The sequence below is a fragment of the Singulisphaera chitinilytica genome, assembly GCF_049331405.1.
Taxonomy (GTDB): Bacteria; Planctomycetota; Planctomycetia; order Isosphaerales; family Isosphaeraceae; genus PoT.
Genome location: NZ_CP186274.1, coordinates 5,227,779 through 5,343,121 on the forward strand (window position 1 = coordinate 5,227,779; position 115,343 = coordinate 5,343,121).

The 115,343-nt window shown below is 66.0% G+C and carries 87 protein-coding genes, 5 pseudogenes and 2 riboswitches (1 of these 94 only partly in view); of the genes and pseudogenes, 49 read left to right on the plus strand and 43 right to left on the minus strand.

Annotated features, from left to right (window positions below):
• Positions 1-374: 374 nt before the first annotated feature.
• The 9 genes from ACOYYX_RS20830 to ACOYYX_RS20870 all read right to left on the minus strand — a co-directional run bounded on the left by ACOYYX_RS20830 (position 375) and on the right by ACOYYX_RS20870 (position 7,196).
• A complete protein-coding gene (locus tag ACOYYX_RS20830; RefSeq protein WP_422923327.1) occupies positions 375-1,994 on the minus strand; it encodes a recombinase family protein in 1,620 nt (539 codons plus the stop codon).
• Between the two features lie 176 nt (positions 1,995-2,170).
• Positions 2,171-2,419 carry a hypothetical protein gene (locus tag ACOYYX_RS20835; protein WP_422923329.1) on the minus strand — a complete coding sequence of 83 codons (249 nt, stop codon included), beginning with the start codon at positions 2,417-2,419 and terminating at the stop codon, positions 2,171-2,173.
• 308 nt (positions 2,420-2,727) lie between these two features.
• Positions 2,728-3,153, minus strand: coding sequence for an IS200/IS605 family transposase (tnpA, locus tag ACOYYX_RS20840; protein WP_422923331.1), 426 nt, complete (start codon positions 3,151-3,153; stop codon positions 2,728-2,730).
• A 107-nt stretch (positions 3,154-3,260) separates the two neighbouring features.
• Positions 3,261-3,632 carry a DUF6362 family protein gene (locus tag ACOYYX_RS20845; protein WP_422923333.1) on the minus strand — a complete coding sequence of 124 codons (372 nt, stop codon included), beginning with the start codon at positions 3,630-3,632 and terminating at the stop codon, positions 3,261-3,263.
• A gap of 10 nt (positions 3,633-3,642) precedes the next feature.
• Positions 3,643-4,761, minus strand: a complete 1,119-nt coding sequence (locus tag ACOYYX_RS20850) for a DnaA N-terminal domain-containing protein (RefSeq protein ID WP_422923335.1) — start codon at positions 4,759-4,761, stop codon at positions 3,643-3,645.
• A 41-nt stretch (positions 4,762-4,802) separates the two neighbouring features.
• Complete coding sequence (locus tag ACOYYX_RS20855; protein ID WP_422923336.1) at positions 4,803-5,015, minus strand: hypothetical protein; 213 nt, start codon at positions 5,013-5,015, stop codon at positions 4,803-4,805.
• A gap of 171 nt (positions 5,016-5,186) precedes the next feature.
• Positions 5,187-5,942: a hypothetical protein gene (locus tag ACOYYX_RS20860; RefSeq protein WP_422923338.1), complete on the minus strand. Its 756-nt coding sequence runs from the start codon at positions 5,940-5,942 to the stop codon at positions 5,187-5,189.
• A gap of 209 nt (positions 5,943-6,151) precedes the next feature.
• Complete coding sequence (locus ACOYYX_RS20865) at positions 6,152-6,487, minus strand: transposase (RefSeq protein WP_422923340.1); 336 nt, start codon at positions 6,485-6,487, stop codon at positions 6,152-6,154.
• 163 nt (positions 6,488-6,650) lie between these two features.
• Positions 6,651-7,196: a winged helix-turn-helix domain-containing protein gene (locus ACOYYX_RS20870; protein WP_422923342.1), complete on the minus strand. Its 546-nt coding sequence runs from the start codon at positions 7,194-7,196 to the stop codon at positions 6,651-6,653.
• Positions 7,197-7,351: 155 nt separating this feature from the next.
• Here ACOYYX_RS20870 and ACOYYX_RS20875 point away from each other — a divergent pair.
• Positions 7,352-8,739, plus strand: a pseudogene (locus tag ACOYYX_RS20875) (ISNCY family transposase).
• A gap of 289 nt (positions 8,740-9,028) precedes the next feature.
• On the opposite strand, the pseudogene ACOYYX_RS20880 reads toward ACOYYX_RS20875, so the two are convergent.
• Together ACOYYX_RS20880 and ACOYYX_RS20885 are read right to left on the minus strand one after the other, a co-directional pair.
• A pseudogene (locus tag ACOYYX_RS20880) lies at positions 9,029-10,197 on the minus strand (IS701 family transposase).
• Positions 10,198-10,273: 76 nt separating this feature from the next.
• A complete protein-coding gene (locus ACOYYX_RS20885; RefSeq protein WP_422923344.1) occupies positions 10,274-11,083 on the minus strand; it encodes an IS5 family transposase in 810 nt (269 codons plus the stop codon).
• Between the two features lie 998 nt (positions 11,084-12,081).
• Here ACOYYX_RS20885 and ACOYYX_RS20890 point away from each other — a divergent pair.
• The 5 genes and pseudogenes from ACOYYX_RS20890 to ACOYYX_RS20910 all read left to right on the plus strand — a co-directional run bounded on the left by ACOYYX_RS20890 (position 12,082) and on the right by ACOYYX_RS20910 (position 24,347).
• The gene (locus ACOYYX_RS20890; RefSeq protein ID WP_422923346.1) at positions 12,082-13,188 is read left to right on the plus strand and encodes a hypothetical protein; all 1,107 of its coding nucleotides are present in this window, start codon (positions 12,082-12,084) and stop codon (positions 13,186-13,188) included.
• A 10-nt stretch (positions 13,189-13,198) separates the two neighbouring features.
• Positions 13,199-13,945 (plus strand): annotated as a pseudogene (locus ACOYYX_RS20895) (Calx-beta domain-containing protein); the annotation flags it as partial.
• Between the two features lie 187 nt (positions 13,946-14,132).
• On the plus strand, positions 14,133-22,187 hold the full coding sequence (locus ACOYYX_RS20900; protein ID WP_422923348.1) for a fibronectin type III domain-containing protein: 8,055 nt from the start codon (positions 14,133-14,135) through the stop codon (positions 22,185-22,187).
• 157 nt (positions 22,188-22,344) lie between these two features.
• Positions 22,345-23,367, plus strand: coding sequence for a hypothetical protein (locus ACOYYX_RS20905; RefSeq protein ID WP_422923350.1), 1,023 nt, complete (start codon positions 22,345-22,347; stop codon positions 23,365-23,367).
• A gap of 77 nt (positions 23,368-23,444) precedes the next feature.
• The gene (locus ACOYYX_RS20910) at positions 23,445-24,347 is read left to right on the plus strand and encodes a hypothetical protein (RefSeq protein WP_422923352.1); all 903 of its coding nucleotides are present in this window, start codon (positions 23,445-23,447) and stop codon (positions 24,345-24,347) included.
• A gap of 351 nt (positions 24,348-24,698) precedes the next feature.
• Here the strand turns inward: ACOYYX_RS20910 and ACOYYX_RS20915 are convergent, their stop codons facing one another.
• Positions 24,699-25,427 carry an IS5 family transposase gene (locus ACOYYX_RS20915; RefSeq protein ID WP_422923354.1) on the minus strand — a complete coding sequence of 243 codons (729 nt, stop codon included), beginning with the start codon at positions 25,425-25,427 and terminating at the stop codon, positions 24,699-24,701.
• Between the two features lie 37 nt (positions 25,428-25,464).
• A protein-coding gene (locus ACOYYX_RS20920) for an IS3 family transposase (RefSeq protein WP_422923355.1) occupies positions 25,465-26,588 on the minus strand; the annotation gives its coding sequence in 2 pieces (ribosomal slippage) (positions 25,465-26,333 and positions 26,333-26,588; 1,125 coding nt in all).
• A gap of 53 nt (positions 26,589-26,641) precedes the next feature.
• On the opposite strand from ACOYYX_RS20920, the gene ACOYYX_RS20925 reads away from it, so the two are divergent.
• From ACOYYX_RS20925 to ACOYYX_RS20955, 7 genes are all read left to right on the plus strand, one after another.
• Entirely contained in the window at positions 26,642-26,815 is a 174-nt protein-coding gene (locus ACOYYX_RS20925) for a hypothetical protein (protein WP_422923357.1), read from the plus strand.
• Between the two features lie 190 nt (positions 26,816-27,005).
• Complete coding sequence (locus tag ACOYYX_RS20930; protein ID WP_422923359.1) at positions 27,006-27,596, plus strand: hypothetical protein; 591 nt, start codon at positions 27,006-27,008, stop codon at positions 27,594-27,596.
• A 116-nt stretch (positions 27,597-27,712) separates the two neighbouring features.
• Complete coding sequence (locus tag ACOYYX_RS20935; protein ID WP_422923361.1) at positions 27,713-28,702, plus strand: hypothetical protein; 990 nt, start codon at positions 27,713-27,715, stop codon at positions 28,700-28,702.
• A 4-nt stretch (positions 28,703-28,706) separates the two neighbouring features.
• Complete coding sequence (locus ACOYYX_RS20940; protein WP_422923363.1) at positions 28,707-29,276, plus strand: hypothetical protein; 570 nt, start codon at positions 28,707-28,709, stop codon at positions 29,274-29,276.
• Between the two features lie 99 nt (positions 29,277-29,375).
• Positions 29,376-31,904 (plus strand): FG-GAP repeat domain-containing protein, encoded by a 2,529-nt coding sequence (locus tag ACOYYX_RS20945; protein ID WP_422923365.1) that lies wholly within the window; start codon positions 29,376-29,378, stop codon positions 31,902-31,904.
• 131 nt (positions 31,905-32,035) lie between these two features.
• Positions 32,036-33,373 carry an IS701 family transposase gene (locus ACOYYX_RS20950; protein ID WP_422923366.1) on the plus strand — a complete coding sequence of 446 codons (1,338 nt, stop codon included), beginning with the start codon at positions 32,036-32,038 and terminating at the stop codon, positions 33,371-33,373.
• Positions 33,374-33,644: 271 nt separating this feature from the next.
• The gene (locus tag ACOYYX_RS20955; protein WP_422923367.1) at positions 33,645-34,730 is read left to right on the plus strand and encodes an IS630 family transposase; all 1,086 of its coding nucleotides are present in this window, start codon (positions 33,645-33,647) and stop codon (positions 34,728-34,730) included.
• Between the two features lie 96 nt (positions 34,731-34,826).
• Here the strand turns inward: ACOYYX_RS20955 and ACOYYX_RS20960 are convergent, their stop codons facing one another.
• The 4 genes and pseudogenes from ACOYYX_RS20960 to ACOYYX_RS20975 all read right to left on the minus strand — a co-directional run bounded on the left by ACOYYX_RS20960 (position 34,827) and on the right by ACOYYX_RS20975 (position 38,480).
• Positions 34,827-36,734 carry a WD40 repeat domain-containing serine/threonine protein kinase gene (locus tag ACOYYX_RS20960; protein WP_422923369.1) on the minus strand — a complete coding sequence of 636 codons (1,908 nt, stop codon included), beginning with the start codon at positions 36,732-36,734 and terminating at the stop codon, positions 34,827-34,829.
• A gap of 486 nt (positions 36,735-37,220) precedes the next feature.
• Entirely contained in the window at positions 37,221-37,472 is a 252-nt protein-coding gene (locus ACOYYX_RS20965) for an RNA polymerase sigma factor (RefSeq protein ID WP_422923371.1), read from the minus strand.
• Between the two features lie 43 nt (positions 37,473-37,515).
• Positions 37,516-37,845: pseudogene (locus ACOYYX_RS20970) on the minus strand (RNA polymerase sigma factor); the annotation flags it as partial.
• Positions 37,800-38,480: a hypothetical protein gene (locus ACOYYX_RS20975; RefSeq protein WP_422923373.1), complete on the minus strand. Its 681-nt coding sequence runs from the start codon at positions 38,478-38,480 to the stop codon at positions 37,800-37,802. The pseudogene ACOYYX_RS20970 and the gene ACOYYX_RS20975, both read right to left, overlap by 46 nt.
• Positions 38,481-38,937: 457 nt before the next feature.
• Here ACOYYX_RS20975 and ACOYYX_RS20980 point away from each other — a divergent pair, with 457 nt between their 5' ends.
• The 12 genes from ACOYYX_RS20980 to ACOYYX_RS21035 all read left to right on the plus strand — a co-directional run bounded on the left by ACOYYX_RS20980 (position 38,938) and on the right by ACOYYX_RS21035 (position 48,050).
• A complete protein-coding gene (locus ACOYYX_RS20980; protein ID WP_422923375.1) occupies positions 38,938-39,300 on the plus strand; it encodes a hypothetical protein in 363 nt (120 codons plus the stop codon).
• A gap of 139 nt (positions 39,301-39,439) precedes the next feature.
• A riboswitch (cobalamin riboswitch) is annotated at positions 39,440-39,642 on the plus strand.
• A gap of 112 nt (positions 39,643-39,754) precedes the next feature.
• On the plus strand, positions 39,755-40,777 hold the full coding sequence (locus ACOYYX_RS20985) for a DUF1559 domain-containing protein (protein WP_422923377.1): 1,023 nt from the start codon (positions 39,755-39,757) through the stop codon (positions 40,775-40,777).
• Positions 40,778-40,876: 99 nt separating this feature from the next.
• A complete protein-coding gene (locus ACOYYX_RS20990) occupies positions 40,877-41,008 on the plus strand; it encodes a hypothetical protein (RefSeq protein ID WP_422923379.1) in 132 nt (43 codons plus the stop codon).
• Entirely contained in the window at positions 41,005-41,145 is a 141-nt protein-coding gene (locus ACOYYX_RS20995; protein WP_422923381.1) for a hypothetical protein, read from the plus strand. Before ACOYYX_RS20990 ends, ACOYYX_RS20995 begins: the two co-directional genes overlap by 4 nt.
• Positions 41,142-42,206: a nicotinate-nucleotide--dimethylbenzimidazole phosphoribosyltransferase gene (cobT, locus tag ACOYYX_RS21000; RefSeq protein WP_422923383.1), complete on the plus strand. Its 1,065-nt coding sequence runs from the start codon at positions 41,142-41,144 to the stop codon at positions 42,204-42,206. Before ACOYYX_RS20995 ends, cobT begins: the two co-directional genes overlap by 4 nt.
• Complete coding sequence (locus tag ACOYYX_RS21005; RefSeq protein ID WP_422923385.1) at positions 42,203-43,045, plus strand: adenosylcobinamide-GDP ribazoletransferase; 843 nt, start codon at positions 42,203-42,205, stop codon at positions 43,043-43,045. Before cobT ends, ACOYYX_RS21005 begins: the two co-directional genes overlap by 4 nt.
• On the plus strand, positions 43,042-43,644 hold the full coding sequence (locus ACOYYX_RS21010; protein ID WP_422923387.1) for a histidine phosphatase family protein: 603 nt from the start codon (positions 43,042-43,044) through the stop codon (positions 43,642-43,644). Before ACOYYX_RS21005 ends, ACOYYX_RS21010 begins: the two co-directional genes overlap by 4 nt.
• The gene (locus ACOYYX_RS21015; RefSeq protein ID WP_422923389.1) at positions 43,641-44,639 is read left to right on the plus strand and encodes a FecCD family ABC transporter permease; all 999 of its coding nucleotides are present in this window, start codon (positions 43,641-43,643) and stop codon (positions 44,637-44,639) included. The genes ACOYYX_RS21010 and ACOYYX_RS21015 overlap by 4 nt, the downstream gene beginning before the upstream one ends.
• Complete coding sequence (locus ACOYYX_RS21020) at positions 44,636-45,472, plus strand: ABC transporter ATP-binding protein (RefSeq protein ID WP_422923391.1); 837 nt, start codon at positions 44,636-44,638, stop codon at positions 45,470-45,472. The genes ACOYYX_RS21015 and ACOYYX_RS21020 overlap by 4 nt, the downstream gene beginning before the upstream one ends.
• Entirely contained in the window at positions 45,469-46,422 is a 954-nt protein-coding gene (cbiB, locus tag ACOYYX_RS21025) for an adenosylcobinamide-phosphate synthase CbiB (RefSeq protein WP_422923392.1), read from the plus strand. Before ACOYYX_RS21020 ends, cbiB begins: the two co-directional genes overlap by 4 nt.
• A 24-nt stretch (positions 46,423-46,446) precedes the next feature.
• Positions 46,447-47,028, plus strand: a complete 582-nt coding sequence (cobU, locus tag ACOYYX_RS21030) for a bifunctional adenosylcobinamide kinase/adenosylcobinamide-phosphate guanylyltransferase (RefSeq protein ID WP_422923393.1) — start codon at positions 46,447-46,449, stop codon at positions 47,026-47,028.
• Positions 47,025-48,050, plus strand: coding sequence for an ABC transporter substrate-binding protein (locus ACOYYX_RS21035; RefSeq protein WP_422923395.1), 1,026 nt, complete (start codon positions 47,025-47,027; stop codon positions 48,048-48,050). Before cobU ends, ACOYYX_RS21035 begins: the two co-directional genes overlap by 4 nt.
• A gap of 16 nt (positions 48,051-48,066) precedes the next feature.
• On the opposite strand, the gene cobO is transcribed toward ACOYYX_RS21035, so the two are convergent.
• From cobO to ACOYYX_RS21055, 4 genes are all read right to left on the minus strand, one after another.
• Positions 48,067-48,636: a cob(I)yrinic acid a,c-diamide adenosyltransferase gene (cobO, locus tag ACOYYX_RS21040; protein WP_422931648.1), complete on the minus strand. Its 570-nt coding sequence runs from the start codon at positions 48,634-48,636 to the stop codon at positions 48,067-48,069.
• Positions 48,637-48,709: 73 nt separating this feature from the next.
• Positions 48,710-50,227 (minus strand): cobyric acid synthase, encoded by a 1,518-nt coding sequence (locus ACOYYX_RS21045; protein WP_422931649.1) that lies wholly within the window; start codon positions 50,225-50,227, stop codon positions 48,710-48,712.
• 32 nt (positions 50,228-50,259) lie between these two features.
• Entirely contained in the window at positions 50,260-52,287 is a 2,028-nt protein-coding gene (locus tag ACOYYX_RS21050) for a magnesium chelatase subunit D family protein (protein WP_422923397.1), read from the minus strand.
• Entirely contained in the window at positions 52,284-56,663 is a 4,380-nt protein-coding gene (locus tag ACOYYX_RS21055; RefSeq protein WP_422923399.1) for a cobaltochelatase subunit CobN, read from the minus strand. The genes ACOYYX_RS21050 and ACOYYX_RS21055 overlap by 4 nt, the downstream gene beginning before the upstream one ends.
• Before the next feature lie 69 nt (positions 56,664-56,732).
• Between ACOYYX_RS21055 and ACOYYX_RS21060 the strand changes: the two genes are divergently transcribed.
• Positions 56,733-56,885: a hypothetical protein gene (locus tag ACOYYX_RS21060; protein ID WP_422923401.1), complete on the plus strand. Its 153-nt coding sequence runs from the start codon at positions 56,733-56,735 to the stop codon at positions 56,883-56,885.
• On the opposite strand, the gene ACOYYX_RS21065 is transcribed toward ACOYYX_RS21060, so the two are convergent.
• From ACOYYX_RS21065 to ACOYYX_RS21080, 4 genes are all read right to left on the minus strand, one after another.
• Positions 56,882-57,628, minus strand: a complete 747-nt coding sequence (locus ACOYYX_RS21065) for a hypothetical protein (RefSeq protein WP_422923403.1) — start codon at positions 57,626-57,628, stop codon at positions 56,882-56,884. The two genes, ACOYYX_RS21060 and ACOYYX_RS21065, sit on opposite strands and share 4 nt — an antisense overlap.
• 55 nt (positions 57,629-57,683) lie before the next feature.
• Positions 57,684-57,863 carry a hypothetical protein gene (locus ACOYYX_RS21070; RefSeq protein ID WP_422923405.1) on the minus strand — a complete coding sequence of 60 codons (180 nt, stop codon included), beginning with the start codon at positions 57,861-57,863 and terminating at the stop codon, positions 57,684-57,686.
• A 52-nt stretch (positions 57,864-57,915) separates the two neighbouring features.
• On the minus strand, positions 57,916-58,944 hold the full coding sequence (locus ACOYYX_RS21075; RefSeq protein WP_422923407.1) for a DUF1559 domain-containing protein: 1,029 nt from the start codon (positions 58,942-58,944) through the stop codon (positions 57,916-57,918).
• Between the two features lie 121 nt (positions 58,945-59,065).
• Positions 59,066-59,267: riboswitch (cobalamin riboswitch) on the minus strand.
• Between the two features lie 784 nt (positions 59,268-60,051).
• Complete coding sequence (locus ACOYYX_RS21080) at positions 60,052-60,261, minus strand: hypothetical protein (protein WP_422923408.1); 210 nt, start codon at positions 60,259-60,261, stop codon at positions 60,052-60,054.
• A 740-nt stretch (positions 60,262-61,001) separates the two neighbouring features.
• Between ACOYYX_RS21080 and ACOYYX_RS21085 the strand changes: the two genes are divergently transcribed.
• The 8 genes from ACOYYX_RS21085 (at position 61,002) to ACOYYX_RS21120 (ending at position 70,487) form a co-directional block, all read left to right on the plus strand.
• Positions 61,002-61,253 (plus strand): hypothetical protein, encoded by a 252-nt coding sequence (locus ACOYYX_RS21085; protein ID WP_422923410.1) that lies wholly within the window; start codon positions 61,002-61,004, stop codon positions 61,251-61,253.
• 617 nt (positions 61,254-61,870) lie between these two features.
• On the plus strand, positions 61,871-62,569 hold the full coding sequence (locus tag ACOYYX_RS21090; protein WP_422923412.1) for a class I SAM-dependent methyltransferase: 699 nt from the start codon (positions 61,871-61,873) through the stop codon (positions 62,567-62,569).
• A gap of 181 nt (positions 62,570-62,750) precedes the next feature.
• Positions 62,751-63,074 carry a hypothetical protein gene (locus ACOYYX_RS21095; RefSeq protein WP_422923414.1) on the plus strand — a complete coding sequence of 108 codons (324 nt, stop codon included), beginning with the start codon at positions 62,751-62,753 and terminating at the stop codon, positions 63,072-63,074.
• A 311-nt stretch (positions 63,075-63,385) separates the two neighbouring features.
• Positions 63,386-64,324 carry a DUF1559 domain-containing protein gene (locus ACOYYX_RS21100; protein WP_422923415.1) on the plus strand — a complete coding sequence of 313 codons (939 nt, stop codon included), beginning with the start codon at positions 63,386-63,388 and terminating at the stop codon, positions 64,322-64,324.
• A gap of 91 nt (positions 64,325-64,415) precedes the next feature.
• A complete protein-coding gene (locus tag ACOYYX_RS21105) occupies positions 64,416-68,519 on the plus strand; it encodes a cobaltochelatase subunit CobN (RefSeq protein WP_422923417.1) in 4,104 nt (1,367 codons plus the stop codon).
• Positions 68,516-69,160, plus strand: a complete 645-nt coding sequence (locus ACOYYX_RS21110) for a MotA/TolQ/ExbB proton channel family protein (RefSeq protein ID WP_422923419.1) — start codon at positions 68,516-68,518, stop codon at positions 69,158-69,160. Before ACOYYX_RS21105 ends, ACOYYX_RS21110 begins: the two co-directional genes overlap by 4 nt.
• Complete coding sequence (locus ACOYYX_RS21115) at positions 69,153-69,491, plus strand: DUF2149 domain-containing protein (protein WP_422923421.1); 339 nt, start codon at positions 69,153-69,155, stop codon at positions 69,489-69,491. The genes ACOYYX_RS21110 and ACOYYX_RS21115 overlap by 8 nt, the downstream gene beginning before the upstream one ends.
• 186 nt (positions 69,492-69,677) lie before the next feature.
• Complete coding sequence (locus ACOYYX_RS21120) at positions 69,678-70,487, plus strand: class I SAM-dependent methyltransferase (RefSeq protein WP_422923423.1); 810 nt, start codon at positions 69,678-69,680, stop codon at positions 70,485-70,487.
• A gap of 179 nt (positions 70,488-70,666) precedes the next feature.
• On the opposite strand, the gene ACOYYX_RS21125 is transcribed toward ACOYYX_RS21120, so the two are convergent.
• Positions 70,667-70,921: a hypothetical protein gene (locus ACOYYX_RS21125; protein WP_422931720.1), complete on the minus strand. Its 255-nt coding sequence runs from the start codon at positions 70,919-70,921 to the stop codon at positions 70,667-70,669.
• Here ACOYYX_RS21125 and ACOYYX_RS21130 point away from each other — a divergent pair.
• Positions 70,829-71,032 (plus strand): annotated as a pseudogene (locus ACOYYX_RS21130) (MOSC domain-containing protein); the annotation flags it as partial. The gene ACOYYX_RS21125 and the pseudogene ACOYYX_RS21130 overlap by 93 nt on opposite strands.
• 112 nt (positions 71,033-71,144) lie before the next feature.
• Here the strand turns inward: ACOYYX_RS21130 and ACOYYX_RS21135 are convergent.
• Complete coding sequence (locus ACOYYX_RS21135) at positions 71,145-73,604, minus strand: DUF1549 domain-containing protein (RefSeq protein ID WP_422923425.1); 2,460 nt, start codon at positions 73,602-73,604, stop codon at positions 71,145-71,147.
• 349 nt (positions 73,605-73,953) lie between these two features.
• Here ACOYYX_RS21135 and ACOYYX_RS21140 point away from each other — a divergent pair, with 349 nt between their 5' ends.
• Complete coding sequence (locus tag ACOYYX_RS21140; protein ID WP_422923427.1) at positions 73,954-75,294, plus strand: DUF1501 domain-containing protein; 1,341 nt, start codon at positions 73,954-73,956, stop codon at positions 75,292-75,294.
• Positions 75,295-75,300: 6 nt separating this feature from the next.
• Here the strand turns inward: ACOYYX_RS21140 and ACOYYX_RS21145 are convergent, their stop codons facing one another.
• The 4 genes from ACOYYX_RS21145 to ACOYYX_RS21160 all read right to left on the minus strand — a co-directional run bounded on the left by ACOYYX_RS21145 (position 75,301) and on the right by ACOYYX_RS21160 (position 80,252).
• Complete coding sequence (locus ACOYYX_RS21145) at positions 75,301-77,367, minus strand: hypothetical protein (protein ID WP_422923428.1); 2,067 nt, start codon at positions 77,365-77,367, stop codon at positions 75,301-75,303.
• 291 nt (positions 77,368-77,658) lie between these two features.
• A complete protein-coding gene (locus tag ACOYYX_RS21150) occupies positions 77,659-78,813 on the minus strand; it encodes an HD domain-containing phosphohydrolase (RefSeq protein WP_422923429.1) in 1,155 nt (384 codons plus the stop codon).
• A gap of 872 nt (positions 78,814-79,685) precedes the next feature.
• Positions 79,686-79,913 (minus strand): hypothetical protein, encoded by a 228-nt coding sequence (locus ACOYYX_RS21155; RefSeq protein WP_422923431.1) that lies wholly within the window; start codon positions 79,911-79,913, stop codon positions 79,686-79,688.
• 192 nt (positions 79,914-80,105) lie between these two features.
• Positions 80,106-80,252: a hypothetical protein gene (locus ACOYYX_RS21160; protein ID WP_422923432.1), complete on the minus strand. Its 147-nt coding sequence runs from the start codon at positions 80,250-80,252 to the stop codon at positions 80,106-80,108.
• A 62-nt stretch (positions 80,253-80,314) separates the two neighbouring features.
• On the opposite strand from ACOYYX_RS21160, the gene ACOYYX_RS21165 reads away from it, so the two are divergent.
• Positions 80,315-81,571 carry a PepSY-associated TM helix domain-containing protein gene (locus tag ACOYYX_RS21165; protein WP_422923434.1) on the plus strand — a complete coding sequence of 419 codons (1,257 nt, stop codon included), beginning with the start codon at positions 80,315-80,317 and terminating at the stop codon, positions 81,569-81,571.
• Positions 81,572-81,636: 65 nt separating this feature from the next.
• Here ACOYYX_RS21165 and ACOYYX_RS21170 read toward each other — a convergent pair whose 3' ends face one another.
• On the minus strand, positions 81,637-82,854 hold the full coding sequence (locus ACOYYX_RS21170; RefSeq protein ID WP_422923436.1) for a DUF6065 family protein: 1,218 nt from the start codon (positions 82,852-82,854) through the stop codon (positions 81,637-81,639).
• A 606-nt stretch (positions 82,855-83,460) separates the two neighbouring features.
• On the opposite strand from ACOYYX_RS21170, the gene ACOYYX_RS21175 reads away from it, so the two are divergent.
• The 5 genes from ACOYYX_RS21175 to ACOYYX_RS21195 all read left to right on the plus strand — a co-directional run bounded on the left by ACOYYX_RS21175 (position 83,461) and on the right by ACOYYX_RS21195 (position 91,089).
• Positions 83,461-86,922 carry a PSD1 and planctomycete cytochrome C domain-containing protein gene (locus tag ACOYYX_RS21175; RefSeq protein WP_422923438.1) on the plus strand — a complete coding sequence of 1,154 codons (3,462 nt, stop codon included), beginning with the start codon at positions 83,461-83,463 and terminating at the stop codon, positions 86,920-86,922.
• Positions 86,923-86,960: 38 nt separating this feature from the next.
• Positions 86,961-88,358 (plus strand): DUF1501 domain-containing protein, encoded by a 1,398-nt coding sequence (locus tag ACOYYX_RS21180; RefSeq protein ID WP_422923440.1) that lies wholly within the window; start codon positions 86,961-86,963, stop codon positions 88,356-88,358.
• Positions 88,359-88,391: 33 nt separating this feature from the next.
• Positions 88,392-89,063 (plus strand): alpha/beta family hydrolase, encoded by a 672-nt coding sequence (locus ACOYYX_RS21185; RefSeq protein ID WP_422923441.1) that lies wholly within the window; start codon positions 88,392-88,394, stop codon positions 89,061-89,063.
• 131 nt (positions 89,064-89,194) lie between these two features.
• Complete coding sequence (locus ACOYYX_RS21190) at positions 89,195-89,770, plus strand: RNA polymerase sigma factor (protein WP_422923443.1); 576 nt, start codon at positions 89,195-89,197, stop codon at positions 89,768-89,770.
• Complete coding sequence (locus ACOYYX_RS21195; RefSeq protein ID WP_422923444.1) at positions 89,767-91,089, plus strand: hypothetical protein; 1,323 nt, start codon at positions 89,767-89,769, stop codon at positions 91,087-91,089. Before ACOYYX_RS21190 ends, ACOYYX_RS21195 begins: the two co-directional genes overlap by 4 nt.
• Before the next feature lie 17 nt (positions 91,090-91,106).
• Here the strand turns inward: ACOYYX_RS21195 and ACOYYX_RS21200 are convergent, their stop codons facing one another.
• Complete coding sequence (locus ACOYYX_RS21200) at positions 91,107-91,928, minus strand: hypothetical protein (protein ID WP_422923446.1); 822 nt, start codon at positions 91,926-91,928, stop codon at positions 91,107-91,109.
• Positions 91,929-92,278: 350 nt separating this feature from the next.
• Here ACOYYX_RS21200 and ACOYYX_RS21205 point away from each other — a divergent pair, with 350 nt between their 5' ends.
• Positions 92,279-92,830, plus strand: a complete 552-nt coding sequence (locus ACOYYX_RS21205) for a hypothetical protein (protein WP_422923447.1) — start codon at positions 92,279-92,281, stop codon at positions 92,828-92,830.
• A 259-nt stretch (positions 92,831-93,089) separates the two neighbouring features.
• On the plus strand, positions 93,090-93,788 hold the full coding sequence (locus tag ACOYYX_RS21210; protein WP_422923448.1) for a DUF72 domain-containing protein: 699 nt from the start codon (positions 93,090-93,092) through the stop codon (positions 93,786-93,788).
• A gap of 91 nt (positions 93,789-93,879) precedes the next feature.
• Here the strand turns inward: ACOYYX_RS21210 and ACOYYX_RS21215 are convergent, their stop codons facing one another.
• The 3 genes from ACOYYX_RS21215 to ACOYYX_RS21225 form a co-directional block, all read right to left on the minus strand.
• Positions 93,880-94,524, minus strand: coding sequence for a PepSY-associated TM helix domain-containing protein (locus ACOYYX_RS21215; RefSeq protein WP_422923450.1), 645 nt, complete (start codon positions 94,522-94,524; stop codon positions 93,880-93,882).
• 19 nt (positions 94,525-94,543) lie between these two features.
• Positions 94,544-96,085, minus strand: a complete 1,542-nt coding sequence (locus tag ACOYYX_RS21220; RefSeq protein WP_422923451.1) for a DUF2271 domain-containing protein — start codon at positions 96,083-96,085, stop codon at positions 94,544-94,546.
• Positions 96,086-96,320: 235 nt separating this feature from the next.
• Positions 96,321-97,007, minus strand: coding sequence for a hypothetical protein (locus ACOYYX_RS21225; protein ID WP_422923453.1), 687 nt, complete (start codon positions 97,005-97,007; stop codon positions 96,321-96,323).
• 855 nt (positions 97,008-97,862) lie between these two features.
• On the opposite strand from ACOYYX_RS21225, the gene ACOYYX_RS21230 reads away from it, so the two are divergent.
• The 3 genes from ACOYYX_RS21230 (at position 97,863) to ACOYYX_RS21240 (ending at position 102,719) form a co-directional block, all read left to right on the plus strand.
• Positions 97,863-98,276: a hypothetical protein gene (locus ACOYYX_RS21230; RefSeq protein ID WP_422923455.1), complete on the plus strand. Its 414-nt coding sequence runs from the start codon at positions 97,863-97,865 to the stop codon at positions 98,274-98,276.
• 317 nt (positions 98,277-98,593) lie between these two features.
• Entirely contained in the window at positions 98,594-99,598 is a 1,005-nt protein-coding gene (locus ACOYYX_RS21235) for a DUF1559 domain-containing protein (protein ID WP_422923457.1), read from the plus strand.
• A gap of 238 nt (positions 99,599-99,836) precedes the next feature.
• Entirely contained in the window at positions 99,837-102,719 is a 2,883-nt protein-coding gene (locus ACOYYX_RS21240; RefSeq protein WP_422923458.1) for a sigma-70 family RNA polymerase sigma factor, read from the plus strand.
• Positions 102,720-102,762: 43 nt separating this feature from the next.
• Here ACOYYX_RS21240 and ACOYYX_RS21245 read toward each other — a convergent pair whose 3' ends face one another.
• The 7 genes from ACOYYX_RS21245 to ACOYYX_RS21275 form a co-directional block, all read right to left on the minus strand.
• The gene (locus ACOYYX_RS21245) at positions 102,763-103,512 is read right to left on the minus strand and encodes a hypothetical protein (RefSeq protein ID WP_422923460.1); all 750 of its coding nucleotides are present in this window, start codon (positions 103,510-103,512) and stop codon (positions 102,763-102,765) included.
• Between the two features lie 106 nt (positions 103,513-103,618).
• Positions 103,619-104,101 (minus strand): DNA starvation/stationary phase protection protein Dps, encoded by a 483-nt coding sequence (dps, locus tag ACOYYX_RS21250; RefSeq protein WP_422923462.1) that lies wholly within the window; start codon positions 104,099-104,101, stop codon positions 103,619-103,621.
• Positions 104,102-104,240: 139 nt separating this feature from the next.
• The gene (locus ACOYYX_RS21255) at positions 104,241-105,434 is read right to left on the minus strand and encodes a cupin domain-containing protein (protein WP_422923464.1); all 1,194 of its coding nucleotides are present in this window, start codon (positions 105,432-105,434) and stop codon (positions 104,241-104,243) included.
• A gap of 4 nt (positions 105,435-105,438) precedes the next feature.
• Positions 105,439-106,539, minus strand: coding sequence for a cytochrome d ubiquinol oxidase subunit II (gene cydB / locus ACOYYX_RS21260; protein WP_422923466.1), 1,101 nt, complete (start codon positions 106,537-106,539; stop codon positions 105,439-105,441).
• Between the two features lie 11 nt (positions 106,540-106,550).
• On the minus strand, positions 106,551-107,876 hold the full coding sequence (locus ACOYYX_RS21265; RefSeq protein ID WP_422923468.1) for a cytochrome ubiquinol oxidase subunit I: 1,326 nt from the start codon (positions 107,874-107,876) through the stop codon (positions 106,551-106,553).
• A 49-nt stretch (positions 107,877-107,925) separates the two neighbouring features.
• Positions 107,926-108,306, minus strand: coding sequence for a DUF7009 family protein (locus ACOYYX_RS21270; RefSeq protein WP_422923470.1), 381 nt, complete (start codon positions 108,304-108,306; stop codon positions 107,926-107,928).
• Complete coding sequence (locus tag ACOYYX_RS21275; protein WP_422923472.1) at positions 108,303-110,675, minus strand: FdhF/YdeP family oxidoreductase; 2,373 nt, start codon at positions 110,673-110,675, stop codon at positions 108,303-108,305. The genes ACOYYX_RS21270 and ACOYYX_RS21275 overlap by 4 nt, the downstream gene beginning before the upstream one ends.
• A gap of 584 nt (positions 110,676-111,259) precedes the next feature.
• On the opposite strand from ACOYYX_RS21275, the gene ACOYYX_RS21280 reads away from it, so the two are divergent.
• Together ACOYYX_RS21280 and ACOYYX_RS21285 are read left to right on the plus strand one after the other, a co-directional pair.
• A complete protein-coding gene (locus ACOYYX_RS21280) occupies positions 111,260-114,259 on the plus strand; it encodes a DUF1592 domain-containing protein (protein ID WP_422923474.1) in 3,000 nt (999 codons plus the stop codon).
• On the plus strand, positions 114,259-115,343 hold the 5' portion of the coding sequence (locus ACOYYX_RS21285; protein WP_422923476.1) for a DUF1552 domain-containing protein. Its footprint extends 262 nt past the window's final position; only the first 1,085 of its 1,347 coding nucleotides appear in the window; the start codon lies at positions 114,259-114,261; its stop codon lies beyond the right edge, outside the window. The genes ACOYYX_RS21280 and ACOYYX_RS21285 overlap by 1 nt, the downstream gene beginning before the upstream one ends.

The following is a 115,343-nucleotide window of genomic DNA, read 5'->3' on the forward strand; positions in this document are numbered from 1 at the left end:
AGCCGGAGCAACGCCGGAAGCCCGATTATAAGCAGCCCGGCGTCAGGATGACAGTCCCTTACGATAGGGGCACTGCGTTGCTTGCGTGCTGAAGGAGGACAATCGGGCGATCTTCCGGGCCGCCGCCTGCGCCCAGAAGGCGGCCGACTTCCTGCACGGCCTCCAGCCGAGGAACAGGTAGATACGAGCCGCCAGGCGGCGGGCGGGCTTGCGGCTTCACGTCCCAGGCCCGCAATTGGTCCCATGCCGCATATCGCCTAATCATATCGAAGCACCGCCAGTTCACTCCTTGGCTTAACGGGGCGACTTGAAGGCTTTGCTATGCTGCGACAAGGCAGGACACTCAAGCCATATCAGGTTGGGGTGAACTTCATTCAATCATCCCGGCCCAGGAAATAAGAAGGGAATTTAGCAATCGTATCGCGGTGGGACGGATTCCGTCGAAAATCATCAATTAGGGATCGCCACTTCGCCATTTCGTCTGCTTTTATGAAATGGTCGAATGGGGAACGGATTGTATATTCGAGGTTTTTTCCTCGTAATTTCAGTGTCGAAAACACCAGATTCACCAGACGCCTTTTGCCCTCGACGTTCGACAACCGGAAGTGCGATTGAGCGTTTCCGCTAATTTTTACAATATCTTGCATGCGTTCGGCAAACTTGTCGTCGGCGCTGTTATGCTGGGTTATCTCTAGGGTGATCTCGTCCCGGCGCACGGCCAATGCTTTGCGGAACTCCGCATGGTCCTCCTCGGTGATTTTGGCATCCAGCCAGAAATCCATGAGCCTATCCAGCTTGGATTTGATGGCGGTCTGCTCCCGGTGCAGCGATTCCAGGTGGGCTTTGTGGTAATCCCGCTCATATGCGGCCCCGCTGCGGATATATTGCACGATCTCGGCCACATCCTCCGGCGCAAGCTTCAAATTCCTGAACACCTCCTCCACCCGTGCCAGCACCTCGTCTTCTCGCACCCATATTTTCCTGGTCGTATCCGCCGGATTATACGTGCCGAGATAGATGATCTGGTAGGGAGTGCCGCCGGCACGCTCGCGCCGCTTGGTGTCGGCCGTCACGACCCTGCCGGTGATGGCACAGGTGATGAGTCCCCTGAACACGTATTCCTGCCCGCCGTACTTGTACGGTTTCTTCTTCCAGCCAAGCCGCACAGCCTGGCAGGCTTCGAAGACCTCCCTGCTGACGAGCGGCTGATAAATATGCGGGTATTCTTTGCCGGTCTTCTGAACCCGCATCACCCCGTGGTAGAACGGGTTCTGCAAGAGGCGGTGGATGTGCGACTGGCTCAAAGTGCCCTGCGACCGCACGCTATTCCTCAGGCCCCATTCCTTCGCCTTGCGCGTCAGGTCGCCGAGCGTGTATTCGCCGGACGCATAGCACGAGAAGAGCTTCTGGACCAGGGGTGCGCGCACCGGATCGACGACGATTCTGCCGGTGCCCCTCTCCCTCTCGAGTCCCCTGATGTGCAGGTAGCCTATCGGCGCGTGGCTGATCCACTCGCCCTTGCGTAATTTCTGCTGGATGCTGCGGTTCACGTTGTCGCGCAGCGAATCCACGTAGCTCTGGGCCAGGATGACGTGCAGGTTCCACATCAGCCGTTCTTGCGAGGTGGAATCCTTGTGGATCTGCACATTCTCCACGTGGAAGTGCAGCTCGATCTTCCCTTCCCCGATCAATTTCTCCAGCAGGGGCGTTTCCGTCAGGCGTCGTTGGAGCCGGTCCACCTTGTCGGTGATGATGGCGATGCGTTCTTTCTGGCGCCTGGCGAAATCGATCGCCGCCATGAAGTCTTTCCTGGTGCCGACCGTGGAGGATTCTACGATCTCGAAGGTCCTGATCACCTCCAGGTCGTTGCGCATGCAATATTCCCGCAGGCGGAACGTCTGCGCATCGAGCGAATAACCCTGCTCCTGATCCGGCGTCGAAACACGCGCCAGCGCTATGGCCTTGGTGGCCCTGTTTCCAAATGCGTCTTTCATCGCTCATACTCCCGCAACGGTGATCGGGCAAGTTGGAAAACCGAAGGCGGATCGGCATGACGGCTTCCAGGCGACGCCTTGTCGCATAGCCGCCATCTCCCCGACCGGGCGGGGACGATACGCGCCGAGGTCGGTTGATGATCCCGTCCGCCTCCGGGGTTCCACACCCATGAAAATTATTTATGTTCATTCTTAGTTGTAACAGGTGGATTGATGGAGTCAATGTGTCCTAGCGTTTCGTCCTGCTTCAGTCCCATCAATTCCCGGCAGAAGGCGATGAGATTGCGCGCCGCCGCATGCGCCTCCGCATCGGATAGCGTATCGCCGGAGCGTTCCTTCACGCGGTCGACGATGGATCGGAAGATTTCCTCGCGGCTGCGGCCGTCCGGCCTGGCGTCCCACGCCTGCTCGTAGGTCAGCGGCATGGGCCCGCCCCCTCGCCCGGCACTCGGATCGACGGTCGGAGTTCTCCCGATGATGACGTTTCGTATAGCATTATTTGTTCGCCTTGTTTAGCATTATTTTGCCCGAGCATTCATTTCCTCCCGCCGCATGATTCAATGAGGCTCCTCGGCCGGAGGCCGAGGTATCAGGAAGGCCCCCCGAGGGGGCCCGATACGTGAGGAAGCCCCCGTTGGGGGCGATGACTTGAGTCGCTCCGTCGGAGCCCGGTACATGCGGTAGCCCCCGCGGGGGGCGTAAGGCCAGGAAGGCCCCCTCGGGGCCTACGGGGTTACTCCAGGTTCAACTCGCCCTGCCGACGATCCAGCTCATCCTGCTCGCGGATGTACTGCCGCACCCGGGCCTCATCAAGGCCCACCGTGCTCACGCAATAACCCGTCGCCCAGAAATGCAGGCCCGTCATCCGGCGCTCCTTCAACAGCTCACGATGGATCCGGACGGCGCTCTTGCCCTTCAGGAACCCGATCGTGTTCGCCACGCTATACTTGGGCGGTATGCTCAAGCACAGGTGGATGTGGTCGGGCATCGCGTGCCCTTCCAACAGATCGATCCCGCGTTGACGGCACAATTCCCGAAGGATCGGGCCGATCTGATGCCGAAGCCTTCCGTAGAAGACTTTGCGGCGGTACTTCGGTATGATCACGACGTGGTACTTGCATTCCCACCGGACATGGGAAAGGCTCTGCCATTCGTGCATAGGCTCCTCCTTCCTGCCCCTCGGGGCCTTCCTGGAAGGAGGAGCCTATTTCATTGCACGTCGGATCGCTCGAAGCTCTTCGGGTCGCACGGCCAGAGGCCGTGGATTTATGACGTATTAAGGCGCGTGGCGATCTTGAGCAGCGCCGCGCCCCACATCTGCCAGGCCCTGGTGCGGCCGCAGCCGATCCGCTCGCAGATCTTCCGCCAGCGCACCCGCTCGGCGCGCAGCCATACGAGGCGGCGTTCCTCCTCGGAATCGAGCAGGAACATCCACCCCAGGGCCTCCTCCATCCTGGAGATCGCGGCCGCGCCGGGAGGCCCGAGGCGGTGGGGCATCGGCTCCGCATCGAGCAACTCCTGCACCGTGCGGATGATCGGCGGCCAGGCGTTGAAATACCCCCGTGCCTTGACGCGAGGCAGGCGACGCAGCGTCCTCGCCGCCTCTTCGAGCGCCCCGCGACGCCCTCGGCGGTCCACTTTTCCATGGTCATGCCCCCCCGACGAGCTGGAGCCCGATCACGCGCACGCCCGTTGCGGTGGCGTCGGCCCACAGGCGTTGCAGATCGTCGAGGTAATGCCGTGCGATCCATTCCCGGGAGAAGCGGCTGGGGCAACTCATGTAAATCAGCAGGCCGCCCTGGCGCGGCTCGGAGCCGGTGATGGCGGTATTGCCGAGCCAGCTGCGGCATGCCGCCCTGCCGTGTTCCCTCTCGAAGGCACTCAGGACTGCGTCGCAGGCCGCCTGCAGCTCGGGGACATGGCAGGCCGGAGGGCGGTGCGGGTGCCTGCCCCCCGAGAATCCCCCTTCCAGCACCTTGGCGACGTGATCGGAAGATTCGACCGCCCAGCCGAGGTCGATCGTCCAGCCCTTGCCGGGTATCTTCCCCAGGCAGAAGTCCGAAGCGCCGATGATCTCGCAATAATGTCGCCATGCCTGCATGTCCTGGCGAAAATCCTCCCGCCATCGCCGCATCATTCGACCTTCCCGGGCGGCGGTCAGGGCGGCCTTGCGTCCCCTGGTCAGCTTGCCTTGTACCTCCTCGTTCCAGATATCCAGCATCTGCTCCAAAATCCGACCTTGGTCCTCCGCGGCCGCGTTTCCGTCCCCTCCCCTGCCTCCCGCCTGGCGTCCTTGATTCAAGTTTCTCTCGCCTAGGGATTTCACAAGGGGCTTTCTGGTTTCCGGATCTGAGTCTGCATTCTCCTCTGCATCTGTATCTGTTGCTTCTTGGGTTGCCCGGCGTCCCGCGACCTTCCCCGTGGCTTCACCGCGTTGCAGGCCGTCGCGTGCCGTTGCATCCGATCGCCTGGAGGCGCGATGCTTCTGCGACCGCTCGGTCGAGGTGGCATGCTGCCGCCTACTCCAGGCGGTCAGGCGGTTGTCCCCGTCGATCATCCCCTTGGCGCGGAAGGCCTCGATGATCTCCTGGACCGCCTTCAGCTCCGCATCCTGGGCGACGGCGATCTCCTCGGCATCGACATCGGCCACCCCTCGCGGGTCGTGCTGCGAGGCGGCATCGAGGAGGCAAGCCCATATCGCCACCACCAGGGGCATGGGCTGCCCGGTGCGCCTGGCGATGACCCGCAGTTTCGGGTCGTACGGCATGCCGTGATAGGCCCTGTACCACTCGATCGACACGCCCGCCCCTACGAGTCGGATTCATTGCTGCCGGGCGTGTGGCCCCTCTTCCTGGCGACGATTCCGCGCACCCAGTCGAGCATGGCCCCCGCGTTGTATGCGGCCTTATCCGCCTGCTCCAGCAGGCGCAGCAGCACCCGCTCGTCGAGACGCATGACATCCTCCCTGCTCATCCTGCGGATGTCTTCCAGTTGAACCTTAGGGTCGGGCAAGTCGTTCATTTGGCCTCCTTCGATCGAGTTAATCGAATCGAGCCTGCCCGACGACTCGGGGGGATGGCGTGTACCTTGGTGGAGGTTCCGGCGGGGGCGGAGGGGACCGGCCTTGGTGTCGTTACCGGCAGACGCTCGAGAAAAGTACCATCAAATTTCCCGGCAATGCCGCGGAGGCTGTCACCGGATGATGGCTTCGCTTCCCACGGCTTCTCCCGGCCTGGCGCCCGCCGGCGGTACGTTCAGGCGATACGAACCGCGTTTGTCCGACAGGATGACCTTCCGCCAGTCTCGCTTGCTCTTGAACACGTCACGCAGCCTGGCCGCATTCGATCCGGCGCCATCGAGGAGGGTCTTGCCGTGGACCCATGGGCCGCGACCGAGCGATGCCGCGTGGAGGAGCTTGATGACATGCGCCTGCACGTCGCCGAAATGATGCTCCTCGCCGTCGATGCGAATATGCCTGTAATCATCGGAGGCGAGGAATTCCGCCAGCGGCGGCCCCGCCGCACAGCCCTCGACGTCATACGGCCTCAGGCGATATTCCCTCTCGAATTCCGCCCGGTCCTGCGCAAGGACCATCAAGTCTTCTATGCGCACCAGGAGGGCGGGCTGGCGCGGCTCGTCCGGCAACCGCAACACGGTGCCCCTCCTCGTCACCGAATCGAAGCTCCGCAGTCGGGCACTCCCGACGCTGGATATGGTGCGGAAATCCCGGGGCCGGACCCCGACGAACCCTTCTTTGGCCTCATGCCGCATGAAGACGAACTGGCGATCCTGGATCGTGCCCCGTTCGAGGTATCGCAGCGGCATCCACACGCAGGCATGCAGGAATTCGTTCTCGACGGCGTAATAGAGGTCTTCCAGGGAGATCCCCCAATGCTCGCGGAGCCGCAGCAGCCTGGCATATTTCCGATCGCGAAATATGGAAACCATGATGCAATCTTTGATGGAATATAATTATTAGTATTTGCACTTATAAGTGGAGTCCCTCGGCCTGTAAAGCCCCCGTGAACACCCCCGTGGGCGCGAGCCGGGGCGAGGCGACTTTCCGGCGGGCCACCGAGGAGACCGGGCGGTCCTCCACCGACCGCAGGCCCGAGGACGCCTACGTCGATCTCATGCATGATGCCGAATCCCGTGGATCACTGACCATTAAGGGCGGCGGCCCACCGGAACCCGACCGCCCCGCGTACGACCTCGGGGTGGTCGATGAGCCAGCGGCAGCGCTCCATCAGCGTCCCCTGCAGGGTGTCCAGGTCGCCGAACGCCTGGTTCGCCACCGCCTCGCGCAACAGGGGCCATAGCGGCTCCGCCGGCTGCAGCTCCGGCGTGCAGGCCGGCAGCCGGTGCAGCACCACGTTCGCAGGGACCACCAGCCGCTTCGCCACGTGCCAGCCCGCGTTGTCCACCAGCACGGCCAGCAGCTTCTCGCCCGAGGGGTCCGCCCGGCGGGCGAACTCCTCCAGGGCCAAACCCATCCAGTCCGCGTTCGCCGACGGCAGCAGGAGCTCAAGGTTCCGGCCGCTGGCCGGGTGCACGAAGCCGTAGGCGTCCGGCCGTCGCCCGATCGTCGACCAGACCCGGCGGGAGATCGGCTTCAGGCCCGGCCTGGCCTCATCCTCGGCCCGGAGCTCGACGACCTTATCGGGGTGGTCCCGCCGCAGGCCCTCGAGCCGGTCTCCCAGTGCGTCTTTTCCACGCCCGCCGACGGGCGGGCGTGGCGGCCTCCGTGTGGCTCGGTCGCGGGACCTGCAGCGACATCCCCAGGCCGCGCAGCCAGGCCCAGCCGGTCTGCTTGCAGACGACGACCCCCCAGCGCTCGCGGACGTAGGCGGCGACCTTGGGCCCGCTCCGGAGGCCGCCGTCGGGCGGCGCATGCCGGAGGGCATCCCAGAGGTCGATCTGCTGGTCGTCGGTGAGCTTGGGCCGGCCTCCGTTGGTCCGGGCGCGGCGATCCGCCAGGCCATCCGGCCCGTCGGCATTCCAGCGCTTGAGGACCTTCCGGACCCAGCCGGGCGAGAGGCCGACGACGCCTGCGACGCGCTCCGGCGTGGGGGAGTCGGGCCCGGTCAGGAGCCAGAGGACCTGCCAGTGGGTCTTCTCCAACCCCGAGCGGCAGGCGCGATAGCGGAGGGAGATCTCGTCGTGAGTCAGGTGAGGGGCGATCGGCAGACGCGGTCGGGCCATGGTGATACCCTCCAATCGTGGATCACCCCTCTATTGTAACGTTTCTGATCCAGAAGATTCCGTATTAGTACTAGTTTGCGGTGCGAAATAGGCTGGATTATGCTGGTTTTCGGCCGAATCTCCGCGCCTCGACCCCTCACCCGGAGGGCCCGGCGATGCTCCGCGACCGATATGAGCCCGTCGACCTGTTCCGGCTGATCCCCCAACTCGGGCTGGTCATGGAGCCCTGGCTCGCCGCTCTCGATCAACTCCTCGACGATGACCAAGTCATTGCCGCGGTGCGGGCCGACTTCGTGCGGAGGTACAGGCTCACCGCCTCGCACGGACGACCCTCGACGCCGGTCGAGGTCCTGCTCCGCATGCTCGTCGTCATGCGGATCTACGGATGGAGCTATGAACAGGCCGAGTACCACGTCAAGGACAGCCTCGTCCTCCGCCAATTCTGCCGCGTCTACCTCGAGCGCGTCCCCGACGACACCACCCTGATCCGATGGGCCAACACGCTCGGGCCCGAGGCGATCCGGAAGCTCAACGACCGGGTCGTCGAGCTGGCCCGGCGGAAGAAGATCGCCCGCGGCCGCAAGCTCCGCGTCGACACCACGGCGGTCGAGACGGACATCCACTTCCCCACCGACAGCGGCCTGATCGGCGACGGCATCCGCGTCGCCTCTCGGCTCTTCCGCCGGGCGAAGGCGGTGCTGGGCGAGGCCGCCGAGGGGCTCGGCGACGCCTTCCGGGGCCGGGTCCGCACCGTGCGGAGGATCTCCCGGGAGCTGCACCGGATCGCCCGCCGCAAGGGCGACGAGGCCCGGTCGGCGATGAGGGCCGGATACGAAAAACTGGTGGCCACCGCCCGCGAGGCCATATCCCAGGCGGGGCGAGTGCGCGAGGCCCTGAAGGATCATACCGAGCCCAAGGCCGCTCGCATTGGCGCGAGACTCGGCGAGCTCGTGCCGCGGCTGATGCGTTGCGTCGACCAGGCGGTGCGGCGCGTGCTCCGGGGCGAGTCGGTCCCATCCGCCGAGAAGCTGGTGTCGATCTTCGAGCCGCATAGCCAGGTGATCCCCCGGCACAAGGCGGGCAAGCCGGTGGAGTTCGGCCGCAAGATCCGTCTCGACGAGGTCGAGGGCGGGATCGTCAGCGGCTACGCGATCCTCGACCGGGGCGGAGGCCAGGACCAGCCCTACCTGGCCGACGCCCTCGATCAGCATCAACGCATGTTCGCCCGGGCACCCGACCTGCTCGCGGCGGATCGCGGGATGTCCTCGGCGGGGAACCAGCGGCTGGCCCGGGACCGGGGCGTGAAGCATGTCGCCCTGCCGCACGTGGGCAAGTCCCCGCCCGGTCGCCGGGCGGCTCGAGAAGGAGCGTTGGTTTCGCCGAGGGTATCGGTTCCGTGCGGGGATCGAGGGGCGGATCCACGCGGCTGAAGCGGGATTTCGGGCTGAGGCGCTGCCGATATCGGGGCGAGGACGGGATGGGTCGATGGGTCGGATGGGGGATCGTGGCGCACAACCTGTCGAAGGTCGCGGAATCCGGATGAGATGGGAGGACGGGGCAAGATTCAGGCCGACGACATCCTCATAACGATCCGGGCTCCCTGAGTCATCGCCCCATCAGGTCATCGTATGAACGATTTCGCACCACAAACTAGTACTACAGTTGTAACTAATCCGGCGGTTGCGCGTCGCGTCTCTTGTAGTGGCAGCGCCTCGCGAACGCCTGATGGGCCCGCCGCCACTCCGACCAATCGAGCACCTCTCCGGCCTCCGGCAGGCGTGACCACAGCAGGCGGACCAGCAGCCGACGGGCCTCCGGCACCGTCACCGCGATCAGCTCCGGCCCGGCCTCCGACTTTTTTTCGCCGGCCCATCGGCCAGCTTCCGCACCGCCGACAGGACGGCGTGGGCCAGCAGCGCCAGCGTGACGTGGCGGTGCCAGCCCGTCCAGCTCCGCACCTCGTAATCGGCCAGCCCGGCCTCTTGCTTCGCCGCCTCGAACGCCCCCTCCACCGACCAACGCGAACCGGCCGTCCTGGCCAGCCGCGTCAGCGTCGTGCGGGCCGGCCCGGCCCGGCCGCGATGTAGTACGCCAGCTCCCCCCGATCATCCAGGCCCTTGCGGACCAGCAGCCAGCGCCGCCAACCCGGCCCGAGGTCGTGATCGATCTCCACCCACGCCCAGGCATAACGCCGCGGCCCCTTGCTCCCCGTCGCGATCGCGATCTTGTGCCAGGACCGCGCCGGTAGGGCCCCGGCCAGGGCGGCGACCTTCTCCTGCCCGGAGCCGACCCAGACGCCCTGGTTGGAGCGGACCGCGAGCACATAGGGCCGCCGCCGGCCCTCCAGCCAACGCCGCAGCTCCCAGGAGCCATAGACCTCGTCGCCGGTGACCCACGCCGCCGGCACCCCGGCGGCGAACGCCCGCTCGAGCATCGACATGGCCAGCCGGATCTTGGTGGCGAAGGCCGTCCCCTCGGGGATGCCCGCCGCCTCGCAACGCTTCGGGTCGGCGGTCCACTCCTCGGGCAGGTACAGGGAGCGGTCGAGGAACGCGGTGCCGTGGCGGGAGGCGTAGGCGAGGAAGACGCCGACCTGGGCGTTCTCGACCCGGCCGGCGGTGCCGGTGTACTGCCGGGCCACGCCCGCCGACTTGGTCCCCTTCTTGAGGGACCCGGTCTCGTCGAGGATCAGCACGGCCTCGGGATCGCCGAGGTGCTCGACTGCGTAGGCCCGGAGGTCGTCGCGGACGGCGTCGGGGTCCCAGTCGGCGCGGCCCATGAGGTACTGGACGCCGTAGGGGTCGGCATCGCCGATGCGCTCGGCGACCTGCCAGGCGTTCTTCCGCCGGACGGGGCCGAGGAGGCCTACGAGGTAGGCCCGGACGCGGTCGCGGGTCTCGCTGCGGGGGAAGCGGCCCCCGATCCGGCGGGCGACCTCGTCGAGCTGCTGCCCCCACTCCCGGACGTCCTCAAGTCCTACTGCGGAGCCGGTACTGGCCATGGTGAGCCTCCCTGGGGATTCCCATGGCCAGCCTATCAACCTTTTTCCTTAGTTACAACTGTAGTATTAGAGCGTGTTATGAACTCCGTTGTAGGAGCGGGGCGGCCTTATGAAGCATCAGGAGGCTGAAGGCGACGTAGTGTAGCCCCTTCAGTGTCCCTGCCAGGCGCTCGTAGTCGCGGGCCAGGCGGCGGAACCGCGACGCCCAGCCGAAGGTCCGCTCCACCACCCATCGGCGCGGCAGCAGCACGAACCCGCGCTTGGCCTCGGGGAGCTTCACCACCTCCAGGTGGATCCCGTGGTCGGCCGCCGCGACCTCCGCGTCGTCCCCGGTGTAGCCCTGGTCGACGAACGCCAATTCCACCGACTCGCCGGTCACCTCCTGCACGGCCTCGGCCAGGATCGCGACCTGGTCCCGGTCCTGCTCGTTCGCCGGGGTGACGTACAGGGCCAACAGGTGCCCCAGCGTGTCGACGGCCGCGTGGACCTTCGAGCCCCGCCGCCTCTTGTAGCCGTCGTAGCCGGCGCGGGGGCCGCTCTCGACGGTCGACTGGAGCGTGCGGCTGTCCAGGATCACCGCCGAGGGCTCCGGCCCGCGGCCGTCGGCGAAGCGGAGCAGGGCGCGGAGGTCGTGGACGATGGCCTCGAAGCAGCCGGCGTCGATCCAGCGCCTGGTCTGCTGGTAGACCATCGCCCAGGGCGGGAAGTCGCCGGGGATGTACCTCCAGGGGGCGCCGCTGCGGACGAGCCAGCGGAGTGCGTCGAAGACGTCGCGGAGGCCGTGGACGCGCTGTCCTGCGTCCTCGGGCAGGAGGCAGAGGTAGGGGACGACGAACTCCCATTCGGGGTCGGAGACGTCGCTGGGGTAAGATTTGTGTGTGATCATACCCTAAAGTACGTCGCGGACTGGACTAAAGTTCATAACACGCTCTACAGTTCCCCAGCTTTTTGTCCCTCGGGCTTTCTCTCGCGACGACCCGAGCAGCCATCATCGACGGCCTCACGCTGCACGCGAGGGCCGGCCGGGCCTTTGCAAAGGGGAAGGGGTCCGCCCGCCGCCCCTTGAACCATCGCCGCCGGCGCCGCAGGGCACCATGTTTCTCATTTGTTCCCGTAAACGAGCTCTGCACTGATGATGCTTGAACGATCGCGAAAGCTTGTGAAATTCCTCGCCAAATTTGGCCGGGATTTCGAAATTTCTCGGCCGTCTTTAGCGGGACGGGAACCTCGGCGTAAACCTTTTCTAAAGCTACATTTATTTACATGGTAGACTCTCCGGCCCGTGGTCCCCGGGGGCAGCCCCGGCGCGGCGATGCTCATGAGAGACTTGAAATTGGCCCGCACGAGCCTGTATAAGGGCTGGCCTGTTTGTGGTTCAGATCAATCACCAATATAACACATATTGTCCGACGTCCGCAGAAGATCCAGACCACGGAACGGGTTCGGCGTGCGCGCTGAGCCTAGTGGCCCCCCCACACTAAGCAAGGGATCGCACCATGAGCCGCTCGCCCTCCGCACGTCGCCGTGCGCTCCAGAATCGTCGCGCCCGCGCCTTCCGAGGATTCCATCCGCAGATCCAGTCCCTGGAGCTTCGGCAGCTCTTGGCGACCTCATTGACGATCGCGGCCACGGACGCCTCGGCCGCCGAACTCGGCCAGGACACGGCCACCTACACCATCTCCCGCTCCGGGCCCACCACCTCGCCCCTCACCGTCACCTACGGCATGAGCGGCACCGCCGCCTTCAACGACTACACCGGGCTGCCCAACTTCAGCACACTGTACGGCACGGGTTCCGTCACCATACCCGCCGGCCAGGCCAGCATCAGCCTCACGCTCACGCCCAACGCCGACGCTCTCGCCGAGGCCTCCGAGAGCCGCCGTGATGTCCCTCACGGCGAGCGTCTCCTCCGGGTACGTCCTCGGCGACGCGGCCAGCGCCACGGCGACCATCGCCGACAACCCCTCCGCCGCCGCGCCGCCCGTCGTCACCATCGCGGCCACGGACGCCTCGGCCGCCGAACTCGGCCAGGACACGGCCACCTACACCATCTCCCGCTCCGGGCCCACCACCTCGCCCCTCACCGTCACCTACGGCATGAGCGGCACCGCCGCCTTCAACGACTACACCGGGCTGCCCAACTTCAGCACACTGTACGGCACGGGTTCCGTCACCATACCCGCCGGCCAGGCCAGCATCAGCCTCACGCTCACGCCCAACGCCGACGCTCTCGCCGAGGCCTCCGAGAGCGCCGTGATGTCCCTCACGGCGAGCGTCTCCTCCGGGTACGTCCTCGGCGACGCGGCCAGCGCCACGGCGACCATCGCCGACAACCCCTCCGCCGCCGCGCCGCCCGTCGTCACCATCGCGGCCACGGACGCCTCGGCCGCCGAACTCGGCCAGGACACGGCCACCTACACCATCTCCCGCTCCGGGCCCACCACCTCGCCCCTCACCGTCACCTACGGCATGAGCGGCACCGCCGCCTTCAACGACTACACCGGGCTGCCCAACTTCAGCACACTGTACGGCACGGGTTCCGTCACCATACCCGCCGGCCAGGCCAGCATCAGCCTCACGCTCACGCCCAACGCCGACGCTCTCGCCGAGGCCTCCGAGAGCGCCGTGATGTCCCTCACGGCGAGCGTCTCCTCCGGGTACGTCCTCGGCGACGCGGCCAGCCGCCACGGCGACCATCGCCGACAACCCCTCCGCCGCCGCGCCGCCCGTCGTCACCATCGCGGCCACGGACGCCTCGGCCGCCGAACTCGGCCAGGACACGGCCACCTACACCATCTCCCGCTCCGGGCCCACCACCTCGCCCCTCACCGTCACCTACGGCATGAGCGGCACCGCCGCCTTCAACGACTACACCGGGCTGCCCAACTTCAGCACACTGTACGGCACGGGTTCCGTCACCATACCCGCCGGCCAGGCCAGCATCAGCCTCACGCTCACGCCCACGGCGGATACAACCGCCGAAGCCGATGAAATCGCCGTGATGTCCCTCACGGCGAGCGTCTCCTCCGGATACATCTTGGGAAGTGCCGCGAGCGCCACTACGAACATTACTGACGATGACGGCGGACCAGGGCCTGTCAGTGTGACCACCGTGACGATCGCTGCCACGGACGCCTCGGCCGCCGAACTCGGCCAGGACACGGCCGTGTTCACCGTGTCGCGCACCGGTCCGACGGCTTCGGCGCTGGTGGTCTATTACACGGTCACGGGCAACGCCTCGGCGACCGACTACACCGGGTTGACAAGCAGCTTCGGGACGTACAGCGTCACCATACCCGCCGGCCAGGCCAGCGTGACGATGGCCGTGACGCCGGTGGCCGACACCGTCGCCGAGCCCGACGAGACCTTAATTCTCGCGCTCTCTTCCAACTCGGCCTACGTCTTGGGCAACGCGTCGTCGGCTACCGTCGTGATCGCCGAGGATACCGCGGCCACCGCCGCCGCCGTGCAAGCCGTCACCATCGTAGCCACCGATAGCAATGCTGCCGAGGCCGGACCGAACACCGGGACTTTCACGGTCACGCGCACCGGTCCGACGGCTTCGGCGCTGGTGGTCTATTACACGGTCACGGGCAACGCCTCGGCGACCGACTACACCGGGTTGACAAGCAGCTTCGGGACGTACAGCGTCACCATACCCGCCGGCCAGGCCAGCGTGACGATGGCCGTGACGCCGGTGGCCGACACCGTCGCCGAGCCCGACGAGACCTTAATTCTCGCGCTCTCTTCCAACTCGGCCTACGTCTTGGGCAACGCGTCGTCGGCTACCGTCGTGATCGCCGAGGATACCGCGGCCACCGCCGCCGCCGTGCAAGCCGTCACCATCGTAGCCACCGATAGCAATGCTGCCGAGGCCGGACCGAACACCGGGACTTTCACGGTCACGCGCACCGGTCCGACGGCTTCGGCGGCTGGTGGTCTATTACACGGTCACGGGCAACGCCTCGGCGACCGACTACACCGGGTTGACAAGCAGCTTCGGGACGTACAGCGTCACCATACCCGCCGGCCAGGCCAGCGTGACGATGGCCGTGACGCCGGTGGCCGACACCGTCGCCGAGCCCGACGAGACCTTAATTCTCGCGCTCTCTTCCAACTCGGCCTACGTCTTGGGCAACGCGTCGTCGGCTACCGTCGTGATCGCCGAGGATACCGCGGCCACCGCCGCCGCCGTGCAAGCCGTCACCATCGTAGCCACCGATAGCAATGCTGCCGAGGCCGGACCGAACACCGGGACTTTCACGGTCACGCGCACCGGTCCGACGGCTTCGGCGCTGGTGGTCTATTACACGGTCACGGGCAACGCCTCGGCGACCGACTACACCGGGTTGACAAGCAGCTTCGGGACGTACAGCGTCACCATACCCGCCGGCCAGGCCAGCGTGACGATGGCCGTGACGCCGGTGGCCGACACCGTCGCCGAGCCCGACGAGACCTTAATTCTCGCGCTCTCTTCCAACTCGGCCTACGTCTTGGGCAACGCGTCGTCGGCTACCGTCGTAATCGCCGAGGATACCGCGGCCACCGCCGCCGCCGTGCAAGCCGTCACCATCGTAGCCACCGATAGCAATGCTGCCGAGGCCGGACAGGATCCCGCTGTCTTTATCGTCTCCCGGACGGGACCGACCTCTTCCGCACTAACAGTCTATTACACGCTGATCGGTACGGCCTCGACGGGCGACTACACCGGGTTGACAAGCAGCTTCGGGACGTACAGCGTCACCATACCCGCCGGCCAGGCCAGCGTGACGATGGCCGTGACGCCGGTGGCCGACACCGTCGCCGAGCCCGACGAGACCATCGTGCTGGCCCTCTCGTCCAACTCGGCATACGCCCTCGGAAACCTCAGCGTGGCGACAGCCGTCATCACCGACTCGTCACCGACGACCCCTGCGAACCTTGCGGCAGCCATCATCTCCTCGCACCAGGTCGACCTCTCGTGGTCCGACACGCTGCGCGAGACCGGTTTCATCATCGAGCGAAGCACGAACGGAGCGAACGTCTGGACTCAAATTGGCACGGCCGGCGCTGATGCCACTTCCTATAGCGATACCACTGCCAACGATGGTACACGTTATGACTATCGAGTGCGTGCGTACAACGGCGTGGCCGCGTCACCCAACAGTAATACGGCCATCGTCCTGATTCCCCTGGCCACCCCCACAGGGGTGTCAGCGACGTTCGTTTCTCCCACCCGAATCGAGGTGAACTGGACCGACCAATCGTCGGCCGAATTGAATTACTCCATCGAGCGTTCGCTCGACGGCACGGCGGGATGGCAGCAGCTCGGCTCGGTTACCTTGAACACGACCGCGTTCTCCGTGTCCGGACCGTTCAACCCCTCAACGGCCTACTATTTCCGCGTCCGTGCGTATAACACAACAGCCGGCTACTCCACCTACTCATCAACCGCCACCGTGACGACACCGGCGTTCCCCAACACGCCAACGCTGGGCACCGTCGTGGCGACCTCCGATGTCACCGTCAATCTCACCTGGACCGACATCGCCAACGAGGACGGCTATCGCATCGAGCGCAGCTCCAATGGCGGGACCACCTGGACCACCGCGGGGACCGTCGGCGCAGGCGTCACTAACTTCACTGACAATGGATTGACCGAGGGGAGTTCGTACTCGTACAGACTCTTGGCGGTCAATGCTGCCGGTGACTCGATACCGAGTGCCACGCGCACCGTCGCCACCCTGCCAACCGCGCCAAGCGACCTCTCGGCCACGGTGGTGTCGGGCAGCCGGATCGACGTGAGCTGGACGGACCGGTCCGCCGCCGAGGCCGGCTACTACATCGAGCGTTCGCTCGACGGTGCGACGGGATGGCAGCAGCTCGGCTCGGTCGCCGCCAATGCGACGACGTTTGCGGCCCCAGGACCCTACAACGGCTCCACCACATACTACTTCCGCGTCCGCGCCTACGCCAATACCGGCGGCTATTCCTCCTATTCGGCGACCGCCAGCGTCACAACGCCGGCATTCCCCAACGTCCCGACGCTGGGCACCGTCGTGTCGCAGTCGGATACCGCCGTCAACCTCACCTGGACCGATCTCGCCAACGAGGACGGCTATCGCATCGAGCGCAGCTCCAATGGCGGGACCACCTGGACCACCGCGGGGACCGTCGGCGCAGGCGTCACTAACTTCACTGACAATGGGCTGACCGAGGCGCGTTCATACTCGTACAGGCTCTTCGCAACGAATGCCGTGGGCGACTCGGCCCCAAGTGCCACGCGCACCGTCGCCACGTTACCGACGGCTCCCGCCAACGTCTCAGCCGCGGCGATCTCCCCGAGCCGGATCGACGTGAGCTGGACGGACCGGTCCGCCGCCGAGGCCGGCTACTACATCGAGCGTTCGCTCGACGGCGCGACGGGATGGCAGCAGCTCGGCTCGGTCGCCGCCAATGCGACGACGTTTGCGGCCCCAGGACCCTACAACGGCTCCACCACATACTACTTCCGCGTCCGCGCCTATAGCCTCTCCTACGGCACCTCCGTCTACTCGGCGACCGCGAGCGTGACCACGCCGGCGTTCCCCAACATGCCGGCTATCGGCACGGCCACCCCCCAATCCGACACGAGCATGAGTCTGACGTGGGCGGACGTGGCGGGCGAAGACAGTTATCGGATCGAGCGGAGCACCAACGGTGGCAGCACTTGGACAACGGCAGGGACGGTGTCGGCGGGGGTGACGAGCTTCACCGATTCCGGACTGACGGAGGCCACGCGATACTATTACCGGGTTATCGCAACGAATGCCGTGGGCGACTCGGCCCCGAGCGTTTCCGTCACGAACTTGACCCTCCCTGCCGCTCCGAGCGGGCTCTCGGCAACACCGGTCTCGGCGACGCTGATCAACTTGAACTGGGTCGACCGATCGAACGGGGAGACGGGCACGAAGATCGAACTGTCGTCGAGCCCCGACGGACCTTGGACCCAGATCGCAACGACGGGGGCGAACGTCACCGCGTTTGCGGCCCCGGGTGCGTTCCTCGCCTCGACGACCTATTACTTCCGGATCATGGCTTATAACGGCGTCGGCAACTCGGCCCCGGTCGTCGTTTCTGCGACGACGGGCGCGTGGCCGAATGCACCATTGAACCTCGTGGTGGTGCCGGCTTCGCTGACGCAGCTCGATGTCTCGTGGTCCCCCTCGGTGGGCGCGACCGGTTACGTGGTGGAGCGGAGTGCGAACGGAACGAGCGGCTGGACCCAGGTCGCGACGCCCGGGGCCGGCGCTACCGCGTACTCGGATACCGGGCTCACGCAGGGGACGCCCTGGTGGTACCGCGTGCGGGCCACCAATGCGAACGGTGGCTCTCCGTATAGCACCATCGGCAGCGCCACGACCCTCTACTATACGCCGACCGTCGTGACCCCGGCCGCGGCCAACCCCGGGATCGTCACGGGCAAGACGGCCGCCCTGAGTGTGCTGGGCAACGTGCAGGGAGGGGAGGCCAGGCTGCGTTACCTGTGGTCCGCCATCACCGTGCCGGACGGGGTGCCGGCCCCAATCTTTGCCGGTAACAACACGAACTTCGCGAAGAACACCACGGTGACGTTCGCGGCGGCCGGAAGCTATCTCTTCCGCGTGACCATCATCAACGGGACGGAGTCGGTGGCCAGCGACGTGGCCGTCACGGTGAACCAGGCGATCACCACCGTGAAGGTCAAGGCGACCGCCTCCACCAGCCCTAATGCCAAGGTCATCGTCCAGCCCGGTGCGACGCAGCAATTCACCGCCGAGATCCTCGACCAGTTCGGCCTGCCATTCATCGACCCGGTTTCCGTCACCTGGTCCCTCACGCCGGGTAGCCCCGGCGCAATCGATCTCAACGGGCTCTACACCGCCCCCGACGAGATCGCGGGCGAGAGCGAGATGGCCTCCATCGTGGCCAATGTGACCGAGGGCGGCGCGCCGCTCTTGCGGAATTCCTCCATGATGAGCCTGTCGAGCGAGGAGGGAGTTTCCGGCTCGACCACCGTGGAGGTGACGGAGCGGATCACGATCGACTTCGACGACCTCACTGCCGGGACCGTCGTGACCAATCAGTATCCATACGTGAAGTTCTCGGGCGATCCCGCGTTTCCGAACCAGGTCCTGGCCACGACCGACGCTTCCGCGCCTAACTCCCTGGGTGCCCCGACTCCCCCTCCCAACGGCGACGGGGTCGGCAACCCGTACATCCATCCGCTCTACGTCGATTTCTCGATCCCCGTCGAGAAGCTCAGGTTCACCCTGCTTCGGGACGACGCCAGTGGGGCCATCGCCCAGGTCCGCGTCTATGAGAAAGGGACGCTGTCGGCGACTGTCCCGCTGAACGGGACGGCGACGGTTAGCACCCCCGAACACATCGACTTGACCGCCTACCACAAGGTCACGCGGATCGAGATCGTCAACATCACGGACCCGGCCGGGTTGCTCTGGGACGACTTCAGCTTCATCGCCGGGCCTGACCTCGATATCGACTCGGACAATAACGACAAGACCAGCGATCCGGACCGTTCCGACGATGAGGACGACGCTGAGAATCCGAAAAACCAGGGGCTCGGCCCCGACCAGGTGAAGCCGGGCAAGGTCATCCTGGCCAACGTCGACGACACGGACGGCGACGGAGTCGCCGACCTACTCGACGGCTACGGCCCCAACGCGGAGGTCAGTGACGACGAGCGATTCACGCCGGTCAAGCTTCAACTCCCCGACGATTTCGATCTCGAGCGCTTCAAGCTGTCGTTCAAGTACAACGCGGCCGCGCCGGGCATGGCCAAGGACGCCCTCTCGGAAAACGCGGCGCTGCGGCTCTGGACGAAGGACGGTTCCAAGGTCCGCCTCGGGGATTCGGCCCTCTCGAATGGCGACTTCATCAGACCGGGCGAGGACTACGAAGGCGAGGAAGACCTCGCCAAGCTGAACTTCTCGGACACGGACCGCACCATCACGCTCTACGTCGAAGGCCTCTTCGCCTCTCGACAGGCGGCAGACCAGGCAATCAAGGTCATGCTGTCTTATAAGGACGCCAAGGACAACTGGAAGCCGGCCGGGTCGGACACCGTCCGCGTGACGATCCTCCAACCCTACACCACCATCGACGACATTAGCGCCGATGACCCGAAGGTCGTCCCGGTCATCGTGGCCGGGCCGTTCCTCGAGACCGACGGGGGAGAGGCGTTCGATCCCGACCGGTTCCTGGAGGACGGACCGGCGAACTTCCAGCTCAAGAGCCAGGCCGAGGGTGCGACCGGTTGGACGAACGCGTCCCAAAAGTCCGTCACGATGAACGAGGGCGGCGCGGCGGCCTACATGGGCGTGACCTCGCGGCATGCCGGTGATAAGTACCGCGTCGTGATCGACGTGATGGGATACAAGGTCGGCACGGACATCGCGACGGTCATCCCGGGCAAGGCCGCGGTTTTCGAGGGGGTCCAGGCCCCGTCGAACGTCGTCGCCGACGGGGTCAGCACACGCACCCTATCCGTCACCGTGAAGGACGCCCACGGCAACCTGGTCGCCGACGGGACTCCCGTCGACTTCATCTTCACGAGCTCCAATATCAAGGACAAGGCAAGCGAAGAAGCCCAGAAGCAGAACCTGACCGTCAACGGCCGGGCCGAGATCGAGATCGTCGCCGGCACCAAGAGCGCCGAAGCCCCCGAGCAAGTCATCCTGATTCAGTGCGGCGATGCCGAGGCCACGATCCAGATCGGGCTCAATGCGGTCACCTTGACGATGACGTCCTCGGGGCCGTTGGTACTCGGTAGCGGGCAGGCCCCGACGGTCTCGGTCCAGACCAATGCCGCGGCGGGCGCCAAGGTTTACTTCCTGTTCAGCAACGGGAAGACGGCCGAGGCGACCGTCGGCGGCGACGGATCGGCCGCGGTCACCGTCCCGACGACGGCCTACGACGCGCCCGGCAAGATGCAGGTCCTCGTGAGCTGCGGGAACAGCACGATCAGCGGCCAGATCAACGTCGTCCGCCCCAGCGACGCCGAGTTCTCGGTCGACTTCAGCCGTTCCATCATCCATACCAAGGGTTCCGGCCCGGCGCCGACCTACCAGCTTCCCGGCATCGCGAACCCGCTGCCGGGCACGACGCTCCCCCCCACGACGACGCTGACCTACGCCCAATACCGCCCCCCCACGGTGACCGAAGGTCAGTTCGAGGTCGTCGGCGCCCCGGGCTTCACGTACACGGTGTCGTTCCTGAACCCGCGCGACGCCGAGGTCGCGGAGCTCCAGAGTGACTGGTCGTTGTTCGGCACGTTTATCATGGGTTCCTCCGGCCGCCACACGATCAAGGTGGTCAGCACGAGCGCCACGTACATTGACGGCACCCCCGTCTCGACCAACGGGCTGCCCCGGGCGATCCCCGTTCTCATCCAGCGGTACAACTATCCCGTCTCGACCACCCCGCTCGACACCCGCACGGAATGGGTCTATGCCATCTCCGACAAGCCGACCGAGCCGTATGCCTACACGCTGATCTACGACACGGTCTTCGGCTTCCTCGGCTTGACGGACCCGGAGACGACCGCCGGGATCGCGGCCAACTTCGCGGGGGGGATGTTGGCCGTCGGCGATGCCGGCTCGATCGTCAAGAACCTCTGGCGGATGGCCGGTTTCTCGGACAAGCCGGTCAACTACTACGAGCTGACGCTTTCGTCGCTCGGCCTGCTGACCGAGCTGCTGCCGCTGGCCGGTGAGGTCCCCGACGGCCTGATCTCGACGGCGAGGGCCCTGGTGGCGGCACTCGGGGTCGCGCCGCTGGGCGGCATCCTGATGGAGGTCGTTCGCGACATCGCCATCGAAGGGTTGAGCCGCCCGGAGATCCCCCAGCCCGAGGGGACCGACCCGTTCGGCGACGTGCCCCTCGGCGGCGACGGGATCGACGTCGACACCACTTACGGCGAGCCGGGCGATGAGGCGGCCGCGCCGCTCGGGTCCGGCCTGGGCGGCGGGGCCCCGCTGATGACGTTCCTGCTCTCACCGTCGGCCCTGAGCGCCGGCAAGAGCGCCGCCGAGTCGCTCCTCGACTTGCTCAAGAATCTCGCCAGCGGCACCCGCATCAAGGTCGCCGGGGATCTCATCACTTCCAAGGCCATGTACAACCGGGTCTGGAAGTTCAACGATTACCTCGGCGAAAACGGCTACAAGCTGTGGGATGCCTTCGACAATCTGCTCAAGGACCCCGACCTCGCCCTCTCGGTCAAGGACGCCCGCAAGCTCCTGGACACCCTCACCGAACTGCCCGACGGGACCTCCAAGGCGATCGCCAATCTCGCCGCCGAGGCCACCGATGAGCTCGGCCCCGCGCTCAAGAACATGGCCCTCATCATCAAGAAGGGCAAGATCGACGCGGGCGTGCTCAAGAACGTCCTCAAGGATCTGCCCAATGGCCTGCAAGGCCGGTGGCCGATGAAGCAGATGCTCGAGGACCTCGCCTCCATCAGCGAGGTGAACGGGTTCCAGAAAGTCATGAACCAGTTGACCGTGGACGTGAGCAAGTGGCCTGCGAGCAAGCAAGGCTTCGGCTACCAGGCCAAACTCGGGCGGCTCTACGAACTTCAGAGCGCCGCCAAGCTCAGCAAGACCCCGAACCTCAAGGTGGAAAGCCTTCAACTCTACGTCCCGGCGCGGACGATCAACGGCACCAAGGTGACCAGCACCGACATCGACGTCGTCACGGTCAACACCGTCACCGGGGAGCGGATCTTCTGGCAGGCCAAGCGGTCGAAGGACGCTTTCGTCACCTTCGCCGACCGCAAAGCCGGCGAGATCCGCCAAAGCCCCATCGCGGCCGAGAATTGGATCTTGAAAGCCCAAGCCCAGGCCGATGAGATGGGAGGGGCCACGATTCGATACATCACGGGTAGCGACCCGGCCAGCATCGATAGCCGGATCACTAAGGTCATTGAGGATAAGCTCGGCGATGGTGCGATCCTTTTCTCCCCCGGAGTCTAGGTAGGGGCGACGCGGCCGGCCAAGCCTGGTACCCTTTGCTGATCGAGCCAGGCTTGGCGTCGCCCGGCGCTCCCGCCCCAAGACCCCGTGTTGGGGGATGATCACGATCGTCTAAGAACCAACCGAGCCATTCCCCGTCGCATACGGATTTCGCAAAATGGGATCGTATTTTGCCAAGCTCAGGTCGGAGTCATTGGGCGACCGACAAATCAAGGACATGACCCCGGGGTTGGTCAAGCGGCTCGGCCGGGGGGTGGTTTCTTTCCACCAGGCGATGACCCTGGAAGCTTTCACCCTGCTCCGCGATCACCTCGACCCACTCGACGCGTTCTCAATGGTGCGATCCGTCGTCGTCAATCGCCCTGTCGGCCCCGGCCGATCGGACCGTGAACCCTACCTTGGAGCGATCCTGGGCCACGGCCCAGGCCGGTCGAGGATGTTCCTGAGGCTCTATGGCACCGAATCCGAGGAATCCGGGCCGTTCGACTTCTCCCTCTCGTATGGATGGCAAATGGATCAGAAGGGCGATAATTTCCCGCACTGCAAGTTCGAGGTCGCGGGTAACTCGCCCGGTGTCGCCGATCTCGGCTACCGACGCGACCTCTTCCGACGCATCATCGGCCTCATCGGCCTGGCGGATTCCATCTCCATCGCTTGGGACGGAGGCAACCTGCGCGCCTCGGCCGCGAACGGTTGGCAGGCCGTCCCCATCAAGGCCCATCTCGACGGAGCTAACCCGATCGGGATCAGCGTTCGCGGTTTCTCCACCGTCGAGGCGGCGGTCGACGCGGGAGAGCGCATCATCGGGCAGGTGCTCCGGCGAGTCGACGACTGCGAGTTCTCCGCCTATGCCGAAGGAGATGACTACGAGACGAGGCTCCGCCCCCTCAGCGCCATCGCCGGGGGGTGGCAACTCCGAGTCGGTGGGGCACTCTCCGAGGCCGCCGGGGCCGTCCTGGCCGGCACGCCGACGAGTCGGCCACCGGCCAGAGTCCCCGCGTTCGTCTGGGAGGAAAAGGAAGGTTCGGAATGGCACTCGCCGTGGACCGTTTACAGCGGCGAATTGGTGGCGATCGATTCCGGATGCTGCCTCGAGCTGGCGACGAACCGCGGCGGAATGGACCGCCTGCTGGACTATGCCGGCGAGATCAAAGGGCTGGCATTCACCCCCCTGAAATGATCACATGTCAACACTAAGCCTTGACATGAAGACCGGGATCCGAAGGTCACTCCGAAAGGCGGGTTGGGGATGGGATCATGATCGGCACCATTTCCAGGATCCGATCCGAACCACTCGGCGACCGGCGGCTCACGCCCCTGTTGAAGGCGCTGGTGAAGCGGCTCCGCCAAGGGGCGATCATCTGTCACGAGGCGATGATCATCGAGGCTTTTAGTCTACTCCGAGACACCCTCGACGACCTCGAGGCCTTTAATGAATTGCAATCCGTGGATCTGACGCAAGCGTTCGGCGCCGAGCGTTCCGATCGTGAGCCCTTCCTGGAGGCCATTCGTAGCCATCAGCGCGGCCGGTCGAGGATGTTCTTGACTCTCTACGGTACTGAGAACGAGGGATCGGGCCCTTTCGATTTCCGCCTCTCGTACGGCTGGCAGATGGAGCAAACCGGGGAGAACTATCCGTACTGTCAGTTCGAGGTCGCGGGCAAGTCCCCCGGGAATTCCGACCTGGTTTACCGCCGCGAGCTACTGTTGCGGATCCTCAAGCTCATCGGCCTCGATCGCGTGATCCAGGTTGCGTGGGACGGTAGCGACTTGTTCCTCTCCGTCGACCAGGGTTGGCAGGCGATCCCGATCCTCGCGGACCTCCGCGGGGCGAATCCGCTGGGGATCGGCATCCAAGGCTTTCCCAACGCGGATGCCGCGGTGGAGGCGGGCGAACGGATCGTCTACCAGGTGCTCCGGAGGATCGATAGCGCCGATTTCTCGATCTATGTCGAAAAGAGGGAGGGGTACGACGCGATTCGCCCCTCGCTCAGGCCGATCGCAGGGGGTTGGCAAGTCGGGGTCGCAGGAGGGCTGTCTGAGGCTGCGGGGGGCCGTGCTCGACGGCTCGCCTTCTGCGAATGCGCCGAGGTGGGTGCCCGCCTTCCTCTGGCAAGAGAGATTGGGCAACGAATGGTATGCGCCCTGGCGTACGTATAGCGGCGAGCTGGTGGTCACCGATTCCGGATACTGCCTTGAATTGTCGACGATCCCGACATCCTCAGATTCCCGGATCCGACGCCTGACGAAGACGACTCGCACGAAAACCGGGAGCGGGACATGTATCGTGTGTCCTATGACGGGTTCAGACTCGGGCCGGAAAGCCTGTCATTCGCGATCCCGTTGACGTCCAACCCCTGGGATTGAGGATCCAATGCACTAGGGTATGTCGGAAAACCGTTCTTAAGGGCACAGGCGTAGATAGCGTTGGATGAACGCCATCTTGATCATGCCGCCGAAGTTCTTGGCCGTCTTCTCGAATCGTGTGCAAATCCGACGGTATTCCTTCAGCTAGCCGATCAGGCATTCCACGATACTTCGCCTCCGGTACGCCTCGCGGTCGAACCCGATGGCCCGGGCCATGCGGTCCTCATTCTCCTTCGATGGGATCACGGGCGTGATCCCCATCTCCAGCAAGTATTCGTCGATCCAGTCGGCCCGGAATCCCTTGTCTCCGGCCAGGGCGACCGGCCACGCGATCGCCTTGCCCCCGCCGTCGACGAGCCGCTCCTCGGCCCCCTCCAGCAGCGGGACCAGGCCCGTCGCCTCGTGCGCCTGCCCGGGCATCAGGTGGAAGTCCAGGGGGTGGCTATGGCCGTCGCACAGCAGCTCGATCTTGGTCGAGAAGCCCCCGCGGGAGCGGCCCAGGGCGTGATCCGCCGGCTCCTCGGGGTCGTCGGGCTTCCCGCCCCCGCCGGCACATCTGGAGGCACGGACCACCGTCCCGTCGACGCACCACAACTCGCGATCGACCAGGCCCGCGTCGATGACCGCCGCCCTCAATCGCGTGAGGATCGCGTCGAGCGTCCCGTCGCGATTCCAGGTGTCGAAGAGGTCCCAGGCGGTTGCCCAGGGGCCGAGCTCCTCGGGGAGGTCGCGCCAAGGGGCGCCGGTCCGGAGGATCCAGAGGATGCCATCGACGATCTCGCGGCGATCGCGCCTGGGGCGACCCGTCCGAGCGGGCGGAGGGAAGAGGTTGACCTGCTCCCCGTGGATTGGTCCATCTGGTATGAGAGTCATTCCCGCCCTTGTGAGCCGCTCCCCGAACTTGGACCGGCTAAATGCGAGTCTTTCGGTCGGACGAGGTCCTCTGCTTCCCGGCCGGGGATGACGCGAACTCCTTGGGGGCCAGGTAGCCCAAGGCGCTGTGCGGGCGATGCTCATTGTACTCGACCCGCCATGATTCTAGCTTCTCCCGCGCGTCCTCCAGGCTAAGAAAGTAGCTCTGGTTGAGGCACTCATCCCGTACCCTGCCGTTGAACGACTCGATGAAGCCGTTGTCGTTGGGCTTGCCCGGGCGGCTGAAATCCAGCGTCACCCCGTTGAGGTGAGCCCACAGGTCGAGCATCCGCCCGGTGAACTCCGGGCCGTTGTCTACCCTCAGCTCCCGCGGTGCGCCGCGGCCGAGGGCGACCTCGGCCAGGACTTCGGCGACCTGTCCCGAGGTGAACCGGATACCTACACGGATCGCCAGGCTCTCGCGGGTGAACAGATCGATCAAGGTCAGGACGCGGAGCTTGCGCCCGTCTGCGAGTGCATCGCTCATGAAGTCCATCGCCCGGGCCTGGTCGGCGGCCTCGACACAGGGGCGGTCGTCGCGATGGCGAGAGCTCACCCGCCTCCGGGGATTCTTCCGCCGCAAGGTCAGTCGCTCCAGGCTATAGAGGCGATAGACTCGTTTCAGGTTGATCGCCCGGCCCTCGCGGCGGAGCAGGACATGGAGCCGGCGGTAGCCGTATCGGACCCGACTGGTCGCCGGCTCGCGGAGCCGCATGCGAAGCGGCTCCTGCGATTCGCGCCGGGGGCGGTAGTGGTGGGTCGACCGCGGGAGTCCGGTCGCCTCGCAGGCCCGCCGCACGCCGACGCCGTAGCGGACCGTCAGGTCCGCTACGATCGCCCGGCGCTGCGGCGGGGTCAGGCTTTTTTTGCCAAGACGTCCTGGAGCATCTTCTTGTCGAGGCTGAGGTCGGCGACCAGTTGCTTGAGCTTCTGGTTCTCCTCCTCGAGCTGGCGTAGCCGCCGGACCTCGGGAGTGCCCAACTCGCCGTACTTGGCCTTCCAGCGGAAGAAGGTCGCCTGGCTGATGCCGAGCTTGCGACAGGTCTCGTCGACGCCCAGGCCGGCCTCGGCCTGCTTCAGGGCGAAGACGATCTGCTCGGTCGTGAACTTCGATTTCTTCATCTCTCAAGGCTCCCTCTGATAAGAGCCTCATCGCATACGAAGTCTCACATGCGATGGTCCAGTTTTCGGGGAGCAGGTCATTCCAGCGCTTGAGGACCTTCCGGACCCAGCCGGGCGAGAGGCCGACGACGCCTGCGACGCGCTCCGGCGTGGGGGAGTCGGGCCCGGTCAGGAGCCAGAGGACCTGCCAGTGGGTCTTCTCCAACCCCGAGCGGCAGGCGCGATAGCGGAGGGAGATCTCGTCGTGAGTCAGGTGAGGGGCGATCGGCAGACGCGGTCGGGCCATGGTGATACCCTCCAATCGTAGATCACCCCTCTATTGTAACGCTTCTGATCCAGAAGATTCCGTATAAGGCCGCACTGCAACGGGACCTGCTCGCTGGGAATCCGCTCCCGATCACGCTGGCTCATCTGCCCGTGCAGACCGAGTCTCAGAGACACCTACTGCTGACGAGGCTGGAACGGAGCCAGGTCTTCAATCAGGTGTGGACGTCGCACCTGGCCTCGCAGGCCTTGCAGCAGGGGTCATATCCGGCATCCCTGCTGCAGGCCGCACCCCGTGCGATCGCCGCGCCCGAGGGCTTCCTCCGCGTGATGGCGCGATTCCTGGCAAGCCCGCTATCGCGACAGGACGTGGAGCGCCGGGCCCATTTGCCGATCCCTCCTACGCCCACACCAACGCCCACGCCCGCCCCGACACCCACACCATCGCCCACACCGTCGAAATTCAGCGTCGGCGCTCCGATCGATTCGTATTTCTCGGTCAACAAGCAGATGCTCGTCCCCGACCCGGTGACGGATCCGGCGGCCTACGGCACGCTCACCGCAAGAGTCGGGGCGGCCTCGGGGGCTATCGTAGGTGTCCCCCTGGATTCGCCCTGGGGCCAGGCCGCCGTCTTCCTGCAGGTCTGCTACGACGCCATCATGGCCGGCGACGCCCCCAGCCAACGCTGCAACTCCCGACAACCGCCATCAACGACTGGTCAACGGCCCTGTCCGGGGGCCTGACATTCCAGGCCTGGTTCCAGACGAAGTCCCCCGGAGCCCTGCTGTCGGAGACGCTGGACGTCGGCGGGTCCACGACCCGGGCCCCGCTCATCTACATCAACTCGTCGGGCAACCTCGTGGCGGGGCTGTTCGACCAGACCTCGTTGGCGATCAACGAGGGTGACACGGTCCTGAACTGGACCCCGGCCGCCGGCCAGGTCGGCGGCACCACCAAGGCGGGGCAGGCCCAGGTCGGGGCCGCGAACCCGATCGTCAGCCAGGGCGGTGTGGTGGACAACACCTGGCATCAGGTCGCCTTCGTCGTCACCGGGGAGACCCAGGCCCTCTACCTCGACGGCCTGCTCCAGGGTGAGATCTCCCCCTCCGTTGGCTCATCCTATTCGTTCACGCCGACGCTCGCCGGCGGGATCACGGCGAGCGGCCCGAGCGGCTTCGCGGTCGGGGGCGCGACGATGCCCGAGCCGACCTCCGATGCCTATCCCGAGATCAACTACCCCCAGGGCTTCATCGGGACCGTCGATGAGGTCGCGGCCTGGACCAACGCGTTGACCCAGGTCGAGGTGCAGCGGGCGATGACGGCCCCGATCTCCGGTGATGTGACGCTCGGCACCGACCTGGCAGCGTACTTCAACTTCGACCAGGCCCCTTCCGATGACGCCTGGCCGAACCAGGCCCCGGGCCGGTCCGGCGTGGCCCAGGGCCCGACGATCGGCACGCCCCTGGTGCCCGTCGCGACGACCATCCCGACTGACCCCTTCCTGGACGCGATACGACTGCCCGGGGCCCGCGACTGGGGGATCGAAGTGATGATCCCCCTGTCATCCCCCACGGTCACCGCAGCTGCCAACGAGACCGCCTCCTACAAATTCGGCCTGGACGCGGGCGATCAGTTGGGGATTTCGGTGCCCGACTCCTTCAAGGGCAAACTGAGCATCCAGGTCGTCGACGACCTGGGATCGGTCAGTTCCCAGGAGATCACCCCCGGCAATTCCACCTTTGTCCAGGCTTCACGCGACGGCACCTACAACGTGAGGCTGACCTGGGCACCGGAGAATGCAGGCGATGCTGAGGTCAATTTCTCCCTCCTGCCCGGCCCGCTCAATTAATCTGATGGCGCTGCTGACCAGCTATCAACAGCAAGGGGAGTTCGGCGAGGACTACGCCTGGGCATACTCCGACCCGGACCTGCCGGGGCTCAATACGTTGAGCGGGAGTCGTGCCGGCGACCTGGCCGCCAACTACTGGCCGCTCTGGTCCGACGTGACCTATTTCCCGGTCCCTTCGGGGCAGGCCGGGGCGGCCTGGGCCCTGCAACGGAGCGAAGCCTACGCCAATCTCGTCTCCAACAGCGGCCTCCTGGGTGGCTTCGCCAACATTATCGGCGCGACGATCGCGGCGCCGACGGGCGTCAGCTCGATCCAATCTTCACTGGACGATGCCTACCAAGACGCGTACGGGACCAGCCCGCCCTCGCCCCCGGGCCAGGGCGAGCCGTTCCCCGTCCAGGGGGCCGACACGGCGCAAGACGCGGTCTACGAGTTTCTCTACAACGCAAATCTGCTCCGCCAGAACGCATTTTCCGTCCTGACGGGATCCGGGGGGGCCAGCGCCCCCACGACCCTCTCGAGCTGGATCCAGGGCTTCATCAATACGATCGGCGGCTCGGCGGGTGTGCCGTAAGGCATCGCCACCACGATCACCGACGGGCAGACGGCGCAGGACCAGAGCCTGAGCGTAACGATCCCCACCGGACAACTCGCCCCCTCGTCGCAAGAGATCATGGGCGAGGCCATGGCGTGGGCGCTGGGAGGAGCCCTTGGGGCGGTGGCCGGAGCCGGCGGCATCGTCGCCGGTGCACTGGGGGCGGCGATCGGCGGGGCCGGGGCCTCGGTGGCGAGCTCGTTCCTGGCACAGGCCAACCTCCCATCGACCGTGACGCTCACCATCCCCGTGGCGTCGATCGACACGGACATCGAGAATGCGTCAACCCTCGATGATCTGGGCACGAATATCACGGGCACGATGACGGAACAGTGGAATAACATCCTGACGACCCTGAATGACACCACATTCATCCAGTCGGTCCTGAGCAACTATGGCCTCCTCCTGGCCCTCGGGAAGATCAGCGGGGAACCGCTCGCATCGTCGGCCCTGTCGCCGGAGGACGTGGCCTCGAGCCTCCTGACCCGGACCTCGTGGAGCACAATGATCCCGGCGGTCTTCAACTGGAAGTCGTCCGAGCCCTACGGCTTCGCGACGGGCAACGGGCAGACCACGAACCTCTCCGATTCCACCTCCTACTCGCTCGCCGGGGCGACAGGGCCGGAGGGAATCGCCGTCGGGAATTTCAACTCCACGAGCGACAGCTATTCGGATCTGGTCGTGACCGATTTCAGCACCGATCAGGTGAGCGTCCTGCTGGGCCAGAGCGACGGCAGCTTCCAGTCTTCAACGCCGCTCGGCCTCGGAGGCCCGAATGGCCCGTCGGGCGTCGCGGTGGGCGACGTCAACGGCGACGGCTACCAGGACATCATCGTCGCCGATACCTCGAGTGACGTGGTGACCGTCCTGAAGGGGGACGGGTCGGGCAACTTCTCGGTGGAATATAATCTCGGCCTGGGCGGGCAAGAGCAGCCGGCGGGGCTCGCGGTCGCCGACCTCAACGGAGATGGCAGGCCCGATATCGCCGTGGCCAACGGCCTCAGCGGCAGCATCAGCCTCCTGCTGAACAACGGCAACGGCTTCGATTCGCCAGCGACCATCGCACTCGGGAGCGGGTATCAGCCCGTGGCCATCGCCGCCGTCCCGCTTAGGGGCAGCATCTTCCCCAACCTCGTGGTCACCTACAACCAGTTCGCCTCCATCTCCTCTGGAGTCTCCGCCTACGGCGGCGTGGGCCTGCTGCTCAGCAACGGGCCGGCTTCGTATGACTCGCCCGTGTATTATCCGATCTCCGGGGCGACGAGCGCCACCAGTCTCATCGCCGAGGACCTGGACGGCGACGGGCTGGCCGAGTTGGCCATCACGAACATCGGCAACAACGCGGTCGACATCATCTCCGGCACGACGGTCGGTAATTTCGCGACGTTCCAGCCAGGGTCCGTCGGCCCGGACCAACTCGCAGCCCTGCTCGGCCAGATACAGTCGCTCCAGGGGGGCAATGCGGTGAACGTCGGGCCCTACGATTCCACGAGCCAGATCACGCCGGGGACGACCAGCCCGCCTCCTTACCTGGGCTACTTCAGCCTCCCCTACGCACCGGGCTCTGGCCCCCCGAATGTCGCGGCCCCGGGCGACTTCCTGGCGATCACGCCGGCGCAGCTCAGCGAATCGGCATCTGGATACAGCTTCAATCAAGGTGGGTCGATCGTGACGGCGTGGACCCTCACCGACGGGAATGGGAACCCGATCGCGCCGGAGACCGCGAGCCAACTCTTCGGCATTCCGGCTTCGGCGTCCGGCGGTTCGGCTGCCAACTCCGGGGTCAACCTGACGCCGATCGATCCGCAACACCCCTTCGTCGCGCTCAACGGCGGGTGGTACTACGCCGCCGCCGCACCGCAGAATGCCGCGGCGACCTGGGCCGACGTGTTCTTCAATTGGGGGCAGAACTCGTCGAGCGATTGGCCGAGGAACCTGATCCCGAGCTATAACCCGAACCTCACGGTTTACACGAACTCCGGGACGCTGCCCGGGACCTCGGAGTCATTCCCTTCCGACTTCAGCTATACGGTGACCTATTCGCCCCAGACAACGGCCCCTCCGAGCGTCGGGACGACCGTGAACCTGGCCTCGGCCTTCAACCGGGTCGGCATCGTCGCCGATGGCACGACCTTCGGCAGCTTCGGCGGCCTGGACGGCGATGGGAATGCGCTCTCGGCCCAATTGCTCGGCGGGCCCGTCGCTTGGAACAGCCTGCTCTTCAACCTGGGAGCCACCGGCGCCTCCAACGCGATCGCCGCCAGCGGCCAGACGATCGCCCTGCCGAGAGGGTCGTTTGACACCCTTTCGTTCCTGGGCAGCGGGGTGAACGGCAATCAGGCCGATGTGAACTTCACCATCACCTATGCCGACGGGACCACCCAGACGTTCACCCAGTCGTTGAGCGACTGGCATTCCCCCCAGAATTACGCGGGCGAGTCCACGGCGGTCACCATGGCCTATCGAGACGTGTCCGGGGGCACCATCCAGTCGGGGAGCTACTACGTCTACGGGTATCAATTCACCCTCAAGGCGGGTAAAGCCGTCCGGAGCATTACCCTGTTGGACGATGGCAACGTGACGATCCTCGGCATGACGCTCAGTTGATTGGGCCGACGCGCATCGGCGGCTCGAATCACCACTCAGCTCGACTGATGCCGATTTCACGGTTTCGCCTCGGCGGAAACCTGAGGGGTTGCTGACGCACCTCAAGGCTACCAACCGAGGACGGGCCCATCGTGATCCTACCACCCGAGGCTCTGCCGCTGCTCGAGGCCTTCGGGCCGCTCTCCACCCTCCCCTCCTATCGATGCTTCGTCGTCCTGCTCCTGGCCACCATCCTCACCCAGGGCCGGCACACCGTCGCCAACCTGCTGCGGACCGTCGGCGAGCTCGCGCCGGGGCATCGCACCGATTACCAGCGCGTCCTCTCGCGCGCACCTTGGTCGGGCCTGAGGGCCGGCTGCACCCTCGCCCGCCTGATCCTCGATCGCCTCTGCCCGAACGGCCCCGTATTCCTCGTCGGCGACGACACCGTCGACGGCCACCCCGGCCGATGCGTCTACGGCAAGGCACGGCACCGCGACCCGGTCCGATCCTCCCACGCCTACACCGCCTGGAAATACGGGCACTGCTGGGTCGTCCTGGCGGTCCTCGTCCGGTTGCCCGGCACGAGCCGCCCCTGGGCGTTGCCCGTGCTCGTGGACCTGTACCGCTCCGAGGAGGACGACCGCCGACGCGGGCGGCCGCACCGCACGCCGGCCCGATTGATGTGCCGGCTGCTGCGGGCCCTGATGATGGAGTTCCCCGGCCGACGCTTCGTCTTCGTCGGCGACTCGGGCTACGGCTCGCACGAGGTCGCGTGCCTCTGCCATCGCCACCGGGCCCGGCTGTCGCTGGTGAGCAAGCTCCACCCCGAGGCCAACCTCTTCGATCCCGCGCCCCCTTACGGAGGCGCGGGCCGTCCTCGCGTCAAGGGGGCCCGCCGGCCCAAGCCCCGCGAGGGCGTGGAGGCCGCGCGGAGACGCCGCAGGATCACCGTGGGCTGGTACGGCGGCGGCCGCCGTAGGGTCGAGGTGGTCACCGGGTCGGGGCACTGGTACAAGGCGGGCGAGGGGCTGGTGCCGATCCGCTGGGTCTTCGTCCACGACCGGGAGGGGACGCACCGCGATGAGTATTTCTACACGACCGACCCGGCGATGGGGGCCGGCGAGGTCGTGACCCGATATGCCGGCCGCTGGAACCTCGAATGCACGTTCCAGGAGGGCCGTGCCCACCTCCACTCGGAGAGCACCCGGGGATGGAGCCGGCGGACGGTGCTGCGTGCCACCCCGTGCCTGCTCGGGCTGTATTCGGTCGTGACGCTGCTCTACGACGCCCTGCCGGCGCCGGCCCGTGTCGGCGGGATCGACTGGCCGGGCAAGGAGTCCGTGACGTTCTCGGATGCCCTGTGCGCCGTGCGGCTGAGGTTGTGGTCCGAGGGATTATTTCGAGAGGCCGGGTTCGACTCGGGCCTGGAGAAACTCCCCACACCTCTACGCGAGTTGCTCTGCCGGGCCCTCGCCCCGGCGGCGTAGGCCTCTGCTTTCGGCAGCAGTCGAGCTTAGCAGGCCCGGCGATGGCTCGCCGCTGGCTGCTTCGATGCGATCGTCCATGACCTCCGCGTCTGACGCCGCCTCTCCGGCAGCCACGACCCTGATCCTGCGAGCGCCGTCTTCCAGGGCCGAAGGATGCAGGCGGCCCCCAAGCGCGGCAGGCGGGCCGACTTCGTCCTAGTGTAGTGTCTCAAAAGTAGTGAAACTTATCGTGTTGCATGGGGGTATACTCTAATGAAAGGAGCATATGCCCATGCGCCGTGCATGCCAGATCACCTTGAACGATGCAGGCCGGATCATCCTGGAGCGATGGTCCCGCGGGCGGAGCACCCAGGCTCGACTGGTCACGAGGGCCCGTGTCGTGCTCGCCGCCGCCGAGGGCGAGGAGAATAAGGACATCGCCGAGGGCCTGGGGATCTCCCGCGGCGCCGTCGCCCGCTGGCGCGATCGATTCGCCGAGCGAGGCATCGCCGGCCTGGAGAAGGACGCGCCTCGGGGCGGACGGCCGCCGAAGGAACGCGACGACCTCATCCGGCGGATCATCGAGATGACGACGCGGCAGAAGCCGGCCAACGCGACCCACTGGAGCACTCGCACCCTCGCCGAGGCGCTGGGGACCAACCATGCGTTGGTCAATCGCGTCTGGCGCGCCAACGGCCTGAAGCCGCACCTGAGCCGGACCTTCAAGGTGAGCAACGACCCCCGCTTCGTCGAGAAGCTGATCGACGTCGTCGGCCTCTACCTCGACCCGCCGGAGCGCGCCTTGGTGCTCTGCGTCGACGAGAAGAGCCAGATCCAGGCGCTGGACCGCACGCAGAAGAGCCTGCCGATCTATCCCGGCCGGTGCGAGACGATGGCGCACGACTACAAGCGGAACGGCACGACGACTCTGTTCGCGGCGCTCGACATGCTGGAGGGGCGATTGATCGGGCGATGCATGCCGCGGCACCGCCACCAGGAGTTCATCAAGTTCCTCAAGCAGATCGACGCCGAGACGCCGCCCGACGTGGACTTGCACCTGATCGTCGACAACTACGCGACCCATAAGCATCCCAAGGTCAAGTCATGGTTGAAGCGACACAAGCGGTTCCACCTCCACTTCATCCCGACGAGCAGTTCCTGGCTGAACCTGGTCGAGCGATGGTTCCGCGAGATCACCGACAAACGGATCCGTCGGGGGGTATTTCGTAGCGTCAAGCAATTGATCGAAGCGATTCGGGCCTATATCGACGAGCACAACGACGACCCCAAGCCCTTCGTCTGGACGGCCAAGGCGGAGGACATTCTCGAAAAGGTCCGCCGTGCCAGGGCTGTCCTGGATAAGATCGCATCAGGGTGAGACACTACACTAGTGCAAAAGGACGTCGAGCGGCGACCGAGAAGTAGGAGACGATGCACCGAGATTTGTCCAGTGGTCCAGATCGAGCAAGCCAGGCTACCGCACCGGGATCGAGTCGGAAATGTACGCTGGGGGCGAGCCGAGCCCTGGCGTTTTGCGTTCCGTGTCGATTAGTCGCTGGCAATCCCAGATTCTGAGCATGCGATCGTCGCCGGCCGCCGCCAGGGATCGGCCGTCGGGCGAGAAGGCGATCGCACCGAGCCATGACTTGGGCCCCTCAAGGACGGAGATGGCAATCCAGTTGCGCGAATCCCATAGGTGGACCATGCCGCCACCCGTCGCCGCGGCCAGGATCGAACCGTCGGGCGAGAAGGCCAGGGCCGGGACTCCGCGGGCGTGGCCCGGTAGTGTGGCCAGCAACCGCCCCGCATTCGCGTCCCAGACTCGGACGGTCTCGCACCCGTCGCCGCTCGTCGCCAGCAGACCGCCCCGGGGCGAGAAGGCCAACGCATTGACGTGCGTCGACTGGGCCCGGAAGGAGTGCAGCCTCTCCAGGCTCTCGGCATCCCGGAGGGTGACGGTCCCATCGAGCCCTCCAGTCGCGACGCCCCGCCCGTCGGGGGCATAGGCCAGGGCACCGATGAACTGCCCGGCCTGCTCTCGGGCCCGGACCATGCCGTTGCCGACATCCCAGAGGGCGAGCCCGCCATCAGAGCCGGCCAGGGCCAGCGTACGGCCGTCAGGGGAGAACGCGAGGCGGTGGAATCGCCCCCCTTCGATCTCGAGCCGGCCGACCGTCGCCCCGTCCTCGGCGTCCCAGAGGCCGATGCTCGAGCCCGACCCGGTCGCCGCCAGCGTCCGGCCGTCCGGCGAGATCGCCACGCGGGGATACCAGCTCCAGGCGGCCGAGAAGCTCACTCGCGACGACTCGAGACCCCACTTCATCACCTGGCTCGTTCGAGACGCCAGGAAGAGGCTCCTCCCGTCGGGTGCGAAAACCAGAGAAGCGATCGACTCCTGAAGGGGATGGGCCCTGTGGCCCTTCGCCTCATGCGATTCGCCGCCGCGTCCCGAGACCTCACCCCCGGATCCGATTACGATCCATCCAAACAGGGCCAGCAAGGCCGTCGCCATGGCTTGCGTCAAGCCAACGCGGATCCGCTCTCGCGACCGTGCGGAGGCGGGGTAGGAGTCATGAACATCGCCGCCTGCGACCCGACATCGCACGGCCGTCGATTCGTCAGCCAAGGCGATCGCGAGGCCCGCGAGAGCGCAGCATGCGAGGGTTGCCGCCAGGAGGCTCGCGTGGCCGCGGCGGGTGATCCCCCTGGTCGAGGGAGACGAGAGCCGGATTGGGACGCCGCCCTGCAAGTCGGCCAGGAGGCTCCCGAGCAAATCGGAAACCTCGGCGGCGGACTGGTAATGTTCGGCCGGTTCCTTGGCGTGGAGCTTCTCGACGACGGCGGCCAGCCAACCCGGCACCTCCGGCTCGATCTCGCGGAGCGGCGTGGGATGTTCATCCCTCACGCGTCGCAGCACCGCGAGCGGGGTTTCTGCCCGGAACGGTGGCCGACTGGCAACCATGGCATAGAGCACACTTCCCAGGCTGAACAGGTCGGACCTCGCGTCGACCGCCTCGCCCCTCGCCTGCTCGGGCGACATGTATTGGGGCGTGCCGGCCACGACGCCGCTCTGGGTCAGGCTCGCGTCATCCGCGGCGCGTGCGAGGCCGAAGTCGGTGAGCTTGACCCGCTCCATGTCATCCTCGAGGAGGATGTTGGAAGGCTTGACGTCGCGGTGGACCAGGCCTTGAGAGTGGGCCGCCGCCAGCCCGGCCGCGGCCTGCATGCCAATCCTGAGGATATCTTTCGCCTCCATTGGGCCATCGCGGTCGATCCGCTCCTGGAGCGAGCATCCGGCGATGCAAGGCATGACCAGGTAGGGAAGCCCGCTCCGTGCGTCGACGGCGACCGAGTGGATCGCCGTGACGTGCTCGTGGATCACGGCCGCGGCGGCCGCGGCGGCGGGAGGCGGCGCCGGTGGCGAGTTGGGGCGCTAGGACCTTGATGGCCACGACCCGGTCGAGGGCCGGGTCGAACGCCCGCAGCACCACGCCCATGCCTCCCCGGCCGATGACCTCGTCGACCCGGAAGTGTCCGAGGCTACCGAGGCAGTTCGGGTCATCCGATCGGGCGAGGAAGCCGAGCGAGTCGCCCACCGTCATCCCGGCGTGACGTGCCGCATCCTGGGGTAAGCCCTCGTCCCCTTCCCGCAGCCCACCAGGCCGGTCCGTTGCCGACATCCCCTCCGGATCGGCCAGGCGACGCAACGCCCCCCACCACGGAGCCTCGGCGGCCAGGAAGTCCAGGCGACGCTGGCACGCCGGGCAGGCGTCGAGGTGCGCGACCAGACCCGGCTCGTCGGAGCCCGACAGGCGGCCCTCGAGCAGGAGTGCAAGCCGCTCCGGGTCGCATCGGTCGGGTCGTAAGTTCATCGAAGGTTTCCGCTCGTGGTCCATCGCTCGCCCTCGACTTGACCGATCTTCTGACGGAGCCGGGCCATGATGCGACTCTTGTATTGGTAGACGGTCCCGACCGTCACGTTCAGCTCCCGGGCGACCTCCCCCGCGGACTTGCCCTCGACCCCGGCGTTCCAGAAGACCTGCCAGGCCATCGCGGTGAATTCGCCGCGCACCTTGCTCGACCGCCCAGGCGAGCACTTGGCTCCGGTACTCGTCGTCAAAGGCGGCCGAGTCACCCTCGGAGGGATCCGGGTGGGATTCGAGGAGGATCCGGAGCCCGGTGTCGCCGGAGCCTCGCGCCAGCGGCTGCTGTCGCGTCATCAGGTTGATCATCAGGTTGCGTGCGATCCTGAAAAGCCAGCCCCGGAACGGACCGCGCGACGGGTCGGGATCCCACCGGTCGATCGCGCTTGCCACGGTGCGGAAGACCTCCTGGACCAGGTCATCGGCGTCGGCGTCCTGGAGGCCCTTCCGACGCGCAAGCCGATGGACCAGCGGCGCGTAGATCTGCTCGAATTCGCCCCAGGCCTGCTCGTCGCGCGGGTCTCTCAGGCGGACCAGCAGACTGGCCCGCGTGCTCGGCATCTCGTCCATCCGATCCCTCCTGCCCGGATACACACAACCCGGCCGGGGATCTGAATGACTTTTCTGACCGTCATGGATTTTGGGGACGAGTCGTGGCCGCCGAGTGAGGCGGAGACGAGCAGGTTCTGAAGCCAGCCGTCTTGGAGACGATGGCGGTTGAGCCGCTCAACGGAGTAGCGCCATCCCTCCTTAGCCCGCGCCACCGCTGGGTGCCAGGGGACGTAGTTCGCCAGCCACGCCCAGGCCCGGCAGTGGAGCCGGCAGGCCGCGGCCGAGCCGTGCAGGTACTGGCCGCGGTCGAAGTCGCGGTTCATCCCGCGCAACGGCCGGTCCAGCATGTTGCTCGTCCGGTGGCCGCCCGGGTGCGAGTACGCCGCGGCATACTCCCGCGAGCGGCCGCACGGCGCCTCGACTCGCTTGAGCAGCCATGCCGACATCTCGCGGTGACGGGACCACTCGCGGAGCCGCCGCAGGCGCTGCGCGAAGCACCCGCGGGACGGGGCCCGATACGACTCCCAGACCCGCGTCGATCGCTCTCGGAATGACCCGCTGAGCTTGACCCGGCTGCGGATGCCCGGCCAGTCGTGCGGGAAACAGCGGAGCATCATGGCCATCGGGAACAGGGCCAGCCACACCTGATGCATCGCGGCCCGACCGTCGATGCTGACCGTGCGGCGAGCTTAAACCTACCGATCACGATTCATGTGATCCTCACCGCGTCGTCATAGATGACTGGTATCGCAAAACGGTACATACCGTTTTGCGCTGGCCTTGGACTTTCGTCTTACCGAGAATCCTTGCGAAAACATGAGAGGCTACGCGTCCTCTTGCGATGATGAGTCGAATGTTGTAAGTTCTCTCTCGATCGAAGGTTCGTGGGCTTCTCGGCCGAGATTTTATCCATCCTCACACGGTGGAAGTCGCTGGTTCGAATCCAGCGCCGCCCATTTCGATGTAACCCCTTGGGGGATTTTGTTCTCCGAGGGGATTTCTATGCGCGGTTGCATCGGCTAGTGAACGGCTGTCACAGTGCAAGTAGGAGTGCAAAAGCACTGAAACTGCGGGACAACAGTTCGCGAACCGCATGAGAGAGACCGCGACATGGGACGACCCGCCAAGGCGTTCTACAGCGAGAAATACGGCTGCTGGGTGACCGCCGCGCTCGGGGAGGTGCGGCGGACCAAGGCCGGGCGCACCTACCGCCCGCTGACGAGGTTCGAAGACCTGCGTCATCCGACGCGCGACCACCGCGTCGCCCAGGCGCGGCTCGACGCCGAGCTGCGCAAGGCCGAAGCGTCGGTCGTCATGGGCGACGACATCACCTTCGGCCAGTTCTCCGAGTTCTACCTGGCGGACGGGGAGAAGAGCGGCCGGCGAAGTCAGGAGCCTCTCGATCTCGCCCATCGTCCGCACGGCAAACCGAAGGTGGCCTCGAATGGGGATCTCCAGGCTTTCCGGTCCTGAGATCACCGCGTCAGGCTACACTCCCAAGATTTTCTAGCCTTCGCGGAGGTCGCTTCGCATCGTGACGTCTCGGCTCATTGTCCAGAGCCATCACGCGCTGGGCCGGCACGATCCTTGACCGCCGGGCGGCCCGTGGTTCTAATGATCTCCCTCGACAGGTGCCCCCTGCCCGACCGACTCGGGCGAGGGGGAGAATAGGGAAGCCGGTGCAAATCCGGCGCGGGGCCGCCGCTGTAATCGGTCAGGCTTCGGACGCTACGACCACTGCCGCGAGGCGGGAAGGTTGTCCGAAGGCCGCTACGAGCCGAGAGCCAGAAGACCTGCCCGTCGAGATTCTGCTGCGATGCTCCGGCCGCGGGCATCCGAGCGGGTCCCCTCGCAGACCGCCTGCACAGGGCCTTCTACGGAGCACCGGAGCATCGACCCTTGCCCTAGCCGGCAGGAAGGTCTGCTCATGGCTTCGTCTCAGTCTATTCACTCCGTCGGATTCCCATCGGCTCGACGACATGCTCGTCGGCGCCCGGCATTCTCGCTGATCGAGTTGCTGGTGGTGATCGCCATCATCGGGGTGCTCGTCGCCCTGCTCTTGCCGGCGGTCCAGGCGGCTCGCGAGGCGGCTCGCCGGGCATCCTGCCTCAATAATCTGAAGCAAATCGGCCTCGGCTTGCACGGCTTCGAGCAGGTCCATAGCTGCTTCCCGAGCCAGAGCACCGGCCTCTTCTACGACTCCCCCCCCTCGCCGCCCCGCCACGGCTGGCCGGCCCATCTGCTGCCGTATATGGAGCAATCGACGACCTTCACCAGCATGAACTTCCAGGTCCACTGGTACGACGCGGCGAACACGACGACCGCGACGGCCTCGGTCGGCATCTTCGCCTGCCCCTCGGCCCAGTCCGGTCGCGAGGGCTTCGAATTCACGCTCTACGGCAGCACGAGTGCTCCGCGTCAGATCTACCGCGGGGCGACCTGGGACTACGGGAGCGCCTATGGGATCTCCGCGGCCTTGCAGAAGATGCTCGGGATGGGGAGCAGTTCGGGCATTATCAACCTGGGCTCGGACACGGCCAGGGATCGCATCGACGACGGCTGCCCGATTGCACAGGTCACCGACGGGCTCTCGAACACGCTGCTGGTGATCGAAGTGTCCAATCGGCCCCAGTTCTGGCGTGGTCGCGGCATGGTCCCGGGCACCCCGGTCTCCAACTCGCCTCGCAATCACGTCACCGGGGGCGTCTGGGCCAGCGACCTCAAGGGGGTCGTGATCGACGGGGCCACCTACGACGGCTCGGTGTCGCCGGGCCCATGCGGGGTGAATTGCTCGAATGATAATGAAATCTATAGCTTTCATAGCACCGGATCAAACGTATTGATGGCTGATGGGTCGGCACGCTTCCTCAAAGACCGGACGCCGATCGGCATCGTCGCGGCGATGGTGACGCGCCAGGGCGGGGAGGTCGTCTCGTCGGATGCTTACTGAGCGGGCGACGAAAGGAGGACTTTCTTTATGTATCCCCGCCCCGACGCCTGAATCCGTACCTTTTCTCACGCAACCTTAATCCTTGAGGAGCCCCACCGCATGGAGTGGCTGCACGACTTGCATTCGGATGACATGATCTTCCTCGGCACGGTCTCCCTGCTCTCGGGAGTCGTCTTCGGCGTGGTGGCCAAGCTCGCCGGCGCGGGCCTGCGCAGGAGGAAGGCGCTATGATGATCCTCTTCGCACACCACCTCGAATCCCACCACGTCGGGATCGCCGCCGCCCTGTTCCTGACCGGCTCCATCATCGGCTGGTGGGGATGCACCCGCTGGATCGGTGCCGATGCCGGGGAGCGATCCTCGTCGTGAACCCAACAATCCCCAAGTCCCCCGGGCGAGACGAGGCTATCACGGAGGCGGCCCTGCACCGCCTCGATCGCCTGGCCAAGCCGGCGGGGAGCCTCGGGCTGCTCGAGGGCCTGGCCGCGCGCCTCTGCACGATCCAGGGGACCCTCGAGCCGAAGACGAGCCCGAGGCGCGTCGTCATCTTCGCGGCCGACCACGGGGTCGTCGCCGAGGGGGTGTCCGCCTGGCCCTCCTCGGTCACCGAGATCATGATTCGAGCGATCTCTCGCGGAGGGGCAGCCAGCACGGTCCTCGCCGAATCTTGCCGCGCCGAGTTGGTGCTCGTCGACGTCGGTTCCTGTTCCGATCCGATGGCACCGCATCCGGGCTATGAAGTGCGGCGGGTCGGCCCCGGGACCCGCAACCTGGCCGAGGGGCCCGCCATGAGCCCCGACGAGTTCCATGAAGCTCTGGCGATCGGCGCCGACCAGGCGCGGCGTGCTCGCGACGCCGGCATGCGGGTCGTGGCCGCGGGGGAGATGGGCATCGGCAATACGACGTCGGGCTCCTGCCTGGCATGCCTGCTCGCCGACGTCCCGATCGATAAGGCCGTCGGGCGAGGCGCGGGGGCCGATGACACGACTCTCGAACGGAAGCGTCGGGTCGTCGAGTCGGCGACCGCGCGGGCTCGACGGAGGCTCGACGATGATCCGGCCGGGGCGATCGCCGAGGTCGCCGGCTTCGAGATCGCAGCGATGGCCGGATTCTTCGCCGAGTCCCGGCGCCTCGGGCTAACGATCGTGCTCGACGGCATGATCGCCACGGCCGGGGCCTTGATCGCCGAGGTCCTGGAGCCCGGGACGGCCGACTCGATGATCGCCGCCCATCTATCCCAGGAGCCGGCCCATGCAAAGATGCTCGCGAAGCTCGGCCTCGAGCCGCTCCTGAGCAACTGGCGACTCCGCCTCGGCGAAGGGACCGGCGCCTTGCTCGCGATCCCCCTGCTGGATGCCGCCGCGGCGATGATCTCCCGGATGGATACGCTGGAAGACCTGGGGATCCTGCCCCCGGAGCCGGCCGAATGATCGACGGCGAGGTCGACGAGAAGGCGAAGCGGGGATGGTCCGTCGCACGCGTTCGGGGTGTGGTCCTGGATCAATGCCGGGACCTGTTCGTCGCCGTCCAGTTCCTGACGCGACTGCCGACCCCTCGCGTTGACCTCGACGACGAACTCGAGCGACGCCTGATCCTCGGCCGATCTACGGTCTATTTCCCCGTGGTAGGAGCCTTCCTCGGGGCGGTGACGGGCGGGACGATCCTACTCGCGGCGCAGCTCTGGCCGATCGCGATCGCCGTCGCACTCGGCCTCGCCTTCGAGGCGCTCCTGACCGGCGCCTTCCACGAGGACGCCGTGGCCGACTTCTGCGACGCCTTCGGCGGCGGCTGGACGCGCGAGGACATCCTCCGCATCCTCAAAGATAGCAGGGTCGGCTCCTTCGGCGTGCTCGGGCTCGGGCTCGCGGTGACGCTCCGCGGCGTCGCGCTCGGGTCGATCGAGGCGGACCGGCTCCTGTCCGCCTCGATGGCGTCGGCCAGCCTGGGGCGCTGGGCCGCGTTGCTCGCCATGTGGGCCCTGCCCCCGATCGCCGATCGGCCGAGCCTGAGCCGGGACGTCGGCCGGCAGGTCCCAATCGGTCGGTTGCTGCTGGGGACCGCGTTGGCACTTCCGGGCTGCGTCGGCCTGGCCGTCGTGAGCCCCTGGCGACTGGCGGCGGCCGTCGCGGCGATCCTGGCCGTGACGGCCTGGCTCGTGCGCTACGTCGGCCGGCGGATCGGCGGGATCAACGGCGACAGCCTGGGGTTCCTCTGCTACGTCGCGCAGGTCGTCGTGCTCCTCGCGGCGGCCGCCGGGGAGGTGGGATGATCCCGTCCGCCTCGAGCCTCATCCTCGTCCGCCATGCCCGCGTCGCGGCTCGCTACAACGGTGTCTGCTACGGCCGGAGCGACGTGCTGCTCGACCCCGAAGGAGTCGAGGAGAGCCGGGAGCTCGCGGAGTTCCTGTCCCGTTGGCCGATCCGGCACCTCGTCACCAGCGGGGCGACGCGGGCCCGCGTCCTGGCGGAGTTTCTCGCCGAGCGGATCGGCCTCGAAATGACCGTCGAGCCGGCCCTCCTGGAGCGCGACTTCGGGGCTTGGGAGCTGCGACCCTGGGACTCGATCTATCAGGAAGTCGGAGACGCGATGCAAGGGCTGATCCACGAGCCGGCGACCTATCGCCCGCCGGGGGGCGAGACGACGTACGAGCTGCGCGATCGGGCCGTCTCCTGGTATGCGCGTCGGCCGCGCGGGGGGCTGACCGTCGTCGTCACTCACGGAGGCCCGATCGCCGCGATCCGTGGGACGCTGGCCGGCAAAATCCCCGCCGATTGGCTCGACCTCATCCCGCGTCCGGGTTCCTGGATCGCCTTGGACAACGAGAGGGACGAAGTCGCCCTCACGCCGGGCGGGGGTTGGACCTCATGAAGTGGCGTGGCCTGCGTGTCTTTGGGCTCCTGGTCGTGATGGTCGCGACCGCGATCGCCAGTCTGGCGATCGGGCCGGTGCGGCTCCCGGCGCGCGAGATCGCCCGGGTCCTGATCGGGGGGAGTGGCGGCGCGGGCCTCAATGCCGAGGCGATCGTCTGGGAACTGCGGTTGCCTCGCGTGGCCCTGGCAACGATTGTCGGCATGGGCCTCGGCGCGGCGGGCGCGGCCTATCAGGGGCTCTTCCGCAACCCGCTGGCCGATCCGTTCGTGATCGGCGCGTCGAGCGGCTCGGCCCTGGGAGCGACGCTCGTGATCGTCTGCGCGGGCAATGCCGAGGCGGCTGGCTTCGGGGCCGTGCCGCTGGGAGGCTTCATCGGGGCACTCGCTGCGGCGGCGATTGTCTATTTCTCGACCGCCTGGTGGGGGAGGATGCCGCTGGTCGGCCTCTTACTGGCGGGCTCGGCGGTGAGCAGTTGTCTGGGCGGCCTGGTCTGGCTCCTGATGGTGCTGCACGACGAGGACCTGGCCCGGATCGTGGCTTGGCTGATGGGGAGCCTGGCCGGGCGAGGCTGGACGGCCGTCGCCGGGGGCGGCCTCTACGTGGCACTCGGGACTGTCGGGCTCTGGGCGCTGTCCCGGCCGCTGGACGCCCTCTCGCTGGGCGAGCAGCCGGCGCGGGCCCTGGGGCTCCCCTTGAAGATGGTGAGCGGGGCGGTCGTGGCCGCGGCCAGCCTCGCAACGGCCGCCGCCGTGGCGGTCGCGGGGGTCATCGGCTTCGTCGGGCTTGTGGCGCCGCACCTGGCCAGGGCCTGTGTCGGCGCCCGCCATCGCTTCCTGATCCCGGCCAGCGGCCTGATCGGGGCGATCCTCCTACTCGCGGCCGACGCCCTCGCGCGCACGCTCGCGTCCCCCATCGAGCTCCCCGTGGGCGTGCTGACCGCAATCCTCGGGGGACCTTTCTTCCTGGCCGTCATGGGCATGAGGGCGCGATGACTCCACCGGAACCGGGAGGCGAACGGCTGAGGGCCGACGCGCTGGCCTGCGGCTATGGCCGGGGCGATGTGCTAACGGGGGTGACGCTCGGCATCGAGCCGGGCACGATCCTAGCGCTGCTCGGCCCGAACGGATCGGGCAAGACAACCCTCCTGCGCACGCTCGCCCGCCTCCTCAAGCCGCGCGACGGTGTCGTCTACCTCGACGGCGCTCCACTCCTCTCGGGCCGCGATCGGTCTCGTGTCCATCTGAAGATCGCCGTCGCGTTGCCCGACGACGCGGGCGGTTCGACCCTCACCGTCGAGGAGGTCGTCCGGCTCGGCCGCGCCGCACATCGTGGCTGGTGGCGGCCCATGTCGGAGGAGGACGCGGCGGCGATCGAACTCGCGCTCGGCCAGGTCGACCTGGGTCGACTGCGCGATCGTCCCATCGCCGAGCTCTCATCGGGCGAGTGGCAGCGTGTCCTGCTGGCGAAGGCCCTGGCCCGAGGGCCGACGGTCCTGTTGCTGGACGAACCGACGGCCCACCTGGACCTCAACTATCAGATCGAGATCCTAGAGCTCGTCCGTCGCCTGGCCCGCGAGGGTGGGCTGGCCGTCGTCCTGAGCCTTCACGACGTCAACCAGGCCTCCTTCTGGGCCGACCGGATCGCGCTGGTGGCCGATGGGCGACTGCTCGAGGTCGGCACCCCCGAGGACGTCCTCACGACCGACCTCTTGCGGCAGGCCTTCCGCTGCGCGGTGGCCGTCGAACGCCACCCCGTCTCCGGGATCCCGATGGTCCTGCCGTACCGCCCCCCCTGCCCCGAGCCGAAGGGGGACGAGAGCCCATGAACGCCGGAGCTCTGCTCCCGATGCTGCTGGCGGTGGCCCTCGACCTGGCGTTCGGCGATCCCCCGAATCGACTCCACCCGGTCGCCTGGATCGGCTCCGCGCTGGTCGCGGCCCGGCGTCGGCTGATAAGGCCCGGGCGGGTGATCCCGCTGCTCCTCGGCGCTTCGCTGATGGTCGTCGGAGTGGCCTTCGCCCTGGCCCTGGGGATCGCCATTTCCCTGGGGTTGGCGAAGTTACCCACGCCCGCCGGCCTGATAGTCGAGGCGATCATGCTCAAGTCGCTCTTCTCGATACGGGGCCTCGCCCGCGCCGCGAGGGCCGTCGCCGAGGCACTCGATCGCTGCGATCTCCCCGAGGCGCGGAGGCTGGCCTCCTGGCACCTCGTGAGCCGCCCGACCGAAGGGCTGGATGGCCCGTTCGTCGCGGCGGCGGCGATCGAGTCGGTGGCTGAGAACGCCAGCGACAGCATCGTCGCCCCATTGCTTTATTACGGTGTGTTTGGCCTCCCGGGGGCGTTGGCTTATCGTTTCATCAACACCGCCGATTCCCTCTTCGGCTATCGTGACCCCGAACGCGAATGGCTCGGCAAGGTCCCCGCTCGCCTGGACGACCTGGCGAACCTGATCCCGGCCCGCCTCTCGGCGCTCATGATGGTCCTCGCCGCGCCGGTCGCTGGGGGTAGTTCGGTTCTCGCCTTTCGGATCTGGCGGCGCGACGCAAGCAAAACGGCCAGCCCCAACGCGGGCCGGCCGATGAGCGCCGCGGCCGGGGCCCTCGGAGTCGAGTTGGAGAAAGTCGGGGCCTACCACCTGGGCGCGGGGCTCCGGCTGCCAGGCCCCGATGACATCGGCCGTTCCATCCGCCTGCTGTGGGCGACCACCGGGCTGGCCCTCATCCCCATCGCGGCCTTGAAACTCCTCCTGGCGACCCGACACTTATATCAGCATTGACTAGTTTTTAGCAGAACGAGCAACATGGGTGAACTCATCCTCATCACGGGAGGCGTCCGCTGCGGCAAGAGCCGGTACGCCGAACGTCTGGCCGCCGATATCGGAAACGACCGAGTCGTCTACATCGCGACCGCCGAGGCGGGAGATGACGAGATGAAGGCCCGGATCGCCGCCCACCGAGCCGACCGCCCGGCCATGTGGGCGACACTTGAGGCCCCGCTGGACGTCGCCTCGGCCATCGTCGAGGCGTCCGGACGCCCCGAGTCTCCCCGCGCCATCCTCGTCGACTGCCTGACGATGCTGGTCAGCAACCTCCTGCTCGAGCGGGAAGGTGACGACGGGGCGAGGGTCGCCGGCCAGGTGGACGCGATCCGCGAGGCCTGCCTCCAATCTACCGCGACCGTGATCGTGGTCACGAATGAGGTCGGCTGGGGCGTAGTCCCCGCGACCCCGCTGGGCCGACGATATCGGGACCTGCTCGGCTCGGCCAACCAGTCGCTCGCGGAGGCTGCGGTGAAGGTCCTCCTGCTCGTCGCGGGGATCGCCGTCGATTACAAGGCCCTCGCCGAGGCCACGCTCGATCCCGATCGCAGGAACTCGCCATGAATCCTCACATCCTAATTCGTGCCCGGCTCGGGCTGATCGCGGCCTTGATCGGATCCCTCCCCGCCTGCAGTCGACAAGCCGCTCCGTCGGCGCCCGCCAAGCTTGCTCGACACGAGGTCAGGACAGACTCATGGCCCGTCGAGATCGTCGATGGCCTCGGGCGCAAGGTCCGGATCGCCCGTCCGCCCGAACGGATCGTCTCGCTGACGCCATCCAACACCGAGACCCTCTATGCCGTCGGCGCCGGTGGAAAGGTCGTCGCGGGGACATCCCTGGATGATTACCCGCCGGAGGTGAAGAAGCACGCGACGGTCGGTGGGATGGCGCCGAGGACAATCAACCTGGAGGCGATCGCGGCGTTGAAGCCCGACCTGGTCCTCGCCTCGGGCGGCGTGCAGGAGCCGATCATCGCCCCGCTCGAACGCCTGGGCCTGGTGGTCGTGGCGCTCGACGCCGAGGACTTCGAAGGCGTGGCCCGGAATATAAGGACGGTCGGCCGCCTCACCGGCCGGTCCGCCGAGGCCGAACGACTCTCCTCGCGATTCCTCGACCGCGTCGAGGCGGTCCGCCGCCGCGCCGGGACGAGGACTGCCCCCAAGCCCAAGGTCCTCTACCTCGTCCGCGAAGATCCGCTAATGACGGCCGGGCCGGGGACGTTCATCGGCCGGATGATCGAGGTCGCCGGCGGAATCAACACGTTCGGAGATGTATCGATCCGTTATCCCAGGCCTAGCGAGGAGGAGGTTCTCGCCCGCTCGCCCGAGATCATCCTGGCCTCGACCGGCGCAATGAACGGCGGTTCGGCGGGAGAGCCGGCCCGGCGCCAGCGTATCCTGTCGCGGGCGGGATGGGACCGGCTTCCGGCCATCCGGGGTGATCGCATCAGCTTCCTCGACGAGGATCTTGTCTCGCGGCCCGGCCCCCGGCTCGTCGAGGGGCTGGAGGCCATGGCCAAGGCTCTCGACATCGCGACTCATCCACGGAGCGAGGACGGCAATGCCGAGCCTCGAACCGATCGATAAGTCCGATGAGGCTGCGTCAGTACTCGATCCCCTTCTGAGGCATGACGCCCGACCGGTATGGGTGCTTGACGAGCTTCATCTCGGTGACGAGGTCCGCGAGCTCGATGAGCTCGGGCCGGGCATTGCGGCCGGTGATGACGACATGGAGCATCTCCCGCTTCCCGCGGAGTTCGTCAAGCACCTCGCCCAGCGGGAGGTACTCATATCGGAGCACGATGTTCAGTTCATCGAGGATGACGAGGTCGTAAGAAGGGTCGCGGAGCATCGCGACGGCCTCCTCCCAACCTTTGCGGGCCGTCTCGACATCGCGAGAGCGGTCCTGCGTATCCCATGTGAAGCCCTCGCCGAGGGATTTCATCGTGACCTGGGGACCAAGCTGGCCGAAGTAGGCGGCCTCGCCGGTGGCGATCGCCCCCTTGATGAACTGGATGATCCCGACGCGCATGCCGTGGCCAAGGGAGCGAGACACCAGGCCGAAGGCGGCCGACGACTTCCCCTTGCCGGCCCCGGTATTGACGATGATCAGCCCTTTTTCCCGGGTCGCCTGCGCGAGCCGGGTCTCATGGGCCTCCTTGAGCCGGATCATCCGCTCCTTGTGCCGACCGTCCCGATCGTCATGCTCTTCGGTCACCTCTCGCCTCCAGATTTGGTAAGCATCTTCACTTTTTGATGATTTCCACGAGGGCCTCGATGTCGACGGCCCCCTCAACCTCATCCGCCAGCCGGTCCAGCGCGAGCCGGAATCGTTCGCGATACCCGGGCATTTCGGTTGGGGCGGGGCTCAGGGCCCTGCGCCCTCGCCGTCGTGACGCCAGCGAATCGAGCCAGGCGCGGCGGAAGCGGTCGTCGTCGAAGAGGCCGTGTACGTAACATCCCCAGATCGAGCCGTCGACTGTGGCGGCACCATCCGGGGCCTCGCCGCAACCTTCACCCTCCCGGGCGATCGCGAGCCAGGGATGGACGTCTGCTATCGTTGAACGGCCTGAGTGGATCTCGTAGCCGGCGAGTTCGTGGCCGGCGAGTGTCACCATCCATCCCGGCCCACCGACAATGCGGGCACGGACGCGGTGCGTCAGCTTGACCGTCGCGAAGGTCGTGGCGACGGGCAGCAGGGCCAGGCCATCCGTTTCAGGGCGATCCGACTCGACGCAAGCCGGGTCGAGGATCGTTCGGCCCAGCATCTGGTAACCGCCACAGATCCCGACGACGTTGATCCCATCCCGGGCGAGTTCGCCGATGCGATTGTGGAGCCCCGTGGTCCGGAGCCAGCCGAGGTCGGCGACGGTCGACTTTGACCCCGGCAGGATCACCGCATCGGGCCTGCCGAGCGAGTCGACCGACTCGACGAAACGGACGCGGACGCCCGGCTCGGATTGGAGCGGATTGAAGTCGTCGAAGTTCGCGATGTGCGGCAGGCGCACGACCGCGATGTCGAGGGCGTCATCGGGCGAATGGCCATAACCCACGGCGCTGAGGGTCGCCGCATCCTCTTCCGGCAGGCCGAGGCCCGGCAGGTAGGGGACGACGCCGAGGACGGGGAGAGTTGATCGCTCCTCCAGGATGGCGACGCCGTCGTAGAACAAGGCCGGGTCGCCCCGGAACTTGTTGACGATCAGCCCGCGAACGAGGCGACGCTCCTCTTCGGGCAGCAGCCAGAGCGTGCCGAGGAGCTGGGCGAAGACGCCGCCCCGGTCGATATCCCCCACCAGCACGACGGGGGCCTCGGCATACCGGGCGACCGCCATGTTCACCATGTCGGATGCCTGTAGGTTCAGCTCGGCGGGGCTGCCGGCCCCCTCGATGATGACGAGATCGTAGAGGCTCCTCAGTCGGTCGAGCGACTCCGTGACCACCGCCCAGAGGGTCTTCTTGCGGTCGTAGTACTGCCCGGCGGAGAGGGTGTGCCAGGGGCGGCCCCTCACCACCACTTGAGATCGGTGGTCGGCCTCGGGCTTCAGGAGGACCGGGTTCATGTCGACGACGGGCTCGATCCCCGAGGCGAGCGCCTGGAGTGCCTGGGACCGGCCGATCTCGCCGCCATCGGCGCAGACGGCGGCGTTGTTCGACATATTCTGGGCCTTGAATGGTGCCACCCGCACCCCGCGCCGGGCGAAGATCCGGCACAAGGCGGTCACCATGAGGCTCTTGCCCACTGAGGAGCTGGCCCCCTGCACCATCAGGGTCGAGCCCGGCCCCCTCGCGTCGTCGTTCAACGCCGGCCTCCCTTCAGGCCCGGAGGATCGATCCGCTCGATGACCGCATCGGCGGAGAGGCCGGCCAGAGGCAGGTGGTCGGCCCCCATCGCGGCGGCCAGCTCGGGAACACGACCGACCCGACCGAATCCCTCCTCGGTGTCGAAGACCACGGCCGAGGCCCCGACCGAAGCGAGTCGCTCCCCGGCGGCCAGGGCTTGCGTCCAGGGTTCTCCCTCGCCTCCGGGGAGCGGGACGTTCGCCCGACCGTCGGTCAGGAGCACGACCATCGCCGGCCCGCCCTGGCATTCCCGGACGATCAAGTCGGCGGCGAGCGTCAGGGCGTGGGCCAGCGGCGTCCGGCCGCCGGTCGGGAGCTGACGGAGGACCGCCTCGGCCCGGTCGACGCTCCGGGACGGAGGCAGGACGACTTCGGCGCGAGGCCCGCGGCATGCGACGACGGCGACCCGATCTCGGCGGCGATAGGCGTCGCCGAGCAGGCCGAGGATGGCCCCCTTCGTCGCCTCCATCCGGCGCCTCGCCCCCATCGACCCGGAGGTGTCGACGACGAAGACGATCAGGGCGCTCACCTGGGCCGCCCGCACCTTCCCGTGCAAATCGCTTCTCTCGATCGCGGGAACGCCGCTCGTCCCCGGGCTGCGACGGACCGCGGCCCGGAGGGTGGCGTCGACGGCGAGTTCGCGCGGCGACTCATCCGCCACGGCGCGGATGAAAGGCCCGCGGCCCGCCGAGCCCCCCGCCATCCGTTTCCCGGGGTGGGCAGGCCGATCCCTCGCCACGCTCCCGGTTTCGAGCTCGAGGCGAGGCACCAGCGGCGGATCGCCGGGGGCGATGACTTGCTCCTCGCCGTCGCCCTCAGCTTCACCCGAGGAGTCGTCTTCATCTGGAGCCGGCGAAGGACGCGGACCATCGAAGTCGGGCAGGTCGTCCTCGCCTCCAGTCCCGTCCTGGGTTGGGGGAGGCGAGGCGGGACCATGCCCGCCCGGTTCCTGGCCCTCGGGCTCGTCCGGCCCCAGCGCCCGATCGATGGCCTCGCGGTCGAGGCCCGGCTGCTGGAACGGCTGGCGACGCCTCCGATGGGGGAGGACGTACTCGGCAGCGGTCCGGAGGTCATCCCTCCGCACGCGATCCCGGCCGTCGAGAGCGGCCAGGGCCCGCGACGCCTTGAACAGGGCGATATCAGCACGCAGGCCGTCCACCTGCGACTCACAGCAGAGCCGGGCGATCGCGGTGAGCAGGCCCGGAGCCACGACCACGTCCCGGAGTCGCTGCCTCGCCTCCGCGATCTTGATCCCGATCGCCCGATCCTCGTCATCCCAGCATGCGGCGAAGCCAGCCGGATCCGCCTCGAACTCGAGCCGGCGGCGAACGACCTCGGCGCGGAGTTCATAATCTCGCGGCGCGGCGACCTCGACCATCAGGCCGAACCGGTCGAGCAACTGCGGCCTCAGCTCCCCCTCCTCCGGGTTCATGCTGCCGATCAGCAGGAAGCGGGCGGGGTGGCGGGCCGAGATCCCGTCGCGCTCGACGGTGTTGATGCCCGAGGCCGCGACGTCGAGCAGACCGTCGACCAGGTGATCGGGCAGCAGGTTGACCTCGTCGACATAGAGCACGCCGCGATGGGCGCGTGCGAGCAGACCCGGCCTGAGGGCCGAACGCCCCTCCTTCAGCACGCGGTCAAGGTCGAGCGTCCCCAGCACCCGATCCTCGGTGGCCCCGATCGGCAGCTCGACGTGCGCCGGGTGCGACTCGACCGCCCGCCGCTCCCCGACGGCCTCCGCGCACGAGGGGCAATCGGGCCAGGGCGATTCGATGTCGCAACGGAACGGACAGCCCTCCACGGCCCGGATCGTGGGGAGGAGCCGGGACAGCCCGCGCGCCGCGGTGCTCTTGGCGGTCCCCTTCTCGCCGCGGATCAGGACGCCGCCGAGCGTCGGGTCGACCGCGGCGATGAGCAGCGCGACCTTGAGCGACTCCTGCCCGGCGAGTGCACCGAAGGGATATCCGATGTCATGTTCACTCATGATCGTCCATTCGGCCGCGAGGCGGGAGGCTCGGCCCGCGCCTCCAGGGCCGCCTCGGTCTCCAGGATAGTCTTCTTGAGGGCGTCGAGGGTGGCGGCGTCGGGCTCGGCCCAGAGGCTACGCTCGGCGGCCTCGATCAGCCGTTCGCCGATCGCCTGCAGCGCCCAGGGGTTGCTGCGCTCGAGGAAGGAACGCGTCGTCGGGTCGAGTGCATACGCTTGCGCGACGCGGTCGTACATCCAATCCTCGACGACCCCGGTCGTCGCGTCGTACCCGAACAGGTAGTCGACCGTCGCGTTCAGCTCCAGGCCCCCCTTGTAGCCATGCCGGCGGATCGCATCAAGCCATTTAGGATTGACGACCCGCGTGCGGAAGACGCGGAGGGCCTCATCCTTGAGGTCGCGGACCTTCGGTCGTTGAGGATCTTGCGAGTCCCCGAACTCCTGGCGGGGCAGGCGGCCCGAGAGGGCCCGGATCGTGGCGATCATGCCGCCGTGGAACTGGAAGTAGTCGTCGCTGTCAAAGATATCGTGCTCGCGATTGTCCTGGTTGTGCAGGGCCACCTGGACCCCCGCAAGTTGGTGGCGGAAGGCGTCGCGGGCGTCGACCCCCTGCTCCCCGGCCGTGTAGGCGTAGCCCCCCCAGTTGACGTAGGCCTCGGCGAAGTCCCCCGGCTCGCTCCAGTTCTTCTCGTCGATCAGGGGCAGGATCCCCGCGCCATAGCTGCCCGGCTTGGCCCCGAAGACGCGATAGCGTGCCTTGCGCTCGGCCTCGGCCTCGCAGCCGCCGTCATCGAGGCCGGCGGCCAGGTCGGCGAGGTAGTGCTTGCGGACGAAGTTGCTCTCCGGATCCTCGTCGAGCGTGGCCACGCACTCGACGGCCTCATCCAGCAAGGCGATCAGATGCGGGAAGGCGTCGCGGAAGAACCCGCTGATCCGGATCACCACGTCGACCCTGGGCCGGCCCAGTTCCTCGAGGGGGATCACCTCGAAGCCGAGGACCCGGCGGTTCTCGCGGTGCCAGGTCGGCCGCACGCCGAGCAGGGCGAGGACCTCGGCGACATCGTCTCCCTGGGTCCGGATCGCGCTCGTGCCCCAGACGCTGATGCCGACCCGCTCGGGCATCTCGCCCGTCGCCACGCGATGACGCTCGACGACCTCACGGGCCAGGGCCTGGCCGACCTCCCACGACGACGGCGAGGGCAGGCATCGCGGGTCGACCGCGTAGAAGTTACGTCCGGTCGGCAGCACGTGGGCCATGCCCCGGGTCGGGGCCCCGCTGGGCCCCGGCGGCACGTAACGACCCTCGAGCGCGGCGAGCAGGTTCGTCGTCTCCTCCTCCGTCCGCGCCAGCTTCGGCACGAGGTCGCGGCACACGAACGCCCCGACGCGTGCCAGCGCATCGTCAGGGCCGCGATTGTCGCCGAAGATCTCTCCAATCGCCTCGCCGACATCCTCCGCGACGAACCCGCGACGCTGCAAAGCCCGGAGATACCATCCGGCCAGTTCATCGACGGCCTCGAGCGCATCCCCCCGAGTCACGATCGGCCGGCCAACCCGCTCGGCGAGCCTTGCTTGCCCCTCGCCAACCTCGTCGAACCGCTTCCCGAGCCCCTCCTGGAGGTCGTCGGGATCGAGCCCGAACGGCGAGCAGGCCGCGGCGCGGAGGCTCGGCGCGTCCAGGTTCGGCAGCCGGGTCAGGGCCTGCAGGAGGTCGGCGAGTTGCTCGCCTTCCGGAGCCAGGCCGAAGGTGTGGAGGCCGTCGCGGATCTGCGCCCCGGCGAGCTCACAGAGGTAGGCGTCCAGGTCTTCGAGGAGGTGGGCGACCTCACGCCCTTGCATGCTCGCGAGCGAGACGGGCGTGCCCTCGGCGGTGAGGCCCTCGTCCCACTCGTGCTTGTGGTCGCCGTGGTCCTGCGTCATCAGCCGTGCGAGGTCGCTGTCGAGGCGGGCCTTCTTGATGAGGTCCCAGATCTGGCGCTGCAGGACCGGCAGCTTCGAAGGGTCGAGAAGCTCGACCTGATAATACTCGTCCACGAGCTGCGCGAGTTGCTCCAGCTCCCCATACACGCCGGCACTCGTGAGCGGGGGGACCAGATGGTCGACGAGCACCGCATGCCCGCGCCGCTTCGCCTGCGCGCCCTCGCCGGGGTCGTTCAGGATGAACGGATAGAAGAGCGGCAGGTCGGCCAGGAAGGCGTCCGGAGCGCAGCTACCGGAGAGGCCGACGCCCTTGCCGGGCAGCCACTCCAGGGTCCCGTGCTTGCCGAAATGGACGATCGCATCGGCCCCCCAGTCGTCCCGCAGCCAGCGGTAGAGGGCGTAGTAATTGTGCGGGGGCGGCAGGTCGGGCTGGTGGTAGATCGCCGCGGGGTCCATCCCGTAGCCGCGCGGCGGCTGAAGAGCAAGGAACACGTTCCCCAGCTCCAGCCCCGCCAGCGAGATCGCCCCATCCTGGACGTAGGCCTCGCCGGGGGGCGGCCCCCACTGCTCGACCATCCCGCGCCTCAGGGCCTCGGGCAGCTCGTCGAACCACTCGGCGTATCGCCCCACCGGCACGCGCCCCGCGGCGCGGGCGAGTTGCTCGGTCGTCAGCACCGTCTCGTCATACGAGCAGCGGTCGATCAGTTCATGGATCAACGAGTCACCATCGGGCGGGACGCCCTCGATCCGGTAGCCCGCCTCGCGCATCGCGGCGAAAAGGCGGATCAACGAAGCCGGCGCATCGAGCCCCACGGCATTCCCGATTCGCGCGGCCTTCCCGGGCGCGTTCGTCAAGATGACGGCGATCCGCTTCCGCTCGTTCGGGATCCTGGCGAGGGCCGCGAACCTCGCGGCCAGGCCGGCGACCCTCGCGACGCGGTCGGGCTCGGCGACGTACCGTGGCGCATCCTCGGCGCCCTGCCCCGCCGATTCCTTGAACGAGATCGGCACGGTGATGATCCGGCCGTCCAGCTCCGGGACCGCGACGTTCATCGCCGTGTCGAGCGGCCCGAGCCCCCTCGGGCTGGCCTCCCACTGACGCCTGGGCGAGCCGCTGGCGATCGCCTGGAGGATCGGCACGTCCAGGGATTCGAGCGCGGCCACCGAGCCGCCCCGGGACCAGACGCGGGCCTCGGCCATCGCGAACGACATCGTCGTCACCAGCACATCGATCAGCCGCTCGCCGCCGCGATAGAAGAGGTCGAATGCGGCGGGCCAGGCCGACGAAGGCCTCCCCGGCTCCGACGAAGGCTCCTTGAGGGAGTCCGTGAACACCGGGAGCGTATTGGCCCCCGCCGCCTGGATGGCGTCGATCAGGTCATCCACGAACTCCAGGTTCCCGCTCAGCCAGTGGGCTCGGTAGAAGAGCACGCCCACCGTGGGCCGCGAAGAATCGCGACGGCCGACCCATTCGGCCAGCGTCGCCTCGCGCGGGAGGTCGGGGTGATAGATCCCGTGACGCGGCGGACTGCCGGGGGGCGAGGAGCCGAGGTCCGCCCTCAGCAGCTCGTCGGCCAGGAACCGGATGAGGTTCTCGATGTTGGCCGTCCCCCCTGCGGTGAGGTAGGCGGCGGCCCGCTCGATCACGGCAGCCGGGACGGTCGAGCCGGCGAGAAATTCCGGGACCGTCGGCCCGACGGCGTTGATGAGCAGCAGCCTGAGGTCGGTCAGCCGGGCGAACTGCGCCAATCGTCGCCACCCAGGCAGATCGTCGGGGCCACCGTGCACGCGAGCGACCACGACGCGGGCGACCCTGCCCCCGTCGTCGACGAGGGCGGCCAGGTGCTCGTCGGATTTCACCCGGTTCAGGCTGGCCGTCCGTGCCCTGGGCAGGCCGACGGGCGAGTCGGCCATCGCCTTCTGCAGCGTCAATAAGTCCGTGTCGGCGTGCGAGAGCAGCAGGATCTCGTCGGCCGGCTTCGATCCCGGGTCGATGAAGACGCCCTCGCCCTCTCGCCCCTCCGTGTCGCCGGAGAGCATGGCCTCCTCCGGCCAGGCGTAGTAGTCGAAGGCTAACTCGGCCAGTTCGGAGGTCGGCGGCAGGTAGCGGTCGGCCGCGAGCATCCGGTCGAGGTAGTCGTAGATCGCCAGGATCTGCGACTCGTGATTGATCGACTGGAACCAGACGCGGCGGCCGTCGAAGAGCACCAGCGCCACGTTCAGCAGGGGACAAGGCCCGAGGCATCCGCTCATCGTGAGCTGGACGCGATCCCGGATCCCCCGGCGCTTGTACTCCTGCTTGTAGAAGTCGATGGAGACCGCCGGCTTCCCCTTGTCATCACGCCCGCAGCAGCACCCCCGGGCGCACACCAACAGGTGCCCCCGCTTCGGCGCGATGTGGATGGACTTCCCGTCGTTCCTGAGAACACGACGTCGGCTGATCGGCTGTGACACGGCGATCGGTCTCCAATCCGGCGTTGAACGCCGCCGAGGGAAAACACCTACCGGCCGAGGATCCCATGCATGCCAACGGCGACGGCGAGGGAGGCGAGCAAGCTCGCCGCCATCACGATGGAGCCCAGGCGTCGGAGGGATTTCATTTGCCACCACATCAAGAGGCCGGAGAGGCCCCAGAAGACCATCGCGGCCGCCATCGCATCGACGATCAGGGCCTAGAACCACCGGGCATCGACCTGCGAGGGATACCGGCACGCCAGATGGAGCCCGGTCAGGAAGCGTCGAGAGGAGAGGCTGGGGGCCGTCGGTGTGGCCACCATCCCCTGATTCTGGAGGTTATATGCCACGCGCCAGTTCCGCCCCTCGCTCTCGACGGCAAAAATCAGTTCGGCCGGCGTTCGGATCTTGATGTCTTTCGGCGCCTCACCCCACTTCGTCATGATTGATGACACCGCATCCCTGGCCTGAGTGGCGGGAGCCACGTCGAGGTAGCTTGCCCGCTGAGTCCAGGCCGGCATGCTGAACGGCTTCTCGATCGGGGCCGAGCGTACGGTGCCGACTCGCCCTTCGAGCTCGACGAAAATGACCTGCTCGGTGTCGCCAGTCCGGGCGGTCAGGGCCAGGTCTCGCGAATAGGACGGGGCCTGGGAGTCAGACAGCTTGACGGGCGAAGGAGCCTCGCGGTTGATGGCCGAGACCACTTGCTCCGCCAGGGCGGCCGGCGTAGGGAACGTCGCCAGGGCCGTGCCGGCGACGTCCTTCGCGGTGATGAGCCGCACGGTTCGGTCGGAGAACCAGTCGGGATGGTTGAACAGGAAGGCCGTCACCCCGTAGAGCGTGACGAATGGAACCAGGGACAACCCTGCATACATGTGCGCACGTCGCACAAGTTTCATGGCCGCGTTGAAGCGGACCCGGGCTCGTGAGCGAGTGGCTGCCGCCGCAGCCGTATTGACCGACATCGTTGACTCCCTGGTGAACTGCGAACCTCGTGAGGGCAATCCGGGCCGAAACGACTCAACGTTCTTCGAGGTCGCCCTTGCTGAAAGCGCGAGGCTTTTCGCCGCCGGTGGCTGAAGGATCAGCCTGCTTTTTCAGGTCGATCGAGCCGGAATCGCCATTCGAGCACCCGGTGAATGCGACCGACAGGATGAGGGCCGCGGCGGCGAAGGATCGCCTCGCGTATGGAGCCATCATGGTGGAAGATCCCTGGATGGAGTCGTTGGGATGAAAGACGTGCGCCATCGGCTCAGTAGGAATCCGAGCTGATGACCTCGCCGCCCGACCTCGTCGAGAGCGCCTGGTAGACTCCGAGCCTCGACCCTGGCGCGAGGTTGTACATATTGGCGGCGGAATCGAAGGTCACGCCCGCCGCGGTGATGGTCGCCGGGTTGATCGACCAGGAGTCGATCGAGTCCTTGAGGAAGCGAACGGACCCATCGACGAACGCGAAGTTGGCACCCCCGGGGTGGAGGCTCGAGGCGTTCGCCACATAACGGGCCCCGAGCACGCCGACCGGCTTCTTGTAGGCGTTGATCGGGTAGTACGTCTCGAACATCGTGTCGTACCAGTACCCCGAGTTCCAGAACTGATTCACCAACTGGTCGGCCTGGGACAGCAGGGAGTGGCCCCGTTCGCCGATGGAGATGGTGTTGCTGGTCCCGTCCCTGATGTCGCTGATGCGAGTGGCACTATACATGTAGATCGTGCCATTCATGTTGCCGACCTGCTGCGGGAAGTTGCTCGCGGAGAGCTTGGGCCTGACGTCCCAGGTCCCCGTGCATCCGGCATAACTGATGAAGGCCTGCTCCCAGTTGCCGGGGGGCGGGGCCTGATAGATCGTCGGGGAGAGGGGCTGAAGTTCCGCCGCGGAGGCATCGCTCGGGCACGCGAATGCCGAGATGGCGACCCCCGCGATGGTCAGGTTGGCTGAATTCTTATACGAGAGGCTGAAGTTGGCGAGGTTGTAGACGGGCGTCTGCTCCATGTACGGCAGGATCATGACGAACATGCTGAAGCCGTCGGCCATCTTGCCCGCCCCGGTGCCGGATGCCGCCCAGAAAGAGCCGGGGGGCAGCGTGCCCGTGGCCGACTCATAATTGGATATGGCCAGGCTCATCTGCTTGAGGTTGTTCGTGCATTGGGCGCGGCGTGCGGCCTCGCGCGCCGCCTGGACGGCGGGGAGCAGCAGCGCGATCAGCACGGCGATGATCGCGATCACCACCAGGAGTTCGATGAGGGTGAAGCCGGTGCGTCGAGGGGGGATGCGCGCAGGCATGGGGGCGGTTCTTTCTGCCGGGCCGGGCAAGAGGAATTCGAATCGCTTCGACCCTCCGGCGCAAGGCTCGTGGCAGACGTTCTGCGAGCGGCCCGCCCGGATGCTCAGTGGCCGAAGCATCGGAACAGCAACTCGACGGGCAGGTCTTCTGGCTTACGGCTCCTGACGGCTCCCGGACCGCCTTCCCGCCCGCGGGCAGTGGCATCGTTGTCCGGAGCCTGGCCGAATACAGCGGCGGCCCCACGACGGATTCTCACCGTCTTCCCTATTATCCCCCGAGACCTCTTGCGTAGTCCGAGGGCACCTGTCGAGAGCGGCATTACACCCTTTCAAACACTCCCGCGTCAAGTCGCGAATCCGAGAATCCGGGATGCCCTCGCGATTTCAACCCCTCAGGCGAATACAAAAAATGATATGATCATTTTCCTCAAAAACGCCAATCCAGCACCGATCGACTGTACGCCTGGGACGAGGCCGCCGTCCATCCTTACAAAACATCATATCAATTGAAACCAGTTATTTATTGGAGGAGTTGTGGAATGGAGTATGAAACGTCCTCTCGGTGCCCCTCCACAAGGCGCGACGCCCCATTCTTTCAACACAAGTCCTTGCCTGGATTTGACAAGAAACGGCTCTCCTATCGGATGGCGGTCTCAGTATGTCGGGGGCACTCGATCCAGGCGAATCCGAACGCCGAACGCTCGATCACCACGGAATCCGCCTTGAGCCTCCGTCGAAATGACACCCGCGGCACCCAGGCGGGATTTCAGGCGGTGCCTATGGGAGCTGGTCAGGACAACCCCTTTTAGAGATGGTTGAGGTCCGGGGCGTCGTCGCTCGCACGTCGCGGAATAGCCGCTGGTGAACGTCCCCGGACCGGCTCCCGCTGAACAGCTATTCGGCTCAGGCAGGTTGATCGAGAACCGCAACAGTGTCGTGACCAGGTCGAACTGCCGGGTCTGCTGCTCGAGCCCGACGTCAGGGGCCAGGTGATGCTGGAGCCTGCGACTTCGGCCTCCCGAGTCGTAAGCGATCGGGTTCTTGCTCAGGAGTACCTCGAGCACGCCGGGCCGAAACTGGCCCTGGACGCAAGAGGGCCTCTCCTCTTCAAATATCGGGTGGCTGTGAGAGGCCGTTCTTGGCGGCCCATGTTGCGAGCGCCAAGCGGAAGATTTGGACCTTGGGGATGTGCGTCTCGCGATGCGCGTTCTCTAGCCAATCTACATACTCGGGCGAACCCTTCATGTGAATGACAGTTTCCCGCTCGGATCGCTCTTCGGGAGATTTCGGCAATTGTCCCATCTTGGGGCGTGCCATCAATTTTACTCCATCAAATATTCAACTTGTTAATTACACCGAGATGATCACTCTAGAGACTCATTCAAAATACTAGCGATTATCAGTTGGCATGGCAAACCCGAATGCGGTTATTGTCACCCGTACAATCCTATGGGGTGAGATCCGGCCAATCACAAGTTGTAATGAACAGATCAACCTGACATCCGGAGCACAATTGACACCCTGAGGGCGTTGAAAATCCGGCGCATCAGCAGTCTTCCGAAAGCGTATGGCACGCCACCTTGGCTCGCCGTTAAGGATGAAGCCCACCAGTCTTCGGTGAAGTCCCTGGAACGCTCCCTCATTCCAACGGCGAAGATGTCTTCGGCCGTCGCGACAAGCATGGCGACACCGACAGAATTCGTTGCGACAACCATCTCCGCCCTGCCCCTGCACCTCGGCTTGGAGATTAGCTAACTGCCGAGACTCGTCCCCAGGGGCGTCGCCACTCATCCCTCATCCCCCGCTCTTCCAAGCTTGCCCAGCCGTCACATGTCGGATAGAATTGCGTATGGTAAGGAGCCACGATACGTTGGCGACCCCTCCGATGGGGTTTAGTTGTCATCGATGACGATGCAATGGAAATCGGAAGAGGGAGCATATTCCCGGGCCTCGAAGTCTCCACGGCGGGATCCTGACCGCCGCGGGCATCTGCTCCGGCTTCCTCACTACGGGATAATTGAACACGTTATCCATCGACAGCCATGACTCATTCCGTGATGCTGGACGTCGTCCTCTATCGGCATGATCGCAAGGGGCGGCTATGTCTCGACGAACGCATCTTCGCCACCTTCGGCAACCTGATCCTCTTCTTCTCCTCGGAAGAATCGCAGATCTGGGAGTGGGCGGAAGTGTCGGCGATCTTCCCGCGACGGTCTGTTGCCCGCGGCACGGTGGTGCGCTATTCGGCCTCCCAACTCAGGCAATTCGGTAGGCAGGCCCGCAAGGGCGGAGCATGCTCCAGGAATTGAACTGCGAAAATTTGCCCAACGGGATGGAGTCGCGGCAATCGCGACCGTCCTGGCGGCATCTCCTTGGTCACGCGGGACGGGCCTGAACTCCGGAGAAAATCGGAAGCCGTGCCCACCGGCGATGAACGCCCCGCGGACGCCAATCGCTGGACATACGACCGCGACTCCCGCCGGCCTTGGCCCGACTCGTCGACCTGGAGCCGGCAGGCCGCATCCTCCGGGCTCCCGCCTCCCAACGCCAGGACATGGTCGGCGACGGCGCGACCGATGACGAGAGATCTTCAAGAAGGCCGTCACGGTCGCGCCGTCGCCGATTACCTGGCCTCGGAGCGTACGGAGCGACTCCGCGGCGTCACCGAGTCGGCCATGCCGCTCGGCGACCACGAAACCCTCGCCAGGGATAACCGGGCCAAAGGGACGCCGATCCTGCTCATCCACGCCCTGAGCCTGGACCGTCGCTACTGGCGGGGGGTCTACCCTCCACGAGGTAGAAGCACTCCCCTGCGGACGGTGCCGAGAAGGTCGGCCTGTGTGACTCGGGGCAGATTGCCAGGCCTGGGACCTTCGGCGATGATGGGGAGAAGACTGAGATCAGCGAACCTCTCCCCGGTAGGCTCATGGAACGAGAAGAACTGCAGGCGGTCTTCGACGAGAAATGCGCATCGGGCTACGACCAGCAATGGTCGAAGATGGCCCCGATGCGGGACGCCCTCCATCTGCTCATCGCGGCCGTGCTGGCGGACCTCACGGCCGATGCGCGGATCCTCTGCGTCGGCGCGGGGACGGGCCCGGAGGTGATGTACCTCGCCGAGCGTTTCCCGGGATGGAACTTCGTCGTGGTCGAGCCGTCGGCGCCGATGCTCGACGTCTGTCGCCGGAAGGCAACGGAACGCGGGATCGCCGAACGCTGCGAATTCTACGAGGGCTACCTCGAGACGCTCCCGCCGACGGAGCCGTTCGACGCGGCCACGTCGCTGCTCGTTTCCCAGTTCCTCCTCAAGCAGGACGCACGGACCGGCTACTTCCGCGATATCGCCGCACGACTCCGACCCGGCGGATTCCTGGTGAACGCAGACCTGTCCTCCGCCACGAGCCCGGCGACCTACGTGAGCTTGCGCAAGGTTTGGTTCCGCGTCATGGCGGCCGGGGATCTCACGCCCGAGGCCATCGAGCGAATGAGTGCGGCGTACGACCGCGATGTGGCCGTGCTGCCACCGGATGAAGTCGGGGAGATCATCTCGGCCGGCGGCTTCGACACTCCGATCCAATTCCTCCAGACCGGCCTCATCCGCGCCTGGTACACGCAGCGAGTTTGAGTGGAGCCGACTCACAGGCAACGCGGTAGGTCCGTTAACGCTTGGTTCATCGCCGCGAGTGAAACTCTCCATGCTAAGACATACGATACTTCCCTGTATTTTCATATTTATTCTGAATGGTTGCATCCAGAGGAGCGAGCCGTTCGTCGATCCGCTGCCGAAGGTCGATGGCATCCGAAAGATGAAGGCCAGCTACGTGGATATGAGGTCGGGCGAGCAGCGAGAGATCGAAGTCCCGCGCGAGCATTGGGAGGAGCTCCGCAGCTCACTCCTGCCGGCGAAGCGGGACAAGCATCCGGCGAAATGGGTTGTCCTGGGTCAACTGGATCTCACCAAGGAGGATGACTCGCGATTTGAGATCGAACTCTACGCTGTGAGGCAAGGCCCCGGGGCCTTCGCCGCGGGTAAGTCGCATGACGAGCGGGTCTACTACAGGGGCGGCAAGACCGAGGACCTGATGAAAGCCCTGCAAGCGGCCGATCCGACGCTCGAGACAAAGCCCTAACCAGCGGGCGAAGACGTCATCCCCATTTCTCGCGACGGTGGTCGCGGAGCAGACCGGACGACCCCATCGAGCGACGCTGCGCACCTCGAAATCTCTGATCCGACCGGAATCGGACAGAAAATGTCCACAGATGGACATTAATCCGCCGCAAAATCTGCCGGCGACCGCGTTGTCATTATCACAAAACTTAATGACTACCGCGACTTAGATCTGTCATTCGTCGGGGGCATGCAACTTGCAATTCGGCGATGTCTTCCTGCCTATCAGCAAGCGGCCGACGTAAGCCCGCAGACCCACCACGAAAGGTCCTCATGAAGCATCGCGGATTCACCCTCATCGAACTGCTCGTCGTGATCGCGATCATCGCCGTGCTGATTGCCCTCCTCTTGCCGGCCGTCCAGGCCGCACGCGAGGCCGCCCGGCGGATGCAGTGCACCAACAATTTGAAGCAGATCGGCCTCGCGGTGCATAACTACGAAGGGGTCCACGGGCGGCTCCCCTCGGCCCGCACGAACTCGCCGCACTACTGGTCCTCGCTGGCGCAACTCCTCCCGCAGCTCGAGGGCTCGACGCTCTACAACGTGATCAACTTCGACCACTCGACCGCCCCCAATGCGCGGAACAACTACGACATGGCCAACACCACGGCCATCGCGTTCATGATCCCGGCCTACATGTGCCCGAGCGACCGCAAGCAGGACCGCGTCACGGCGGCGATGGGCCCGACGAACTACTTCGCCGTGGCGGGCACCGGGACGATGGCCAAGGGCTCGGGCAACGGCCTGATGTTCGACGGGTCTCAGGTCCGCTTCGCCGAGATCACCGACGGGCTCTCGAACACGTCCGCCTTCGTCGAGTCGATCAAGGGCAACGGCGTGGACGCGACGGCCCCGGCCGCCTTCGACCTGCTCGGCCACTACAAGGGGGGCGGCGGCTATAGCTCCACGTTCACCGAGGCCGCGTGCGACGCCATCCCCGCCTACAGCGGGACGCGAGGGAGCCGCTGGTTCCACGGCAGCATGTCGGGCGGCTCGACCGTGAACCACTACTGGCCCCCCAACAGCAAGAAGGCCGACTGCGCCGGCGACACCAACGGCCTGTACTCGGCCAGGAGCTTCCACCCCGGCGGCGTGGACGTCCTCTTCGGCGACGGCCACGTCGCCTTCGCGAAGGACTCGGTCAGCCAGACGGTCTGGTGGGCGCTCGCCACCCGGAACGGCGGCGAGGTCATCGGGAGCGACCAGTACTGATATGCGCCGTTACATCTCTCATTCAACGCGAGCCGCCCTCATCGTCGGGGCGGCCCTAGTGATCGTGGCGGGCATCGCGAGGGGACAGGCGGTGGACGAGCCCCCGCGCCTCGCTTTCATCGGCTTGCACGGCGGCGTCTTCGAGCAGCTCCAGGCCGCATCCGAAGGGCTCGGCCTGAAGCTGGAATACGTCCCCGACACGGCGATCGGCGACGGGAAGGCGGATCTCACGCCTTACCGCCTCGTCTTCGTCCAGCACACGCGCGAGGAGGACGCCGACGCCTATCGCGACGTCTTCCTCGCCGCCAAGAAGTCCCCCAAGCCGCCCCGGATTTTCGCCGTGGGCCGCGAGGGGGCCGGGGCCGTCGCCTTCTTCAAGGGGGCTGAGACCAATCCCGTCGAGACCGACGAGGAGATCGGGAAGTACCTCCCTCGCTCGCGCGAGAACCTCCGTCGCTTCCTGATCTACGTCGGCGTGAAGTACCTGGGCCGACCCGGCGAGATCCTGCCCCCCGCCGAGGTCGACGCGAGCCTCAAGGGCCCCTATCACCCCGACCATCCGGGGCGGTTCAAGTCGCTCGACGCGTTCCTGCAATGGTCGGCCTCCAGGGGCCGCGACCCCGCGAAACTGCCGAGAGTCGCCGTGGCCGTCCACGCGGCGCACCTGGAATTCCAGCAGCCGAAGGTGGTCGACGCCCTGGTCCGGGCCTTCGAACGCGTGGGCGTCCTATCGGCCGGGTTCATCGACAGCGGGCCCGCCGGCGGTGCGGCCATCGCCGCGTTCAAGCCCGACGTCGTCGTCCACACCTGCCACAGCAGCGAGACGGTCGAGTACCGCAAGACGTTCGACGCCCTCCACATGCACTCCCTATTTTTCCGCCGCAGCTCCATCGCCGACTGGCACGAGAAGCTCGGGGGCTTCACGCCGGGCGACGCCGCCTTCCAGGTGATCGGGCAGGAGCACCTCGGCGCCATCGAGCCCCTCGTCGGCGCGGGGACCGTGCACGGCGGGGGCGGATCCGAGGACTTCACGCCGATCCCGGAGCGGATTGATCACATCGTCAAGCGGGCGACGTCCTGGATTGCCCTGCGGAAGACGCCGCACACCGACAAGCGGATCGCATTCATCTACTATGACCGCGAGGCCGGCGCGAACGAACTGATGCGCGGCAGCTCGACGGGCATGCACCTGCACGCCCCGCGCAGCATGGTCAAGGTCCTGCATCGTTTGAAGGCGGACGGTTATGCGTTGAATGACGTCCCCGACGACGAGAAGGCACTGATTGACCGCCTCGTCGACCACGGCCGGCAGTACGGCATGTGGAACGTCGCGGAGCTCGACCGCCTCGCCCGCAGTGGCCGCGCCGTCTTGCTGCCGGTCGAGACGTACCTCGGGTGGCTGGAGAAACGGGTTGCACCGCCCGAACGCGCCAAGGTGGTCGAGCACTGGGGCCCGGCCCCGGGCAAGGCGATGGTCTGGAAGGACGACAAGGGGCGCGAGTTCATCGTCATCCCGAGGATCGAGATGGGCAACGTGACGATGCTACCCCAGCCCTTGCGAGGAGAGGCCCAGGATCCGTCGGTCCTGCACAACGGGCTCGTCCCGCCGCCGCATAATTATATCGCCACGTATTTCTGGATCCAGGAGGAGTTGAAGCCGCACGCGATGGTCCACTTCGGGACCCACGGCTCGGAGTTCTTCCTGCCGGCCAACACGGCGGGGCTCACCGACCGCGACTGGCCCGACGTCCTGATGGGGGCGATCCCCAACATCAACCCCTGGATCATCGACAACGTCGGCGAGGTCGCCCCGGTCAAGCGCCGGGTTTATGGCGTGACGCTCGGCCACCTCACGCCGCCGATCGTCACCGCCGGGCTCTCCGACGACCTCCTGAACCTCCACGGCATGATCGACAAGTGGGACTCCCTGGAGGAAGGGGCGCTCCGCGAAGGGTTCCGCCGCCAGATCGGCGAGGACGTCGCCCGGCTGAACCTGGCGAAGGAGGCCGGGCTCGGCGACCTTCCGAAGGGCTCGATCTCGCCCGAGCAGATCCACAAGGTCGTCGAGTACCTCCACGAGATCGAGGGGGAGACGACGCCGGTCAGCCTGCATGTCCTGGGCGAGCCGCCCCGCGACGATTTGATGGTCCCCTTCCTGACGACGATCCTCAAGCGGAAGTTCCTCGACGCCCTCGGCAAGGTCGTGCCCGTCCCCGAGGCCGAGTCCCGGCTCCCGGGCGACCGCGTGCTCTACCTGCGGAAGAAGGCCGAGGAGGCCGTGGAACTCGTGGTGCGTCGGAAGGTCTCGCCGGCCGACGCCCTCGTGGCGATCGGCGCGAAGTCGGATCAACCCCCCGCCGAGGCGATCAAGGGGCTCGAACTGGCCGTCGACCTGAATACCCGGTTCCGGAAGACGACGAACGAGATCGACAACCTGATGTCGGCCTTCGACGGCCGCTACATCGAGCCGGGCCCGGTCAATAGCCCGATCCGAAACCCCGGGGCCGTGCCGACGGGGCGGAATCTGTATATGCTCAACCCCGAGGAGGTCCCGACGCGGCCCTCGTGGGAACTCGGCAAGAAGTTGATCGACGAGATGTTCGCGAAGTCGTTGAAGGAGAAAGGGCGACTGCCGGAGAAGATCGCCTTCGACCTCCGCCCGCACGCCACCTTCCGCGACTTCGGCGTGATGGAGGCCCAGATCCTCCACTGCCTGGGCGTCGAGCCGGTCTGGGACGACCGGGACCTCGTCAACGACGTCCGCATCATCCCGGCCGCGGTTCTGGGGCACCCGAGGGTCGACGTCTTCGTCGCGCCCGGCGGCCTCTACGCGCTCAACCTCCCCGGGAGGCTCGAGTTGATCGACAAGGCCATTCGCATGGTGGCCGCTTTGAAGGAGGACGGGAACACCGTCGCCGCGAACTCCGAACGCGTCAAGAGCGAGCTCCTCGCGAAGGGGGTGGAGCCGGCCAGGGCCGACGCCCTGTCGCGGGCCCGGATCTTCGGCGTCCAGCCGGGCGAGTATGGGTCGGCGGGGAGTTCCGCATTCATCCAGCAATCCGGCTCCTGGACGACCCGCGAGGAGGTGATCGACTACTACCTCGCCGAGGCGAAGAACGTCTACACCAAGGGCCACTGGGGAGAGCCCGCGCCCGAGGCCTACGACCGCCAGATGCAGGGGACCGACACCGTCCTGCGGAGCTGGTCCGACCACATGACCGGCCCGCTCGCGAATAAATATATGTGGCTCCACGGCGGCCAGCTCGCGGCGGCCGTCGAGCGGGTCACGGGGAGGAAGCCGGAGTACCTCTTCTCCGACGTCCGCGACTTCGACAAGGCCGGGATCGTCCGCGCCGAGGACGCCTTGGCCCGCGAGTTCCGCGTGCGGCTGTTCAACCGCAAGTGGATCGAGGGGATGATGAAGGAAGGATACGCCGGGGCCGACCAGATCTCGAACATGGTGAACAACGCCATGGGCTGGGAGGTCGTCCGCGAGGGGAGTGTCCCGCGCCAGACCTGGGAGCAGATCGACGCCATCTTCGTGAAGGACGAGTTGGGACTCTCGATCCGCCCCTGGTTCGAGTCGGAGAACCCGTTCGCCTTCCAGGAGCTGACCTCGACGATGCTCGAGTCGATCCGAAAAGGCTACTGGAAGGCCGACGCCGAGACCTCCAGGCGCCTGGCCGAGGGCTATGCTCGATCGGTCGTCCGTCACGGCGACAACGGCGGCCTACGCAGCGGAGGGAACGTCCCGCTCCTCCAGTACGTCGAGCGTACGCTGGCAAACGCAAGCTCCGCCGATCTCGCCGACCTGGGGAAACGCTATCACACCCGGATCGAAGCGGCCGACAAGCCTGCCGCGACCCTGGTCGCGCTCGGCCCGGCACCAGGCCCAGCGCCCCTGCCCGCCTCGGCGACGGCCCCAGCCGCGTCTACGCCTTCGGCGGGCGGGGGCGAAGCGAAAGCCGAGGCCCAACCTCCCGCGACGGCGAAATCCGATAGCCCGTCGGCGGCGGCACCCGCTCCCGCAGCGGCACCGGCCGGCCCGGCTCCCACGGCAGCGACGCCGGTCCGGGGGGCGAGGATGGAGCCTGCTGCTCCTCCACCATCATCGTGGTCGCCGCTAGGGCCCCTCGCGGGCGCGGCGGTCATACTCCTCATCGGCGGCTTCGTGCTGAGGAGGAAGGTCGGATGACGGATCGGATCGCCGAGATTCTGTTCACGGCCACCGGCATCCTGCTCGCGCCGGTGCTCGTGCTGCTGATGCTGCTTTCGGCCGCCGCGATCTGGATGGTCGGGGGCCTCCTGGGAGAGGCCCTCGACCGCAGGCGAGGTCGGGTCGAGTGGAAGGATTTGCTCGCGCATCTCAAGGAGGAGAATGGGCCTTCGTCGAACCGGGAGCCTTTGCCGACGGACATCCCCGCGCGGTTCCGCGAGGTCGTGCGACTCGCGGGTCGCTCGCCGGTCGGGGCGAGGAAGGCGCTCGATGACCTAGAACTAACCCTGGATCGTCGGCTCTCGGTCCTCTCGTTCGCCACGCGCGTCGGGCCGATGCTCGGGCTGATCGGCACGCTGCTGCCGCTCGGCCCGGCGCTCCGGGGGCTGGCCTCGGATGACCTCGCCGCGCTGGCCGGCGACCTGGAGATTGCTTTCACGTCGACGGTCTTCGGCCTGCTCGTCGGCGGTGCGGCCTACGCCGCGGGGATCGTCCGGCGGAACTGGTATGACCAGGACGTCGCCGACCTCGAATTCGTCCTCGACGCGGTCGCGCCGCCGACCCATGACAAGGCGACTTCCACCAGCGGCGACGTCGCCAGGGAGTCCGCCCATGCGTAGCCGACGCCCACGCCGCTGGGAATCCCGGGAAGACGACGATCCCCTGGCCGGCCTGGTCAATCTGTTCGACCTCTGGATGGTCTTCTCGATCGCCCTGCTGATCGTCTTCGCGGGGGCTTCGCGCCGGCGTTCGGTTGCCACTGAAGGGAACAAGCCCGACGCGGCCTCGTCGTCCGTCCCGCTGCAGGAAGCCCGCTCGATCCCGAAGTATCGGCTGAGCCGCGAGGAATTATCCGGCTCGGGCGAACGGCTCGGGACGGCCTATCGCCTACCGTCGGGGGAGGTCGTCTGCGTCCCCGATGGCTCGGAACTCCCGGCTCCTCCTCGCTGAACCCTGCCGGATCCGACGCCCCGAGGCATCATTCGTGCTGGGTGGTTAGGCGTCGAGGTCGACCGCCGTCGGGAATCACTTCCCGACGGCGGGCCCCGATCAAGGATCCCCGGAGTCGAGTCGGCCGATCGCTTGCCGGTATGCTGCGCGACGGCCGAGCCAATCCCCAACCACCTGGAACCGGGCATGAAGAGCCAACTGCCGGGCTATGAGCGGATGCTCGCCGCCTACCACCGCGCCTTCGCCGAGGAACTCCGCGGTATCGTCCACTCCCTGCCGATCGGCGAGGGCCAGACCGTCCTCGACATGGCCTGCGGCGACGGCGCGTATCTCCCCTGGCTGGCCGAGCGCGTCGGCCCGAGCGGGCGAGTCGTTGCGGTGGACCTGATCCCGAAGTATCTCGAGGTCGCCCGCGCGGCCAACCTCGGCCCGAACGTGGAATTCGCCTGCGCCCCCATCGACGACCTGCCCTTCCCCGACGGGGCCTTCGACCTCTGCTGGTGCGCCCAGAGCCTCTACAGCCTCCCCAGCCCGGTCGAGGCCTTGCGCCACATGCTGCGCGTGACCAGGCCGGGGGGCATCGTCGCCGTGCTGGAGAGCGACACGCTCCATCAGGCGATCCTCCCCTGGCCCGTCGAGGTCGAATTGGCCGTGCGGACGGCCGAGTTGAAAAGCCTGGCGGAGGACACCGAGGAGCCGCGTAAGTTTTACGTGGGCCGGGACCTTCGTCCGGTATTTCGCGAGGCGGGACTCGCCGATTTCGCCCTACGCACCTACACCCATGATCGGGCCGCTCCCCTCGGGGAGGATGAGCGCACTTACCTCTCCGAATATTTGAAGAATCTCGTGAAGCGAACCTCCGACCACGTGGATGAGGCGACCTGTCGCCGGCTCAAGACTTTATCCGCACCCGAATCGGGCGAGGCCCTGGTTAACAACCCGGACCTCACCGCAACCTTCATCGTCCATCTGGCCTGGGGACGAAAGCCCGGCTGAACATGGTGTTGGTATGATCGATCACGACGTACGAAAAAGCTGCCGTAGATACCTCCGACTTCCATCACCCGGCAACCCATCACCTACTGATAACACGTTCCAATTCAACGCGTTCACGAGTCTCACTCGCGGATCGTGACTGCTCCATCGAACTCCCCATGCTTACGGCGATCCTCACTTCACCAGCCAGCCTGATGCCGATGGCCTCGCACGAGGCCATCGAGGTGATCGCGAACGTCGGGATCGTGGGCGACCGATATGCAACAGGTCGCGGGTTCCACTCGGGCGAGAGCGAGTGGGATGCCCATGTGACGCTGATCCAGCAGGAGCACTTCGATGCCCTGGCCAGCGAGCATGGCGTGAATCTCGAGCCCGCCGAGCTGCGAAGGAACCTCGTAACGCGCGGCATCGACCTCAACGATCTTGTCGGCCAACGCTTTCGGATCGGCAAGCATATCGTCCTGCGAGGCCGGAAAGTGTGGCCTCCCTGCGCCCGCATCGTGAAGCACTCGGGAAGGGTCGAGATCTGGAAGTACCTCGCCCGGAAGTGCGGCATCGGCGCCGACGTGCTGGTCGGCGGCCCGATCCGCGTCGGGGAGCCGATCGTCCTGGAACCGGCCTCCCATGAGTTGGCGACCACGGTGCCTGTGATCGATATCAATGCTGGAGCAGAAACTCCGGGTGGTTCATCAGGGACCAGAGGAGATCCTCGGCGGCCTTGCGACGCTCGGCGGGGGAGCCGCCGAGGTTGGTCAGGGCGAGCGATCGCTCCGAAAGGACCGGCCGACGCGACAGCGTCGCGAGGAAGAGTTGGTCGACGAGCTTCGAGTCGTCCGCGCCCGAATCAAGCAGCTCACCGATACGATTCTTGGGGGCGATGACCTTGCCGTGGAGCGTGCGACCGCCGACGAGTTGGAGTGCCTGCTCCAGCGTCGAGGCGGTCCCGCGCTCGCACTCGCAGGCCTCGGTCCGCGCCGGCTGGCCGAAGTTCTTCAGGAACGGATGGACGAGCTCGCCGTCGGGAACCTGGGACGCCCGCGAGCCTTCCGGTAGGTTGAAGAGCTTCTCCGGGACCTTCGTCGCCTGGCAGGATGAGTCGAGGAGTTGCTCGGCCGAGAGCATACGCACGGTCGCGTGCGAGAAGTAGCGTTGATCCTTCTCGTTGAACGCGTTCGACCGCGACGAGAGCTGGTAGACGCGGCTGTTGAGGATCAGGCGGATGGTGCGTTTGGAGTCGAACCCGTGCTCGACGAAGTCGTCGGCCAGGGCCTGCAGGAGTTCGGCCGAGGCGGGCGGGTTCGACTCGCGGAAGTCGTCCACAGGCTCGACGATCCCCCGGCCCATCAGGTGATACCAGAGCCGATTGACCGACGCCTTGGCGAAGAAGGGGTTCGACGGGGCGATGAGCCACTCGGCCAGCGATTCACGGCGATCCTCGTGCGGCTTGAGTTCCGACGCCGACGCCCCCAGGGCCTTGGGCTTCATCACGGCCCCGGTGCGAGGCTGGCGGATCTCGGTCTCGGGCTGCAGATAGACGGTCTCTTCCTTGTTGTACTGGGCGAAGTTCTGCGGCCCGTTCTTGTAAGACACCTGGCTGAAGAACGCGGCCATGCTGTAATAGTCGTCCTGCGTCCAGCGCTCGGCGACGTGGTTGTGGCACTTGGCACACCCGAGCCGCACGCCCATGAAGAGCTGGCTGACCGTCTCCACGGCGTCCTCGGGGGTCCGGATCCGGCGATAGAAGCTGGCCGGCGGATGCGTGAAGTTCGGTCCCTGGGCCGTCACGATCTCGCGGACGAACCGATCGAGCGGCACGTTGGCGGCCACCTGGTCGCGGATCCAGCGATGGAACCCGACGGCCCCCTTCACACCCACGAACCGGCGGTTGCAGCCGAGCCTATCGGCCCACTTCAGGGTCCAGAAATCGACATATTCGGGCCGTTCGAGAAGGTCGTCGATGAGCTTCGCCCGTTTGTCGGCCCGGCTGTCGTCCAGGAACGCGACGACCTCTTCCGGCGTGGGGATGATGCCGATCGTGTCGAGATAGACCCGGCGGCAGAACTCGGCGTCGTCGCTCAGCTCCGACGGGGCGATGCGCAGGAGCTTGAGCTTGGCGAAGACGTGCTGATCGATGAAGTTGTTCTCGACCGGGTCGTTCCAGACCAGGCCCGGCACCTCCTCGCGAAAGAGGATGCGGACCGTCGAGACGAGGTGCTCATAAGAGACGAGGATGGACGCCTCACCCCGCTCGACCTTCGTGACGCGGCCGCCGTCGTCGACGCCGGCGATCGAGGCGTCGGTCGTGCCGTAGCGTGCCAGCCGCGTCACGTCCCGGCTCGAGCCGTCCGCAAACTGCGCCCGGACGACGAGTTGCTGCTCGCGGGCGGGGGCGTCCAGGATCCGCGTCGGCGGCGTGACGACGAGCCCGACGAGCGCGGGGTTCTCGGCTCGATCGGCTCTGGTCCCCTCGGCGATCCAGTCGCGGAGCACCTGATACGTCGTCGCCGAGACGCCGAACCTCTGGCCCCCCTCGTGGGGCACCACGCCAGTCCCTTTGAGGAGGATCAGGCTCGACGCGGCGTTCAGGGGGTTGGTGCGTCGGCCGCTGGATTCCCGCACCAGAGTGGTGAAGTCGAGTTCCGGGTCGTAGCCTCGAAGGCTGAGGCGGAAGCCGTTCTTGCCCGTGGGGGTGCCGTGGCAGGCCCCCATATTGCAGCCTGCCTTGGTCAGAGCCGGCAGGACCTCATGGGCGAAGCCGATCGGTTGCGCCTTGCCGGCATTCTTGACGCGGACAACCGTCTTCGTCTCGGTCGACCCGAAGCGGACGCTGATCTCGGCCTCGCCATCGCCTCGGGGCTCGATCCGGCCGTCGGAATGGACATCGACGACGGCGGGGGCCGAACTCGACCATTCGGCCTGATGCGTCAGATCGCGTAGGGCCTCATCGGGGTAGACGCCCGTCGCGATTAGTTGGGCCGAATCCCGGCTCCCGTCCAGGACGACGCCGGGGGGCTCGATGATGATGCTATTGGGCTTCGCCGCCTCTTCAGCCGAGACCGGCGTCAGGCAACACCCGAGGATGAGCCACGTCGAATGTCGGACCAGGCGGGTGAGCATGGACAGGCTCTCCGGGGCGAGGAAGGAGGTCGACGGTCTCGAACCGATTCGCGGGAGTCGGCCCCCGGCGCTTCGGAGAGGAGGTTGCGCCGGAGAAGACTCGTTATTTGATGCTCGATGAGGCGTGGCATCCAGGCTGGAATCTTACTATATTCAACAAGCGTTGACTTCGTAAGTCCCAAAATTGACCGCGGGACTGAAACTGGTCCGCCCGATATCTGAATCGGGACGAGGATCAGGTTGGCCGGATGTTGGGTGGCTCCTGCCCGACTCCGGGACCATCGTTGAACCAAGCCCCTAAACGTCAACGTCTGGGAGGGTCACGGCGATGTCCGATGGACGAGCATGCGTGGACTTTCGTCGCGGCCTGGCCACACGCCGGCAGGTGCTCCAGGTCGGAGCATTGGGCACTCTGGGATTGACCCTGCCCTCGGCCCTGCGTGCCGAGGCGAAATCCGGGCTCAAGGTCCGGGCCAAGTCCGTGATCTTCCTGCACCAGTTCGGCGGCGTGCCCCAGCAGGACACGTTCGACATGAAGCCGGATGGCCCCTCCGAGCTGCGCGGGGAATTCAAGCCGATCCCGTCGAGCCTCCCCGGCCTCAACGTCTGCGAGTTGCTCCCCAAGGTCTCCCGGATCATGCACCACATGACGGTGGTCCGGTCGGTCAACCACAAGACGAGCGCCCACAACTCCGCGGCTTACTACTCGCTCACAGGCCAGCGCCCTCGGGTCGACATCGTCTCGGCCACGGCCTCGTCGTCCGACTATCCGGGTTACGGCTCGATCGTGAGCAAGCTCGGGCCGACCTCGTATCGGGTGCCCACCACCGTCTCCCTGCCCTGGATGATCGCCGACGGCGTGTTCCGCACCCCCGGGCAGTTCGCCGGCTATCTCGGCAGCGAGCACGACCCGCTGTTCATCACGAAGGATCCGAACGCCTCGGATTTCTCCGTCGAGGAGCTGACGCTGCCGATCGAGGTGCCCCTCGACCGCGTGACCTCGCGCAAGGCCCTGTCGTCTGGGCTGGCGGCGTACTCCCGGCTCCAGGACTCGCTGGCGACGGTCCGCGGCCTCGACGCCTACCAGAAGAAGGCGCTGTCGCTGCTGACCTCGAGCGAGACCCAGCGGGCGTTCGACATCCAGGCCGAGGATCCTCGCCTCCGCGAGCGTTACGGCCGCTCACCTTACGGACAGAGCGTGCTCATGGCGCGTCGGCTGATCGAGGCGGGGGTCCGGTTCGTGACCGTCTTCTACTCGCCCGGGATCGTCGGCTGGGACACGCACAGCGACAACTTCAAGCTTCTGCGCAGCAGCCTCTTGCCGACCACCGAGCAGACCTTGCCGACACTCATCGAGGACCTCGAGGCCCGCGGCCTCCTCGACGACACCCTCGTCGTCTGGACGGGCGAGTTCGGCCGCACGCCCAAGATCAACAAGGACGCCGGCCGCGACCACTGGCCGCAGTGCTACACCCTCCTCATGGCCGGCGGCGGCATGAAACGCGGGTTCGTCTACGGGGCCTCGGATCGCTCGGCGGCCTACCCGACCACCGACCCCTGCACGCCCGACGACATCGCCGCCACGATGTTCTACTGCATGGGGATCGACCCGGCCACCGAGTTGCGGAACCACCTCGACCAGCCCGTCCCCGTCTCTTACGGCTCGCCGATCATGCCGCTGCTGGCCTGAGCGGACTCAAGGGGCCTTGCCGACCTCGACCGTGATCAGGGTCGAGGCGACGGGCGTTTCCGACTTCCCGGCCCGCGCGATCAACCCGACCGCCGCCGGGCCGAGCGGTGCATCCTTGGCCACCGTGATGCGGACCTTGGCCGTCGAGTCCTTTGCGGCGATTTCAGTCTCCGCGACGGTCAGGCCGGTCGGAGCCGTCGGCGAAACGAGTTTATACGCCGCCTGATCCTCGCCTGTCTTTTCGACTTGCAGCGTGGCCTCGACCGAACCTCCACGGGGCACGACGAGGCGGTCTATCTCAGGCTTGAGGCGGATCGGGCCAGCCTTGCAGACGGCCGCAAAGAGGGAAGTCGTCGGGCGAGAATAGCTGGGGATCGTCCCCGACATGCCGAAGCCGGGGACCGTCATCGTTTGCTTCGAGAAGACGGTCACCCCCGAGGCGACGACGGCCCGCCCATCCTCCCCCTTCCCCACGACTTGAAGTTCGCGGGGTGGGAAGTCGGCCTGAGCATCGGCCTTTAACGCCAGTAGTCCCCGCGTCTGGCCGGCGGGCACCGTGCCCAGCAAGGCCGTCACCCTGGAGTCGGCGGGGACCCCCTGGACTTCGAGCGCGATCGGCCCGTCGTAGCCGGCTCGCGTGACCGTGACGGGGATCAGAGCGAGGCCCCCGCGGGGGATCGCGGCCTGCCACTCATCGAGGGCAAGCTTGAAGCTGGGCGAGGCCGGCTCCACGACCAGACGATAGGAGAATCCGACGCCCCCCCGATCCGCCAGGTCCTTGACCACGAGCTTGACCCGCCCCTGATCCTTCGGCATCGTCAGGTCGAACGTCGGGTCGGTCGAGGTCGGCGCCGCGCGACGGCCGCCGCCCCCTCCCCCTTGCCGACGCCCCTGCCCCGGCTTGCCGTCGTCGCTCTCGCCGAGGCGTTTACCCCCCTCGTCGAAGACCCGCAACTGGGCGTCGAGGGCCGAGCCGAGCCCCCAGGCCTCGACGCGGACCTCGTACTTGCTCCCCGGCGGCGCCGCGATGGTGAACTCGTCACGCTCGCCGGCCTTCGAGAGCCGGCCCAGGATCGTGGCGGGCGGACTGAGCGGGGGAAGTTCCTGCGTCGGATCGGCCGACTCGAGGATGGTGACGGCCGGTCCCAGCGGGATCGGCGCAGGCAGTTCCACATCTAGATCCGAATTGGCCCAGGCCGGATCGCCGATCAGGCGGGCGGGAATCGCCGGTTGGAACGTCGCCAGCTTCGGGTCGGAGGGGGTCCGGAGGGCGAAGAGGCATTCGGCGGATAGGGTCCCCCCGCGCAGTTCCAGGGCGGTGTTCTGACCGCGAGGCGCCACGAAGGGGTGGACCTCCCCGGCGAACGGGATCGAGCCAATCGTCAGTCGATAGACGGTCCGCCCCGCTCCCTCATATCGCGAGTCGCAGAACTCCAGGAGGTAGGCCCCATCTTCCGGCAGCATGGCCGTCAAATAAGCGTCGGTGACGAGCCCCGGAGTGTCATCGGCCGAGGCCACCAGGCGACCGCCGGCGGTCGTCAGCCGGATCATCGGATCCACTTCCGAACCGATTCGAGCCCCCAGGGCGTCGACCACGACCCGGTCGCCCTTGTGACCTTGAAAACGGTAGAAGTCGCGGTCGTTACCGGGGCACTCGCCCTCGACGACCGCGGGGTTCGGGATGGCCTGCGCAGACATTGCCGCGTTATTCGGCTCGACCTCGGAGACCTGTTCTACCTGGCCGACCGCGAACAAAAGCGGGTTAGAGATCCCCGCCTCCGTGACGACTCGCACCGGGTAGACCCCGACCGGCGTCCCGGCGTCGGCGACCAGGCGGACCGCCCATTTCGTCCCCTCGCTGCTGCTCCCGGCCGACTCCTCGAGCCGGAACCCGAAGGGGGCAACGAGCCTGGGATGATCGCCCAGCCCCGTCCCCTGGAAGGTCACCTCGACCGTCGCACCTCGACGCACCCCGAGGGGCGTGCTCCCGGTCAACCTCGGCGAATCGGCCCACGCCGAAGTTGCCATCCAGAGCAGGCCGAACAAGGGGAAGAGGCGTGAGAAGGGTGTCATGCTGCTCGATTTCCCGGCGAGGCCCGAGGCACTTCCCAGTGAGGGTCAAGGCCATTCATGTCTCGGGACGGACCTCTCCCACGCGCAAGGGATGACGCGTGTGATCCGATTCCACATCGGTTCACACTCGCACAGATCCGGGCCCCGATCAAGGTGCCATCAGGCGGAAGATCGCCCGCAAATGCGATCAACCCATTCGATCATGATCCTACGGCCATGATCAAATCAAGCATGCGCAGCCGGGAACCGTGCGGCTTCATCGCCGCGGATAAGGGCGGCTGCAAGAGGTCGTCACGTCGAGGACGTGCCGACCGCGACCGGGAATTCCCAGGAGACATCGGCCTCGGATGAATCCATCGCTAACGTCAGTTGGTCGAATTCGTGGTCGGAGAACGGCTCGACCTCTCCTTCGGGGACCGGCTCCGCGCTCGCGGTTGCGATCCCGCGATCCTCCCTTCGCATGAGGGAGAGGAACGTCGAGACGAGTGCGGGATCCAGATGCGTGCCGGCGAGCTTTTCCAGGTGCAGGCAGATCCGTTGCTTGGGCCAGGCCTTGCGATAGGGGCGGTCGAACGCCAGCGCATCCCAGATGTCGACGACGGCGAAGATGCGTGCGGACAGGGGGATTTCTTCCGCCTTGAGCCCGCGAGGGTAGCCCGAACCGTCCCACTTCTCGTGGTGGCAGAGCGGGATCTCCAGCGCCTGGTGGAGGAATTCGATCGAGCCGAGCATGGCCATCGCATGCATCGGGTGCTGCCTCATCAAGGCCCACTCCGACTCGTCCAGCGGGCCCCGCTTCAGGAGCACACGGTCCGGCACGCCGATCTTGCCGATGTCGTGGAGCAGGGCACCACGACGCATGTGGACGAGGCTCTCCTCGTCGATGCCGAGGGCCTCGGCCAGTCGGAGCGTCAGCTCGACGACGCGGCGGCTGTGCCCCTCGGTCTCGTGGTCGCGGAGTTCCAGGGCCCGGGCCAGCGCATCGATCGTCGCGTCGTAGGACCGCTCGATCTCCGCGGTGCGGAGCCGCACCTTCTCCTCAAGTTCGTCCCGCGATCGCCTCAGGGCGTCCTCGGCGACCTTGACCCGGATCAATGCGCGGGCGGTGGCCACGAGTTCGTCGGGCTCGACCGGCTGGGCGAGGTAGGCGTCCGCCCCGATGTCGAGTCCACGGACCCGGTCGCGCCCCCGGACGAAATGCGCCGAGAGGTGCAGGACGGGGATGCTCGCGGTCGCCGGCTCGGCCCTGAGTCGTCGACAGACCTCGAAGCCGTCCATATCCGGCAGCTTGACGTCCAGGACGATCAGGTCGGGCTGACTCGAAGCGGCGAGGCTCAAGCCCTCGGCCCCCGTCAGGGCACACTCGACGATGAAACCGGCGTCCCCGAGAATGCGGCCGACAATATATCGGCTTGCCTCGTCGTCATCGACGTGGAGTACTCTCATGGTTGCGAATCCCTGGGCAGTTCCGTGAGAGACATAGCGTGGAGATGTGGCCCTGCTTGGGAACGCTAGGTCACGTTCCGAAAAAAGTCCAACAACTTTCCGAGAAAATTAAATCTCATCGGCATACCAAATACCTCGCCCAGACATGCCTCGGGTCAACACCTTGTCAAGCTGCCGCCCGAGGGTCTGACATTCTACCGAGTGGATCGAATGCCTTCGACCTCGCGTGACAGCCGGACAACAGACAAGGCTCGCCATTAATAGCTTATTTCATCATTCGCTTTTCATATTTCGGAGTTACCGTGGAAAGCCTCGATCCTTAGAGCATCAGCCCGTAAATTACATCAATCGTTCTTCGGTGGTGTCACGCACCATTCACCCTCCCGATGAGTTTCGGACGTCACCAAGATTTCCCGTTCGAGGCAATCGGGCTGCTGCCAATCTCATGGTTGCCTCTCCGTTCCGCATCGAGCCAAGAAGCTTGAACGTGTAACCCGGGATCGGCGACGGACCAGGCTTCAGGTTGGTCGATCAGGGGAAATCTCCGGGCCGAGAAATCTCCTCGACGTTGATGAAGCGGATTTTAAGAGAATAGAGTTCTCGCTTCCGATGGGTGGCTGATACCGTCGACGGGCATGAAAGAAACGCCGAAGCGGCTGATCCAGTAGGCGATCCCGGCGTGGGCGGACGAATCGCCAACGCTGAGGATATATCCCTGTTCGACCACTCGAAAGTCGGCCTCATCGTGAACCACGACGCCGAGAGAATGTGCGCAATCATAGCCGCGACGGAGACGCCAACCTGGATCGGATTCACCCTCCAATTCGGCATCACGAACGCGAGATCGGGTGAGTGACGATGATGTGGAGTTCTCATTCGCCGATGCGGTCGCTCATCCTGGCGCCTGTCTTATTGCTGTTGGCAATGACGGGCCCCGCGTGGGCCCATCCGACGCCGGACTCGGCGATCGTCCTGCGTCTCCAACGCAACGGGATCGACGCCGAGCCGACCCTGCCGATCGGCGAGTTGGCATTCGGCTGGGAGAAGCCGCTGCCGATGGATGCCGAGCAGGTGGTCCGCCTGTACGGCGAGGAACTCAAGGATTACGTCCGCGCCCACGTCCATCCCCTCGCGCCCGACGGGCGGGTATGGACCACGACGGTGCGCGACGTCGCCCCGGTCGTCGAAAAGAATCCCGACGTGCCGGTCGCGTTGACACTGACCCCGCCCCCCGGCGCCCCCGCGGACCGGCTGACCTTCCGCTATGACGCGATCTTCCACCACCTGATCACTCATACCGCGGTCGTCACGCTCGCGAGCGACTGGCGGAACGGCGTGACCGGCGAGGCCCCGGTCCTGCTGGGCACGATGCGCGACACCGATCCTTCGATCTCGATCGACCGCTCGGGCGGAAGTTGGCTCCGGGGATTCGCCGCCATGTTCCGCCTCGGGACTCGCCACATCGCCGAGGGGACCGACCACCTGCTCTTCCTGGTTCGTGTTGATCCTCCCCGCGCCGCTCGTCGCGACGGGCAGACGCTGGGGTTACTATGCCGGGGCGAAGCCGGCCATCGAGCGTGTCATCAAGGTCGTCACCGCGTTCACCATCGGCCACTCGATCACCCTCGTCATAGGCGCACTCGGGTGGGCGAGCCTCCCCTCGGCCATCGTCGAGTCGGTGATCGCCCTTTCGATCCTGGTCTCGGCCGGGCATGCCCTGGTCCCGATCTTCCGCGGCCGGGAGGTCTACATCGCGGGGGGATTCGGCCTCGCCCACGGGCTCGCATTCGCCTCGACATTGACCGGATTCGGATTTGATTCTTTGACTCTAGTTTCGAGCGTGCTGGGCTTCAACCTCGGGATCGAGGCCTTCCAGCTCCTGGTCATCTTCTTGATGATGCCCTGGCTCCTCTTGCTAGCCCGCTCTCGTGCCTACGGCCCATTCCGAGTGATCGGGGCCTCGCTCACCGCCATCGCCGCCGCGGCCTGGTTTGCGGAACGGGCATTCGGCACGGCCAATCCCATCGCCCCCATTGTCGAGGCCATTGCGTCTCATCCCTTCCGGCTGCTCGCCGGCCTGGTTGCGTTGACGCTCGGTGCGACCTTCGAGGGTTTCACGCCGCTTGCGCGAGATCGTCGCAGTCTGGATACCCTCGAGCCTGCCCTGACCTCGTCGGCCGGCTCGCCAGATCGAAAGGCCTTGAGAGGGGCAGCCGAGGTCTTATCCCTCACGCGATCGAGGCAGGCGACGGCCCGGCCCGCGTGGAAGCTCGACGCGGCCGGGAGGACGGCGGAGCGCCTCACGCCCTGCCCGCTGAGCCTCAACTCGATGGCCAAGGATTACATCATCGGTCGCGCCCGCCAGGCCGCGCTCGACCGGAGCCGGGGCATTCAAGGCGTCCTGCTCAACATCAGCGGCGACGCCCGGGTCGTGGGGGACGTCGCCCGGACGGTCGGGATCGCGCCGCCGGTCGGAGACTCGGAAGCGGCCGAGCCGATCGACCGCAAGGCGGGGCGTTACGACCTGACGGAGACGCACCACGGCTTCGTCGCCGTCATCAACGACCTGCACAAGGGCCGCGACACCGGCAAGGCCTGGTCGGCCCTCATCGACGCCTCGGCCATCGCACCGGCCGTCATCTCGCTGACCGGCCTCGTGCTGCTCCTCTACCTGAAACGCCGGCGAATCCCCGGGCTCCTCGTGATGGTCGGCGGGATGGTGGCCGTCGTGGCGGTCTTCTTGCGATTCATCTCCTGAAAAAAACCCAAGCCATACGGCATCATTCGCTTATTTTCTCCTGACCTGATACGATCCCACGGCAATCACTTCATCCTCTTGAGGAGATTGCAAAATTTCTCCGCCCCCTGGAGATACGGGCTCTGGGCGGCCAACTGGAGTTCATAACTGGCTTCCTGGCTGCCGATGCCGCGCCCCATCATCGCCTCATGTAGGCTCGCGGGGGTCACTCCGAGCAACAGATTCTCGGCGATCCATCGCCTCCAGGCGTCATCGACTCGCACGGTGGCGATACCCGCCGGAATCGCGGTCGAATCGGATTGGATGCCCGCCGCGGAAGCCATCACGACGTTGCCCGCTCCCGTCGCAATCTGGACGTTTGTCAAGTCGACGGATCGCTGCGGGGAAGCCGGCCTCGTGGGAGACGAGGTCCCCGCGGATGCGGGCGAATTCGGCGGACGCGCGGCGGGGAGGCCGATGACGACGGGGGGTTTGACCTTGGTCATGTGGTCGGAGTTGGCCTTCCGGCCCTGGAGATCCCGCCCGTGGAAGTAGTCCTTCTGCCAGCCGTCGGGCTGGACGTCCCCCACGGCCTTCTGCTCGTGGAACTGACGCCGAGACTCGCTCCACTCGCGATAGGCCTGGGCCACCTCGGGGTCGTCGTCGAGTTTCTGATAAGTGACGACCGCCTTCTCCAGGCTCGCCCCGTGATTGACGGGGATGGGGATGGCCTGGAATAAGGGCTCGCCGAACTCGAATCGCGTCGGCCGACCGGGGACCATGATCCGCCAGTTCATCGTGAACGACATCCTCATCCAGTCGCTCTCGATGACCGCGGTGAGCGGGTGGGCATTCTCCTTGAAGTAATTGGCCGGGCCGTTCACGAGCAGCCTCGATCCCCTGGGCTTCGTCCGGAAGAGGAAAGGCGTGTTCCAGGTGATGATCCCCTGGCCGAACTGGCTGTTGATGAAGGGCCCCCAGACATCCCCCGCCTGATCGAAGCGGAAGTTGATGCTCCCCGGCTCCCCCCGGCCATCCCAAACGGCCGTGAAGCCGACGGGGTTCTTGATCCACCACCCGATCTGGTTGGCGATGGTCAGCGGCAGGCATCGGTAGGCGAAACGATAGGGAGTGGCGTCCATCCAATCCCGCTGATAGTCGGCCCAGCACCAATCCCAGCCGGTCCCATCCGTCCGGTTGGCGAGGAGCGTCGAGTCATCCACGAGTTGGTAGATATCCACCTCGAGCCGGGTTGGCTCGGCATCGCCGTGGCTCGTGGCCTCGGTTGGCTTGGCTTGCGACATCGAGCGCGATTCTCCGAAAGTTGCCGGGTGGCCTCGGCCGGAGCAGTCAGGGCGGCCCTGCCAATGACTGCGGTCGAAAACCGACCGGGTTGGCCCTATTAGACCCCGGATGCCTTCCCGCGACTAGATCACGACGAGACGCGGTGATGGAGTCGGCATTCGCGACTGGCGAGGGATGGCCTTATGGAGAAAAACGGGCAGGCCTGCAAAGGTTTCACCGACGACACTCAACAATCCTCAACACAGCCTTGTATCCGCAATCCTTCATTCGAATAAGGCACGGTCGAGATCGACGGATTTCGGCAACCAGGCCTCACAAGTCATCACGATCAATTTTTCACATTAATTCAATTATAAATCTATCAATTAAAATGAATAAGACACAATTCAATCACGACTTGCATTCAAAATCAAGACTAGGAAGCATAAGGCTGCGAGCTCCAATCTGACTCGTGGACGACAGATAGTCCGTCGGATACGATATCCCATCCCCGGCAAACAATTGTCAAACCGACGTTTTCAGCCCGGGTCTTACACAAGAGTCAACTGCCGCGAACGTTTCAGGGAAAGGAGCCGGCCCTGCGACCCATACCGTCTCTCGCCATCGTGCTCGCAGCCTGGCTCGTCGGCCTTCCGGGCGTGATGACGTTCGCCTCGGCGGATCCTGACGAGGTCTCACCCGCGGTTGCAGCCTTCTTCGAGACGGAGGTGCGCCCGCTCCTCGCCGAGAAGTGCCTGTCCTGCCATGGCGACGACAAGAGCCCCAAAGGGGGCCTCCGACTGACCTCGCGCGCGAGCATTATCCAAGGCGGCGACAGCGGCACCGCGGCGGTCTCGGGCAAGCCCGACGAGAGCCTGCTTGTCCAGGCCGTCCGGTATTCGGAAGACCCGAAGATGCCGCCCAAGGAGAAGTTGAAGGACCGCGAGATCGACGCCCTATCGCGTTGGGTCGCGATGGGCCTCCCCTGGCCTGGGCCGAAGTCGACGACCGAAGCCACGGCTCACGACTCCGCCGAGCGTCGGTTCACCGAGAAACAACGCGGCTTCTGGTCCTTCAAGCCGATCAAGGTCGGCCCCATCCCCGAGGTCCATGACAAGTCCTGGGCCCGATCCCCCATCGACCGCTTCGTCCTGGCAGCCCTGGAGGAGCGAGGCTTCCACCCCTCGGCCCCGGCAGACAGGCGGACCCTGATCCGCCGGGCCACCTTCGACCTCATCGGCCTCCCCCCCTCCACCGGAGAGGTTGAGGCCTTCCTCGCCGACGACTCGCCCGACGCCTTCGCCCGGGTCGTGGATCGGCTGCTGGCCTCGCCCCATTACGGCGAGCGCTGGGGACGACACTGGCTCGACCTCGTCCGCTATGCCGACGCCCGCGACCTGATCCAGCTTCCCCCCGAGAGCGACTTCCGAGAGGCCTGGCGCTATCGCGATTGGGTCGTCGCCAGCTTCAACCGAGACCTACCCTACCCCCAGTTCCTCCGCGATCAGATTGCCGGCGACCTCGTGCCGCCAGCGGCTCCCGGCGGGATCAACGCGGATGGCCTCGTCGCCACCGGGATGCTCGCCATCGCCGACTTCGTGCCCGGCGACGTCGACAAGGACCAGATGATCGCCGACTATGTCAACGACCAGATCGACGTCGTCGGCCGCACGTTCCTCGGGCTCAGCCTCGCCTGCGCCCGCTGCCACGACCACAAGTTCGACCCGATCTCCACCGAGGATTATTACGCACTCGCGGGCATCTTCTTCAGCACCCGGCTGGTCCCAGGCCCTGTGCCCGGCAATACCCCACTCGTCCGCGTTCCCCTCTTGCCCGAAGACGAATTGACGCAGATCAAGGCCCAGGAATCTGCCGATACGCGTCGACGCGCCGAGCTGGAGCGAACCATCGGCGATGCCTCTGACCGCGAATATCTCGATCTTTTGAGGCATTCGCTCGTCAAGGATTTCGCCAACTACCTCATCGCGGCGTGCGAGCACCGGGCGAACCCTTGCAAGGCAGAGGCCGCCGAGTTGACCTCACTTGCGAGCCGTAAAGGCCTCCACGAGAAGACGCTCGCCGCCTGGGCCGATTATCTCGCCCGCGTCGAGTCTCAGCCTCTCATCCCTCATCATCCCACGATCCGCAATGCCGCAACCGGGCGACTCACCGGCGCGACCCTCGAACGCTCAGCGCAGGAGCTGCAAACGGCCGTCATCGAGCGAGCCACTCGCGCCGAGCCGACGGCATCTTCGTTGGCACAATCCCTGTTGATGCGATTCCGCGCGGACGATCCGAGCCTTATCATCGATGGCAGTGGCCGCGTCTCGCTCTGGCCAAACTGTTCTGGCCTCCCATCAGACGCCAAGTCCATCAATAAGGACGAAGGCCCGACCAAGGTCGAGGTCGCGATCGAGGGCAATAACAAGCCGGTACTGCGGTTCGATGGCAAGGTCCAGCTGGAGGCACCTCGGCAGGTGCCGGCGACGGGGAGCCTCTTTGTCGTCTTCCGCGCCGACGATTTGGCCGCATCCGGTCAGCGACTCGTCGGCTGGGAAGATTCCGACGTCGGCCAGCATGGCGTGGGGCTCATGCCCGATCCGAAAGGCCCCTTCCGTGCTGTCCTCAGGAACGCGGGCAAACCGGGCGACCTCGTCGACGATGCCCATTCCAAAGGCTTCGAGGTCGCCTGCGTCACCTGGGGCGAGGGGGGCACGACCCTCCATCGCAAGGGGAAGTCCCTCGTCCAGAAGGGGATCGAATCCGTCTCTTCCGACCCCAACATCAAGGCCCTGCACATCGGCGGGCCCGGCTCCGGCGGCGGGCCCCGATTCCGCGGCGATATCGCCGAAATTCGCGTCTACGACCGCCCGCTCGACGACCCGGAACGCAAACTCGTCGAGGCCGAACTGCACCAGACCTGGTTCAAGCCCTCCGATCCGAACGCCACGCGGCCCGATCTCGTGGCAAATAGTCTCGATGAGTTGATCTCTCCCCGCGGCCCCTTCTGGATCCCGGCCGAGCAGCGCGGAGGCTTGCTCCCCGAGTCGAGCCTGGCCAGGATCGACGCCCTGAACCGCGAACTCGATGCCCTCAAGAAGAAGCGCCCTCGTGAGATCCCCCAGGCGGTCGTGGTCCAGGACGGCGGGCCTCCCGGCACCCGGCACGAGGGCTTTAAGGATTCCCCCGTCTATCTCCGCGGGAACCCGAAGCGGACGGGAAAGACCGTGCCCCGGGGCTTCCCTCGCGTCCTGACGGCGGAGCGTCGCGAGCCGATCACCGAGGGCAGTGGCCGTCGGCAACTCGCCGACTGGCTGGGCTCCCCGGGCCATCCCCTGACGGCCCGCGTCATGGTCAACCGCATCTGGCAGCACCACTTCGGAGAGGGCCTCGTCCGCACGCCCAACGACTTCGGCTCTCGCGGCGAAGCCCCGACGCATGCGGGATTGCTTGATTTTCTCGCACATAGGTTCGTCGATTCGGGCTGGTCGACGAAGTCCATGCACCGGCTCATCATGCTGTCGTCGGCCTATCAGCAGAGCGGTCGAGCCGACGCCAACCTGGTCACCGCGGATCCCGAGAACCGCCTCCTCGGCCGCTTCACGCGACGACGCCTCGACGCGGAATCGATCCGCGACAGCCTGCTGTCCGTGGGGGGGCGCCTGGACCCAACCCGAGGCGGGCCCGCCTTCCTGGAGTTGGGCATCCCGAGGCGAACACTCTACCTCTCCGCCGCGAGGACAGGGGCCAGCACATCCGACTTCGGGCGCCTCTTCGACCGCGCCGACCCCGGCTCGATCGTCGACCGTCGAGGCCAATCCGTCGTGGTGCCGCAGGCCCTCTTCTTCATGAACGACCCGTTCACCGCCGAGCAGGCTCGTGCCCTGGCCGCCCGGGTCGCCCGCGAGGAACCCGGCGACGACCGGGCACGCATCCAGAGGCTTTACGCCATCGCCCTGAGCCGGCCTCCAACACAGTCTGAAGTCGGCCTCGGCCTGCGACTGCTCGCGACCGACCGGGACGACCACTCCTGGGAACGATTCGCCCTGATCCTCCTTTGCAGCAACGATTTCATCTACATTGACTGATCCGACTCATCCCCTTGATCTTGCAGGAGGGCCGAACGATGGATGACGCCGTCAACCCGGCACGGTCGACCCGACGCGAATGGCTGAGGCGGACGGGGGGCGGCTTCGGTTCCCTGGCCCTGGCGGCGATGCTGGCCGAGGAATCCCAAGGGAAGGCCACGGCAAGCCCGCTGGCCCCCCTGCCCCCGCATTTCCCGGCGCGGGCCAAGCGGGTCATCTTCCTGTTCATGCCCGGCGGCCCGTCGCAGGTCGACACCTTCGACCCCAAGCCTCGCCTGACGCGAGACCACGGCAAGCCGTCGCCGAAGCCCTACCTGGGGCAGACCCGGAACCTGCTCGCCTCGCCCTGGAAGTTCCGGAAACGCGGCGAGTCGGGCCTCGACGTCAGCGAGTTGTTCCCGCACGTCGGCGACTGCGCCGACAAGCTCTGCGTGATCCGCTCGATGGTGGCCGACGACCCCAACCATCCGGGCGGATGTCTACTCATGAACACGGGCGAGCGCGTCGCGACGCGCCCCAGCCTGGGCTCGTGGATCACGTACGGCCTGGGGACGGAGAATCAGAACCTCCCCGCCTTCCTCGCCATCGGCCCCGGCCCGCTGATCGAGGGGGGTCGGCAATACGGCTCGGCCTTCCTGCCGGCGGCCTACCAGGGGACGTTCGTCTCCGACCTTGATCATCCGATCCGCAACCTCAAGAATGGCAGCATCGGCCTGGATCGGCAGCGTCGCGAGCTCGACGCCCTCAAGCAGCTCAATGAGATTCAGCTCGCCGGCCGCGCCGAGGATTCTCGGCTGTCGGCACGCATCGAGACCTTCGAGCTCGCTTATCGGATGCAGTCGCAGGCCCCCGATGCCTTCGACGTCTCTCGCGAATCCGAGGCGACCAGGCGACGCTACGGCCTCGACGACGACGTGACGAAGGCCTTCGGCCGCCAGTGCCTCCTGGCGCGGCGTCTGACCGAGCGGGGCGTCCGGTTCATCCAGCTCTACCACACGACCGGCGGCTTCCAGCCCTGGGACCAGCACGCCGACCTCAAGGGGGGCCACACCAAGAACGCCCTGGCGACCGACCGCCCCATCGCCGCCTTGCTCCAGGACCTGGAGGAGCGAGGCCTCCTCGATGAGACCCTCGTCATCTGGGGCGGCGAGTTCGGCCGCACGCCGGTCGGCCAGGGGCAGGACGGCCGAGACCACCACCCCTACGGCTTCACCATGTGGCTCGCCGGCGGAGGGGTCCGCGGCGGCATGACATATGGAGAGACCGACGAATACGGATGGGACGCCATCGAGGACCGCGTCCACGTCCACGACCTTCACGCGACGATCCTGCACCTCCTCGGCCTCGACCACGAGCGACTGACCTACCGATCCATGGGCCGAGACTATCGCTTGACGGACGTGTATGGCAACGTCGTCAAGGGCATCATCGCTTGATCAATCTCTGGTTCGTCGTTATGGAAAGACGTGATGGAAGCACGAGAGATCAAATTCCTCGCCATGCCCGAGAAGGGTGAGGTCTCCGCCTTATTGCTACGCCCGCATGGCGCGAGCCTGCTCCTCGTCCTGGGCCACGGGGCGAGCACGAACATGCGTCACGCCACGCTCCAGACGATCGCGGACCGGCTCGTCGACGTCGGAATCGCGACCTTCCGCTACAACTTCCCGTACTCGGAAAACGGCAAGGGACGCGACTCGCAGGCCGTCTGCGTGGAGACCGTCCGCTCGGCCGTGGCTGCGGCCCACACGGCGGCTCCCGACCTGAAGCTGCTGGCGGGGGGCCACTCGTTCGGGGGTCGGATGACCTCCACGGCCGCCTCCGAAGCCCCGCTCGAAGGAGTTCGCGGGCTCGTCTTCTTCTCCTTCCCGCTCCACCTGGCCGGCAAGCCCGATACGAAGCGGGCGGAGCATCTCGAGGCCGTCACGGTCCCGATGCTCTTCCTTAGCGGCACGCGCGACGAGTTGGCGGAGATGAATCTCCTGCGACCCACCTGCGAGAAGCTCGGCCTACGCGCGACGCTCCACACCCTCGACACGGCCGACCACGGCTACAAGATCCTCAAGAAGACCCGGACGAGCCCGGAAGACGTCTTCGTCGAGATGGCCCGCGTCCTCAAGGATTGGGCGGCGAACCTGGAGTAGGCCCCCTCCGGCAGGGGAAAATCGAGAAAAATCCGGCTCGAGGTTCGTCCAGATCGCCCGCTCCGGCGTCATTGATTGTGAGAGACATCGGAGCGAGTGACGCGCCGACTCTGGGACCAGAGCCGAACGTGATGATGGAACCGACCGACGCGGAACGCGTGGATCGGTTCCAGCGTGGGGACCGGCACGCCCTCACGGCCCTGGTGCGGCGTTGGGAGGGGTTCGTGCTCCGGGTTGCGACGCGAGTCACGGGCGACGTGGGCGAGGGCGAGGAGGTCCGGCAGTCGGTCTTCCTGCATTTCCTGGAGTCGCCCGAGGCCGTCCGCCACCCCGATCGGTTCGCGGCCTGGCTAAGGCGATCGACCGTGAACGCGGCGATCAGCGCAGTGCGGGGGAGGAGCCGTCGCGAGCGGTCGACCGACCGGCTCCGCGTCCACTCCGTCGGCTTCGATTCCACCCTTCCCGGCGATGCCCTGGAGGCGGCCGATGAGGCGGAGCGCCTGACCGTCGCGATGGCCAGGCTCGAGCCCGAGGAGCGAGCCCTGCTCTCGCTCCGCTTCGATGAAAGCCTGACTTTCGCCGAGATCGCCGCGGCGTTGGGGCTCCCCGCCAGCACGATCAAGTCGCGGTCCGCTCGGCTCGTCGCCCGCCTCCGCGTGATGCTCGATGCCGACACCCCGGCGGATGCGGATGGGGCACGATCATGACGGAAGACCTGGACCGAGACGATCGCGTCGAGCCCCCTGACAACGACCTGCACGCCCTCTTCCGCAGGACGGCCCCCGAAGTCACCCCCATCGACGTCGAGGCGCTCCTCGCGGGCGCCAAGGCACATCATCAACCGCAACCTCGATTGAGCAGGAGGCTCGTTATGACGATCCGCATCACCCTCGGGACCCTGGCCGCGGCCGGCGTCGCCACGTTCTGCTTCCTCGTGCCCCGCGGCAGTTCCGCGGCCTTCGACTTCGCCGATGTCCAGCGCGAGGTCGCGGCCGCGAGGACCGTAACATTCACATCAACCGTGACCTTCGACGGCAAGCCCTCATTCGTTGACAGGATCTTCTATTCGGCCCCGGACCATTCCCGCGTCGAATCCGAGAAAAGGTATACGGTGATTGATCGCAAAGCCAAGAAGATCATGACCGTTGATACGGCCAACAAATCCGCCTCTCTCGAGAACATGACAACGATGCCGTCGAGCAGCGACATGTACACATTGTTCAAGGAGATCGCGAGGGATCCGATCGAAACGCTCCCCGAACGCAAGATCAATGGTAAACGATCCCTCGGGTTCGTCTCGACGTGGCACGCGGGCGAAGTATCGATCTGGGTTGATCCCAGGACAAAGTTGCCGATGAGAATCGAACAGACTCGCAAGGAATTGGGGCACACTCTTGAAAGAGTCATGGAAAACTTTGTGTTCGACCAGCCCCTCGACCCATCTCTATTCCAGTTAAATTTACCTGAGGGATATATCGCCCCCTCTCTTACCCCGATTTTGACATCAGGAGCGAAGTTCCTGCCCTTGCCGAATGACCTCTCCTTGGCAAAGGCTAAGTTAAGTCCTGGCGTAGGAATCGGTCCCGCAAGATTCGGAATGACGAAGGCGCAAGTTGTCAGTGTCCTTGGACAACCCGATCATGAATACGAGCAAGGACGTACGACATACTTGGTCTATCGCTCACGCGGTTTCGAGTTGACGGTTCAACCAAACGATCGACCACGCCCGGGTCTTAGCTGCATCAAGTGTGTCGATCACGAGGATAATCCGGTGCAACCTTTCCATAGGTTTCAAGGCAAGACGGATAAAGACATCAGCCTTGGCACGAGCCGAGCCGATGTCGTCGCGGCCTACGGAGAGCCTGATCCGGAGGGCGGGAGTGAGGTGAAAGTGGCCCCTGATGCAGTGGAAAGCCTTGAGACGATTCGCTATCGAAAACTGGGGCTGAGTTTCGAGTTGCTTCAAGCCAAAGTTTCGCGGATAACCCTCGAAGCCATCAAGGCCAACGCAACCGCGAAGCCTTGACGACAGGACGCGAAAGCTCAGGGATTGGGCTCCCTCAGTATGACGGCTTGCCACCCCGACTCGATGGGCTTCCCGGCCTCGTCGGGGTGGTCTTCCACCACCTCGCACGAGTGCTCCGTCACGGCGTCGACCCTCAGGGCCTGCCGAAACGAATGGCCCTGGACCTCGAGGATGTGGCCGACGCGGATCCCTTGTGCCGCCCCCACGTCGAGCCTGGCCCGGCCGCCTTGCAAGGCCTCGACATTCGTGGCGATCAGTCGATTGTCGCGCAGATAGCTCATCCAGGGCTCGGGCAACTCGGGAATGCCGCTCACGGTGCCCAAGGTCTCAAACCAATGAAGCGGCCCACCGCGGGTCGTGATCGACACTGTGGGCTCATCTCCCTTCATGATGCTGTCGCAAAACGCCTCGAGCCTTTCGGGAGGGATCAGGTACGATCTCATCCCCCACTTGACGGGTTGGAAGACCTGCTCCCTCCGCCGCTCGGGGGCCTTGATGGGCGTCAAGACCAGGGTTTCGCCAGCACGCATCACCGTGCCCGATTCCCTGGCGACGATCCCGGAACAACTATGGAAAATCCGGGAATATCGGCCGTCGGCCAGGATGCTCAGGTTGGCTCCTGCCTGTTCGTATTCGCCCGCAACGGGCGCGAAGCCGCTACCAGACTTCGGGCTTGGCGGAGGATATCGATGGGCGGGGTCCTGATCGCCATGGATGAGCAGTTGCAGGATGCTCATGAACGCGATCTGGAACACCACGAGCAGGAGGAGTTCGACGAGAGTCAGGCCTTGACGGAACCGCCGCCATACTCGACCAGGGATCGCGACCAAGGATTTCACCTCACCACCTCTCCAAGGCGGCTCTTTGCAAAGCCTGTGTCGCAAGAGGATCAACCGGAATTTCTCCCGAACACCATGGCTCGATTCCTCTTATCTACGGTAGCCCGTCCCACATTGATCGTCCATCCCACTCACGATCTCGCAACCGTGTCCTCGGAAGGAAAGATCCTCAGAAGTTTGGGCACGCTCAAGTGTTTCCAAAAAGCACGCCACTTGATTGATGCTTCTGCCACGCAACCGTCCAAAGGTGGCTTACTCATTCTTGACGTAGACGACGCTTCAGAATTCAGTATGCTCGTTCGCGCGAGGCGAACATGCGTGCGCCGCGGTCTATCATCAGGAGGAATTCCATGTCGAAGGACAAAGGATCGACTGTCCGACCTCTTCGCCGCTTGGCTCAAATCGCCGCACTCTCAGCCGTGACCCTCTGCGTCCTGGCGATCGCGAATCCCCTCCTGGCCGGTCCGAAGAAGCCGATGATGAAGCGGAATGATACCGGCCTCTGCAAGCTCATATTGACCCTTCCCGCGAAGAAGTTCCAGACAGGTAAGCCCATCACCTTCTCGCTCGACTTCGAAAATATCTCATTCGAGCCGCTCATGATCTGGAAAACTCATAGGTGGGAGAACTATATGGTATTTGTCACCGACACCAAAGGCAAAGAGCCGCCGTTGACCGAGTATGGACAGGATGCTCGAAAGGGTTTCAAATCAGGAAATCGTGATCACAACATTCGATGGTTTGTCCAGCCGGGAGATACGAGATCCATCGTCCGCGATCTCGACTTTTCCAAGAACTACAAGCTCGAGCCAGGGAAGTATCGAGTTCACGTTCTCTACGATGAAATCCTCGAGCCGCAGATTCGAATCCTCTCGAACCGCGTTTCCTTCGAAGTCAAATAAGCCATCCGTGCCAGGGACGCCCAGCCCTTTCTCTCGACAATCTCCGGCCTGATTCTCCAAATCAAATCAAGCTAACCATAAAAACATTTATGCTATCAAACATCAGTAAGTTTCATTCAAGGTTACAACAAGCCCCTCCGTCCGCGATCACAAGCCGACGACATTCCTTGGACCGATGACCTAGGAGCGGGCGGTCGCTATCCAGCCTGCAATTAGCCCCGTGTCTTCGTCCATTTCCCATTCGCAAGCGAGCGATCCCATGAATCTGTATGTCGGCACCAGCGGATACTCCTACAAGGAGTGGAAGGGCTCCTTCTATCCCGCGGACCTTCCGATCAAGCAGATGCTGCGGTATTACGGCGAGCGATTCCGCACGGTCGAGATCAACAACTCGTTCTACGCCATGCCCAAGGCGTCGGTCCTGGATGGTTGGGCCGGCGAGGTCCCGGCGGACTTTCACTTCGTGCTCAAGGCCCCGATGACGATTACGCATCGAAAAAGGCTCAACAATACACACGAAGCGGTCTCGCAGTTCCTCGAGGTCGCCGGGGCACTGACGGAGCGGCGGGGGCCGCTGCTGTTTCAACTGCCGCCGAACATGAAGAAGGACACGGCGCGACTACGCTCGTTCCTGGAACTGTTCCCGGATCAGCTACGATCGGTGTTCGAGTTCCGCCATGAATCGTGGTTCGACGAGGAGATTTTCGGGCTGCTCCGCGAGCACCGCGCGGCGCTATGCATCGCCGACGCCGAGGATGAGCTCAACGTCCCGTTCGTGTCGACCACGGATTTCGGCTATCTCAGGCTGCGGCGGCCCGACTACAACGACGCCGACCTGAAAGAGTGGGCGAAGCGGGTGCAGGACCAGGGGTGGGAAACTGCGTACGTCTACTTCAAGCACGAGGATGAAGGGAAAGGCCCTCGGCTGGCGGGACGTTACACGGAACTGGCGGCCTGATAGTCGTACCGCCCCCCATCCGTGGGTGAGCGGTTCGACCCAGTTCGTTTGACGTCGCACCTTCAAGGAAAAGGAAGAGGCCGTTGTCGGATCAGGCGATCCAGATCCAGTAGATTGCGAGGATGACGACAGTTCCCGCGACGCCCGTGAATAGGCCGGAAAGGCGTCGGCGCTTGAGGTAGAGCAGCAGGATCAGGCCGCTCAAAGAGACGATGATCAGCAGGATGGCCGAGAGGTCGATGACGACCGACCAGGCCGCGCCGGTGTCTCGCCCCTTGTGCAGGTCGTTGATGGCGGCGATGAGGCCGTGGTACGTCTGCGTCAGGGTGTAATGCCCCGTGCCGCGGTCGATGAAGGCATCAGCGGCGAAGCCGGGGCCCTTGAAGGTCACGGTGCATTCGAGGTCGTCGGCGCGGAAGTCGGAGAGGGCGCCGCGGATCCCGTGCGTCTTGCGCAGGTGCTCGACGACCTCCAACTTCGCGATCCGACGGGTGGGATCGTCCTCACCGGACTTCGCAGAGACCTCCTGGTTCAGCCAGCGGAGTTCCAGGTCGCCTTCGGCCTGGGTGGTCCGCTCGGCCTCGCCGAACCAGTCGGGGTGGTTCAGCGTCAGGCCCGTCACGCTGAAGAAGAGGACGATGGCCAATCCAAACAGCGAAACATAAATATGTAGCCAGCGCGAGAACGCGGCGAACTTGATCTTCAGCTTGCGTCCGGGCGAGGGTGCGTTCGGCACGCTGCGAGGGGGCGTCGAGTCACTTGGCAGCCGCCTTGCGGCGGTATTCGATGGAGGCGGACTTGATCTCGACATTCCCCTTGAGTTCCTCCGCGAAGGTTTGGTCGTCCAGCTTGATCTCTTTGCGAATGATTTGATGGGTCCCGTGCTCGCGGGCGACCTCGATCGCAAGCGTGTACGTCCCCTTCGGGAGCGCCTCGCCGCGATCATCCTTGCCGTCCCAGATGACCCGGTACTTGCCCGCGGGGCGGGTCGCCCTCGAGATCGTCTCGACGAGATCCGACGTCTCCACGAGCCTGCGAACCTGGTCGGACTGATACCAGTGCTTGAGGTCCGGGATCCAGCGCGGGCCGGGGGGGTCGGCCTGCACCCAGAGCGTCAAGGTGCGGACGGATAGCTTATCCTCGTCCTCGACCCAGATCGCCACATACGGCCGGCGATAGCGGGTGGTATTCCCCTTAGGCGGGCTGATCTCGAAGTTCACGACGAACTCGAATTCCGGGGCCCAGGGGGGCTTCGCCTCGGCCTTCTTCTTCCCATCCTCAGCCGGCTTCGCCTTCTCATCGGCGAATGCAGTAGTGATGACCTTCGTCCGTTCGAAGCGGCGGAAGCCGGGGCTCCTCGCGACCGAGCCGTCTTCGGAGACGAGCAGGCATTCGACGCCCGGCAGCGTCTTGACGATCTCCAGGCTCTCGCCCATCGGGAGCACGCTGACGACCTTCGCAAGCGCATCCGCATCGTCGAGCCGAGGGGCGATGATCGTCGCGCTCACGACGCGCCGGACGGGCTGGCCGTCCCTCGGGTCGAAGATGTGCGAGTACCATTGATCCCCAATCTTGAGCCCGCGTTGATAGTTGCCGCTCGTCGCGATCCCGTGGTTCTCGACGGCCAGGCTCGCGATCGGCCCGGTGGTCTCCGAATCCTTCTGCGGCGACGCGATGCCGATCGAGCCGTTCATCGAGCCCATGACCCGCAGGTCGCCGCCGACGTTCAGCAGCAGGCCGCGTATCCCGCGCGACTCGTCGAAAGCAAGGCGGCTCGCCCGCTCGACGATGTAACCCTTGGCGATGCCGTTGAAGCTGAGGGGGCACGTCGAGAGGTGCGTCGCCGTCTTCGCGATCGGATCCAGGCTCCACGGGTTCGCGGCCATCAACGTGCGGACATCCGCGAGTTCGCCGGCGGTGGGACGTCGTTTCTGGCGGGCGCTGCCGGTCCAGAGCGAGGTGAGTGCCTGGACGCGAGGGTCGAAGCTCCCCTTCCCCTTCGCCATCCAGTATTCGCTCCGCTCGAGCACCTCATATAGCTCAGGGGAGACCTTCGTCGCGACGTTCATCGCCCCCTGCCAGCGACTCAGCTCGCTCGTCTTGTCGTAGCCGCTCAGGATCGCGGAAAGTCTGTCGATCTCCTCCAGAACCCGAGTCTCGGCCTGGCGAGCGGCGGCCTCGTCGTCGGCCTTCAGGCGCAGCTCGAGCGATGTCCCCATCACGTTCTCGTGATGGAAGACGAAGGGCTCGGCGGCCTGGGCCCTCGCCTGATAAGAGCCGCACAGAAGCAACAACATCACTGGTAAGTATTTCATTATATTCAACCCTCGACGGTTTCCAAGCGGCGTGGCTTCAGGAAATCGTATCCAGGATTTCGGCGATGTGAGTAGGTCTCGATCCGAATCCCGACGTCGCCCGGTTCACAACTTCGTGAAGGGGGAGGAGGCCCGTGCCTCCTCCCGGCGGCTAGCCAACGAGACGGCAACGCCCCGGGGCCGGATCGCTCCGGCCGGGGCATCGTCCAGAACAATCTTACTGATCGCCGCCGCGCCTGGGGCCGCGACGGCCGAGCGAATCCTGGAAGGCCTGGAGTTCCTTGGCTCCCAGCACGTTCTCGAGCCTCGTCTGCAGCTCGACGCGAGCCAGCTCCGACGAGTCGCGGAGGAAGGCCTGGTAGTTCGAGACGCAGTCGAGGGCCTTGTTGCGCGTCTCCTGCGAGACCTTCAGGTTCTTGAGCCCGTCCTCGATGAGGGGGAGGTTGACGCCACCGACCGTGCCTTGCACGAACCGGGCGAAGCTCTCCTCGTTCTCGACGGCCTTGAGCTCGGCGCCGTCGAGGATGCCATCCTTGTCGGCGTCGTTCTGGGCGAGGAGGGCCTGGAGCCGCTCGGGCAGCTCGGCCTTCTCGACCTTGCCGTCCTTGTTCGCGTCGAACGCGACGACCCGGTCGATCATCGAGTCGGTCGCCCCGCCCAGCGCGACGACGAAGCCCATGAACGTCTGGAGGGCCTCCTCCTTGGGCACGGAGAGGGCGAAGGCCTCGAACTCTGTCGCGTCGAGGCTCCCGTCCTTGTTCGCGTCGAACGCGACGAGCCGCTTCTCGACCTGGATCGCGTTGGCGGTTTCGGGCGACTTCGCCTCGTCCTCCGCGATCGCCACGCCGGAGAGGCCCACGCAAAGGCCGAACACCCAGGCCGGATACGTACTCTTGATCGTCATGTTCTGATCCACCTTGCTTTCGAGGAATCCTCGACTTCGAGATTCGGTCGCGCGGGGGGATGGCCCGACGTCGGCACGCGACCTTGATTTCAAGGCTGATTCGGGCCGACTCCCTCGAACGGAGTCGGCGCATATGTCATTGGCAATCCGGGCCGCGTTGGGATCGGATCCTTCCACCCGGAACGGGGCTGGGCAGTTCAAACGAAGAACGAGGCAAGCTTGGGGTAGGCCGCCGCCGGGTCCGGAGATGGGATTGGGGGATGTGACGTACGAGTGAACACGGAGCGGCCCCCGAGGTGATTTGGTGGCTCGAACCGACGGGACCAGCACCGGGTCGATGTCCGCAAACTTGATGAAATTGAGATTCAATCTCAATACGATAAAGATTACAGCTCTCCGTTGAGGTCGTCAAGGACTTGAAGACGGCAATCGGGCGAATCTTCGATCTGAAGGCGTAAGAACGTCGAAGCCGCCTTGAAAACAAGGCGATATCACAGGATTTCCAACATTAAATTCGTCAAGTCTTCAATATTTGATTTGAATATCTTGAGCAATCAACAACGAGACCTCTCCGGAATTGCCTTCGGGAAAGCGGTGCAGATTTGTTGAGAATCCGTGTCAGCGTCATCTCGCGATGAATTTCGCATGACGCGACGGATCTCATCCGTAAGATCCGCAAGATCCGAACACGGGAAAAGACGAGCCACTTGACCGATAGGCCGGCTTGGCCGAGTATAGTCCGGAAGGCCGCCGTGCCGGCCTCGACGATCCCACCCCCGATCGAGCCAGCCTTGAATGAGGATCCCTCCTCAACCACGATGGATGCTTCGCCCTGCCTGCTGGCTTTGGCCAGTGGTGGCGATCCTCGTCGTCCTCGGCTGGGATGAGGAATCGAGGGCCGCATCCGTCTCGTCGCACACGAGTAACAGCGTGATCGAAGATCACGGCCGCGACTGCAAGTGCGGGCGCCGCTGTCGAGGGGCATCCTGCTGCTGCGGGAAGGCCGAGGCGAGACCTCAGACCAGGACCTCGCCGGCGAAGGCCCCCGTCTCCTACGACGACCCGAACCCCTGCCTCAACTCGGCCCCCTGCGACGACCCGGTCGCCCCGAGCCCTCGGACGGTCAGCCCGCTGACGAAGGCCGCCGCGCTGGTCGCCTCGCTCGGCATCGCCCCCGACTCGACGGGCGAGCCCCTCCACGTCGCCCCCCAACACCTCGTCTCGCCCCGCAGCGTCGACCGGCTCGACGACCCGCCGGAACTGGCCTGAGGCTTCGCCCAGGGCGAATTACTGCGTGACAGCCCCACCTTCCCCGACGACTCGACACGTCCCGGTCGCGATCCGCGCCGGATCGTCTCGGAGTGGTCATCGCGGGACGCCCGTGAAGGGCTCGCGCCGGCAGTCGCCCTCGAACCCGATCGACGCCCCGCGCGCGCAACCGCCGCGGCGCCCGACTACGCCATGAGCCTCGGCTCGAGACGACGATCCATCCCCGCGAACATCACTCTCCGCGCACCTCGGCGGTCCCGCCAGCCCGACGACGGGCGATAGGCCGCGCGGCGAGCCTGCATCGGAAGATCAAGAACATGAAAGCGCGACGTGGCTTTACGCTCATCGAACTCCTGGTCGTGATCGCGATCATCGCGGTCCTCATCGCGCTCTTGCTCCCGGCAGTCCAGGCGGCGCGAGAGGCGGCCAGGCGCATGCAATGCACGAACAACCTGAAGCAGCTCGGCCTCGCCTTGCACAACTACGAGGGGTCGAACAACGTCCTACCCGCGGGCCGTTTCGGATACCCGTACCTCTGGTCGTCGCTGGCGTCGATGCTCAGCTACATCGAGGCGGCGAACATGTTCAACGCCATTAACTTCTCATTCCCGTCGCAGCTCAATCAGGTCCCCTACCCGGCCAATCTGACGGCCGTGTCGACCGTCGTCGCGACGTTCCTCTGCCCGAGCGACGGCCAGCGGCGCGTAGATCCGATCTACTTCGCCGGGACGAACTACGTGTCGAACTCCGGGACCGGCACCATCAACAACGGCAGCTTCAACGTGATCGCCGGCGGCACGCGGCCGGACGGCCCCTTCTACAACACGAGCGCCATCCGGTTCGCCGGCATCAGCGACGGCCTCAGCGGCACGGCGGCGTTCAGCGAGACGATCATGGGCAACAACACGAACTCGGCGGGGGGCGCGACGCCCATGGACGCGAAGCGGCAGTTTGCCCTCTTCAATACGTCGGGCTACATGGCGGGGCTCTCGCCGACGCTCTTCCAGTTGCCGAACCTGTATATCCCCGCGTGCGCCACGCCCGACACCTGGGCCGGCGACCGCGGGCGGGAGTGGTCGCGAGGTAGCTTCATCATGACCTCGTATAACCACTTCTACACGCCGAACAGCAAGTACCCCGACTGCACCGACACCGGCCGCGCCGCGGCCGTCACCGCCCCGAGGAGCTTCCATCCAGGCGGCACCAACATGCTCTTCCTCGACGGCCACGTCCAGTTCATGAAAGACAGCGTCAACATCTCGACCTGGCGAGCCCTCTCCACCAGGGCCGGCGGCGAGACCGTCTCCTCCGACTCGTACTGAGCGTCATGACCGGCTTCGACCGGTCAATCGACGCGAACGGGGTTGGTCACGGACCCGACCAACCCTCGCTTATCCTGGGGCCGAGGCCCAAAACCGAAGGCTGTCCCGTCGATTGTCGTGAAAGTCGAGCGTCGCGCATCCCAAAATGAGAGGATGGTGCCAGAAGCTTGCAAGCCGCCGCCGACTTCGGGGAACTAGATAAGAAATCGGTCGAGGATTCCCCCGGGGAGCGCGTTCAATGCAAAGCGAGTGTGCAAGGACCGTCCAGAGCCAGTTCGAAATCCTCTTCAACGACGGCAGCCTCGCGGCGCTCACCGACGCTCAGTTGCTCGATCGCTTCATCGCCCACCGTGAGCAGGCGGCGTTCGAGGCACTCGTGATCCGGCATGGCGGCATTGTCCTCCGGGTTTGTCGGGCCTACCTGGACAATCGCCAGGACGCCGAGGATGCCATGCAGGCCACCTTCCTCGTCCTGGCCCGCAAGGCGGCTTCGCTCCGCCATCCTCAACTGCTGAGTTGCTGGCTCTATCGGGTCGCCACCCACGTTGCACGGAAGGCCAGATCGCGTGTGCTGCTCCGCCGCCGTCGTGAGACGCAAGAGGCCGGCGCTCCCCTGGATCGTGTAACAACTCTCGGCCGACAAGAAGGCTCTCTCATCTCCGGCGAAGAGGCTGCGATCCTCCATGAGGAGATCGCTCGCTTGCCCGAGCACTATCGCATACCGGTCGTGCTCCACTACCTCGATGGCCGGCCGCACGATGAAATCGCGCAGCGGCTGGGGCGCCCATCAGGAACCGTCAGCGCCCGCATTTCGCGCGCACGTCATCTGCTTCGCTCTCGCCTGGTTCGGCGAGGAGTTGCTCCAGGAAGCGTACTGATTTGTCTGGGAGTTTCGGACACAGCCTCTGCGTCGCTCTGTGGCACTTTGCTGAGATCCACGGCCAGGGCCGCATGCCGATTCGCGGCAGGGATCGATCCTCTGAGCCCATCGGCCCTGGCGGCTAACATCGTGCTTCAGCAGATGTTCTGGACTCAGTTCCTCAAGCTGGCAGCCTGCGCGGCGATTCTCCTGGTGACGGCGGCCGGCCTGTTCGCACAAAGAGCATCCGCGGCCAGAGATGATACTCCAGGGCAACCACCGACGCTGGCCGCCCCCCCCGCAGACCGGAGCAAGTTCCCCGCCGTGGCGGCTTCGACGATCGCCTCGGAAAGCGCGATCGGCGGCCGCGTGCTCGATCCCGATGGAAAGCCCTTTCCCAATGCGAACGTCGCCATCGTGACCTCCCTGAATTTCCCGATGGGCAGCCCCTTCTTCCGCACCGTGATCCCTACGAAGACCATCACCGACGCCGAAGGCCGGTTCGTCCTCTCGCCGCCCCGGCAGAATCCCGGGGAGCGCGTACGTAGATACGTTCATGCGACGGCGCCCGGATTTGGGTTCGCCCGCACCGTCCTTCAGCCTGGCGTGGCGAAGGCGGAAGGCCTGGAATTGAAGTTGCAGGCGGAACAGACCATCCCCATTCGGTTGATCGACCTGGAAGGCAAACCTGTCGCCGGCGTCCCTGTTCGCGTCGTACATCTCCTCGACGCCCCACCGGCACCGATCACCGCACGCCAGCGTTACCCGGAACCTCCCCTCGATGGGTCCACCATCTGGCCGGGGCCTTTCATGACTGACAACGACGGCCACACCACCCTGCGAGGGCTCGGCCGGAACATGACGGCGTTCGTGGAGGTTGCGGACGACCGCTTTGCTCAGGAAAGATTCACGGTCAGCACCGGCGATGCGCCCCAGACAACCGCCCTGACGCTTGCCGTCGCCCCCGGCCGCAAGCTTGCGGGACGTGTGATCGACTCGGAAACGAGCCGGCCGATCGCGGGGGTCACGGTCATTCTTCAGGCTTCCCAGGAATCGAACGGAGTGCGTGAAGTCCGTTCGGCCTCCGACGGTTCCTTCTCCCTGACACTTCCTCCGCGCGACCGTCATTTCCTGATCGCCTCCCCGCCGATCGAATCCGGCTACCTCCCATCGCAGACGACCCTTCTCGCAGCCAGGGATCTCGGCCGGACGCTCGACGTGAAGCTCTCGCGCGGGGTCATCGTCAGGGGGCGGGTGATCGAGGCGGAGGCGAAGAAGCCGGTGGACGGTGTTGCCATCATGTATCTCCAGCAACAGGTCAACAACCCGAACTTCCGGCCCGATTTGAGGGCGATCGGGACTGGCCTCGGCAACGCGTTGACCGGCGCCGACGGCAAGTTCTCACTGATCGTTCCGCCCGGCCCCGGCACCATCCTGGCCAAGGCGTCGAGCACCGATTACATCTCGCTCGAGACGACCACATCGCTTCTCACGAAAGGCGAGAATTCAGGCGTTCGAATCTACCCGCACGCCATCGCCGGCCTGAATCCCAAGCCCCCGGCGCCTCCCGAGGCGAATGCTCAACCACAGGCCGGCGACGTGAAAGTCGAGCAGGCCGAGTTGATGTTGCATCGCGGAAGCACGTTGGAAGCGAGAGCGATCGACACCAACGGAGTACCTGTTGCGGACGCCATGCTGGTCAGCCCGACCTTGCTCAAATCCCTCTCTAGCAATGTGCAACTGGTCGAGACGATTCGCGACGGCATCATCAAGATCCCCGGCCAGGATCCGAATCAATCGGTGACGTTCTATGTCCTCGACCGCGAGCATGCACTCGGCGCCCGAGCGGAGCTCCGCGTCAAGACATCGGGCAAGACTCCCGTCATCCATCTCGAGCCCTGCGGGTCGGCGAGGGTCCGGTTCCTCAACCAGCAAGGCGAGCCGGTCGCCGACCGCCCCCTTTTCGCAGACGGCGTGCTCATGACCCTGGAACTGATCCTCGCCCCCGGAGTCCCTCTCGCCCCGCCGAGCAACAAGTTGTGTGCCTTGAGTTGCTACAGCGTGAACCTCGACCGTCCCCGCCACAAGGCGCTCCGCACAGACAAGGAAGGCCGCGTCACCTTCCCCGCCCTGATCCCCGGCGCGACCTACCGCGCGATGGCCAGCGAAGGGATGAGCTCCAGCTACGTCGACTTCACGGTCTCGTCCGGCCAGACGACGGAGGTCGGGGATTTGGTCATGAAGGCCAGAGGCCAGAAGTGACCCCGACTGCGGCCGATCAGGTCTTATCTCATGCCCGGTGGGGTTAACTCCCCGACGAGGGGCTCGGCTGCGCCGCGGCCCGAGTCATCGTCCGCACGGCCTCGGCTTTGGAGAGGTGCTTGGTGGTGATGGCGATGGCGAGCATCTCCACCTCGGAGGCGGCTCGCAGGATCGAGTCGCCGGTGGCGCCTCGGGTGTAGAGGGGGGCGAGATTGCTGATGACGGCGAGCATCTGGGTGCAATAAAGCAAGTAAGTTTCGTCGATGGTGAGGTTCGTGGGGGCGTTGCCGAGGCGCGAGCGGTAGAGGTCGGGCGTGTAATAGAGCTGGGTCACGTCGATGACGTGGATGAACTCACGGAGTTCCTCGATGAAGGCCAGGGCCTTCTGACGCTTGAGCCTGGCCTCGAGAGTGATGAAGAACCACAAGGCCCCCGCGAGCAGCGCGACGAGGTTGATAGCCGTGTTCAGCCCCCCCATCACGTCGATCACCGTGCCAGGCTGCCACTTCACGTGAAGGTGACCGAAAAGATACCAGAGCGCGAGCAGGACCAGACCGCCCGCCAGGCCCGAAGCGACCCTGATGGTATAGATCGGGCTCCTGGCCTTCTCTCCTCGCTTCTCCGCCGCCATCGCGATGCCGAGGAGTTCCAGGGCCAGCATCGCAAGGCTGCTCCCCGGGAGCCTCGCGTGGATGTCGTCGGAGAGGTTCTTGGCGGTCTCGACGATCTTGTCGGAGTCGAGCCGATGCCTCGAGCGATGGCCGTGGCGGTTCCGCAATCTCAGGATGGACATGGGCCGACCCGGCTTCAAGAATGGGAGCGAGAGCCCCGGGGCGTCAGTGCGCGCCCGAGGCTCTCGTCGGCAACCGATCAGGACATGCAAGTCGCCAGGGCCCTAGTTACGACTTCGCCTGGCCGTGGGCCTCGACGAACCAGAGCCACTTGTCGACGTCGCGGGAGACCTGCGTGAAGAGGTCGGCCGTGTCGAGGTCGCCGAATTCTGTGGCCTGATCGATCCCCTTGCGGGCCACCTTGCCGAAGGCGGCGAGCGCCGAGGAAAGGGCGGCGACGTGCTCGGAGCCGCTCACGGCCGAGGCCGGGTACTCGCTCAGGGTGCTCCGCTGGGCGACCGACCTCGCCGTCCCCTGGACGACGCCGCCGAGCTGGACCGCACGCTCGGCGATCTCGTCGACGTATTCCTCGACCGCGCCATTGACCTCGTCGAAGAGCTTGTGGAGGGCGATGAAGTTCGGCCCCTTGACATTCCAGTGGGCGTGCTTCACCTGGGTCTGGAGGTCGATGCTGTCCGCGAGCCTGGCGTTGAGCAGCTCGATGGATTTCTCGCGGGTCGTCTGGCCGAGGTCGTTCTTCGTCTCGAACATCGGGATCAGTCTCGTCTGATTGAGTAAGTCGTGCGTCGTCTCAAACGCATTCGTTAAGCCCGGGGGAAGTGAATCGCATTGTACTCCCCCCATCAAGAGGATACCGGCGAAGCCGATGGCCGCATCAACAAGCCTCGCCTCAGTCGGCGGCCGGCTTGGGGCCGTCCTTGGACGAGATGAACACGTCGTAGCCCGGGAAGTCCTTGAACAGCGACGCGGGCTGGCTGAAGTTCGTGGCCAGGACGTCGGCCGGGTTGCCGGCGATCCACTGCGAGAGGTCGATCGTCTCGTAAATCCCCGTGTTGAACCCGATCAGGAGCCGGCACGGGCCCTTGCCGACGTTCTCGATCGAGTGGCCGTAGCCTTGCGGGATGTAGCCGACGTCGCCCTGGGTCAGGGTCTCGGTCCGATAGCGGCCGTGCGAGCCGAACATGGAAATGCTCACGTCCCCCTCGATGACGTACTGCCACTCGTCGGCGGTCGGGTGCCAGTGCAGCTCGCGGAGGCCGCCCGGCTCGAGGTCGAGGACCACCGCGGTGATCGTCTTCGAGATCGGGAACGAGGTCGAGTCCACGCGCCACTCGCGTCCCCCCTTGAAGACCCGGTGGGGCGGCCGGGACAGCAGGCCATACTTATGCGTCAGCGCCGGCGGCTTCCAGCCCTGGAGCGGCTTGGCCGGCTCCTCGGGGGGCAAGGCGCCCCGGGCGAAGTAGACCTCCTCCTTGGGGAACTTGTCGAAGGCCGACTCGGGCAGGCCGAAGTTCTTGGCGAGGAGCGGCTTGGGGACGTGGCCGATCCAGTCGCTGATGCTGAACGTGCCGAACTCGGAGAAGTACCCGTTGTCGAAGATGAGGATGAAGTGGCAGGGCTTGTCCCCGAGGCACTGGAGCATGTGCCCGTGGCCCCTGGGGAAGTACCAGATGTCTCCCGGCTCGAAGTCGTTCGTCTCGGCGCCGCCCTGCGGGTCGATGACCGTCGTCCGCACGCGGCCGGAGATGACGAAGGCCCACTCGGCGGCCGTGGCGTGCCAGTGCAGTTCGCGCATGGCCCCCGGCTCGATCTTCATCGAGACCCCCGCGATCCCCTTGGAGATCGGCAGTTGCTCGACGGTCGCCTCCTTGCCGTAGCTGCCGCCGATGACCTTCCCCTCAGACTTCTCGAGCTCGAACTTGAACGTCGGCAGCTCCTTGCCGGAGAGGGCGGGGTCGGGCACGTTGTTCATGAAGCTCGGGTCGCCGGCCTCGGCCGTCTTGCTGCCCGACAGCACGGCCGTCGTCGCCGCGGCGAGCCCGGCGGCCGCCGCCATGAAGTTGCGTCGCTGGATCTGGCTCATGGGATCAAGTTCCTTGACGAGAGGGGGGGACGGGGTTCGCGTCGGCCGGTCCGGCGTCGCTCGAATACGGCCCGTCTCCGGCCACGACCTTGCCCCGGATCGCGCTGAAGAGGTAAGCGAAATAGCCCAGGACCAGGATGAAGCCGACGGACCACCAGCCCAGGGCTACCGACATCCCGTAGCGGGCCGACATCGAGTTGGCGGCGGTGAGGCTGAAGGCCTCGGGGTCGATCGTCGACCGCAGCCAGTACGGGTAGTTGCCCGCCATCGCCGTGGCGACCATCCCGAAGATGAAGACCGACGACGAGAGGAACGCGGCAAGCTCCCGCCCTCGCTTCGGGAACCGGAAGGCCCCCACCGCCCCCGCTATTGCGAGCACGACGAACGCGAGGGTCCAAGGACGCTTGAGGAATCCGTAGAAGACCTCGGGCCGGATCCAGGCGGTCGCCGCCGTCACCACGACCCAGAGGATCATCGCCGCCATCCAAACGTCGCGGGCCAGGGCGAGGCAGCGGTCCCGGACCGGGCCGGTCGTCCGCCAGGCGAGGTACAGCGCCCCATGCCCGGCGAGCGAGACCAGGGCGAAGACCCCGACCAGCCCCGTGTACCAGTCGATGAGCCCGAGATGGCGGTCGGTCCGGAAGTTCGTGAACAGGGGCATTCCGCGCAGGCCCTTCTCGTCGATCGGGACGCCCCGGATGAGGTTCCCCAGGGCGACTCCGAAAATCAGGGCGCAGGCCAGCGACGCCAGCGAAAAGACCGTGTCCCAGAACTCACGCCAGAGGGGGTTCTCCTGATGCGAGCGGAACTCGATGGCGATGCCGCGGAGGATCAGGAGCCAGAGCAGGATCATCAAGGCCATGTAGAAGCCGCTGAACCCCGTGGCATAGACCTTCGGGAATGCCATGAAGAGGAGGCCGCCGGCGGCGATCAGCCAGACCTCGTTGCCATCCCAGACCGGGCCGATCGCGGCCAGTATGGTCTTGCGCTCGTCGGCGGTCTTCGCGACGATCCGATGCAGGATCCCGACGCCGAAGTCGAAGCCATCGAGCACGGCATAGCCGGCGAGCATCGCGGAGACGATCGCGAACCAGGTCGCTTCCATGGGGGGTCGTCCTAATGCGAGGCGGCCGGGCCGCGGTCGATTTCCTTGAGAACATGCACCGTGAAGAGGGCGCCGAGCAGTAGATAGAGGCCGGCGAAGCCGAGCAGCGTGAAGATGACGTCCCCCTGGTTGACCAGCTCCGAGTGGGCGTTCGCCGTCTTCAGGAGGCCATGGATGACCCAGGGCTGACGGCCGACCTCCGCCGTCCACCAGCCCGCGGTGGTCGCGATGTAGGGGAACGGGAAGGCGAGCAGGAGCACCCAGAGCATCGCCCGGGTCTGCTCGAGTTTCCCCCGATACAGCAGGAACGCCGAGAGCCCCATCACGCCGATGAAGAGCGTCCCCAGCCCCGCCATGATGTGATAGGAGTAATAAACAAGCTCCACGCTGCTGGGCCATTCGGATTTCGGGAAGTCATTCAGCCCCTTCACCGTGCTGCCGAACGTGCCGTAGGCCAGGAAGCTGAGGATCCCGGGCACCGCGACGGGGTTCTCGAGCCTGCGGGCGGAGACGTTCGGCTGGCCGATGATCGCCAGCTCCGCGTAAGGTCCACTCTCGAAGAGTCCCTCCATCGCGGCGAGGGTCACCGGCTGATACCTCGTCACCATCTTCCCCGCGCCGTCGCCGGTCGGGAAGGCGACGAGCATGCTCGACGCCAATCCGGTGATGACCCCGGCCCGCAGGCAGATCGACGCGTGGCGAGGGTGCCGCCCCAGGAGGCTCCAGTAGGCCCCCACGGCCGCGACGGCGAACGAGGCCGTCACCAGCGAGGCCGACATATTGTGGGCGTACTGCCATAAGGCCCAGGGGTTCAGGAAGTAGGCCGCGAAGCTCTCGATGTGCAGCACGCCATCCGCACCCAGCTTGTAGCCGACGGGGTGCTGCATGAAGGCGTTGGCCACGATGATGAAGTAGCCCGAGAGCCACGAGCCCGCCGCGAGCGCGACCGCCGCCGCGAGGTGCCGCCTCGGCCCGAGCCGCTTCTCCCCGAAGAGGAAGAGGCCGAGGAAGGTCGACTCGAGGAAGAAGGCGAAGAGCCCCTCCACCGCGAGGGCCTGGCCGACGACCTCGCCCGAGTATTTGGAGAAACGGGCCCAGTTGGTCCCGAACTGGAACTCCATCGGGATGCCGGTCACCACCCCCATCGCGAAGTTGAGGGCGAAGATCCGGCTCCAGAACCTGGCGACCTCGTTGAACGACTCGTCCCGGAGCTTCAACGCCAGGGACTTGAACACGACGATGAGCAGCGCGAGCCCCATCGTCAGTTGCGGGAAGAGGTAGTGGAACGTGATCGTGAAGGCGAACTGGATCCGATGCCAGGGGAGGCCGTCGGTCATCTCCGTCCCTCCATCCGAGTTCGAGGTCGCATGTGGTCCTCCCCACTATTTAGCAGGCGGCCGAGGGATTGGGGAACGCATAGGCGTCATCCGCCTCTTCGCCGGCGGGACGGTCGATGCAGGCGAAGTCCTTCTCGAGGAGCACGCGGACGACCCCCGCATCCACCGGCTGCTGGTGGTCGAAGCCGACGCGATCCCCCTCGAGCCAGGCCTCGGCGTCGTCGGGGTCGATCCGGACCGTGAGCCGCCCGTCCTCATAAGACGCCCAGGGGCGATCGCGAGTGACCGAGCCCGTCTCGACCGAGTAGGAGAAGGCCGCCACCGGGCCGAACCGGAGCGTATCCACAATCCGCCCCCGCTCGACGAGCGTTTCGATGTCACGGCGATCCAGTCGGATGCGGATCGAATTGCCCTTGAGTCGCAGCTTCATCGCGCTTCTCCGTTCGAAGGGACCACGGGCCTTGCGGGGACGATCTCGACGATCAGGTGCTTCATCAGCGGCTGATCGCTCTGAGAGCTGTAGTCGCCGATGGGGCAGAGCACGTTCATCTCCGGCATGTATCCCATCGTGCTGCCCCGAGGCAGGTTGTAAGGCACGGCACGGTAGCCGCGGAGTGACCGCGTCGAGCCGTCCCTGGCGAAGCTGGTGATGTCGACGAGGTCGAACTTGCCGAGCCCGCGCTCACGCATATCTTCGATATTCATGAACACGAGAGTGCGCAGGTTCTTGATCCCGCGATAACGGTCGTCGTCGGAGTAGATCGTCGTGTTCCACTGGTCGTGCGACCGCATCGTGCCGAGGAGCAGCCTGTCCCCCTTCGGCGCGACATCGGCCAGGCCGGGCCTCGAGAAGTTGGCGAGTTTGGTGTCGGTGAGGAAGACCAGCTCCCGCGCCGGCTGCTTGAGGCGGAACCCGAGCGGCTGGCGGACGCGGCGGTTGAAATCCTCGAAGCCGCAGATGGCCTCGGCCATCGTGTCGCGGATGAGGTCGTACTCGACCGCGTAGTCGGCCCAGGGGGTCTTCGTGTCGGGCAGCGACGCCCGGGCCATCCCCGCGATGATCTCGATCTCCGACTTGAGATGCTTCGATCGCGGCTCCTTCATGCCGAAGGAGAGGTGGACCATGCTCATCGAGTCCTCGACCGTGATCCCCTGCAACTCGCCGTTCTTGCCGTGATCCTTCTCGGTCCGGCCGAGGCAAGGGAGGATCAGGGCGTCGCGGCCGTGGACGATGTGGCTGCGATTGAGCTTGGTGCTGACCTGCACGGTCAGGTCGCAGTTGCGGAGCGCCGGGTAGGTGTAGGCGGTGTCGGGGGCGGCGAGGGCGAAGTTGCCCCCCATGCCCACGAAGACCTTCACCTCGCCCCGCATCATCGCCGGGATCACGCGGACGGTGTCGAGCCCGTGCTTCCTGGGCGACCTGATGCCGCAGGCCTGATCGAGCTTCGCGAGCCAGGCCTCGGTCGGCTTGTGGTCGATGCCGCAGGTGCGGTTCCCCTGGACGTTGGAATGCCCCCGGATCGGGCAAGGCCCGGCCCCTTCCCGGCCGATGTTGCCTCGCATCAGGAGGACGTTGACGATCTCGCGGATGGTGTCCCCCGCGTGCTCCTGCTGGGTCACGCCGAGGCACCAGGCGATGATCGCCGACTGCGACTTGCGGTAGACCTCCCCCACCTCGCGGATCGTCGCCGTCGAGAGTCCCGACTGGAGCTCGATCTCATCCCAGGAAGTCGACTCCACCTGGGCCTTGTACTCTTCGAAGCCGGACGTATATCGCTCGATGAAGAGGTGGTCGAGCACCTTGGGGTCGGTCTTCGAGGCCTCGATCAGGTGCTTGGCCACGCCTCGCATCAGGGCGAGGTCCCCCGCGATCCTCGGCTGGACGTTCATCGTGCTCGTGTTGGTCGACTGGAAGGTCGCCATGCGGAGGATGTCGTGGGGCACGATCGTGCGGCGGGCGGCGGCCTCGACGAGCGGGTTGACGTGGATGATGCTCGCGCCTCGGCGATAGGCTTCCGCCAATGAGGTCAGCATCCTCGGCGCGTTCGAGGCCGCGTTGACCCCCATGACGATCAGGCAATCAGTCTTCTGCCAGTCGACGAGGTCGCACGTCCCCTTGCCCGTGCCGATGGCGGCCTGGAGCGCCCGGCCGCTCGCCTCGTGGCACATATTGGAGCAGTCGGGCAGGTTGTTCGTGCCGAGTTCCCGGGCCCAGAGCTGATAGAGGAACGTGGCCTCGTTGCTCAAGCGGCCCGACGTGTAATAGGCCGATTGGTCGGGGCTCTCCAGGGCTCGGATGTGCCGGCCGACCATGGCGAAGGCGTCATCCCAGGAGATGGGGACGTACTTGTCGCTGGCCGCGTCGTACTGCAAGGGCTCGGTGAGCCGGCCGACGTCTTCGAGGGCGAAGTCGCTCCAGGTCGACAACTCGGTGACCGTGTGCTTGGCGAAGAATTCCGGGGTCGCCTGCTTCTTGGTCAGTTCCCAGGTGGCATGCTTGATGCCGTTCTCGCAGATGTCCATCGTGAGGCCGTGGCGGTCGTCGGGCCAGGCGCACCCGGGGCAATCATAGCCACCGTTCTCGTGGTTCATCTTGAAGACGACGCGCGTGCCGTCGATCAATTCTCGCTCGCGGATGAGGACCTTCGTCACGCTGATCGCGGCGCCCCAGGCCGCCGCCGGGTGGTGGTAGTCTTCCTGCGAGAACGCCCCCCCGGCGTTGGGGCCGCACCCGATGGCCGGGACGGGCTCGGGCGGCGTGGCGGGCGACTGTGTTTCGTCAAGCTTCGTATCGGACATGTGGCCTCCACCGAGCGAGGGAGTGGATGTTCGACCCGATCCCAGCATCACTCTGCGCGTCGTCCCAGGCGAGCCCCCGCAAGCGATGCGGGCATCGTCTCCAGGCCGACCACGTCGGGGCCCATCCCTCCACCACCATTAAGCGTAGCGGCAGGACACCGCCCCGTCACTGTTCGAGCCGAGATAACCGGGCCCTCGCGATCGAGATAGGCCCGGGCCTCCTTCCTGACCAAGGAGCGCGGCGATGATGCTTATCCACCTCGCCCGATGTGCAGAAGTATACCGACGGCCGGCCGGAATCAACGGCCAATTCGGTGAGGATCACGCCCTCTCTGCGCCGTTCGGTCGATCGCCCTGGACCGCGACACCTTCGCGGTTCCGCTCGCCAAGAAGATTTTTGATCAAATTTTTGTCAACTCATTCTTTCATGCTCACATTCGCTAAAACCGCCTCGCGACTCGTGTGGCCGTTGCGGCAATGGCCCCGGGGCCGATCTCGCTTGATGGCGAGGGGCGAAGCGGGTAGCTTAACTCTTGTTAAACCAAGGGAGAGCCGGCTCATGTTGGCAGGAGAACCAAAGGACGATGCGGACGACCTTGCCCCTGGCGATCCTGGGCGGCCTCATGCTGGCCGTCGTCGGATTGCGGACGACGGCCGACGACGCGTCCGCGCGGCGCGAGCCCGCGTCGGACCCGGTCGATGCTCGCTTCCGTGAGCAGATCCGACCCTTCCTCGCGGCCCACTGCCTCCGGTGTCACGACAAAGACAAGCCCAAGGGCGACCTCGACCTGAGCGCCTTCGACACGGCCGATTCGGTGGCGAAAGACCTGCCCCGCTGGGCGCTCGTCCTGGAGCATCTCGAGGCCGGCTCGATGCCCCCCGCGAAGGCGAAGCCGCAGCCCTCCGCCGAGGCCCGGCACGCGGCGATCGCCTGGATCGGCGACGTCCGCAAACGCGAGGCGACGAGGAATGCGGGCGACCCCGGCCCCGTCCCGGCGCGTCGCCTCAGCAATGCCGAATATGACAATACGATCCGGGACCTCACGGGCGTCGACCTGCGACCGACCCGGGAATTCCCCGTCGACCCGGCCAACAAGGAAGGCTTCGACAACTCGGCCGAGTCGCTCGCCATGTCCCCGGCCCTGGTAAAGAAGTACCTGGCGGCCTCGAGGATGGTGGCGGACCACCTCGTCCTGAAGCCGGATAGCCTGGCCTTCGCCCCCCACCCGATGCTCGCGGACACCGACCGCGATAAATATTGCGTCAAGTCCATCATCGACTTCTACGCACGCCAGCATACGGATTACGCCGACTACTTCCTCGCCGCCCGGCGATTCCAGCACCGCGCGGCCCTGGGCAAGCCCGACGACACCCTCGACGCCATCGCCCGATCGAACGGCCTCAGCCCGAAATACCTGGCGACCCTCTGGTCGATCCTGACCAATCCCACCGAGCCCTTCGGCCCGATCGCCGCGTTGCAGGTGTTGTGGCATGACCTGCCCGCGCCGGCCGACAAGAACGAAGATGCCGCGAAGGCCGGTTGCATCCGCATGCGGGACTTCGTCGTCAACCTCCGCAAGCGTCTGGTGCCCGAGGTGAAGAACCTCACCGCAAATAAGATCGACGAGGGGACTCAGCCTTTCGTGCTCTGGAAGAACCGGCAGATGGCCGCGAACCGCATGCGTTACGCCGGCGGGGCCCTGCAGATCCCGACGGCCGAACTCGGGCTCCAGGGCGAGGCCCTCAAGGCGATGGAGACGCCCAAAGGCCCCGAAGACGCGAAGCGATTCGAGGCGACCTTCGACCGCTTCTGCCATGACTTCCCCGACGCCTTCCTCGTCTCGGAGCGGGCCCGGGTCTACCTCAACGGCGAGGACAAGGGGAACGGCGGCCGACTCCTGAGCGCCGGCTTCCACAGCATGACCGGCTACTTCCGCGACGACGGGCCTCTCTCAGAGTTGATGCTCGATGAGGAAGGCCGGCGCGAGCTCGACCGGCTCTGGCGCGAGTTCGATTTCATCACCAACGCCCCCATGCGGCAGTACACGAGCTATCTCTGGTACGAGCGGGCCGAGACGGGGTTCCTCCGCGGCGACACGGCCTTCGACTTCGTCCGCGCCGAGGACAAGGACGCCGCCTCCGAGGCCAAGATGGGCCGGCTGGCGAAGGTCTATCTGGCGAAGGCCCGGCGGCTCAAGGCGAGCGACGAGGCGGTCCGTGCCATCGAGGATCAGTACCGGATCTTCGCCGAGACCATCAATCGTGTCGAAGCCGATCGCCGCGAGTCCGAACCTCGACACGTCGAGGCCCTCCAGGCATTCGCTCGAAAAGCCTATCGCCGTCCTCTCTCGCCCGAGGAACGGCAAGGGGTGGCCGACTTCTACAAGGCCCTCCGCGAGCAGGACGGGCTGAGCCATGAGGACGCCGTGCGCGACACGGTCGTCAGCATCCTCATGTCCCCCCACTTCTGCTACCGCGTCGACCTGCCGAGTAAAGGCGAAGGCAACGACGGGAAGAAGGCGATCCGCCCGCTGTCGGATCTCGACCTCGCCAGCCGCCTGAGCTACTTCCTCTGGGCGAGCCAGCCCGACCAGGAGTTGCTCTCTTGCGCCGAGGCGGGCGAGTTGCACAAGCCCGAGGTCCTCGCGGCGCAGGCCCGGCGGATGCTGCACGACGACCGCGTTCGCGGCCTCGTGACGGAGTTCGCCGGCAACTGGCTCGACTTCCGCCGGTTCGAGGAGCACAACAGCGTCGACCGGGGCCGGTTCCCCGCGTTCGACGACGAGTTGCGTCGGTCGATGTTCGAGGAGCCGATCCGGTTCTTCCTCGACGTCGTCCGCAACGACCGCCCGGTCTCGGAGTTCCTCCAGGGCAAGCACACGTTCGTCAACGCCCCCCTGGCCCGCCATTACGGCATGCCCGCCAACGGCGCAGGGGCCGACGTCTGGGTGCGGGTCGACGACGCGACGAAATACGGCCGCGGCGGCCTGCTGCCGATGGCGGCCTTCCTGACCAGGAACTCCCCCGGCCTGAGGACGAGCCCGGTTAAGCGGGGCTACTGGGTCGTCAAGCGGCTCCTGGGCGAGAACATCCCCGCCCCGCCGGCCAACGTCCCCGAGTTGCCCGACGACGAATCCAAGCTCGGCGAGCTGACCCTCCGCGAAACCCTGAGCCGGCACCGGGCCGACAAGGCCTGCGCCGGCTGCCACGAGCGGTTCGACGCGATCGGCCTGGCCTTCGAAGGGTATGGGCCCGTCGGCGAGGCCAGGACGCTCGACCTCGGCAATCGGCCCATCGACACCAAGGCGACCTTCCCCGGCGGATCCGAAGGGGTCGGGGTCGAAGGGCTCCGCGCCTACCTCGAGTCGTCCCGCCGCGACGACTTCGTCGAGAACCTCTCCCGCAAGCTCCTGGCCTATGCCCTCGGGCGGAGCCTCCAGCCCTCTGACGACGAGACGATCTCGGCCATGAGAACCAGGCTGACCGCCGACGGCGGCCGCTTCGGCGCCCTGGTCGAATCGATCGTCACCAGCCCGCAGTTCCGGAACAAACGCATCGCAGGCGACCAGGCGGAGTCACTCTGATGTCTCACGAATCCAGCGACCGGGCGACGAACCGCCTCGAACCGACGCGAAGGGCCTTCCTCCGAGGGGCCGGGGTGACGCTAGGCCTCCCCTGGCTCGAGTCGGTCGCCCTCAAGGGGGCGACGGCCGCGACGACGGCCACCGCCTTCCCCAAGAGATATGCGGCCCTCTTCATGGGCTGCGGCGTGAACCCGGAACAGTGGTGGGCGAAGGGCTCGGGCGCCGAGATGGAGCTGGGGGGCTGCCTCAAGCCCTTGCTGCCGCACCGGGCCAAGATCAACGTCATCAACGGGCTCTTCAACAAGCACGCCAACGGCGTCGGCATCCACCCCGGCCAGACGGGCAACATCCTCTCGGGGGCCGCCCTGCAGAAGGGGGCGGAGCTGAAGGGAGGCATCAGCGTCGACCAGATGCTGGCCCAGCACCTGGGCGAGGCCACCGAACAGCCGAGCATGGTCCTCGGCTGCGAGCAGCCGATCACGGGCTACCACGAGACCAACTTCTCGATGGCGTACAGCTCGCACATCTCCTGGCAGAGCGCGACCTCGCCCGTGCCGATGGAGGTGTACCCCTCGCTCGCGTTCGACGCCCTCTTCGAGAACCGCGGCAGCCGCCGCAACCAGAGCATCCTCGACAGGGTCCGCGACGAGGCCGCGGGCCTGAGCCGACGCGTCAGCGCCGGGGATCGCGCCAAGCTCGACGAGTACCTGACGAGCGTCCGCGAGGTCGAGCGCCGGGTCGTCCCGATGCGCAAGGAGAAGGAGGCCGGCGACGCCCGCGCCGGCGATCAAAACCGACGCCCCCTGACCATGCCCCGGCCCGAGAACGGCCTCCCCGAGGATATCCAGGCCCACATGCGCCTGATGTGCGACCTCATCGCCCTGGGGTTCCAGACAGACAAGACGCGGATCGCGACCCTGCTCCTCTGCCGCGACATCTCGGGGCTCTTCTATCCGTTCCTCAACGTCCGCGCCGCGCACCACGGGGCCTCGCACGACGACCGCTCCGAGGCCTATGAGCGCGTCACGCAGTTCTACGTCGGGCAGTTGGCCTACCTGATGTCGCGACTCGACGCCATGCCCGA

Excerpts from the sequence above, each read along its gene's own strand:
- ACOYYX_RS21210 (WP_422923448.1), top strand. The coding sequence starts at position 93,090 with ATGAATCTGTATGTCGGCACCAGCGGATACTCCTACAAGGAGTGGAAG.
- ACOYYX_RS21115 (WP_422923421.1), top strand. The coding sequence starts at position 69,153 with ATGCGTAGCCGACGCCCACGCCGCTGGGAATCCCGGGAAGACGACGAT.
- ACOYYX_RS20955 (WP_422923367.1), top strand. The coding sequence starts at position 33,645 with ATGCGCCGTGCATGCCAGATCACCTTGAACGATGCAGGCCGGATCATC.
- ACOYYX_RS20905 (WP_422923350.1), top strand. The coding sequence starts at position 22,345 with ATGGGATCGTATTTTGCCAAGCTCAGGTCGGAGTCATTGGGCGACCGA.
- ACOYYX_RS20855 (WP_422923336.1), bottom strand. The coding sequence starts at position 5,015 with ATGAACGACTTGCCCGACCCTAAGGTTCAACTGGAAGACATCCGCAGG.
- ACOYYX_RS21135 (WP_422923425.1), bottom strand. The coding sequence starts at position 73,604 with ATGCTCACCCGCCTGGTCCGACATTCGACGTGGCTCATCCTCGGGTGT.
- ACOYYX_RS20945 (WP_422923365.1), top strand. The coding sequence starts at position 29,376 with ATGGGCGAGGCCATGGCGTGGGCGCTGGGAGGAGCCCTTGGGGCGGTG.
- ACOYYX_RS21270 (WP_422923470.1), bottom strand. The coding sequence starts at position 108,306 with ATGAAGCTGCGACTCAAGGGCAATTCGATCCGCATCCGACTGGATCGC.
- dps (WP_422923462.1), bottom strand. The coding sequence starts at position 104,101 with ATGTTCGAGACGAAGAACGACCTCGGCCAGACGACCCGCGAGAAATCC.
- ACOYYX_RS21225 (WP_422923453.1), bottom strand. The coding sequence starts at position 97,007 with ATGACGATCAAGAGTACGTATCCGGCCTGGGTGTTCGGCCTTTGCGTG.
- ACOYYX_RS21195 (WP_422923444.1), top strand. The coding sequence starts at position 89,767 with ATGACGGAAGACCTGGACCGAGACGATCGCGTCGAGCCCCCTGACAAC.
- ACOYYX_RS20975 (WP_422923373.1), bottom strand. The coding sequence starts at position 38,480 with ATGCATCAGGTGTGGCTGGCCCTGTTCCCGATGGCCATGATGCTCCGC.
- ACOYYX_RS20940 (WP_422923363.1), top strand. The coding sequence starts at position 28,707 with ATGGCGCTGCTGACCAGCTATCAACAGCAAGGGGAGTTCGGCGAGGAC.
- cbiB (WP_422923392.1), top strand. The coding sequence starts at position 45,469 with ATGAACGCCGGAGCTCTGCTCCCGATGCTGCTGGCGGTGGCCCTCGAC.
- ACOYYX_RS21075 (WP_422923407.1), bottom strand. The coding sequence starts at position 58,944 with ATGCCTGCGCGCATCCCCCCTCGACGCACCGGCTTCACCCTCATCGAA.
- ACOYYX_RS21170 (WP_422923436.1), bottom strand. The coding sequence starts at position 82,854 with ATGTCGCAAGCCAAGCCAACCGAGGCCACGAGCCACGGCGATGCCGAG.
- ACOYYX_RS21185 (WP_422923441.1), top strand. The coding sequence starts at position 88,392 with ATGGAAGCACGAGAGATCAAATTCCTCGCCATGCCCGAGAAGGGTGAG.
- ACOYYX_RS21160 (WP_422923432.1), bottom strand. The coding sequence starts at position 80,252 with ATGGCGGCGAATCCCCGGAGCCAACTTCCGCCCGAGCGGTCGATCGAG.
- ACOYYX_RS21085 (WP_422923410.1), top strand. The coding sequence starts at position 61,002 with ATGCTGGACGTCGTCCTCTATCGGCATGATCGCAAGGGGCGGCTATGT.
- ACOYYX_RS20885 (WP_422923344.1), bottom strand. The coding sequence starts at position 11,083 with ATGATCACACACAAATCTTACCCCAGCGACGTCTCCGACCCCGAATGG.
- ACOYYX_RS20915 (WP_422923354.1), bottom strand. The coding sequence starts at position 25,427 with ATGACTCTCATACCAGATGGACCAATCCACGGGGAGCAGGTCAACCTC.
- ACOYYX_RS20850 (WP_422923335.1), bottom strand. The coding sequence starts at position 4,761 with ATGCCGTACGACCCGAAACTGCGGGTCATCGCCAGGCGCACCGGGCAG.
- ACOYYX_RS20870 (WP_422923342.1), bottom strand. The coding sequence starts at position 7,196 with ATGGCCCGACCGCGTCTGCCGATCGCCCCTCACCTGACTCACGACGAG.
- ACOYYX_RS21005 (WP_422923385.1), top strand. The coding sequence starts at position 42,203 with ATGATCGACGGCGAGGTCGACGAGAAGGCGAAGCGGGGATGGTCCGTC.
- ACOYYX_RS20925 (WP_422923357.1), top strand. The coding sequence starts at position 26,642 with ATGGTCCAGTTTTCGGGGAGCAGGTCATTCCAGCGCTTGAGGACCTTC.
- ACOYYX_RS20910 (WP_422923352.1), top strand. The coding sequence starts at position 23,445 with ATGATCGGCACCATTTCCAGGATCCGATCCGAACCACTCGGCGACCGG.
- ACOYYX_RS20985 (WP_422923377.1), top strand. The coding sequence starts at position 39,755 with ATGGCTTCGTCTCAGTCTATTCACTCCGTCGGATTCCCATCGGCTCGA.
- ACOYYX_RS21265 (WP_422923468.1), bottom strand. The coding sequence starts at position 107,876 with ATGACCGACGGCCTCCCCTGGCATCGGATCCAGTTCGCCTTCACGATC.
- cobU (WP_422923393.1), top strand. The coding sequence starts at position 46,447 with ATGGGTGAACTCATCCTCATCACGGGAGGCGTCCGCTGCGGCAAGAGC.
- ACOYYX_RS21145 (WP_422923428.1), bottom strand. The coding sequence starts at position 77,367 with ATGACACCCTTCTCACGCCTCTTCCCCTTGTTCGGCCTGCTCTGGATG.
- ACOYYX_RS21080 (WP_422923408.1), bottom strand. The coding sequence starts at position 60,261 with ATGGCACGCCCCAAGATGGGACAATTGCCGAAATCTCCCGAAGAGCGA.
- ACOYYX_RS21110 (WP_422923419.1), top strand. The coding sequence starts at position 68,516 with ATGACGGATCGGATCGCCGAGATTCTGTTCACGGCCACCGGCATCCTG.
- ACOYYX_RS20890 (WP_422923346.1), top strand. The coding sequence starts at position 12,082 with ATGTCCCTCACGGCGAGCGTCTCCTCCGGGTACGTCCTCGGCGACGCG.
- ACOYYX_RS21010 (WP_422923387.1), top strand. The coding sequence starts at position 43,042 with ATGATCCCGTCCGCCTCGAGCCTCATCCTCGTCCGCCATGCCCGCGTC.
- ACOYYX_RS20860 (WP_422923338.1), bottom strand. The coding sequence starts at position 5,942 with ATGGTTTCCATATTTCGCGATCGGAAATATGCCAGGCTGCTGCGGCTC.
- ACOYYX_RS21240 (WP_422923458.1), top strand. The coding sequence starts at position 99,837 with ATGCAAAGCGAGTGTGCAAGGACCGTCCAGAGCCAGTTCGAAATCCTC.
- ACOYYX_RS21255 (WP_422923464.1), bottom strand. The coding sequence starts at position 105,434 with ATGAGCCAGATCCAGCGACGCAACTTCATGGCGGCGGCCGCCGGGCTC.
- ACOYYX_RS21205 (WP_422923447.1), top strand. The coding sequence starts at position 92,279 with ATGTCGAAGGACAAAGGATCGACTGTCCGACCTCTTCGCCGCTTGGCT.
- ACOYYX_RS21220 (WP_422923451.1), bottom strand. The coding sequence starts at position 96,085 with ATGTTGTTGCTTCTGTGCGGCTCTTATCAGGCGAGGGCCCAGGCCGCC.
- ACOYYX_RS21045 (WP_422931649.1), bottom strand. The coding sequence starts at position 50,227 with ATGGTGCAGGGGGCCAGCTCCTCAGTGGGCAAGAGCCTCATGGTGACC.
- cydB (WP_422923466.1), bottom strand. The coding sequence starts at position 106,539 with ATGGAAGCGACCTGGTTCGCGATCGTCTCCGCGATGCTCGCCGGCTAT.
- tnpA (WP_422923331.1), bottom strand. The coding sequence starts at position 3,153 with ATGCACGAATGGCAGAGCCTTTCCCATGTCCGGTGGGAATGCAAGTAC.
- ACOYYX_RS21180 (WP_422923440.1), top strand. The coding sequence starts at position 86,961 with ATGGATGACGCCGTCAACCCGGCACGGTCGACCCGACGCGAATGGCTG.
- ACOYYX_RS20990 (WP_422923379.1), top strand. The coding sequence starts at position 40,877 with ATGGAGTGGCTGCACGACTTGCATTCGGATGACATGATCTTCCTCGGC.
- ACOYYX_RS21060 (WP_422923401.1), top strand. The coding sequence starts at position 56,733 with ATGCCAACGGCGACGGCGAGGGAGGCGAGCAAGCTCGCCGCCATCACG.
- ACOYYX_RS21035 (WP_422923395.1), top strand. The coding sequence starts at position 47,025 with ATGAATCCTCACATCCTAATTCGTGCCCGGCTCGGGCTGATCGCGGCC.
- ACOYYX_RS20835 (WP_422923329.1), bottom strand. The coding sequence starts at position 2,419 with ATGCCGCTGACCTACGAGCAGGCGTGGGACGCCAGGCCGGACGGCCGC.
- ACOYYX_RS21280 (WP_422923474.1), top strand. The coding sequence starts at position 111,260 with ATGCGGACGACCTTGCCCCTGGCGATCCTGGGCGGCCTCATGCTGGCC.
- ACOYYX_RS21245 (WP_422923460.1), bottom strand. The coding sequence starts at position 103,512 with ATGTCCATCCTGAGATTGCGGAACCGCCACGGCCATCGCTCGAGGCAT.
- ACOYYX_RS21275 (WP_422923472.1), bottom strand. The coding sequence starts at position 110,675 with ATGTCCGATACGAAGCTTGACGAAACACAGTCGCCCGCCACGCCGCCC.
- ACOYYX_RS21020 (WP_422923391.1), top strand. The coding sequence starts at position 44,636 with ATGACTCCACCGGAACCGGGAGGCGAACGGCTGAGGGCCGACGCGCTG.
- ACOYYX_RS21190 (WP_422923443.1), top strand. The coding sequence starts at position 89,195 with ATGATGGAACCGACCGACGCGGAACGCGTGGATCGGTTCCAGCGTGGG.
- ACOYYX_RS21120 (WP_422923423.1), top strand. The coding sequence starts at position 69,678 with ATGAAGAGCCAACTGCCGGGCTATGAGCGGATGCTCGCCGCCTACCAC.
- ACOYYX_RS21015 (WP_422923389.1), top strand. The coding sequence starts at position 43,641 with ATGAAGTGGCGTGGCCTGCGTGTCTTTGGGCTCCTGGTCGTGATGGTC.
- ACOYYX_RS21100 (WP_422923415.1), top strand. The coding sequence starts at position 63,386 with ATGAAGCATCGCGGATTCACCCTCATCGAACTGCTCGTCGTGATCGCG.
- ACOYYX_RS20980 (WP_422923375.1), top strand. The coding sequence starts at position 38,938 with ATGGGACGACCCGCCAAGGCGTTCTACAGCGAGAAATACGGCTGCTGG.
- ACOYYX_RS20830 (WP_422923327.1), bottom strand. The coding sequence starts at position 1,994 with ATGAAAGACGCATTTGGAAACAGGGCCACCAAGGCCATAGCGCTGGCG.
- ACOYYX_RS20865 (WP_422923340.1), bottom strand. The coding sequence starts at position 6,487 with ATGGGTTTGGCCCTGGAGGAGTTCGCCCGCCGGGCGGACCCCTCGGGC.
- cobO (WP_422931648.1), bottom strand. The coding sequence starts at position 48,636 with ATGATCCGGCTCAAGGAGGCCCATGAGACCCGGCTCGCGCAGGCGACC.
- ACOYYX_RS21095 (WP_422923414.1), top strand. The coding sequence starts at position 62,751 with ATGAAGGCCAGCTACGTGGATATGAGGTCGGGCGAGCAGCGAGAGATC.
- ACOYYX_RS20995 (WP_422923381.1), top strand. The coding sequence starts at position 41,005 with ATGATGATCCTCTTCGCACACCACCTCGAATCCCACCACGTCGGGATC.
- ACOYYX_RS21070 (WP_422923405.1), bottom strand. The coding sequence starts at position 57,863 with ATGATGGCTCCATACGCGAGGCGATCCTTCGCCGCCGCGGCCCTCATC.
- ACOYYX_RS21050 (WP_422923397.1), bottom strand. The coding sequence starts at position 52,287 with ATGAGTGAACATGACATCGGATATCCCTTCGGTGCACTCGCCGGGCAG.
- ACOYYX_RS21090 (WP_422923412.1), top strand. The coding sequence starts at position 61,871 with ATGGAACGAGAAGAACTGCAGGCGGTCTTCGACGAGAAATGCGCATCG.
- ACOYYX_RS21150 (WP_422923429.1), bottom strand. The coding sequence starts at position 78,813 with ATGAGAGTACTCCACGTCGATGACGACGAGGCAAGCCGATATATTGTC.
- ACOYYX_RS21235 (WP_422923457.1), top strand. The coding sequence starts at position 98,594 with ATGAAAGCGCGACGTGGCTTTACGCTCATCGAACTCCTGGTCGTGATC.
- ACOYYX_RS21065 (WP_422923403.1), bottom strand. The coding sequence starts at position 57,628 with ATGTCGGTCAATACGGCTGCGGCGGCAGCCACTCGCTCACGAGCCCGG.